111 protein-coding genes and 2 pseudogenes (2 of these 113 cut by a window edge) are annotated in these 111,293 nt (G+C 59.5%); 53 read left to right on the forward strand and 60 right to left on the reverse strand.

The features are described 5' to 3' along the window. The 3 genes from QRN33_RS19300 to QRN33_RS19310 form a co-directional block, all read left to right on the forward strand. Positions 1-841: the 3' portion of a Gfo/Idh/MocA family protein gene (locus QRN33_RS19300; RefSeq protein ID WP_285409575.1), read on the forward strand. 86 nt of this gene lie to the left of the window's left edge; the window shows 841 of its 927 coding nt (coding positions 87-927); its start codon lies off the left edge, out of view; the stop codon is at positions 839-841. A 130-nt stretch (positions 842-971) separates the two neighbouring features. Then, positions 972-1,601: an isochorismate family cysteine hydrolase YcaC gene (gene ycaC, locus QRN33_RS19305; RefSeq protein ID WP_016774235.1), complete on the forward strand. Its 630-nt coding sequence runs from the start codon at positions 972-974 to the stop codon at positions 1,599-1,601. A 151-nt stretch (positions 1,602-1,752) separates the two neighbouring features. Further along, positions 1,753-1,953, forward strand: a complete 201-nt coding sequence (locus tag QRN33_RS19310; protein ID WP_285409576.1) for a hypothetical protein — start codon at positions 1,753-1,755, stop codon at positions 1,951-1,953. Between the two features lie 34 nt (positions 1,954-1,987). On the opposite strand, the gene QRN33_RS19315 is transcribed toward QRN33_RS19310, so the two are convergent. Next, a complete protein-coding gene (locus QRN33_RS19315; RefSeq protein ID WP_123418540.1) occupies positions 1,988-2,614 on the reverse strand; it encodes a helix-turn-helix domain-containing protein in 627 nt (208 codons plus the stop codon). Between the two features lie 46 nt (positions 2,615-2,660). Here QRN33_RS19315 and QRN33_RS19320 point away from each other — a divergent pair, with 46 nt between their 5' ends. Then, positions 2,661-3,356, forward strand: coding sequence for a B3/B4 domain-containing protein (locus QRN33_RS19320; protein WP_285409577.1), 696 nt, complete (start codon positions 2,661-2,663; stop codon positions 3,354-3,356). A gap of 164 nt (positions 3,357-3,520) precedes the next feature. Here the strand turns inward: QRN33_RS19320 and QRN33_RS19325 are convergent, their stop codons facing one another. After that, positions 3,521-4,258: an SDR family oxidoreductase gene (locus QRN33_RS19325; protein ID WP_285409578.1), complete on the reverse strand. Its 738-nt coding sequence runs from the start codon at positions 4,256-4,258 to the stop codon at positions 3,521-3,523. A gap of 127 nt (positions 4,259-4,385) precedes the next feature. Next, positions 4,386-5,267, reverse strand: a complete 882-nt coding sequence (locus tag QRN33_RS19330; RefSeq protein WP_083201977.1) for a helix-turn-helix domain-containing protein — start codon at positions 5,265-5,267, stop codon at positions 4,386-4,388. Between the two features lie 258 nt (positions 5,268-5,525). On the opposite strand from QRN33_RS19330, the gene QRN33_RS19335 reads away from it, so the two are divergent. Together QRN33_RS19335 and QRN33_RS19340 are read left to right on the forward strand one after the other, a co-directional pair. After that, on the forward strand, positions 5,526-6,290 hold the full coding sequence (locus QRN33_RS19335) for an SDR family NAD(P)-dependent oxidoreductase (protein ID WP_083353075.1): 765 nt from the start codon (positions 5,526-5,528) through the stop codon (positions 6,288-6,290). Between the two features lie 174 nt (positions 6,291-6,464). After that, the gene (locus tag QRN33_RS19340; RefSeq protein WP_064361978.1) at positions 6,465-7,382 is read left to right on the forward strand and encodes an AraC family transcriptional regulator; all 918 of its coding nucleotides are present in this window, start codon (positions 6,465-6,467) and stop codon (positions 7,380-7,382) included. 16 nt (positions 7,383-7,398) lie between these two features. On the opposite strand, the gene QRN33_RS19345 is transcribed toward QRN33_RS19340, so the two are convergent. Together QRN33_RS19345 and QRN33_RS19350 are read right to left on the reverse strand one after the other, a co-directional pair. Beyond that, complete coding sequence (locus QRN33_RS19345) at positions 7,399-8,328, reverse strand: LysR family transcriptional regulator (protein WP_065617037.1); 930 nt, start codon at positions 8,326-8,328, stop codon at positions 7,399-7,401. A 94-nt stretch (positions 8,329-8,422) separates the two neighbouring features. Continuing rightward, positions 8,423-9,133: an SDR family NAD(P)-dependent oxidoreductase gene (locus QRN33_RS19350; RefSeq protein WP_252875972.1), complete on the reverse strand. Its 711-nt coding sequence runs from the start codon at positions 9,131-9,133 to the stop codon at positions 8,423-8,425. Positions 9,134-9,495: 362 nt separating this feature from the next. On the opposite strand from QRN33_RS19350, the gene ycaC (QRN33_RS19355) reads away from it, so the two are divergent. Beyond that, positions 9,496-10,125, forward strand: a complete 630-nt coding sequence (gene ycaC / locus QRN33_RS19355; RefSeq protein WP_016774235.1) for an isochorismate family cysteine hydrolase YcaC — start codon at positions 9,496-9,498, stop codon at positions 10,123-10,125. A 214-nt stretch (positions 10,126-10,339) separates the two neighbouring features. Here ycaC (QRN33_RS19355) and QRN33_RS19360 read toward each other — a convergent pair whose 3' ends face one another. The 3 genes from QRN33_RS19360 to QRN33_RS19370 form a co-directional block, all read right to left on the reverse strand. Next, positions 10,340-11,038 (reverse strand): tRNA (adenine(22)-N(1))-methyltransferase, encoded by a 699-nt coding sequence (locus QRN33_RS19360; RefSeq protein ID WP_285409579.1) that lies wholly within the window; start codon positions 11,036-11,038, stop codon positions 10,340-10,342. Between the two features lie 130 nt (positions 11,039-11,168). Continuing rightward, positions 11,169-12,218: an NAD(P)-dependent alcohol dehydrogenase gene (locus QRN33_RS19365; RefSeq protein WP_285409580.1), complete on the reverse strand. Its 1,050-nt coding sequence runs from the start codon at positions 12,216-12,218 to the stop codon at positions 11,169-11,171. A gap of 148 nt (positions 12,219-12,366) precedes the next feature. Beyond that, positions 12,367-12,594, reverse strand: a complete 228-nt coding sequence (locus tag QRN33_RS19370; protein WP_252875977.1) for a hypothetical protein — start codon at positions 12,592-12,594, stop codon at positions 12,367-12,369. Positions 12,595-12,758: 164 nt separating this feature from the next. Between QRN33_RS19370 and QRN33_RS19375 the strand changes: the two genes are divergently transcribed. Then, positions 12,759-12,968 carry a hypervirulence associated TUDOR domain-containing protein gene (locus tag QRN33_RS19375; protein ID WP_285409581.1) on the forward strand — a complete coding sequence of 70 codons (210 nt, stop codon included), beginning with the start codon at positions 12,759-12,761 and terminating at the stop codon, positions 12,966-12,968. On the opposite strand, the gene QRN33_RS19380 is transcribed toward QRN33_RS19375, so the two are convergent. From QRN33_RS19380 to QRN33_RS19400, 5 genes are all read right to left on the reverse strand, one after another. Then, entirely contained in the window at positions 12,965-14,218 is a 1,254-nt protein-coding gene (locus QRN33_RS19380; RefSeq protein WP_285409582.1) for an NAD(P)/FAD-dependent oxidoreductase, read from the reverse strand. The genes QRN33_RS19375 and QRN33_RS19380 overlap by 4 nt on opposite strands. Further along, positions 14,208-15,800 (reverse strand): aldehyde dehydrogenase (NADP(+)), encoded by a 1,593-nt coding sequence (locus tag QRN33_RS19385; RefSeq protein WP_285409583.1) that lies wholly within the window; start codon positions 15,798-15,800, stop codon positions 14,208-14,210. Before QRN33_RS19385 ends, QRN33_RS19380 begins: the two co-directional genes overlap by 11 nt. A 63-nt stretch (positions 15,801-15,863) precedes the next feature. Next, a complete protein-coding gene (locus tag QRN33_RS19390) occupies positions 15,864-16,811 on the reverse strand; it encodes a dihydrodipicolinate synthase family protein (RefSeq protein ID WP_285409584.1) in 948 nt (315 codons plus the stop codon). 54 nt (positions 16,812-16,865) lie between these two features. Then, positions 16,866-17,792: a 4-hydroxyproline epimerase gene (locus QRN33_RS19395; protein WP_285409585.1), complete on the reverse strand. Its 927-nt coding sequence runs from the start codon at positions 17,790-17,792 to the stop codon at positions 16,866-16,868. A 22-nt stretch (positions 17,793-17,814) separates the two neighbouring features. Continuing rightward, entirely contained in the window at positions 17,815-19,440 is a 1,626-nt protein-coding gene (locus tag QRN33_RS19400; protein WP_285409586.1) for an APC family permease, read from the reverse strand. A gap of 222 nt (positions 19,441-19,662) precedes the next feature. On the opposite strand from QRN33_RS19400, the gene QRN33_RS19405 reads away from it, so the two are divergent. Beyond that, a complete protein-coding gene (locus QRN33_RS19405; RefSeq protein WP_285409587.1) occupies positions 19,663-20,433 on the forward strand; it encodes an AraC family transcriptional regulator in 771 nt (256 codons plus the stop codon). Here the strand turns inward: QRN33_RS19405 and QRN33_RS19410 are convergent. The 3 genes from QRN33_RS19410 to QRN33_RS19420 form a co-directional block, all read right to left on the reverse strand. Continuing rightward, the gene (locus QRN33_RS19410; RefSeq protein WP_252874338.1) at positions 20,430-21,026 is read right to left on the reverse strand and encodes a LysE family translocator; all 597 of its coding nucleotides are present in this window, start codon (positions 21,024-21,026) and stop codon (positions 20,430-20,432) included. The two genes, QRN33_RS19405 and QRN33_RS19410, sit on opposite strands and share 4 nt — an antisense overlap. 54 nt (positions 21,027-21,080) lie before the next feature. Next, positions 21,081-21,917, reverse strand: a complete 837-nt coding sequence (locus tag QRN33_RS19415; protein ID WP_285409588.1) for an AraC family transcriptional regulator — start codon at positions 21,915-21,917, stop codon at positions 21,081-21,083. A gap of 542 nt (positions 21,918-22,459) precedes the next feature. Continuing rightward, positions 22,460-22,846, reverse strand: coding sequence for a hypothetical protein (locus QRN33_RS19420; protein ID WP_285409589.1), 387 nt, complete (start codon positions 22,844-22,846; stop codon positions 22,460-22,462). 103 nt (positions 22,847-22,949) lie between these two features. Here QRN33_RS19420 and QRN33_RS19425 point away from each other — a divergent pair, with 103 nt between their 5' ends. Beyond that, positions 22,950-23,285, forward strand: coding sequence for a hypothetical protein (locus QRN33_RS19425; protein ID WP_227974239.1), 336 nt, complete (start codon positions 22,950-22,952; stop codon positions 23,283-23,285). A gap of 79 nt (positions 23,286-23,364) precedes the next feature. On the opposite strand, the gene QRN33_RS19430 is transcribed toward QRN33_RS19425, so the two are convergent. Genes QRN33_RS19430 through QRN33_RS19440 form a run of 3 tightly spaced genes read right to left on the reverse strand, consistent with a single transcriptional unit; the run spans position 23,365 to position 26,909 of the window. After that, complete coding sequence (locus QRN33_RS19430; RefSeq protein ID WP_285409590.1) at positions 23,365-24,603, reverse strand: nucleoside permease; 1,239 nt, start codon at positions 24,601-24,603, stop codon at positions 23,365-23,367. Positions 24,604-24,646: 43 nt separating this feature from the next. After that, positions 24,647-25,729, reverse strand: a complete 1,083-nt coding sequence (locus QRN33_RS19435; RefSeq protein ID WP_285409591.1) for a sugar phosphate isomerase/epimerase family protein — start codon at positions 25,727-25,729, stop codon at positions 24,647-24,649. Then, positions 25,719-26,909, reverse strand: a complete 1,191-nt coding sequence (locus QRN33_RS19440; protein ID WP_436839643.1) for a Gfo/Idh/MocA family protein — start codon at positions 26,907-26,909, stop codon at positions 25,719-25,721. Before QRN33_RS19440 ends, QRN33_RS19435 begins: the two co-directional genes overlap by 11 nt. 178 nt (positions 26,910-27,087) lie before the next feature. On the opposite strand from QRN33_RS19440, the gene QRN33_RS19445 reads away from it, so the two are divergent. From QRN33_RS19445 to QRN33_RS19490, 10 genes are all read left to right on the forward strand, one after another. After that, on the forward strand, positions 27,088-28,110 hold the full coding sequence (locus QRN33_RS19445; protein ID WP_227974242.1) for a LacI family DNA-binding transcriptional regulator: 1,023 nt from the start codon (positions 27,088-27,090) through the stop codon (positions 28,108-28,110). Positions 28,111-28,267: 157 nt separating this feature from the next. Continuing rightward, positions 28,268-29,314, forward strand: coding sequence for an isopenicillin N synthase family dioxygenase (locus QRN33_RS19450; protein ID WP_285409592.1), 1,047 nt, complete (start codon positions 28,268-28,270; stop codon positions 29,312-29,314). A gap of 27 nt (positions 29,315-29,341) precedes the next feature. Then, on the forward strand, positions 29,342-30,151 hold the full coding sequence (locus tag QRN33_RS19455; RefSeq protein ID WP_285409593.1) for a MetQ/NlpA family ABC transporter substrate-binding protein: 810 nt from the start codon (positions 29,342-29,344) through the stop codon (positions 30,149-30,151). Beyond that, positions 30,148-30,948 carry a methionine ABC transporter ATP-binding protein gene (locus QRN33_RS19460; RefSeq protein ID WP_285409594.1) on the forward strand — a complete coding sequence of 267 codons (801 nt, stop codon included), beginning with the start codon at positions 30,148-30,150 and terminating at the stop codon, positions 30,946-30,948. The genes QRN33_RS19455 and QRN33_RS19460 overlap by 4 nt, the downstream gene beginning before the upstream one ends. Next, complete coding sequence (locus QRN33_RS19465) at positions 30,945-31,616, forward strand: methionine ABC transporter permease (protein ID WP_065617053.1); 672 nt, start codon at positions 30,945-30,947, stop codon at positions 31,614-31,616. Before QRN33_RS19460 ends, QRN33_RS19465 begins: the two co-directional genes overlap by 4 nt. 25 nt (positions 31,617-31,641) lie before the next feature. Further along, positions 31,642-33,180 (forward strand): sugar ABC transporter ATP-binding protein, encoded by a 1,539-nt coding sequence (locus QRN33_RS19470; protein WP_285409595.1) that lies wholly within the window; start codon positions 31,642-31,644, stop codon positions 33,178-33,180. Then, entirely contained in the window at positions 33,173-34,198 is a 1,026-nt protein-coding gene (locus QRN33_RS19475; protein WP_064361958.1) for an ABC transporter permease, read from the forward strand. Before QRN33_RS19470 ends, QRN33_RS19475 begins: the two co-directional genes overlap by 8 nt. A 24-nt stretch (positions 34,199-34,222) precedes the next feature. Then, entirely contained in the window at positions 34,223-35,278 is a 1,056-nt protein-coding gene (locus QRN33_RS19480; protein WP_065617056.1) for a substrate-binding domain-containing protein, read from the forward strand. Between the two features lie 81 nt (positions 35,279-35,359). Continuing rightward, positions 35,360-36,025, forward strand: a complete 666-nt coding sequence (locus QRN33_RS19485; RefSeq protein ID WP_285409596.1) for a sulfite oxidase-like oxidoreductase — start codon at positions 35,360-35,362, stop codon at positions 36,023-36,025. A gap of 259 nt (positions 36,026-36,284) precedes the next feature. Next, positions 36,285-38,666 (forward strand): TonB-dependent receptor plug domain-containing protein, encoded by a 2,382-nt coding sequence (locus tag QRN33_RS19490; RefSeq protein WP_285409597.1) that lies wholly within the window; start codon positions 36,285-36,287, stop codon positions 38,664-38,666. Between the two features lie 354 nt (positions 38,667-39,020). Here QRN33_RS19490 and QRN33_RS19495 read toward each other — a convergent pair whose 3' ends face one another. Together QRN33_RS19495 and QRN33_RS19500 are read right to left on the reverse strand one after the other, a co-directional pair. Then, positions 39,021-39,482, reverse strand: coding sequence for a DUF3574 domain-containing protein (locus tag QRN33_RS19495; protein ID WP_116657447.1), 462 nt, complete (start codon positions 39,480-39,482; stop codon positions 39,021-39,023). A 108-nt stretch (positions 39,483-39,590) separates the two neighbouring features. Beyond that, positions 39,591-41,975: a DUF3772 domain-containing protein gene (locus tag QRN33_RS19500; RefSeq protein WP_285409598.1), complete on the reverse strand. Its 2,385-nt coding sequence runs from the start codon at positions 41,973-41,975 to the stop codon at positions 39,591-39,593. Between the two features lie 165 nt (positions 41,976-42,140). Here QRN33_RS19500 and QRN33_RS19505 point away from each other — a divergent pair, with 165 nt between their 5' ends. The 3 genes from QRN33_RS19505 (at position 42,141) to QRN33_RS19515 (ending at position 43,270) form a co-directional block, all read left to right on the forward strand. Then, positions 42,141-42,650, forward strand: a complete 510-nt coding sequence (locus QRN33_RS19505; RefSeq protein WP_042609609.1) for a CinA family protein — start codon at positions 42,141-42,143, stop codon at positions 42,648-42,650. A gap of 215 nt (positions 42,651-42,865) precedes the next feature. Continuing rightward, entirely contained in the window at positions 42,866-43,093 is a 228-nt protein-coding gene (locus QRN33_RS19510; protein ID WP_042609610.1) for a PLD nuclease N-terminal domain-containing protein, read from the forward strand. 39 nt (positions 43,094-43,132) lie between these two features. Beyond that, positions 43,133-43,270, forward strand: a complete 138-nt coding sequence (locus QRN33_RS19515) for a hypothetical protein (RefSeq protein WP_165839178.1) — start codon at positions 43,133-43,135, stop codon at positions 43,268-43,270. Between the two features lie 88 nt (positions 43,271-43,358). Here the strand turns inward: QRN33_RS19515 and QRN33_RS19520 are convergent, their stop codons facing one another. From QRN33_RS19520 to QRN33_RS19560, 9 genes are all read right to left on the reverse strand, one after another. Next, positions 43,359-44,540, reverse strand: coding sequence for an MFS transporter (locus QRN33_RS19520; protein WP_285409599.1), 1,182 nt, complete (start codon positions 44,538-44,540; stop codon positions 43,359-43,361). A gap of 109 nt (positions 44,541-44,649) precedes the next feature. After that, positions 44,650-45,999: an aminotransferase class V-fold PLP-dependent enzyme gene (locus QRN33_RS19525; protein WP_285409600.1), complete on the reverse strand. Its 1,350-nt coding sequence runs from the start codon at positions 45,997-45,999 to the stop codon at positions 44,650-44,652. Between the two features lie 17 nt (positions 46,000-46,016). Further along, the gene (locus QRN33_RS19530; RefSeq protein ID WP_285409601.1) at positions 46,017-46,913 is read right to left on the reverse strand and encodes an EamA family transporter; all 897 of its coding nucleotides are present in this window, start codon (positions 46,911-46,913) and stop codon (positions 46,017-46,019) included. 31 nt (positions 46,914-46,944) lie between these two features. Further along, positions 46,945-48,171 (reverse strand): ATP-grasp domain-containing protein, encoded by a 1,227-nt coding sequence (locus QRN33_RS19535; protein ID WP_285409602.1) that lies wholly within the window; start codon positions 48,169-48,171, stop codon positions 46,945-46,947. 30 nt (positions 48,172-48,201) lie between these two features. Next, positions 48,202-49,533 carry an ATP-grasp domain-containing protein gene (locus QRN33_RS19540; RefSeq protein ID WP_252881772.1) on the reverse strand — a complete coding sequence of 444 codons (1,332 nt, stop codon included), beginning with the start codon at positions 49,531-49,533 and terminating at the stop codon, positions 48,202-48,204. 71 nt (positions 49,534-49,604) lie between these two features. After that, the gene (locus QRN33_RS19545; protein WP_285409603.1) at positions 49,605-50,945 is read right to left on the reverse strand and encodes an ATP-grasp domain-containing protein; all 1,341 of its coding nucleotides are present in this window, start codon (positions 50,943-50,945) and stop codon (positions 49,605-49,607) included. A gap of 15 nt (positions 50,946-50,960) precedes the next feature. After that, positions 50,961-51,713: a hypothetical protein gene (locus tag QRN33_RS19550; RefSeq protein WP_042609616.1), complete on the reverse strand. Its 753-nt coding sequence runs from the start codon at positions 51,711-51,713 to the stop codon at positions 50,961-50,963. A gap of 62 nt (positions 51,714-51,775) precedes the next feature. Then, on the reverse strand, positions 51,776-52,084 hold the full coding sequence (locus QRN33_RS19555) for a 2Fe-2S iron-sulfur cluster-binding protein (RefSeq protein ID WP_042609617.1): 309 nt from the start codon (positions 52,082-52,084) through the stop codon (positions 51,776-51,778). A 97-nt stretch (positions 52,085-52,181) separates the two neighbouring features. After that, on the reverse strand, positions 52,182-53,438 hold the full coding sequence (locus QRN33_RS19560; RefSeq protein ID WP_042609618.1) for an MFS transporter: 1,257 nt from the start codon (positions 53,436-53,438) through the stop codon (positions 52,182-52,184). A gap of 145 nt (positions 53,439-53,583) precedes the next feature. On the opposite strand from QRN33_RS19560, the gene QRN33_RS19565 reads away from it, so the two are divergent. Then, positions 53,584-54,039, forward strand: a complete 456-nt coding sequence (locus QRN33_RS19565; protein WP_064361946.1) for a winged helix-turn-helix transcriptional regulator — start codon at positions 53,584-53,586, stop codon at positions 54,037-54,039. Between the two features lie 123 nt (positions 54,040-54,162). Here the strand turns inward: QRN33_RS19565 and QRN33_RS19570 are convergent, their stop codons facing one another. Next, positions 54,163-55,077, reverse strand: coding sequence for a LysR family transcriptional regulator (locus QRN33_RS19570; RefSeq protein ID WP_064361945.1), 915 nt, complete (start codon positions 55,075-55,077; stop codon positions 54,163-54,165). A gap of 201 nt (positions 55,078-55,278) precedes the next feature. On the opposite strand from QRN33_RS19570, the gene QRN33_RS19575 reads away from it, so the two are divergent. Together QRN33_RS19575 and QRN33_RS19580 are read left to right on the forward strand one after the other, a co-directional pair. Next, complete coding sequence (locus tag QRN33_RS19575) at positions 55,279-56,619, forward strand: nucleobase:cation symporter-2 family protein (protein WP_285409604.1); 1,341 nt, start codon at positions 55,279-55,281, stop codon at positions 56,617-56,619. Between the two features lie 33 nt (positions 56,620-56,652). Then, a complete protein-coding gene (locus QRN33_RS19580) occupies positions 56,653-57,162 on the forward strand; it encodes a nucleoside deaminase (protein WP_042609622.1) in 510 nt (169 codons plus the stop codon). Between the two features lie 145 nt (positions 57,163-57,307). Here the strand turns inward: QRN33_RS19580 and QRN33_RS19585 are convergent, their stop codons facing one another. The 4 genes from QRN33_RS19585 to QRN33_RS19600 are packed head-to-tail and all read right to left on the reverse strand — an operon-like array spanning position 57,308 to position 59,964. Beyond that, entirely contained in the window at positions 57,308-57,556 is a 249-nt protein-coding gene (locus tag QRN33_RS19585; RefSeq protein ID WP_042609623.1) for a DUF6555 family protein, read from the reverse strand. Between the two features lie 16 nt (positions 57,557-57,572). Further along, positions 57,573-57,737: a hypothetical protein gene (locus QRN33_RS19590; RefSeq protein ID WP_285409605.1), complete on the reverse strand. Its 165-nt coding sequence runs from the start codon at positions 57,735-57,737 to the stop codon at positions 57,573-57,575. A 51-nt stretch (positions 57,738-57,788) separates the two neighbouring features. Continuing rightward, positions 57,789-58,721 carry an MBL fold metallo-hydrolase gene (locus QRN33_RS19595; RefSeq protein WP_285409606.1) on the reverse strand — a complete coding sequence of 311 codons (933 nt, stop codon included), beginning with the start codon at positions 58,719-58,721 and terminating at the stop codon, positions 57,789-57,791. 40 nt (positions 58,722-58,761) lie between these two features. Then, entirely contained in the window at positions 58,762-59,964 is a 1,203-nt protein-coding gene (locus QRN33_RS19600) for an NAD(P)/FAD-dependent oxidoreductase (RefSeq protein ID WP_285409607.1), read from the reverse strand. A 394-nt stretch (positions 59,965-60,358) separates the two neighbouring features. Between QRN33_RS19600 and QRN33_RS19605 the strand changes: the two genes are divergently transcribed. Next, on the forward strand, positions 60,359-60,895 hold the full coding sequence (locus QRN33_RS19605; protein WP_285409608.1) for a UDP-N-acetylglucosamine acyltransferase: 537 nt from the start codon (positions 60,359-60,361) through the stop codon (positions 60,893-60,895). A 52-nt stretch (positions 60,896-60,947) separates the two neighbouring features. On the opposite strand, the gene QRN33_RS19610 is transcribed toward QRN33_RS19605, so the two are convergent. Next, positions 60,948-61,307 carry a DUF6124 family protein gene (locus QRN33_RS19610; protein WP_285409609.1) on the reverse strand — a complete coding sequence of 120 codons (360 nt, stop codon included), beginning with the start codon at positions 61,305-61,307 and terminating at the stop codon, positions 60,948-60,950. A gap of 114 nt (positions 61,308-61,421) precedes the next feature. Beyond that, positions 61,422-61,787, reverse strand: coding sequence for a DUF6124 family protein (locus QRN33_RS19615; RefSeq protein ID WP_122692007.1), 366 nt, complete (start codon positions 61,785-61,787; stop codon positions 61,422-61,424). A 1,071-nt stretch (positions 61,788-62,858) separates the two neighbouring features. On the opposite strand from QRN33_RS19615, the gene QRN33_RS19620 reads away from it, so the two are divergent. Beyond that, positions 62,859-63,767 (forward strand): hypothetical protein, encoded by a 909-nt coding sequence (locus QRN33_RS19620; protein ID WP_285409610.1) that lies wholly within the window; start codon positions 62,859-62,861, stop codon positions 63,765-63,767. A gap of 7 nt (positions 63,768-63,774) precedes the next feature. On the opposite strand, the gene QRN33_RS19625 is transcribed toward QRN33_RS19620, so the two are convergent. Beyond that, entirely contained in the window at positions 63,775-64,254 is a 480-nt protein-coding gene (locus tag QRN33_RS19625; protein ID WP_285409611.1) for an SLATT domain-containing protein, read from the reverse strand. A 213-nt stretch (positions 64,255-64,467) separates the two neighbouring features. Here QRN33_RS19625 and QRN33_RS19630 point away from each other — a divergent pair, with 213 nt between their 5' ends. Both QRN33_RS19630 and QRN33_RS19635 read left to right on the forward strand, forming a co-directional pair. Further along, positions 64,468-65,283, forward strand: coding sequence for a hypothetical protein (locus QRN33_RS19630; RefSeq protein ID WP_285409612.1), 816 nt, complete (start codon positions 64,468-64,470; stop codon positions 65,281-65,283). Positions 65,284-65,333: 50 nt separating this feature from the next. Next, positions 65,334-66,044: a hypothetical protein gene (locus QRN33_RS19635; protein WP_285409613.1), complete on the forward strand. Its 711-nt coding sequence runs from the start codon at positions 65,334-65,336 to the stop codon at positions 66,042-66,044. Between the two features lie 104 nt (positions 66,045-66,148). On the opposite strand, the gene QRN33_RS19640 is transcribed toward QRN33_RS19635, so the two are convergent. After that, positions 66,149-66,517 (reverse strand): hypothetical protein, encoded by a 369-nt coding sequence (locus QRN33_RS19640; protein WP_285409614.1) that lies wholly within the window; start codon positions 66,515-66,517, stop codon positions 66,149-66,151. 202 nt (positions 66,518-66,719) lie between these two features. Between QRN33_RS19640 and QRN33_RS19645 the strand changes: the two genes are divergently transcribed. Beyond that, on the forward strand, positions 66,720-67,241 hold the full coding sequence (locus tag QRN33_RS19645) for a hypothetical protein (RefSeq protein WP_285409615.1): 522 nt from the start codon (positions 66,720-66,722) through the stop codon (positions 67,239-67,241). A gap of 203 nt (positions 67,242-67,444) precedes the next feature. On the opposite strand, the gene QRN33_RS19650 is transcribed toward QRN33_RS19645, so the two are convergent. The 9 genes from QRN33_RS19650 to eruA form a co-directional block, all read right to left on the reverse strand. Then, on the reverse strand, positions 67,445-67,969 hold the full coding sequence (locus tag QRN33_RS19650) for a phage major tail tube protein (RefSeq protein WP_285409616.1): 525 nt from the start codon (positions 67,967-67,969) through the stop codon (positions 67,445-67,447). Then, positions 67,970-69,394, reverse strand: coding sequence for a phage tail sheath subtilisin-like domain-containing protein (locus QRN33_RS19655; protein WP_285409617.1), 1,425 nt, complete (start codon positions 69,392-69,394; stop codon positions 67,970-67,972). Between the two features lie 3 nt (positions 69,395-69,397). Beyond that, positions 69,398-69,631, reverse strand: a complete 234-nt coding sequence (locus QRN33_RS19660) for a hypothetical protein (protein WP_285409618.1) — start codon at positions 69,629-69,631, stop codon at positions 69,398-69,400. Further along, positions 69,628-70,113, reverse strand: coding sequence for a Gp37 family protein (locus QRN33_RS19665; RefSeq protein WP_285409619.1), 486 nt, complete (start codon positions 70,111-70,113; stop codon positions 69,628-69,630). Before QRN33_RS19665 ends, QRN33_RS19660 begins: the two co-directional genes overlap by 4 nt. Beyond that, positions 70,110-70,544, reverse strand: a complete 435-nt coding sequence (locus QRN33_RS19670; protein WP_285409620.1) for a gp436 family protein — start codon at positions 70,542-70,544, stop codon at positions 70,110-70,112. The genes QRN33_RS19665 and QRN33_RS19670 overlap by 4 nt, the downstream gene beginning before the upstream one ends. A 3-nt stretch (positions 70,545-70,547) precedes the next feature. After that, entirely contained in the window at positions 70,548-71,528 is a 981-nt protein-coding gene (locus QRN33_RS19675) for a major capsid protein (protein ID WP_285409621.1), read from the reverse strand. Between the two features lie 12 nt (positions 71,529-71,540). Next, entirely contained in the window at positions 71,541-71,915 is a 375-nt protein-coding gene (locus QRN33_RS19680; RefSeq protein ID WP_285409622.1) for a head decoration protein, read from the reverse strand. Beyond that, entirely contained in the window at positions 71,912-72,799 is an 888-nt protein-coding gene (locus QRN33_RS19685; protein ID WP_285409623.1) for a phage protease, read from the reverse strand. The genes QRN33_RS19680 and QRN33_RS19685 overlap by 4 nt, the downstream gene beginning before the upstream one ends. 257 nt (positions 72,800-73,056) lie before the next feature. Beyond that, positions 73,057-77,073, reverse strand: a complete 4,017-nt coding sequence (gene eruA, locus QRN33_RS19690) for an NACHT domain-containing antiphage protein EruA (protein ID WP_285409624.1) — start codon at positions 77,071-77,073, stop codon at positions 73,057-73,059. A 610-nt stretch (positions 77,074-77,683) separates the two neighbouring features. Between eruA and QRN33_RS19695 the strand changes: the two genes are divergently transcribed. Together QRN33_RS19695 and QRN33_RS19700 are read left to right on the forward strand one after the other, a co-directional pair. Next, positions 77,684-77,920 (forward strand): hypothetical protein, encoded by a 237-nt coding sequence (locus QRN33_RS19695; protein ID WP_130888927.1) that lies wholly within the window; start codon positions 77,684-77,686, stop codon positions 77,918-77,920. A gap of 73 nt (positions 77,921-77,993) precedes the next feature. Continuing rightward, complete coding sequence (locus QRN33_RS19700) at positions 77,994-79,232, forward strand: S8 family peptidase (RefSeq protein ID WP_206663214.1); 1,239 nt, start codon at positions 77,994-77,996, stop codon at positions 79,230-79,232. On the opposite strand, the gene QRN33_RS19705 is transcribed toward QRN33_RS19700, so the two are convergent. The 5 genes from QRN33_RS19705 to QRN33_RS19725 form a co-directional block, all read right to left on the reverse strand. Continuing rightward, positions 79,194-79,835 (reverse strand): phage virion morphogenesis protein, encoded by a 642-nt coding sequence (locus QRN33_RS19705; protein WP_285409625.1) that lies wholly within the window; start codon positions 79,833-79,835, stop codon positions 79,194-79,196. The two genes, QRN33_RS19700 and QRN33_RS19705, sit on opposite strands and share 39 nt — an antisense overlap. Positions 79,836-80,021: 186 nt before the next feature. Continuing rightward, positions 80,022-80,738, reverse strand: a complete 717-nt coding sequence (locus QRN33_RS19710) for a phage head morphogenesis protein (protein ID WP_285409626.1) — start codon at positions 80,736-80,738, stop codon at positions 80,022-80,024. 1 nt (position 80,739) lies between these two features. Continuing rightward, positions 80,740-81,756 carry a phage portal protein family protein gene (locus QRN33_RS19715; RefSeq protein ID WP_350310284.1) on the reverse strand — a complete coding sequence of 339 codons (1,017 nt, stop codon included), beginning with the start codon at positions 81,754-81,756 and terminating at the stop codon, positions 80,740-80,742. Positions 81,757-81,823: 67 nt separating this feature from the next. Next, complete coding sequence (locus QRN33_RS19720; RefSeq protein WP_285409628.1) at positions 81,824-82,204, reverse strand: response regulator transcription factor; 381 nt, start codon at positions 82,202-82,204, stop codon at positions 81,824-81,826. Positions 82,205-82,302: 98 nt separating this feature from the next. Continuing rightward, on the reverse strand, positions 82,303-83,307 hold the full coding sequence (locus tag QRN33_RS19725) for a GlxA family transcriptional regulator (RefSeq protein WP_285409629.1): 1,005 nt from the start codon (positions 83,305-83,307) through the stop codon (positions 82,303-82,305). A 199-nt stretch (positions 83,308-83,506) separates the two neighbouring features. On the opposite strand from QRN33_RS19725, the gene QRN33_RS19730 reads away from it, so the two are divergent. Both QRN33_RS19730 and QRN33_RS19735 read left to right on the forward strand, forming a co-directional pair. Further along, positions 83,507-84,178, forward strand: coding sequence for a response regulator transcription factor (locus QRN33_RS19730; protein ID WP_123418499.1), 672 nt, complete (start codon positions 83,507-83,509; stop codon positions 84,176-84,178). A 75-nt stretch (positions 84,179-84,253) separates the two neighbouring features. After that, positions 84,254-89,722: a trifunctional serine/threonine-protein kinase/ATP-binding protein/sensor histidine kinase gene (locus tag QRN33_RS19735; RefSeq protein WP_285409630.1), complete on the forward strand. Its 5,469-nt coding sequence runs from the start codon at positions 84,254-84,256 to the stop codon at positions 89,720-89,722. Positions 89,723-89,824: 102 nt separating this feature from the next. Here QRN33_RS19735 and QRN33_RS19740 read toward each other — a convergent pair whose 3' ends face one another. Beyond that, entirely contained in the window at positions 89,825-90,592 is a 768-nt protein-coding gene (locus tag QRN33_RS19740; protein WP_285409631.1) for a sulfite exporter TauE/SafE family protein, read from the reverse strand. 153 nt (positions 90,593-90,745) lie between these two features. Here QRN33_RS19740 and QRN33_RS19745 point away from each other — a divergent pair, with 153 nt between their 5' ends. The 6 genes and pseudogenes from QRN33_RS19745 (at position 90,746) to QRN33_RS19775 (ending at position 95,221) form a co-directional block, all read left to right on the forward strand. After that, on the forward strand, positions 90,746-91,612 hold the full coding sequence (locus QRN33_RS19745) for a LysR family transcriptional regulator (protein WP_123418496.1): 867 nt from the start codon (positions 90,746-90,748) through the stop codon (positions 91,610-91,612). Positions 91,613-91,795: 183 nt separating this feature from the next. Beyond that, on the forward strand, positions 91,796-92,356 hold the full coding sequence (locus QRN33_RS19750; protein WP_285409632.1) for a nucleotidyltransferase family protein: 561 nt from the start codon (positions 91,796-91,798) through the stop codon (positions 92,354-92,356). A 478-nt stretch (positions 92,357-92,834) separates the two neighbouring features. Next, the gene (locus QRN33_RS19755) at positions 92,835-93,194 is read left to right on the forward strand and encodes a DUF6124 family protein (RefSeq protein WP_042609640.1); all 360 of its coding nucleotides are present in this window, start codon (positions 92,835-92,837) and stop codon (positions 93,192-93,194) included. A 309-nt stretch (positions 93,195-93,503) separates the two neighbouring features. Continuing rightward, positions 93,504-94,159: pseudogene (locus QRN33_RS19765) on the forward strand (DUF2931 family protein). Continuing rightward, entirely contained in the window at positions 94,146-94,826 is a 681-nt protein-coding gene (locus QRN33_RS19770; protein WP_285409633.1) for a DUF2931 family protein, read from the forward strand. The pseudogene QRN33_RS19765 and the gene QRN33_RS19770 overlap by 14 nt, the downstream one beginning before the upstream one ends. A 101-nt stretch (positions 94,827-94,927) precedes the next feature. Further along, positions 94,928-95,221 (forward strand): hypothetical protein, encoded by a 294-nt coding sequence (locus QRN33_RS19775; protein WP_285409634.1) that lies wholly within the window; start codon positions 94,928-94,930, stop codon positions 95,219-95,221. A 62-nt stretch (positions 95,222-95,283) separates the two neighbouring features. Here the strand turns inward: QRN33_RS19775 and QRN33_RS19780 are convergent, their stop codons facing one another. Both QRN33_RS19780 and QRN33_RS19785 read right to left on the reverse strand, forming a co-directional pair. After that, positions 95,284-96,243, reverse strand: coding sequence for an EamA family transporter (locus QRN33_RS19780; protein WP_285409635.1), 960 nt, complete (start codon positions 96,241-96,243; stop codon positions 95,284-95,286). Between the two features lie 168 nt (positions 96,244-96,411). Next, a pseudogene (locus QRN33_RS19785) lies at positions 96,412-97,337 on the reverse strand (LysR family transcriptional regulator). Between the two features lie 106 nt (positions 97,338-97,443). On the opposite strand from QRN33_RS19785, the gene QRN33_RS19790 reads away from it, so the two are divergent. The 5 genes from QRN33_RS19790 (at position 97,444) to QRN33_RS19810 (ending at position 101,207) form a co-directional block, all read left to right on the forward strand. After that, positions 97,444-98,037, forward strand: coding sequence for an NADPH-dependent F420 reductase (locus tag QRN33_RS19790; RefSeq protein WP_252876022.1), 594 nt, complete (start codon positions 97,444-97,446; stop codon positions 98,035-98,037). Between the two features lie 134 nt (positions 98,038-98,171). Next, positions 98,172-98,474: an ArsR/SmtB family transcription factor gene (locus QRN33_RS19795; RefSeq protein WP_024012559.1), complete on the forward strand. Its 303-nt coding sequence runs from the start codon at positions 98,172-98,174 to the stop codon at positions 98,472-98,474. Between the two features lie 63 nt (positions 98,475-98,537). Continuing rightward, complete coding sequence (locus tag QRN33_RS19800; RefSeq protein WP_285409636.1) at positions 98,538-99,512, forward strand: zinc-dependent alcohol dehydrogenase family protein; 975 nt, start codon at positions 98,538-98,540, stop codon at positions 99,510-99,512. A 28-nt stretch (positions 99,513-99,540) separates the two neighbouring features. Beyond that, the gene (locus tag QRN33_RS19805) at positions 99,541-99,891 is read left to right on the forward strand and encodes an antibiotic biosynthesis monooxygenase family protein (RefSeq protein ID WP_285409637.1); all 351 of its coding nucleotides are present in this window, start codon (positions 99,541-99,543) and stop codon (positions 99,889-99,891) included. Between the two features lie 170 nt (positions 99,892-100,061). Beyond that, positions 100,062-101,207, forward strand: coding sequence for a sensor histidine kinase (locus QRN33_RS19810; RefSeq protein ID WP_285409638.1), 1,146 nt, complete (start codon positions 100,062-100,064; stop codon positions 101,205-101,207). 39 nt (positions 101,208-101,246) lie between these two features. Here the strand turns inward: QRN33_RS19810 and QRN33_RS19815 are convergent, their stop codons facing one another. Next, a complete protein-coding gene (locus tag QRN33_RS19815; protein ID WP_065617079.1) occupies positions 101,247-103,103 on the reverse strand; it encodes an ABC transporter ATP-binding protein in 1,857 nt (618 codons plus the stop codon). Positions 103,104-103,401: 298 nt separating this feature from the next. On the opposite strand from QRN33_RS19815, the gene QRN33_RS19820 reads away from it, so the two are divergent. Genes QRN33_RS19820 through QRN33_RS19830 form a run of 3 tightly spaced genes read left to right on the forward strand, consistent with a single transcriptional unit; the run spans position 103,402 to position 105,289 of the window. After that, positions 103,402-104,052, forward strand: a complete 651-nt coding sequence (locus tag QRN33_RS19820) for a hypothetical protein (RefSeq protein WP_281921505.1) — start codon at positions 103,402-103,404, stop codon at positions 104,050-104,052. Further along, positions 104,052-104,480 (forward strand): phage holin family protein, encoded by a 429-nt coding sequence (locus QRN33_RS19825; protein ID WP_253500917.1) that lies wholly within the window; start codon positions 104,052-104,054, stop codon positions 104,478-104,480. Before QRN33_RS19820 ends, QRN33_RS19825 begins: the two co-directional genes overlap by 1 nt. Then, positions 104,477-105,289 carry a DUF3618 domain-containing protein gene (locus QRN33_RS19830; RefSeq protein WP_285409639.1) on the forward strand — a complete coding sequence of 271 codons (813 nt, stop codon included), beginning with the start codon at positions 104,477-104,479 and terminating at the stop codon, positions 105,287-105,289. The genes QRN33_RS19825 and QRN33_RS19830 overlap by 4 nt, the downstream gene beginning before the upstream one ends. Before the next feature lie 618 nt (positions 105,290-105,907). Here the strand turns inward: QRN33_RS19830 and QRN33_RS19835 are convergent. Then, complete coding sequence (locus QRN33_RS19835) at positions 105,908-106,810, reverse strand: LysR family transcriptional regulator (protein WP_285409640.1); 903 nt, start codon at positions 106,808-106,810, stop codon at positions 105,908-105,910. A 130-nt stretch (positions 106,811-106,940) separates the two neighbouring features. On the opposite strand from QRN33_RS19835, the gene QRN33_RS19840 reads away from it, so the two are divergent. Continuing rightward, positions 106,941-108,152, forward strand: coding sequence for an MFS transporter (locus tag QRN33_RS19840; protein ID WP_285409641.1), 1,212 nt, complete (start codon positions 106,941-106,943; stop codon positions 108,150-108,152). A 1-nt stretch (position 108,153) separates the two neighbouring features. Here the strand turns inward: QRN33_RS19840 and QRN33_RS19845 are convergent, their stop codons facing one another. After that, positions 108,154-108,324 (reverse strand): DUF2986 domain-containing protein, encoded by a 171-nt coding sequence (locus QRN33_RS19845; protein WP_123418487.1) that lies wholly within the window; start codon positions 108,322-108,324, stop codon positions 108,154-108,156. 126 nt (positions 108,325-108,450) lie between these two features. Here QRN33_RS19845 and QRN33_RS19850 point away from each other — a divergent pair, with 126 nt between their 5' ends. The 3 genes from QRN33_RS19850 to QRN33_RS19860 all read left to right on the forward strand — a co-directional run bounded on the left by QRN33_RS19850 (position 108,451) and on the right by QRN33_RS19860 (position 111,007). After that, entirely contained in the window at positions 108,451-108,957 is a 507-nt protein-coding gene (locus tag QRN33_RS19850) for an anti-virulence regulator CigR family protein (protein ID WP_285409642.1), read from the forward strand. 152 nt (positions 108,958-109,109) lie between these two features. Then, a complete protein-coding gene (locus QRN33_RS19855) occupies positions 109,110-110,084 on the forward strand; it encodes a quinone oxidoreductase family protein (RefSeq protein WP_285409643.1) in 975 nt (324 codons plus the stop codon). Then, the gene (locus QRN33_RS19860; RefSeq protein WP_083353029.1) at positions 110,081-111,007 is read left to right on the forward strand and encodes a LysR family transcriptional regulator; all 927 of its coding nucleotides are present in this window, start codon (positions 110,081-110,083) and stop codon (positions 111,005-111,007) included. The genes QRN33_RS19855 and QRN33_RS19860 overlap by 4 nt, the downstream gene beginning before the upstream one ends. 203 nt (positions 111,008-111,210) lie before the next feature. Here the strand turns inward: QRN33_RS19860 and QRN33_RS19865 are convergent, their stop codons facing one another. Continuing rightward, positions 111,211-111,293, reverse strand: partial view of a PA2171 family ribosome-binding persister protein gene (locus QRN33_RS19865; protein ID WP_065617088.1) — the 3' end only. It continues 394 nt past the right edge of the window; 83 of the gene's 477 nt are visible here — the last part of the coding sequence; its start codon lies beyond the right edge, outside the window — the gene reads right to left on this strand; its stop codon occupies positions 111,211-111,213.

The raw sequence follows: 111,293 nt of genomic DNA on the forward strand, positions 1-111,293 counted from the left end.
CCAGCTGGTGGCGGTCGCCACCCAGGGCAAACCTTGCGCCGGGGTGGAAAATTTCCAGTCGCTGGGCGAGCTGCTCGAGAACGGTCCGACCGTCGATGCGATTGCGTTCTGCACGCCGCCGCAGGGGCGCTTCGCGCTGGTGCAACAGGCATTGGCGGCCGGCAAGCACGTGCTGGTGGAAAAACCGCCGTGTGCGACATTGGGCGAGGCCATGGCCTTGGTCGATCAAGTCGCCGGGCAAGGCGTCAGCGCTCTGTTCGCCTGGCACTCGCGCTATGCGCCGGGCATCGCCGCCGCCCGTGACTGGCTCGCCAGCCGCACCCTGCAAAGCGTGCAGATCGACTGGAAAGAAGACGTACGCAAGTGGCATCCGGGTCAGGCGTGGATCTGGCAACCGGGCGGCCTGGGTGTGTTCGATCCGGGCATCAACGCCTTGTCGATCATCACCCACCTGCTGGCACTGCCGCTGTTCGTCGAAGCCGCCGAACTGCGCGTGCCGAGCAACTGCCAGTCGCCGATTGCCGCCTCGATCAAAATGTCCGATGCGCGTCGGCTCGACGTGCGCGCCGAGTTCGATTTCGACCATGGGCATGGCGAACTGTGGAGCATCGAAATCCGCTGCGCCGAAGGCGTCCTGCGCCTGGACAACGGCGGTGCCGTGCTGAGCATCGACGGCGTCCGGCAAAGCGTATCGGAAGAGGGCGAGTACGCAGCGGTCTACCGCCACTTCCAGCAACTGATCGGCGACAAGGCCAGCGACCTGGATCTGCAACCCTTGCGCCTGGTGGCGGACAGTTTCTTTGTCGGCAGCCGGGCGTTGGTTGAGCCATTTTACGATTAAGGCTCGATTGTCCGGTTTGAGTGGACGGTGAAACGCTTTTCAGCCGATTTATCCCTTTGCTGTGCGTCAGTAATCTGTACCCAACTTGAACGCAACAACAAAACTTCAAACTTGAAAAGGGACGTACACCATGACCACTCCAACCTACAACCGCCTGAACAAAGACGACGCTATCGTGCTGCTGGTTGACCACCAAACCGGTCTGATCTCGCTGGTGCAGGATTTCTCGCCGAACGAGTTCAAGAACAACGTGCTGGCGCTGGCGGATCTGGCGAAGTTCTTCGACCTGCCGACGATCCTCACCACCAGCTTCGAACAAGGCCCGAACGGCCCGCTGGTACCGGAACTGAAAGAGATGTTCCCGGATGCGCCGTACATCGCTCGCCCTGGTCAGATCAACGCTTGGGACAACGAAGATTTCGTCAAGGCAATCAAGGCCACCGGGCGCAAGCAGATCATCATTGCCGGTGTGGTCACGGATGTGTGCGTAGCGTTCCCGACCCTGTCGGCACTGGCGGAAGGTTTTGATGTGTTTGTGGTGACTGATGCGTCCGGCACCTTCAACACCACCGTGCAGCAAGCCGCGTGGAGCCGCATGACTCAAGCCGGCGCACAAATGATGAACTGGTTCTCGGTGGCCTGTGAGCTGCACCGCGACTGGCGCAACGACATTGAAGGCCTGGGTAACCTGCTGTCGCAGCGCATCCCCAACTACCGCAACCTGATGAACAGCTACTCGGCGCTGACGCAGCAGAAGTGAGTCATCGCTAACTAAAAAGCCTGCTTTGAAAGCAGGCTTTTTGCGTTCATGACCGCCAGGCCAGCCACCGTTCGTCCATTGTCGGGCACTTGTCATGCGCTGGCATTTCACACGTTCAGGTACCTATCGCTGAATCACATCGGAGACCGACATGGACATTGACGAAAACGCACCGGGCAACCAGTCGCAACAAGCCGTGACGCGCACCACCGACAACGAAACGGGGCATGATCCCAAGCGGGAAAATCTCGAGGTGCCCTTGCCGCCGGACGATGAAGCGCCGGTTGAGGAAGACATGTCGGATGTGGATGCGGCCAACTCGGTTTCGACCGAGCATCCGCCATCACGCTGATCGAGCGATTTGATCGATGCCTCCCACTCTGGAATTAGAGTGAGAGGCTCTCCCGCGCACCCTGATGCAGTTCAGTCACCGACATGGTAAAGACCAGTTTCGACCGGCCATGGTTGGCATATCCATGCGCCACATCCGTACGCGCTACCGCCGAACACCCAGGCCCGACAATCAGTTCGGCATCGCCAACCGTCAAATGCAACGTGCCTTTCTCGACGTGAAACAACTCGGTGGTGCCGTTCGGGTGACCGGCTGAAGCAAACGACTCACCGGGAAACAACTCCCAGCGCCACAACTCGAGCATGTTCGGGCCGCTGGTGCCGGCCAGCAGTCGTGCCGAACCGCCCAGCTCGCCGCTCCACAGCGTAGGGATGTCCTGACTGGCGATCAGGTGCGCCGCCGGGGTCGCGGCGACATTGACGAAGTCCGCCACGGACAAGCCCAGCGCCGCGGCGATTTTGCATAAGGTCGCGATGCTCGGGTTGGCCGAGCCTTTCTCGATCTCGACCACCATGCCTTTGCTCACGCCCGAGCGTCGGGACAGTTCGTCGAGCGTGATGCTCTGCTGTTTGCGTGCCTGTTTGAGCGTGCGGGAAACCGCTGCGCTGACGGTCTGGACGTCGGCACCGGCCTCGGTCGGTATATTGACTTTCTTGGTCATTGATCGCTAGCATCGTTGGAAATTCGGGTTTGAGGGGGATTCTGGGATGCTGTCTGTCGTGCCGTCAATCGATCCGGCTGTGGCGCAACTCGCGCCGGGCTTCAGAGCGCTGAGTATTGTCGTGCAAGCCGCACCTATTCTTGACGCTGAGGTGGCAGGTGTTGCGCTGGCCAGAGCCTGCCAGGCCGTCGCCGCCGGTGGCCCGCAGTGGGCGCCTGCGCATTTGCAGGCTTGGGCCGACGTGTTCCGCCAGTTCGGCGCCAAGCCGCAGCGTACGCCTTGCTCGGCCGAAGCACTGCGCAAACGCGTATTGCGCGACGGCAACTTGCCGAGCATCGATCCGGTGGTCGACCTGTACAACGCCATCAGCCTCGAATACGCGATTCCCGTGGGGGGCGAGAATGCTCAAGCCTACGTCGGCTCACCGCGCCTGGTCGTGGCCGATGGCAGCGAACCGTTCGACACGATGAAGGAAGGCCAGCCCGCGCATGAGTTCCCGGAAGCCGGGGAGGTGGTCTGGCGCGATGACCAGGGCGTGACCTGCCGGCGCTGGAACTGGCGCCAGGGTGTGCGAACCCGCCTTGACGCCCAGGCCCAGCACATGTGGTTCATCCTCGAAAGCCTGCCGGCCATGCCGCTGGAAGCGCTGACCGAGGCCGGCGACAGGCTGATCGAAGGTTTGCAGCAAATGATGCCCGGCGCCGAGATCGAAAGCATGTTGATCGGGCCCGGGGCGCGGTAGGTTCGATAATGTCACTGAATCTTCAGGCTGGCAGAGTTCCCTTGTAGGAGTGAGCCTGCTCGCGATCGCGTTAGGCCAGTCAACATCTTCATTGACTGGCGTGACGCTATCGCGAGCAGGCTCACTCCTACAGTTGATTGGGTTTTTTCAGGAGGAATGTAGCCTCAGTAAGGGCTGGCTGTTGGGCGCACGATCAGTTCGCTGACGTCCACGTCTGCCGGTTGTTCTACGGCGTAGGCAATCGCGCGGGCGATGGCTTCGGCGGGGATGGCGATCTTGCGGAAGGACTTCATCTCGGCGCGGCCACCTTCATCGGAAATGCTGTCGGCCAGTTCCGATTCGGTCACGCCCGGTGCAATGACGGTGACGCGTACATCGCCGCCGACCTCTTGGCGCAAGCCTTCGGAAATGGCCCGTACGGCGTATTTGGTCGCGCAGTACACCGCCGCGGTAGGGCTGACCGCGTAGGCGCCGATCGAGGCGATGTTGATGATCTGCCCGGCGCGCTGGCGCTGCATCAACGGCAGGCTGGCGGCGATGCCGTGGAGCACGCCACGGATGTTGACGTCGATCATGCGGTTCCACTCATCGACCTTCAGGGCGTCCAGCCGCGACAACGGCATGACCCCGGCATTGTTGACCAGCACATCGACGCGGCCGTAATGCTCCACGGCGAAATCGACGAAGCGCTGCACATCCTGCTGATCGGTGACGTCCAGCGCGCGGTACTGCGCGTGGCCACCGGCGCCGTTGATCTCCTCGGCAATCAGCGCCAGACGCTCGGTGCGCCGCGCGCCCAACACCACTTTGGCGCCACGGCTGGCGAGCAGACGTGCGGTGGCTTCGCCGATGCCGCTGCTGGCGCCGGTAATCACGATCACTTTGTCTTGAATGTTCAGCATGATGTCTTCCTCTTCGCGGTGCCCGGGAGTGGGCTTGGAAGAAGGTTAAGCGCGGCGGCTCACAGGCTATTAATCGATTCCTCCACGGGATTTGCCCAATTCTGCTGCATCGCTTTTCGACAGGTTTTCAGGCCCCGCGTGGCGCATCGCGGTAGGCACTCGGGGTGACCCCGACTTCACGGCGGAACACCTGGGAAAAATGGCTGGGGCTGGAGTAGCCAACCTCCAGGCCAATGTCGATCACGCTGCGCGCAGTCTCCAGTAACAGATGACGCGCGCGGCTCATGCGCAGGCGGATGAAGTATTGCGAGGGCGACAAACCGGTGGCGCGCTTGAAGGTGCGGCTGAAGTGGTAGTCGCTCAGCTCGGCGATGGCGGCCAGATGACCGAGGCTGAAATCTTCCGCCAGATTCGCATTCATCGCTTCAAGCACCCGGCGCAGTTTGTAGGCGGGCAGGGCGTTGTCGCGGCGCGGGTTGCTGTCCGGGTCGAGATAACGACGCAGCAGATGGATCGCCAATGCCTGGGCCAGGCTGTGCACCAGCAGTGCGCTGGGCTGGCGTTGCTCGGTCAGTTCGATGCGCAGTTGTTCAAGGATGAAGCTGACCTGCTCGTCACGCGCACCGGACACGTCGATGAACGTCACTGTACCGGCCTGTTCGCCGAACGCTTCCCGCGCCGCTTGTTCGATCAGGCCCAGACCGAGGTACAGGTGCATGACTTCGAAAACCTCACAGCCTTCGGTCTGCCAGCGCATTTCGTAGGGTTCGCGGGTGTTGGTCAGGAAGAAATCGCCGGCCGTGACCTGGCTCGCCTGCCATTCGCCACCCAACGAACGTTCCTCGACCCGCGCGGTGCCGGCCAATACCAGCACCAGCAGCGGTTCGGCCACGCATGGCACGCGAATCGGTTCGAGCAGGGTCTGATGGCGGAACAGTTGCACCACTGCATCCTTGATCTGCGGTCGCGGCGTGGTGGTTTCCGCAACACCGGGCAAATGCTCTGGCATGGCCTCGGCGGCGATGCGCGCGGGCTGGCTGATTGTCGGTGTAGCGGGGCTGGCAGAGGGCACAGGACGCTCCATCAAAAGCTTCGGCTGCGGATGATTTCGAAGGTTAGGGCGGGCGAACGAGAAACTCCAGCGCAAAACTCCGACAGTCCCGGCAATCGCCCGAAAGCCCGGCGGCGGACAGTGCGCGACAGTGAAGCCGTGTTTACGACCGCGCCATCAGGCGCAACACCGATTCGCTATCGAGGAGTTAAAACCATGACTGATTTCAATCACACCCTGCCACAAGAAGTCGCCGGTAAAGTTGCCCTGGTCACTGGCGCTGCCAGTGGCATCGGCAAGGCGATTGCGCTGATGCTGCACGCTCGCGGCGCCAAGGTAATTGCCGAAGATCTCAACCCGGCTGTTGAAGAGCTGGCTCGTCCCGATCTGCTGCCGCTGGTGGCGGACATCACCGAGGACGGCGCCGCCGAACGCGCAGTAGGCCTTGCCGTCGAGAAGTTCGGTCGCCTGGATATTCTGGTCAACAACGCCGGGATCATTATCAACAAAGCGGTGATCGACATGAGTCGCGACGATTGGGAAAAAATCCAGGCAGTGAATACCACGGCGGCCTTCCTGCACTGCCGCGAAGCGGTCAAGGCGATGATCCCGAACAAGTCCGGCGCGATCGTCAATATCGCTTCCTATGCCTCGTACTTCGCGTTCCCGACGATTGCCGCCTACACCGCCTCCAAAGGTGCGCTGGCACAACTGACCCGCACGCTGGCGCTGGAAGTCATCGAGCATGGCATTCGCGTCAATGCCATCGGCGTCGGCGATGTGGTGACCAATATCCTCAATGATGTGGTCGAGGACGGCCCGGGATTCCTTGCGCAACACGGTGAAGCGGCACCGATCGGTCGGGCGGCGCAGCCGGAAGAAATCGCCGAGATCGTGACCTTTCTCGCTTCCGACCGCGCCAGTTTCATGGTCGGCTCGGTGGTCATGGCCGATGGCGGCATGACGGTAACCGCAGGCTGATAGCGGGGCGGCAAGCCATGGGCACGTGCGATCACCTGCCCATGGCTTTACCAGAATCTGACCGACGCAGAATCAGGCAAATCTGCAGCATCTTTGATCTAGTCGTCGCTGGGTAAAACTGGCTAATCTTGCTCCGCAGTTGACCCACCTTCGTCTGCTTTCGAGGCCCTTTGCATGGATAACCGCGACGCTTCCATCCTCCACGACACGGCGGTGTATCGCGCCGAACTGGTGCGCTTGCTGACTCAACGCTTCGACGCGCCGGGCACCTACGAAACGGCGATTGCGCCGCTGCACGTGATCCGTCTCGATGGGCCGTCCGAGCTGATCCATGTCGTGCACCGTCCGGCGCTGTGCCTGATTGTGCAGGGGCGCAAGGAAGTCGGGCTGGGCGACGAACGTTTCCTGTATGACCCGCTGAATTATCTGGTAGTGTCGGTGACGTTGCCGGTATCGGGCCGGGTGATCGAAGCCTCGCCCGAGGCACCGTATTTTTGCGTCCGCCTGGATTTCGACCCTGCACAACTGACGCAACTGATTGCCGAATCGCCGCCGACCGGGGTGCCGCAGGAAGCCGGGCGCGGCATGTTTCTCGACAAGATCGACGTGACCCTGCTCGACACCATGCTGCGTCTGGTGCGCCTGCTGGATAACCCGCGCGACATCGGCATGCTCGCGCCAATGGCGTTGCGTGAGCTGTATTACCGCCTGCTGCGCGGCCAGCACGGTCATCTGCTGTATGAAATCGCGGTCAGCGATTCGCAGACCCACCGGGTCACCCGAGCCATCGACTGGCTGAACAGGAATTTCACCGAGCCGCTGCGCATCGACGCGCTGGCGCAGGTGGCCAACCTGAGCAATTCGGCGCTGCACCATCGCTTCAAAGCCGTCACCGCGATGAGCCCGCTGCAGTATCAAAAACAGCTGCGCCTGCAAGAGGCGCGTCGGCTGATCATCAACGAAGGGCTGGACGTCTCGAGCGCCTGCTACCGCGTCGGCTACGAAAGTGCCTCGCAATTCAGCCGCGAATACAACCGCCAGTTCGGCTGCCCGCCATCGAAAGAACTCAGCCGTCTGCGCCAGACCGGTTGACGGCCTGACGCCCTGTTTAACGCGCGGGTTCCGCCCACTCGTCACGAAACCCCAGGAGAAAATCCACAAACGCCCGTACCCGTTGTGGCACGTAGCGGCCGTGTGGGTAGAGCAGGGTATACGGCCGCGAACGGCCGGTGTACGGCTGCAGCACTTCAATCAGGCGGCCATCCGCCAGTTCCTGTTCGACGATGAAGCGGTACGTCTGAAACAGTCCGGCGCCGTGCCTGGCCAGCGTCACACCGCCGAGCACATCGTCGGAGCAGGAGTAGCCGCCGTCGGAAATCACTTCGCGGTCCCGGCCGTTTTCCTGAAACAGCCAGGAAATCCGCCGGCCACTGCTGGGCAGTTCGAACTGGATGCACTCATGCTCGATCAGATCGTCGAGGGTTTGCGGCGTGCCGGCTCTCTGCAGATATTCAGGGGAGGCGACCACCACCAGGCTGGCGTCTTCCAGCAGGCGAGCGATCAGGGTCGAGTCCGGTTGCGCGCGCACGCGTATCGCCAGGTCGTAGCCTTCCTCGACGAAGTCGATATTGCGATTGCCCAAGTGCACGTCCACCGTAACCTCGGGGTACAACGCCCGAAACTTCGGCAGCAGCGGCAGGATGCGGTGATGCCCGTAAGTGGTTGGCAGGCTGATGCGCAGTCGCCCCGACGGCGAAGTCTGCGCGCCCATGACTTCCTGCTGCGCTTCGACCAGTTGCGTCAGGGCCTGGCTGCATTGTTCGAAGAAGCTGCGGCCGGCGTCGGTGAGGCGGATGCTGCGCGTGGTGCGTGCGAACAGGCGTGAACCCAGGCGTTGCTCCAGACGCAGAATCGACCGGCTGACAGCCGCAGGCGTGACCCCGGCCAGTTGCGCGGCGGCGGTGAAGCTGCCGGCTTCGGCAGCCAGGCAGAACAGTTCGATACTGCCTAATTGCAAGTCTTCAAAATGGCGTTTCATTGTGGCTCGCACCGAAGATCGACGGACGTTCATCCTCTGTGTACCACAACCCACGACGCCGCCGGTATCCACCGGCGGCGTTGCAGGGGTTCGATCAATGGCCGGCGCTCTGGCCACCGTCGACATGCAGGATTTCGCCAGTGACGAACTTCGCGCTGTCGAGGTAGAGGATCGCTTGCACGATGTCGTCGATTTCACCCATGTGGCCGACCGGGTGCAGGCTGCCCAGCGCCTGATGGGTTTCCTCGGCGTGCATCGGCGTCTTGATGATGCCCGGCGACACCGCGTTGACCCGAATGCCGCGCTTGGCGTACTCGATAGCCAGGGATTTGGTCGCCGCGTTGATGCCGCCCTTGGTCAGCGATGCCAATACCGAAGGCACGCCATCAACCGCATGATCGACCAGACTGGTGGTCACGCTGACGACGTGGCCGCTGCCGTGCTTTTCCATCTCGCCGATGGCCAGTTGCGAGATATGAAAGAAGCCACTCATGTTGGTCGCCACGACCTGGGCGTAGTCCGCCTGGCTGTAAGCGGTGAACGGCTTGGCCAGAAAGATTCCGGCATTGTTGACCAGTGTATCGACGCGACCGAACCGGGCCACTGCGGCGCGAATCACTCGCTCAGCGGTTTGTGGATCGGCGATGTCACCGGCGACGGCCAGAATATCCGGGTCGCTCGATTCTTTGATCGAACGCGAGGTCGCGACCACGTGATGGCCAAGGGCGCGAAAGCCTTCGACCAGACCTGCGCCAATGCCTTGCGAGGCGCCGGTGATGACAACTACTTTTTTCGATGTGCTCATGATGGTTTCCTCTGTCGCTGGCCCGTCGGGATGGCGGGTGGCTGTTGGAGAGGACTTTAGAAAGTTGCGAGGAGTTGATAAATGGGGGCGCGGGTACTTCATTTGTACTTCGGTGTATCTAATCAGGGTGCGTTTGTAGGAGTGAGCCTGCTCGCGATGGCGTCATTTCAATCGATAGAAATGTTGGCTGACATGACGCTATCGCGAGCAGGCTCACTCCTACAGGGGGCATCTTTCGATTGTCCTGTTCAGGTGGACGGTGAAACGCTTTTCAGCCGATTTATCCCTTTGCTGTGCGTCAGTAATCTGTACCCAACTTGAACGCAACAACAAAACTTCAAACTTGAAAAGGGACGCACACCATGACCACTCCAACCTACAACCGCCTGAACAAAGACGACGCTATCGTGCTGCTGGTTGACCACCAGACCGGTCTGATCTCGCTGGTGCAGGACTTCTCGCCGAACGAGTTCAAGAACAACGTGCTGGCGCTGGCGGATCTGGCGAAGTTCTTCGACCTTCCGACGATCCTCACTACCAGCTTCGAACAAGGCCCGAACGGCCCGCTGGTACCGGAGCTGAAAGAGATGTTCCCGGACGCGCCGTACATCGCTCGCCCTGGTCAGATCAACGCCTGGGACAACGAGGACTTCGTCAAGGCGATCAAAGCCACCGGCCGTAAGCAGATCATCATTGCCGGTGTGGTCACGGATGTGTGCGTAGCGTTCCCGACCCTGTCGGCGCTGGCGGAAGGTTTTGATGTGTTTGTGGTGACTGATGCGTCCGGCACCTTCAACACCACCGTGCAGCAAGCCGCGTGGAGCCGCATGACTCAAGCCGGCGCACAAATGATGAACTGGTTCTCGGTGGCCTGTGAGCTGCACCGCGACTGGCGCAACGACATTGAAGGCCTGGGTAACCTGCTGTCGCAGCGGATTCCCAACTACCGCAACCTAATGAACAGCTACTCGGCGCTGACGCAGCAGAAATAAGCCTTCACCCACCGAAAAAGCCTGCCTCGAAAGCAGGCTTTTTCGCGCTCGTGAATTTGAAACGCGGTCACTGTAGGAGTGAGCCTGCTCGCGATTGCATCCACACATTCAACATCTTCATTGACTGGTGTACCGCTATCGCGAGCAGGCTCACTCCTACAGGAAAACACCTTCAGCTGTGGGAGCGAGCCTGCTCGCGAAGACGGCGGCACAGTCACCCGAGCAGTTCGCTGATCCACTGCACCTCTTGCTTCAACGCGCGGATTTTGTCCTGCGGCAACACCTGTTGCGCTCTCGTAAACTGCCCCAGCGTCTTCTGCCGCTGATTCAGCCTGCGTCGCCACTTTTGCACAAAGGCAGAGCTTTGCGTCTGCAGATGCAGCGGTCCGAAAAACAATTCCCGGGCATCGTAAGTCACCGGCTCAGAGGCTCGTTCGGCAACGATGATTTCGTAGTCGAAGCGGTTCTCGTGCAGTACCTCTTCACAGATGATCCGGTACCCGTTGTCCATCAGCCACCGGCGCAACGCCTGCTCGCCGCCGTTGGGCTGCAGGATCAGCCGTTCGTTGCCACTAAGGTGGGATTTGCCGCCGTCGAAAATATCGCGAATGGTTTCGCCGCCCATACCACAGAGGGTGATGGCGGTGACTGCATCGTCGGGTCTGATCGCCGCCAGACCGTCGGCCAGGCGCACGCTGATCTGGCCGTGCAGGTCGTTGTCATTGACGGTGCGTTGCGCCGCGTGGAACGGCGTCAACGCGACCTCGCCAGCGACCGCTGCTGTTATCAGGCCCCGGCGCAGCAAGGCCACCGGCAGGTAAGCGTGATCGGAGCCGATATCGGCCAGTCTCGCGCCAAGCGGCACATGGGCGGCGACGCGCTCAAGACGCATGGACAATGTCTGTTGGTTCAACGGCGACCCCTGTTCACCCGACGGTGGAAAAAGGGGTGCGACTCTGGCGAGCAACGCTGGCGCTGTCAAATCGCGCCGATGGAATTCCTCGAGCCATCGGCAGCGCAGCGCTGCCGATGGTGGCCTGCGTTTAGCCGGCGAGGGTTGCGTTGTCGATGACGAAGCGATATTTCACATCGCCCTTGAGCATGCGCTCGTAGGACTCGTTGATCTGGTCGGCGCGGATCAGTTCGATGTCGGAAACGATGCCGTGCTCGGCGCAGAAATCCAGCATTTCCTGGGTTTCAGGGATGCCGCCGATCATCGAACCGGCGATGGTGCGGCGCTTCATGATCAGGTTGAACACATTGGGCGATGGGTGCGGCGAGGCGGGCGCGCCGACCAGGGTCAAGGCACCGTCTCGCTTGAGCAGGACGAGGAAGGCGTCGAGATCGTGCGGCGCGGCGACGGTATTAAGGATCATGTCGAAGCTCTTGGCATGTGCCGCCATTTCCTCGGCATTGCGCGACACCAGCACTTCGTCCGCACCCAGCGCCTTGGCTGCTTCACGCTTGGATTCGGAGGTGGTGAAAGCGACCACGTGTGCACCCATGGCGTGAGCCAGTTTGATGCCCATGTGACCGAGGCCGCCGATGCCGACCACGCCGACTTTCTTGCCGGGGCCGGCGTTCCACTGACGCAGCGGAGAGTACGTGGTGATGCCGGCGCAGAGTAGCGGCGCGACGGCGGCCAGTTGCGCCTCGGGATGACGGATGCGCAATACATAGCGCTCGTGCACGACGATGTTTTGCGAGTAGCCGCCGAGGGTCCAGCCCGGTGCGTCCGGGGTCGGGAAGTTGTAGGTGCCGATCATGCCGTCGCAGTAGTTTTCCAGACCGGACTCGCAGTCAGCGCAGTGTTTGCAGCTGTCGACGATGCAACCGACACCGACCAGATCGCCAACCTTGTAGTCTTTGACGTGATCGCCAACCGCCGAGACGCGGCCGACGATTTCGTGGCCGGGCACGCAGGGGAATTGCGTGCCGGCCCATTCCGCGCGCACCTGGTGCAGGTCGGAATGGCAGATGCCGCAGAAGGCGATATCGATCTGCACGTCATGCGCCGCCGGCGCGCGGCGGTTGATCTGCATGGGCTCAAGGGGTTGGTCGCCAGCGTGGGCGCCGTAGGCTTGTACAAGCATGAAAGCATCCTCCATGGTTGGTTCGGGCGCTCATTGTTGCGCCCGGGTCCGAACGCGAAGTAGTGCATTTCTGTGAAATGCTTGCCTGATTCTGCCGTTGACTGCAGGACCGAAAGGCAGCCGTATGGCGACGGCTGCCGTTCAGGGCTCAACGCGGATTGGGCTGATCGTCCATCTCGGCGTTATCGGTTTCCTGACGTACGCGTTCGGGATCCAGCCTGGCATCGTCATCATCCAGCGGGATTTCGCCTTCGTTGTCGGGCAGCTCGTCGATGCCACGCTCCTTCATCGGATCGACCTCGGTACGCCCCGGACTCAGCGGATCCGGTGTAGTTGGGAGCGGATCGTCACCTTGCTTGCCTTGATCATTATTCATCTCACACCTCGCTTTGGCCGTTTTGTACGGCATGTGCAGGTTGGAGGTGCGGGCGATTTTCACCGTTCGATTTTTTTGCCTGCCTTCGGTCGCCTCGCAAAAAAGCGGAATTTCTCCGACGCGCGCGGCTCCATAAACCAACAGCCAGAGGCGAGGACGCAATGATGAGCAGCTCATTCAAGGTCGGCGATGCGGTGCGCTGGAATTCCGAGGCCGGCGAGATCCACGGCAGAGTGGTCAAGGTGCACACCCGCGACACCGAGTTCATGGGCCGCCACCGGCCAGCCTCGAAAGACGCGCCGCAATACGAGGTCAAGAGCGACAAGACCGGCCACCTCGCCATGCATCACGGCGACGCGCTGAAGCACGCTTAAAAACGTCCCAGTCGGTAGGGCTCGATGTCGGGCAATGCGACGGTGGCGCCTGAGATCATCTGCCCGATCATCTCCGCCGTCACCGCCGCCTGGGTCAGCCCCAGATGTTGGTGACCGAAAGCAAGCAACACCTTGCCGTCGCAGACCTGATCGATCACCGGCAGCGAATCCGGTAGCGACGGGCGAAAGCCCATCCACGGTGTTGCGCCATCAGCGTTCAGGTCATGGCGAAACAGACCTTGGCTCAAGCGCTGCAACTGCCAGGCGCGCGCCATGTTGGCTGGTCGCTCCAGTCCGGCGAACTCGACCGTGCCGGCCAGGCGCAGGCCTTCGCGCATCGGCGTCATGATGAACTTGCGTTCCAGCGAGGTGACAGGGAAGGGCAGGCGATCATGCTCGTGCGGCAGCATCAGGTGATAGCCACGTTCGGTGTCCAACGGTACCTGCTTGCCGGTCAGAGCGGCGGTGAGTTTCGTCGAATGCGCACCGCAGGCCAGTAACACGCGGCTGGCCGTTACACCACCATTGCCGGTCACCAACAAAACACCGTTTTCCTGCACGTAGCCGCCCTGAACCTGCTGCCGGAGAAAACTCACGCCGCTGCTGCGAGCCGCCTCGACCAGTGCGCACACCACCCGATACGGGTCGAGGAAATGCCCGGTACGCGGGAAAAACAGTCCGCCCTGAATTTGCTCGCTGAGCTGCGGCGCCGTCTCGCGGATCGCCCCGGCGTGCCAGTAATCCACCGGCACTTGCTGCTGCTTCAGGCGTGCCTGCAACGCCTCGATGGCCTGTCCGGATTCAGGTTTTTCAAAGACCAGTAAGGATCCGTCAATTTTCAGCAGATCCGTGCGCTGGATATCTCCGAGCAAGCGCTGCCACGCGTCGAGGCTGCTTTCGTTGAGCGCCCGCAAACCTGCGACGGTTTGCTGGAACGGTTCGGGTCGCAGGTTCAGCAGCAATCGGGTGAACCACGGCAGGGCGCGCGGCAGGTATTTCCAGTCCAGACGCAGCGGCCCCATCGGGTCCATCAACATGGCCGGCAAGCGCTTGAGGATCGACACGTCAGCGATCGGAAACACCTGTTCGGTGGCCAGATGCCCGGCGTTGCCGAACGAAGCGCCATGGCCCGGTTCCTGCTGATCGATGACCACCACGCGCAGGCCCTGGCGCGCCAGACGCAGTGCGCAAGCGACGCCGATGATCCCCGCGCCAACCACGGCGATGTCGTGCGAAGGATTATTCGCCATGGCGTGTCGTTTCCCGTTGACCATCGAGCAGCCGCCGCAGGTGCAGCGGGTTGGCCTGTTGCAGCGCCGTCGGCAGCAAGCTGTCGGGGAAATCCTGATAGCACACCGGCCGCAGGAAACGCAGGATCGCCGCAGTGCCCACCGAGGTGCTGCGCGCATCCGAGGTCGCCGGGTAAGGCCCGCCATGCACCATCGCCTCGCAGACTTCCACGCCGGTCGGCCAGCCATTGACCAGCAGGCGCCCGGCCTTGCGCTTGAGGGTTGGCAGCAACGCGCGCGCCAGTGCAAGGTCGGCGTCGTCCACGTGCAGGGTCGCGGTCAGTTGGCCTTCGAGGTGTGCGCAGACCTCACGGATTTCTTCGTCGCTGCTGCATTGCACGATCAGCGATGCAGCGCCGAACACCTCAGCCTGCAAACGTTGATCGGCAAGAAAATCCGCCGCCTCGGTGCTGAAGACATGCGTCTGACACTGATTCGGACCGCTGCCCGGTTTGCCAACCGCCACTGCGCGCGTGTGGGGATTGTCTTGCAAAGCCGTCACGCCTGTTTGATAGGCGCTGAAGATGCCGGGCGTCAGCATGGTTTGCGCCGGACTGCTTGGGATCAGCTTTGCAACGGCGCCGAGAAACCCGTCGAGCGCCGGGCCTTTGCGGGCAATCAGCAACCCTGGATTGGTGCAGAACTGCCCGGCGCCCAGCGTCAGCGACGCGACAAAACCTTCGGCCAACGCCTGCCCCCGATTTTGCAGAGCAGCGGGGAACAGCAACACCGGGTTGATCGAGCTCATTTCCGCATATACCGGAATCGGCTCCGGCCGCGCCTGCGCGGCTTTCATCAAGGCCAGACCGCCATTACGTGAACCGGTGAAACCAGCGGCTCTGATGCGCCAGTCGCTGACCAGTGCAATACCCACTTCGTAGCCCGAATCGAACAACAACGAAAACACGCCTTCGGGCAAATTGCAGGCCTTGACCGCTTGCGCCACCGCGCGGCCGACCAGTTCGCTGGTGCCGGGATGCGCACTGTGCGCTTTGACGATCACCGGGCATCCGGCCGCCAGTGCCGCAGCGGTATCGCCGCCGGCGACGGAAAATGCCAGCGGGAAGTTGCTCGCACCAAACACCGCGACCGGCCCCAGCGCGATCTGCCGCTGGCGCAGGTCCGAACGCGGCAGCGGTTGGCGCTGCGGTTGCGCATTGTCGACGCGCACGTCCAGCCATTCACCGGCGCGCACGGTACGGGCGAACAGGCGTAATTGCTGGCAAGTGCGGCCACGTTCGCCCTGGAGGCGTGCGCGCGGCAATCCGGTTTCGGCGTGGGCGCGTTCGATCAGTTCATCGCCAAGTTTTTCGATGTGCTCGGCAATGCATTCGAGAAATGCTGCGCGGTCACGCAGGCTGGTTTCGCGAAAGGCGTCTTGAGCTTCCCAGGCCACGGCGCAGGCCTGTTCCACCTGCTCGGCCGACGCCCCTGCGTACTCAGGTTCAAGTGCCTGGTTGGTCGCCGGATCGATCCCGCGAAAGGCTGGACGATTGCCCGCCACGGACTGTTGGCCGATCAGCATGTTGCCCGTCAGAGTCATGGTGTCTTCCTGTGAAATGAGCGAGGCCTGCCGCGAGTCGTGACGATCCGCGGCAGGTGGCGGTCAGGCGAAGTTCTGCTCGGCGGACCAGTTTTCGTACCAGTGCCGGAACAGCGAATACTGCTTCTCGGCGTAGCGGCGTTGCGAGTCGCTCAGCACATCGGTTTCGTTGAAGTGCAGGGTGTATTGCTTGTCGCCGTTGAGCACCATCAGGTGTTTGTAATACAGCACCAGATCACAGCCTTCGTCGAACGACGACAGCACCGCCAGCGCCGATTCCAGCTCCCGCGCCTGACGCCGGGCCTTGGCATCGCCCTGCGCCGCCTGCTTGCTCAGCGCCACCAGTTGCAGCACTTCGCGGGGCAGGGCGTTGCCGATGCCGGTGATGGCGCCGGTGGCGTTGCAGTTGACGAAACCGTGCACCACTTGCGTATCGACGCCGACCATCAACGTCACGTCATCGTCCTTGGAGGTGATGTTCTCGGCTGCATAGCGCAGGTCCGCGCCGCCGCCGAATTCCTTGAAGCCGATCAGGTTCGGGTATTCTCGCCGCAGTTCGAAAAACAGCTCGGCGCGGGTGGCGAAGCCGTAGTAAGGACTGTTGTAGATCACCGCCGGCAGCTTCGGCGCGGCTTGCAGGATGGCGGCGAAGTGCGCCTTTTGCGCGGTCGCCGAGGCGCCACGGGACAGTACGCGCGGGATGACCATCAAGCCTTGCGCGCCGACTTTCGCCGCGTGTGCTGCGTGGGAAACCGCCTCACGGGAGTTCACTGCACCGGTGCCGACAATGGTCGGAACGCCGGCGGCCACCAGCCGTGCCACGCCTTCCTGGCGCTCGGCTTCGGTGAGCAGCGGCCAGTCGCCCATCGAGCCGCAATAGACCACGGCGCTCATGCCGATATCGATCAGCTCGCGACCCTTGGCCACCAGCGCATCGAAGTCCGGTTTGCGCTGGGCGGTGCACGGGGTCATCAGGGCCGGCATGCAACCGGTGAAGATGTTGTCGCTCATGGTTCAACTCCTTGGCATTGCGTTTGATTCGAGGTGGAAAATCGGCGTGGCGGCTCAGATGCCCCACGCGAACGGCTCGCTGTCGTCGATCAGCAGGGTGCTGTCGGCGGTCATGTAGGCGCGCCCGGTAATGAATGGGCGAATGCGCTCGCCCTCCCATTCGAAACGGCCTTCAAACTGGCTGCCGGTGATGCTCGCCTGGATCCACGGCGCGCCGGGTTGCAATTTGTCGTCGGCGGCCAGGCAGGCGAGTTTGGCGCTGGTGCCGGTGCCGCACGGCGAGCGGTCGTAGGCTTTGCCGGGGCACATGACGAAGTTACGGCTGTCGGCATTGGCGTCATCGGCGAACAGTTCGATGTGGTCGATGACCGCGCCGTCTTCGCCAAAGATGCCCTGATCTTCCAGCGCTTTGAGCATCGCCCAGGTGTACGCCGTAAGGTGTTCGACGTTGTCCATGGTCAGTGTCTGGCCATGTTCGGAGACGAGGTAAAACCAGTTGCCGCCATAGGCGATATCACCGAACACGCGACCAAAACCGGGCACGTCCACCGGCACCTGTTTGCGGTACCGGTAAGCGGGTACGTTGCCGAGAGTGACCGAGCCATCGTCGTGCAGCGTCGCGCTGACTTGTCCCACCGGGGTGTCGATCTTGTGCACGCCCGGCTGGATTTTTCCCAGATGCTGCAACGAATTGATCAGGCCAATGGTGCCGTGGCCGCACATGCCCAGATATCCGGCATTGTTGAAGAAAATCACCCCGCAGGTGGCGTCCGCCGACACCGGCGGGCAATACAGCGCGCCGACCAGCACATCGTTGCCACGCGGCTCGAGCAGACAGGCGCGGCGCCACTGGTCATGCTGGTTGCGCAAGGCATCGCGTTTCTCGGCCATGCTGTTGCCGGACAGCTCGGGGAAGCCGCTCATCACCAGGCGCGTCGGTTCGCCGCCGGTGTGGGAATCAATGACGTGTACTCGTTTCATGAAGAGATCCCGTTGGATGATTTCAGTAGGCGCCGGCAGGGCGGGCGTTGACGGTGGGCGAGGGTGCAGGGCTTTCGCTTTCCTCGTCCTCGTCGTCCAGACGCAGCAGATGCGCCGGCACGCCGGTCGCCGCGCCCCAGTAGTAAATGCCCGTGGCGCAAGCGGCGACGACGATCGTGTCGAATGGGTGAGCGAGGATGCCCAGGCCGCCGAAGGTGCCGAGTTTCGACAGCACGATGGTCACCGCGTAGAACGCGATCAGCCACGCCGATGAACGCACCTGACGCGCCAGACTCAGGTGCGCCGTCGGCACGAAACGGCCGCAGAGCAGGTAGATGACAAACATCAGGATTTGCAGGCCGAGCAGCCACGACACGGTGTTCCAGCCCGACCAGTAGACGATCAGCGCGGCGATGATGAACGACACCGGCCCGAGCAGGCCCATGCTCTTGACCCGGAACGGGCGCGGCATGTCCGGCGCATTGCGACGTAGTGCAGAGACCGACACGGGCGCTACCGCATAACTCAATACCAGCGCCGCGGAGACCACGTTGATCAGCGCTTCCCACGATGGAAACGGCAGGGTCCAGAACACCGACAGGGCGAAGGTCAGCCACAGCGCCGGACGCGGAATGCCGGACTTTTCATCGATGTGGGTGAAGACCTTGAAGAAGGTACCGGTTTGCGCCCAGCCGTAGATCACTCGCGGGGTGGCGTTCATGTAGATGTTGCCGCAGCCGCTCGGCGAGATCACCGCATCGGCGACCACCAGCCAGGCCAGCCAGCCAACACCGAGCGCCAGGGCGATGTCGCGATAAGGCAGGGCGAACTCCTTGCTGATGCCCGCCCAGCCGTTGGCGAGCATTTCCGTGGGAATGCTGCCGAGAAAGGCCATTTGCAGCAGCACATAGATCAGGGTCGACAGCAGCACCGAGAGAATCAGTGCGATGGGAATGGTGCGCTGTGGATTCTTCACTTCGCTGGCCACGGAAATGATCGGCGTCAGGCCCAGGTAGGCAAAGATGATTCCGCCAGCGGAGACGGCCATTTCCACGCCAGACAGTCCGAACGGGGCGAATCCCTGAACCTGGAAATTCTCCGGTCTGAAGAAGGTGAACAGCACGCCGATCACCAGCAGCGGCACGATGAATTTGAACACGCTGACCAGATTGTTGGCCTTGGCGAAGGTCTTCACGCTGCGGTAGTTGAGCAGGAAAAACACGCAGAGCAGGCCGAACTGCACCAGCCAGCCGAGGATTGTCGGGTCGCCGCTGCCAGCCTTGGTCAGGCCGGGAAACCACGCCGCCGCGTATTGGCGCGAGGCAACCACTTCAATCGCCACCAGACTGGAAAACGCAATCAGCGTGATGAAGCCCATCAGGTAGCCGAGCAGCGGGCCGTGGGAGTAAACCGGGTAGCGCACCACGCCGCCGGCACGGGGCAATGCGGCGCCGAGTTCGCAGTAGACGATGCCCAGCAGCAACACGGCGAAACCGCCCAGCAACCAGGAGAAAATCCCGGCCGGACCGGCAATCGCCGAGACATGGCTGGCGGCGAACAACCAGCCGGAACCGAAGATTGCTCCGAGTCCGATAAAGGTGAGGTCGATCAATGAAAGCTGTTTTTTGAACTTGCCTTGGCCTGACATGGCATCGCCTTCTTGTGAGTTATTGGATAGGCAGTTGTGTCACGGGGGACGACCAGACTTTGCACCGGTCGACGGCGGCGGCGATTGATGTTTTTGCCGGTATCGATGACGAATTCAGCACAATGGCGCCAATGAATGCGCGGCCTCGACAGGGCTGCGACGTTGCTGCAATCTGCTCGCGAATGGCTTTTCTGGCGGTTCATTTCGAGGAGGAAGTCTTTGATGCAGTCTGCGTTTTCGATCCTGTGCCAGAGCACTGACGGCTTGCGTCCGCAGACGCTGGAAGAGATGGTCGCCGCTGGCGCGCAGCTATTGCCGATACTCGATGTGATCCCCAATGCGGCGATCTTTATCAAGGACCTGCAAGCGCGCTATGTGCTGGCCAATCGCACGCTGGTGCAGCGTTGTGGCTTGAAGGACCTGCGCCCGTTGCTCGGCAAGACCAGTGCGCAGGTGTTCCCGGCGCAGTTGGGCCCGGGGTACACCGAGCAGGATCGCAAGGTGCTGGAGGAAGGTTTCGTGCTGGAGGATCAGCTCGAACTGCACCTGTACGGCAGTCGCGAACCAGGCTGGTGCCTGACCCACAAACGACCCATCTACGATCGTGAAGGGCTGATCATCGGCCTGGTGGGGATCTCGGTGGATTTGCAGTCAGCCAGCGAAACCCACCCGGCGTTCGAGCGCCTGGCGGCTGTAGACGAATACATTCGTGGCAACTTCAATCGGCGGGTGACGCTGGCTGAACTGACGCGGATCGCCGGGATTTCCGTGGCGCAACTGGAGCGCTACTGCAAGCGGGTTTTTCACCTGACGCCACGGCAAATGATTCAGAAAGTCCGCCTGGAACACGCGCATCGCTTGTTGCACAGCGACTTGCCGATCACTGAGGTTGCGCTGCAATGCGGTTATACCGATCACAGCGCTTTTACCCGCCAGTTCAAGGCCTCGACCGGGTTTACCCCGCGTGAATTCCGTCAGGCGACCGGGCATTAGACCAACACCGTCAGCCAGGCCGAGAGCAGCAGGAGAAAGGCCAGTGCCGCGTTCATCCGCTTGAATGCCTGCGGTGAACCGAGCAGCCGTGCGCTGCCGACGCCGAGCAACGCCCACAGTGTCATGCACGGCAGCGACACCAGCAGAAACGCCAGCGACAGCACCAGCAGGCGCAGCGTTTTGTCGCCACCGCCTACAAATACGCTGACCACGGCCACCGCCATCATCCACACCTTGGGATTGACCAGTTGCAGCAGCGCCGCGCCGAATACGCTCAAGCCTTGTTCTTGTGGCGCATTCGGGTCCAGCGACGGCGGCGGACTGCGAAAGATCTGCCACGCCAGCCAGCTCAACCAGAGCACACCCGCCCAGGCCATCGCTTGCTGCACACGAGGAAAGCGCAACAGGGTTTCGCCAGCGCCCAGCCCGACCACCAGGACGATCAACGCCGCCGCCCCACAGGCGCCAAAAATGATCGGCAACGTCGCGATCAGCCCACGTCGAGAGCTGTGGCTCAACACCAGAATATTGGTCGGCCCCGGCGTGATCGAGGCGACGAAAGCAAACAGCAGAAAGGGCAGTAAAGAAGCCATGGTGCAGATTCCTGAAAGTCGAGACAGGACACCATGATCGTCAGGGGCGGGGCCTCAGTCTGGAAGATTTGAGCAGCGTTTGCGGTAATCCGCCGGGGTCAGTTGATAGGCGCGGCGGAACCAGCGCCCCAAGTGACTCTGGTCGGCAAAACCGAGCACGCTGGCGACCTGCGCCGGTGTCTCACCGCGTGCAAGCAATTGCCGCGCTTTGGCCAGTCGCAACTGGATCAGGTAAGCGTGGGGGGCCAGGCCGAAAGCGGCCTTGAACGCGCGGGTCAGGCGAAAGCGGTCCACGCCACAGGCCTGCGCAAGATCATCGAGGCCGATGTCTTCATAGGTGTGGGCATGCAGATAGTCCCGCGCGACCTGTGCAACCAGTGGCAGGCGCGGATCGAAGGCCTGACGCTTGCGCCAGTCGAGGTGGCGGGTGAGGGACGCCAGCAGGCCATCGATGGCGGTCTGGCGGACGATGCGCAGGTCACCGTCGTGCAATGCGTGGAAGGCTTGCCCGATCGCAGTCGACAGGCGCGGGTCGTGGCTCAGCGTGTCGGCAAAGCCTGGCTGACTGTCGGCGGGCGCCTCTTCGAACAGCGCGTGCAGTTCACGCTCCAGCCACCACGGATCGAGGTACAGCATCGAGTAGGTAAAGCCATCGTCGGTCGGTGCGTGCCCATCGTGGATTTCACCCGGCTCGAGCAGGAACACATGCCCCGGCGTGCTGCGATGACGCACACGGCGACAATTGAATTGCTGCACGCCTTGCTCGGTGACCCCGACGAGAAAGCTGTCATGCCAGTGCGGATCGTAGGCATGCCCACGGAAATGCGCACGAATCGACTCGATCCCGGTATCGACATCCTGGGACAGGGAGATCCAGTTGCGTTTGTCCATGGGGATCCTCCAGGGGCGGTTGAGCAGGGGCGTTTTCACAATACCGCGCGGGGGAGGAGAGTGTTTAGAAGATTTGTGCAAGCGAGGAGGGGGTTCGGTTCAGACTGGGTGTCTTGAATCGGGCGTTACCAGAAAATGCAGGCGAAAAAAAACCGCCTTCGCGGGGCGGTTTTTTTGTAGGCCTCGATTTGCGATCGAAACCATGTGCTTCACCAGCCACCCTAACCAGGATTGCAATGGTATGGAGTTTTACCGTTCCTTGCAACGGTTGATCAGACGTTAGAAACAAGCGCGTCTTCAGCCCTGCTAAGAATTCATATGTTTATGGTTGTTGAAGTTACCTGGCAGAAATAACATTTAACAAAGGCGTGGCGGTGTTCGATGAATAACGGTGTGAGTGGCGTTTTTGTCTTGGGGTTTTCAGGTTAATATGGCCGCGCTCAACTGATAGAGCGGCTGAGAGGTTTGGCCGGGGGCGCAAAAGGTTTTACGCCCTCCGACGCGGATTCGCACCCGTGCCGGAATGATGTCTCGAAGGGACCTCAACCGGCCGCCTCATCAGCCACCCTAACCAGTCGGCTGAAGGCACGCATGGTCCGGTAAGTTTGCTGGAGGTTTGGCCCCCAGCCTTGGAGGCCAAAACGTATGAAGCTTTTGCTGCGTACGCTGAGCCTTGTATGGAGATTGTTGAAAGCCTTGCGCTTTGACGAGTTCCTGCGAGACCGTTTTGACGACCTGAAATAAGGGTCGTCTGAGTGGGGAAAGACCCGTTTCGGTTTCGATCGATCCGGGTCTTTTTTTGCTTGCATAAAGCTGTCAGAAATACGATTTGTCAGTTTTGCGCTATCGACGTTGTAGGGCGTTTCACTTGAATACGTAAGCAGCAGCTTGTCGGTTGGGTAAACAACGGCCTTCATTTCTTTAATCATTGATCGCATCAATAACAACCATTAAGTCAATGAAGTTCTCATGTCCGTGGCGCAGCGTAAGATCGGCTCCATACCCAACCACTGCACCTCGGAGCACATCATCATGAAACGCCAGACTATCCTCGGTATCGCTTTCTCGGTTTTTGCACTGAATGCCTTCGCCGCCACTGAAACCGACCCGCTGTTCAGCGACGCGGTCGCCGCTACTCAAACCGACCGTCTGTTCAGCGACGCCGTAGCGGCCACCGAAACTGACCCGTTGTTCAGCGACGCCGTAGCCGCGACCGAAACTGATCCGTTGTTCAGCGACGCCGTAGCTGCTACCGAAACCGATCCACTGTTCAGCGACGCAGTAGCCTCTGACGGTTCCGATCATCTGCAAGGCAATCGGGTCGCTGAAGGCGGTGCCGATCGCTTGCTCGAACGCCGCACTGCTTGAGCGCAACAATGAGCGTCGACAGCGAATGCCGCCTCAACTACTGGCGGCATTCGTATTACTCAATCACCACCACCCTCAGTCAAACCGCCGTCGGCAGCACAGCCTTGTCGCGATCGCGGCCCCTGAATGTCGCCCAGAAACACAGCAGCACCGCCACAGAAAAACCGGCGGGAAACAGCCAGATACTTGTCCAGTCATGACCCGCACTTGAAGTGAAGTGGTCAGTGATCCGCCCTGCAATCCAGAACCCGATCAACATGCCCAATCCGTACGTGGCCAAGGTGATCAGACCTTGCGCCGAACTGCGGAAGCGTTCCGGTGCCTTGGCATCGGTGTAGATCTGTCCGGAAACGAAGAAGAAGTCATAGCAGACACCGTGCAGGGCAATACCGATCAGCAGCATGAACGCTTGATCATCGTTATTGCCGAAGGCAAACAGCACGTACCGCAGCGCCCAGGCAGCCATGCCCACCAGCAGGGCGATCTTGATGCCGCAACGATGAATGAATAGCGGTAACAGCAGCATGAACAGCACTTCCGAAACCTGACCGATGGCCATCTTCGCCGTCGGGTTGGTCACGCCAATCTCAGCCAGAAACGGGTTGGCATTCTGGTAATAGAAAGCCAGCGGAATGCAGATCAGGATCGAGGCGAGGAAGAACACCAGATAGCTGCGATCCTTGAGCAATGCCAGCGCATCGACGCCGAGCATCTGTTTCAGGCTCGATGCCCCTGCTGCAGTTTTCAGCGGCGCAGTGTTCGGCAGGCTGAAGCTGTAAAGCCCCAACAGCAGCGACGCCACAGCGGACATCAGAAACGTATTGCGCAAGCCACCCGCCGCGATGCTTTGTTGCGAGTCCCAGGCAAACACGAAGCTGATCACCACGCCGGCGACAATCCAGCCCACCGTGCCCCACACACGAATGCGCGAGAACTCCAGCGCCGGGTCTTTGATCTGCCGGAACGCTACGGCGTTAACCAGTGCCAGCGTCGGCATGTAGACCATCATGTAAGCGAGCACATAGGGATAAAACCCACTGAAATCCGCCGCGCGATAAAGCTGATAAAGCAATACCGCGCCGAGCAGATGCAGCACCGCCAGAATGCGCTCGGCATTGAAGAATCGGTCGGCAATCAGGCCGATGACAAATGGCGCCAGAATCGCGCCCCAGGATTGCGTGGCGAAGGCCATGCCGATCTGGCCACCGCTGGCAGCGAGCGTTGTCGCCAGAAAGGTGCCGAGGGTGACGAACCAGCCACCCCAGATAAAAAACTGCAAAAACATCATCACGCTGAGTCGCGCATTCATTACGTTCATTTCAGATCACCGTATTGTTTTTATGTCGGTAACGCGGATGAAATCAGTCGTCAGCCAGGCCGAGCAGGCGCCGGTTCGAAGCAGCGTCTGCGCTGACCCCGGCGAAATCGTCAAAGGCTTTGGTGGTCTTGCGGATCATGTGCCGTTCGATGAAGGCCGCACCTTCGGCCGCACCCTGCGCGGCGTCTTTGAGGCAGCATTCCCATTCCAGCACCGCCCAGCCGTTGAAGTCGTATTGGCACAATTTGCTGAAGATCGATTTGAAATCGATCTGGCCGTCGCCCAGCGAGCGGAAGCGCCCCGGACGGTCGACCCAGCCCTGATAACCGCCATAGACGCCGGAGCGCGCATCGGGGCGGAACTCGGCGTCCTTGACGTGAAACATGCGGATGCGTTGGTGGTAGCGATCAATGAAGCCGAGGTAATCCATTTGCTGCAGGAGCAGATGACTCGGGTCATAGAGGATTGCCGCGCGAGGGTGATGATTCACCGCTTCGAGAAACTGCTCGAACGACGCGCCGTCATGCAGGTCTTCGCCAGGATGGATTTCGTAGCACAGATCAACGCCAGCCTCTTCGAAGCAGTCGAGGATCGGCAACCAGCGCTTGCCCAGCTCGGCGAAGCCTTGCTCCACGAGCCCGGCAGGACGTTGCGGCCACGGATAGACGTACGGCCAGAGCAGGGCGCCGGAAAAGGTGGCGTGAGCGGTAAGGCCCAGACGCTGGCTGGCGCGGGCAGCAAGTTTCAACTGCTCAATGGCCCACTCGGTGCGCTCGCGCGGTTTGCCGCGCAGCGCGGGCGGGGCGAAGTCGTCGAACAGGCTGTCGAACGCCGGATGTACCGCGACCAGTTGGCCTTGCAGGTGCGTCGACAACTCGCTGATGACTACACCGGCGCGGGCGCAGACGGCGAGGAGTTCGTCGCAATATTCCTGGCTATGCGCCGCGCGCTGCAGATCGATGAAGCGGGTGCCGAGGGTCGGTAACTGAATAGCTTTGTAGCCCTGTGAGGCTGCCCATTCGGCGATGTTGGCGAGCGAGTCGAATGGCGCCTCGTCGGCGATGAATTGCGCAAGGAAAATCCCCGGACCTTTCAGGCCTGTCGCGTTCTGCTGATTACTGTTCATTCTGCGGGGCTCCTGTCAGTTGGCCGGGGATCTCGCTCCACTTCTCGGTGCCAAGGTGATTGGCGATCGCCGTTTCGATAAACGCCATGCCGCGCAGGCCGGTTTCAATGCCCGGAACCCCCGGCGCCTGATGGCCTTCGACGCCTTGTAAAATCGCCTCGGCGAGGTCGCCGTACAGATTTGCCATGGCTTCCAGATAACCCTCGGGATGCCCGGCGGGCAGGCGCATGCGCTGGTTTGCAGCCGCACTCAACCACGGCTGACCGACCCCGGATCGCAGAATGCGCATCGGCTCGTTCAACGGTCGATGAATCAGACTGGCCGGCTCTTCCTGACGCCATTCAAGCCCACCCTTGTCGCCGTAGACGCGAATCTTCAGCGGGTTCTCTTCACCGGCGCAGACCTGGCTGGCAAGCAATACGCCGCTGGCGCCGTCGTTCATCTTGAACAACATCGCCACATCGTCATCCAACTGACGGCCCACGACATGCGCACCGAGCATTGCGCTGATGAACTGGATCGATTGCCCGGCGACGAACTCTGCGAGGGAAAACGCATGGGTACCGATATCGCCGATGCAGCCGCCGATCCCGGATTGCGCCGGGTCGTCGCGCCAGCCGGCCTGTTTGTTGCCTTGCCCGGCAATGTCGGTGCTGAGCCAGCCTTGCGGATACTCGACGATGACTTTGCGCACGTGCCCGAGCACGCCGCTGGCGACCATCTCGCGGGCCTGCCAAACCATCGCGTAACCCAAGTAAGTGTGCGCAAGGCCATAAATGCGCTGACTGTTAACGACCACCGAATGCAGCGCCTGCACCTCGGCCAGGTTCAGCGCCGCGGGTTTCTCGCTGAACACATGAAAACCGGCGCTCAATGCCTCCCGGGCAATCGGTGCGTGCAGATGATTGGGCGTAACGATGATCAGCAGTTGCATGCGCTGCTCGGCGGGCAGGGCCGCCTCGCGGGCGAGCAGGGTTTGCCAATCGTCGTAACAGCGCTCGGTGGCCAGACCCAGCGCGGCAGCGGTGCGCTGATTATTCTCGGAGTCGCGGCTGAACGCGCCGCAGACCAGTTCGAAGCGTCCATCGAGGCCGGCGGCTTGCCGGTGGGCGCGGGCGATGAAGGAACCTTCACCGCCTCCGACAAAACCCATTCTTATTTTTTTTGCGGCAGCGTACATGGCAGTCGTCTCGGTTGCTGGGTGCAATTCTGATGAGTGATGTAACCGGTTACATCGTGGGCGAAATCTAGGCGTGAATTAGCCGAGTGTCAAATGCCAGCGGATGATCGACAGCGTTTCGATCCCTCGTCGCCTGCGGTAAGCTCCGCGCCTGATCGACATGAAGAATGAGGTGATTTTGTCCAATATTCGCGAAGTGGCTCGGCTGGCCGGCGTTTCCGTGGCGACAGTGTCTCGTACGTTGAAATCGCCCGAGCGCGTTCTCGCGCCAACCCGTGAGCGCGTCATGGCCGCCGTGGAGCAGGCCGGCTACCGGCCGAATCTGATGGCCGTGCAGTTCCGTTCGCGGCGCACCGGCAATCTGGTGATTCTGGTGCCGACCATCGCCAACACCTTTTTCGCCCGGGTCATCAGCGGCGCGCAGCAAGCGGCGCAGGCGGCCGGTTATCGCTTGCTGCTCTGCGACACCCAGGGCCGGGAAGAACTGGAGCGGCAATTCGCCGAGCTGGTCTACGCCTATCAGGCCGACGGCGTGATCCAGTTGCGCGCCTACGACCCGTTCGAAAACGCCCCGGCCGACGCCGATCTGCCGCCCATCGTCAACGCCTGCGAAGTGATCAAGGCCGGGCGTTATCCGACCATCAGCCTGGACAACGTCGCCGCTGCCAAAGCCATGACCGATCACCTGATTGCATTGGGACACCGACGCATCGGCCTGATCAAGGGCTCGAAGAACAGCCCGCTGACCCGAGATCGCCTGGCTGGCTACGAAGCGGCATTGCGCGAAGCCGATATCGCCTTCGACGAGGCACTGATCTGCCATGGCAACTTCACCCTCGAGGCCGGCTTCGCAGGCGCGGAAAAAATGCTCGCAATGGCTGAGCGACCCACGGCGCTGTTCTGTGAAAACGATGAAATGGCCATCGGTGCGCTCAAGCGCATCCGCCAAGCGGGATTGCGTGTGCCTGAGGACATTTCCCTGGTGGGCTTCGACGACATCCCCATGGCTGCCTACTGCGATCCGCCGCTGACCACGATTTCGCAACCGGCCGAATCCTTCGGTGAGAAAGCCGTCGAGATGCTGATCGCCCTGATCGAAAAACAGCCGCTGCCAGAGAGGCATGTCATCCTGCCGTTCGAGCTGACACCTCGTGGCAGCACGGCAACTCTCAGTGGACAGGGCAAATCACTGAAGAACTAAGGTAATGCGAAAAAGATATTGGATCGGTTTTTTTAAGATCGTTTAGTTTTGTCTCTCGACGAATCAACGCATCAAACCGATTGACCCCCGATTGCCATGACGGCACACGCTGAATCGATCAAAGGCTCATCAGGTTTGGTTCACACGGGAGTGAATCATGCCGCATACCCTCGACATCAGCACATTGCCAACCCTCGACCTGTCCCTGTTCGAAGGCACAGCGCAACAGCGCTACGAATTTCTTGAAAGCCTGCGCCATGCCGCGCGTGACGTGGGTTTTTTCTATCTCACCGGCCACGGCATCGACAGTAGCTTGCTCAAGCAGGTACAGGCGCTCGCCCGGCAATTCTTTGCCTTGCCCGACAGTGAAAAAAACGCCGTCGGCATGCTCAATTCGCCGCACTTTCGCGGCTACAACCGCGCCGCTTCCGAGATCACCCGAGGCCAGCCCGATTGGCGCGAGCAGTTCGATCTGGGCGCCGAGCGCGAAGCCCTGCCGGTGACTGCCGAGAGTCCATATTGGGCTCGTCTGCAAGGCCCCAACCAATGGCCGGCAGGGTTGCCCGAACTCAAGCCGTTGCTCCTCGAATGGCAGCAGGCGATGACCCGCATGTCTCTGCGTCTGCTGCGCGCATTCGCTCAGGCGTTGTCACTGCGCGCCGATGCGTTCGACCAGCTATACGGTGATAAGCCCAACGAACACGTGAAGCTGATGCGCTATCCCGGCCAGGCAGCCGACGCCAGCCAGCAAGGTGTCGGCGCGCACAAGGATTCCGGCTTTCTCAGTTTTCTCCTGCAAGACCAGCAGGCCGGTCTGCAAGTCGAAATCGAGGAGGGGCGCTGGATCGACGCGCTACCCCGTGAGAACACCCTGGTGGTGAACATCGGCGAATTGCTTGAGCTGGCCAGCAACGGATATCTGCGCGCCACTGTGCATCGCGTAGTCAGTCCGCCCGAGGGCAGCGAGCGCCTGTCCATCGCCTTCTTTCTCGGCGCGCAACTCGACGCCGTGGTGCCGCTGTATCCGTTGCCTACCGCGCTGCTTCGCGAGGCGCGGGGGCCGGCCAGCGATCCGCTCAATCCGCTGTTTCGCGATGTCGGCTGGAACTACCTCAAGGGCCGTCTGCGCTCACATCCGGATGTTGCGCAAAAGTTCTACGCCGACGCGCTGCTGCCTCCCGCGGCGGTTCGCAAAACCGCCTGATGCACCCCTCGATCAAGGACTGCGCTCATGATTAAAAAAGCAAGTTTGACCCTGACCGTGCTCGGCGCGCTGATGACGTCATGGGGCGCCCAGGCGCTGGAACCGTTGCGGGTTGCCGTGGACCCGGTGCCCCATGCGCAGATTCTCGCCTACATCCAGAAAATCGATCCGCAGCTCAAGCTCGACATCATCGAAATTCCCAACGGCATGAACTCCAACGAGTTGCTGGTGCACGGCGATGTCGACGCCAATTATTTCCAGCATCTGCCGTATCTGAAATCCCAGGAACAGGCCCTTGGCGAAAAACTGGCGGTGGCCGCTACGGTGCATATCGAACCGCTGGGCATTTACTCTCGGCGGCATAAAAACTTCGCTGACGTGCCGGAGAAAGGCACGGTCGCCGTTCCCAACAACGTCACCAATCTCAGTCGCGCCCTGTACCTGTTGCAGGACAACGGATTGATCAGGCTCAAGCCCGGTTTCAGCGACCCCGCCGCCGACCAGGCCTCGCCCAAGGACATTGCCGAGAACCCGAAACAGCTGAAAATCCTCGAAATCGAATCGCCGCAACTGCCGCGCTCGCTCGACGATGTTGACCTCGCCGTGATCAACGGCAACTACGCGCTCGACGCCGGGCTGGTGCCGGCCAGGGATGCGCTGGGGTTGGAGAAGGCGGAGCACAATCCCTACGCCAATATTCTGGTGACCACGCCCAGGCTGCAGAACGATCCACGCATCGTGCAACTGGCCAAGGACCTGACCTCGCCGCAGGTCGCCAAATACATCACCGAGCACTTTGCCGGTTCGGTGATTCCAGTGGCGGGCGGCAAGCCATGATCGCCGTCGAGCAGTTGAGCAAAACCTACCCGTCGGCCTCGGCACCGGCGCTGGATCAAGTGTCGCTGAATATCCCCGACGGCGCGGTGTACGGCATTCTCGGGCGCAGCGGTGCGGGCAAATCGACGTTGCTGCGCTGCCTCAATCTGCTCGAACGCCCGGACAGCGGGCGGGTTGTGCTGGATGGCGTGGATCTGCTGACGCTGTCCGATAGCGAACTGCGCCAGCAACGCCAGCGCATCGGCATGATATTTCAGGGTTTCAACCTGCTGCATTCGCGCACGGTATTCGACAACATCGCGGTGCCGCTGGAGATCGCCAAGGTCGGTAAACCGTGGCGGCATGTGCGGGTTCGCGAGCTGTTGGAACTGGTCGGCCTGAGCGACAAGGCGCAAGCCTTTCCCTCGCAATTGTCCGGCGGCCAGAAGCAGCGCGTCGGTATCGCCCGCGCCTTGGCAGCGGAGCCGGCCTATCTGCTCTCGGATGAAGCCACCAGCGCCCTCGATCCGCAAACCACCGAGTCGATTCTTCAACTGCTGCGCGACATCAACCGCCAGTTGCGCGTGACCATCGTGCTGATCACCCACGAGCTGGAGGTGGTCAAAGCGATCTGCGACCACGCCGCCTACATGGCCAACGGGCGCATCGTCGAAGCAGGGCCGGTGCCGCGCCTGCTGGCGGATACGCAATCGTCTCTCGGTCAATCGCTACGCCCGACCTGTGGCTTGCCGCTGGGCCACGATGCGCCCGGGCTGAGCTTTCTCAGGCAATACGGCGTGCGGGCGGCCCAGTCATGAACCGCTCGATCAACTGGGATGAAATCCTTCAATTGCTACTCACCGCCACGGGCGAAACGGTCTACATGGTCTTGCTCGCCGGGCTGTTCACGTTGCTGATCGGCTTGCCGCTGGGCGTGCTGCTGTTCATCAGCCGTCGCCACGGGTTGATGCCGCTGCCGCGTTTCAATGCGGCGGTGAGCGGTCTGGTCAACCTTGGTCGTTCGTTGCCATTTGTGGTGCTGCTGATTGCCTTGATCCCGCTGACCCGGCTGGTGGTCGGCACGACCCTGGGCAGCACCGCGGCCGTGGTGCCGATCACCATCGGTGCCTTTCCGTTTTTTGCACGTATCGTCGAGAACGCGCTGGATGAAGTCGACGGCGGGCGCATCGAAGCCATCCTCGCCATGGGCGGCGATATTCGCGACGTGATTTTCAAAGTGCTGCTGCCCGAAGCGTTGCCGGCCTTGCTCGCCGGCATCACCTTGACGCTGGTGATGCTGATCGGCTTTTCCTCCATGGCCGGGGTGATCGGTGGCGGCGGGCTGGGCGATCTGGCCATTCGTTATGGCTACCAGCGCTTCAACAACGAGGTGATGGTGGCGACGGTGGTGGTGCTGGTGATTCTGGTCCAGGGCGTGCAAAGCCTCGGTGATCGATGGGTGCGTTCGCTGGCGCATCGGCGATGAGCAACACAGGAGTGAGCCGGTCGCCATGCTCCGTGAACCGCTGATTCGCCTGCGGGAATTGAGCAAGCGTTTTGGCGCGCAGCGCGCGCTGGATCGAGTCAGCCTCGATATCCATCCAGGCGAAGTGGTGGCCTTGCTCGGTGCCAATGGTGCGGGCAAGTCGACGCTGGTGAAAATACTCGCCGGCAGTCAGCCAGCGGACAGCGGCGAAATCCTCGTCGAGGGTGAACGGCGCCAGTTCAGCTCACCGCTGTCGGCGCGGCGTGTCGGCATCGTTGCGGTGCATCAGCAGATCAACGAAGGCATTGCGCCGGGCTTGAGCGTGGCGGAGAACCTGCTGCTCGATGAGCTGTGCAGGCCTGAGACGGACTTCTGGCTCAATCGTAAGCGTCTGCTGACCCGCGCCGGGAACATTGCTGCAGGCCTCGGGCTGACATTGCCGCTGGAGCAACCCGTCGAGCAACTCGGCCAGGCGGAACGTCAACTCGTAGTATTGGCGCGGGCCTTTGCGTTACAGCCGCGCCTGCTGATTCTCGATGAACCGACGGCGGCGTTGTCGGATGCAGAAGCGCAGCGATTGTTCGGGTTGATCGACACCTTGCGTAGTCGAGGCGTGGCGATCGTGTACATCTCCCATCGTCTTTCAGACCTGCAGCGGGTCGCCGATCGCGCCATTGTCTTGCGTGACGGGCGACTGGCCGGTGAGTTCACTGCGCAGCAGTTGCCCGCAGCGGTGCACGCCATGCTCGGTCAGGCGCTGGCTGCGCATCGCTACACCCCGCGTCTGCCGGGGCGCGCGGTGCTGGAAGTGCACGGGATGAAAATCCTCCCGCAGTCGCAACCCTTCGATCTGACCCTGCGCGAAAACGAAGTGGTGGTACTGAGCGGATTGCTGGGTGCCGGTAAAAGCGAGATCGCCGAGGTGTTATTCGGCCTGCGCAAACCGGCTGCGGGCAGGGTCAAGCTCAATGGTGCCGAGTGGCTGCCGCGCTCGCCGCGCGAGGCGATTCGCAGCGGCGTGTTTTACGCAGCCGAAGACCGTGCCAATCAATCGCTGGTGGCGGATTTTTCCTTGCGGCGCACGCTGACCCTGCCATTTCTCGAACGCTTCACTCGCGCCGGTTTCATCCGCAATCGCGCCGAAGCGGCCGCGGTGCAAGCGCAGGTCGCAGCGTTGGGCATCAATACCGTCGGCATCGACGTGCCGATGGCGGCGCTGTCCGGTGGCAACCAGCAGAAAGTCATCCTCGGTCGCTGGCTGATGGGCGAGGGCAGGGTATTGATCCTCGATGAGCCGTTTCAAGGAGTCGACGTGCGCGCTCGCCGCGAGATCGGCCAACTGCTGCGCGACAGCCCCCAGGGCAGGGCGACGCTGGTGATTTGCGCCGATGTCGATGAAGCGCTGGAAATCGCCGATCGCGTCCTGCTCGTGCGTGATCACACGGTGGTTGCCGAATACTCGCGAGCGGCTCTGGATCGCGCCACCCTGGTCGCCGCATTGGCCGGCTCCGGGATCCGTCAACATTCCCCTCAAACCGCGCCAAGGAGCACCGTCAGTGCCTGATCCACATTCACTGCTCGCGCACGCGCCGGCACCCGCCGAGCGCTTTTTACAAGCACTGATCCGCTATGGCCTGTTGTGGCTGCTCGCGCTGATCGTGGTGGTTTTCAGCGTCGCGGAGCCAGCGTTTCTACGGGTTGGCAATCTGTTCAGCATTCTGCAATCGGTATCGATCGTCGCGCTGCTGGCATTGGGTGTGACGTTGACCATGGCCGTCGGCGGACTGGATCTGTCGATCGGCGCAGTGGCCGCCATGAGTTTGATGATTGCCAGTTACGTCATGGTGGTGCTCGGCTGGGGTGCGCTGCCGGCAGTGCTGATCAGCCTGGCGGGCGGCGCGCTGGTCGGACTGCTCAACGGCTGGCTGATCGTCAGACTGCGGGTGCCGGACATTCTGGCGACGCTGGGCAGCATGTTTCTGGTGATCGGTGTGCAACTGATTCCCACTGGGGGGCGTTCGATTGCCGTGGGCATGACGCTTCCCAACGGTGCGGAAGCCGAGGGCAGCTTCAGTGCCGGGTTTCTCGCCTTGGGACGCGGACGTTTGTGGGAGGTGGTGCCGATTCCGGTGTTGATCAGCGCGCTGGTCGCACTGGCCGTCTGGCTGTTTCTCGAGCGCACGCGCATCGGTCGGCTGTTCTACGCCATCGGCGGCAACGAGCAGGCGGCGCGACTGGCGGGTGCGCCGGTGCAGCGGTTCAAACTGCTGGCGTACGTGCTCTCGGCGTTGCTGGCTGCGCTTGGCGGTCTGTTACTCGCGGCGCGGCTCGGGCGTGGCGATGTCAGCTCAGGCAATGGTTTGGTGCTCGATGCGCTGGGCGCCGCATTGATTGGTTTTGCCGTGCTCGGTGCGAAGAAGCCGAACGCTTTTGGCACCCTGGTCGGTGCGCTGCTGGTGGCCTCGCTGCTGAATGGCCTGACCATGCTCAACGCGCCGTATTACGCGCAGGACTTCGTCAAGGGCCTGGTGCTGGTGCTGGCCCTGATGTTCACTTTCGGCCTCGCGCATCGGGTGCGATGAGCCGCTTTCAGCCAAGGAAGTTGTATGCACGGTTCAATCACCCCATTCGTCCGCCGTTGCTTTGCCGTCGCTGTGTTTTCGGCGGTGACATTGAGCGCACAGGCCAAAGCCCTGCCCGGCGCACCGGCGCCGTTCGACCAGGGCCAGGTGCAGATCGCGCTGGTGGGTTATCTGTTTTCCGGGGATTTTCCTGAGGCCTATCTGCGTGGGGTGGAGCAGCAGAGCGCAGCGCTGGGCGCCAGTCTGCGGGTGTTCGATGCGCGGCAGCAGGCGGCGAGTCAGGGCGAGATGATCGATCAGGCGACGGCGCTGGGCGTCGACGGGATCATCGTCCAGCTCGGGTTGGCGGAGACCCTCAAGGCACCCATCGAGCGAGCCATTGCCAAGGGCATCAAGGTTGTTGCGTTCGATGTCGACCTGGACACACCGCAGGTGACTCAAGTCGAACAGGATCACCATGCACTGGCACGCCTGGCGCTGGATCAGGCGGTCAAGGACAACGGCACGCGCTTCGACGCCGGTTATGTCTACATCAGCGGCTTTACACCGATGGAGCGGCGCGACGAGATCTGGAGTCAGGTCAAAAAAGCCAATCCGGGCATAGTGGAAAAGGCGCGGTTCGGTACGTTGAATCCGCCGATTGCCAATTCCGTGGCGGATCAAGCCAGCGCCGTACTGCGCGCCAATCCAGACATCAGCGTGATCTTTGCGCCGTTCGACGAGTTCGCCAAGGGCGCGAAAATCGCCGTCGATGAAGCCGGGCTGGCCAGTCGAGTGAAGATCTACAGTGCCGACATTTCCACTGCCGACATCCAGATCATGAAAGAACCGGGCAGCGCCTGGGCGGCGACGGCAGCGGTCAATCCGCAGGTCGCCGGGGCGATCAGCGTACGCAGCCTGGCGATGCTGATCGCCGGTGAGGATCCGGGTCACCAGGTACTCGTGCCTCCGACGCTGATCACCCGCCAGCAGTTGCTGGATCTGGACGTGAAAAATGTCCGTGATCTGGCGCAGAAGCTACCAGCGTTCGGCGATACCGCGAATGTGGCGCGGGCGTCGTGGATTCCGGTCGCGAATTAGAACATCGCCGCCACATTGTTCTGGTGGCAGCGAGCCTGCTCGCTCCCACAGGGATGGGTGACCTTCGGACAAGGAGTGAAGATGCACACCAAGGCTTCACGCTTACGCAAAAGCCGTTCTCCGAAAGTGGGCCGGGCGTCCGGCAATCGCCTGCCGCCGGGGCAGGTGCTGACGGAGCGCTTTCCGATTCTGCATGAAGGTGCGGTGCCCGAATACGATACGGGCGACTGGTCATTACGTCTGTTCGGCACGCTCGACCGGCCAATCGAATTGCGTTACGCCGATTTGCAGGCGCTGCCGCAACGGGTCTTGCGCTGCGATATCCATTGCGTGACGCGTTGGTCGAAGTTCGATACCGAGTGGGGCGGAGTACACCTGCAGGATTTGTTGCAGGCTTTCGATATCCAGCCGACGTCGTCGTATGTCATGGCCCATGCCGACCCCAATTACCAGACCAACTTGTTACTCGACGATTTATTGCACCCGCAAAGTTTGCTGGCCACCCATTACGCCGGCCAACCGCTGACTGCGCAACATGGCTGGCCACTGCGGCTGGTAATAACGGGACGATACTTCTGGAAAAGCGCGAAATGGTTACGCGGCCTTGAATTTGTAGCGCAGGAACAACCGGGTTTTTGGGAACGAAACGGCTTTCATTTACATGCTGACCCGTTTGCCGAACAGCGTTTCAGTGGTGAAGAACTGGATATCGCCGAAGATGCCTGGCTGGAAAAGGAGTTCGATTAAGCATTATCGAACACAGATCTACATGTGGGCCTTCGCCTGCTGGGGATAGCGTTATATCTGTCGACATCATTGTCCGATGCTAGACCGCTATCGCGAGCAGGCTCACTCCTACACGGACATCTGCAATCAGAGACTGGTGTTTAGAGAATTAACCGATGTAATAAAACCCAAACTACAGCAGCCATTACTACGCATTCATTGCCGTCCTTTTAGTGTCGGCAAACGGCCAGGTATTAACTGCAATTCAAGGAGCTGATACATGCATTACCGTTCCCGTTCATTACTGGCCGCTGCTGTTGTGACAGCGATCTGGCAACTTCCTGCTCAAGCTGAAGAGACTTCTGCCGAAGATGAATCCCGCCTCGGAACCGTGCTGGTCACCGGTACCCGCGGTACATCGCGTACGGTGCTGGATTCGCCGGTGCCGGTGGACGTGCTGACCGCCGAAGATCTCAAGTCCGCCGGCGCTGCGGGCGGTGAACTGGGGGCGGCATTGCAGACGCTGCTGCCGTCCTTCAGCCTGCCGCGTCAGTCCAACTCGGGCGGTGCTGACCACGTGCGCGCCGCGCAACTGCGAGGCATGAGCCCCGATCAGGTGCTTGTGCTGGTCAACGGCAAGCGTCGGCATACCTCGGCGGTGGTCAACGATTCGTCGAAAATCGGTCGTGGTACTGCGCCAGTGGATTTCAACTCGATTCCGCTCAGCGCGATCAAGCGCATCGAGGTACTGCGTGACGGTGCCGGTGCGCAGTACGGCTCCGATGCGATCGCCGGGGTGATCAACATCATCCTCGACGACGCCCCCGAAGGCGGCGAAGTCTCGACCAGTTACGGCGCTTATCACACCCGTCAGGACGCGATCGACAAGACCACCACCGACGGCCAGAACAGCGTGACCACGGCCAAGATCGGCACACGCCTGGGCGAGGAGGGCGGTTTCATTCGCGGCGGCACGGAATACAAGAATCGCAACCCGACCAACCGGGCCGGCTTCGATGGCTTCGCCGATACCCCGGGCCAGCGCAACTATGTGATGGGCGACGGCCTCGCGCGCGACGTCAACGCCTGGTTCAACGGAGAACTGCCGCTGGCCGCTGGCAAGCTCTACAGCTTCGGTACCTACAACCAGCGCCACACCACGGGCGCCGCGTTCTATCGCTATCCGTACGAGCAACCGCAGTTCTACCCCAACGGTTACCTGCCGCAGTCGTTGGGCGACAACAAGGACATCTCTGCCACCGCCGGCTTCAAGGGCTTGATCGGGGAAGAGTGGGACTTCGACAGCAGCGTCACCCATGGCCGCAACCGCTTCGAAGGCTCGACCCGGCGCACCCTCAACGTCAGCCTTGGCGAGGACTCGCCGACCAGGTTCGATACTGGCGACTACGAGCTGCGCCAGACTACTGGCAACCTCGATTTCAGCCGTGAGTTGCGTCTTGGCGAGCGCTCGTTCGTCTTGGCAGTCGGTGGCGAATACCGCTACGAAAACTACCTGACCTACGCGGGTGATGCAGCATCCTATGTCGGTGCCGGCGCGGATGGTGCCAACGGTCTGCGCCCGAGCGAAGAGTCGGATCTGGATCGCAACGTGTTCGGCACCTATGCCGAATTGTCCGGCGATCTCACCGAGCGCTTCTTCATCGACGCTGCCACACGCTGGGAACATTACGATGACGCCGGCAGCAAAGTGACCGGCAAGCTCAGTGGCCGCTACAAACTTACGCAACAGTGGGCCTTGCGTGGCGCAGTGTCGAACAACTTCCGCGCACCTTCGCTGGCGCAAAGTGGCTTCCAGCACACCACCAGCAACTTCGGCGATGGCGGTACGCTGACGGACATCCGCGTGCTCTCGGTCAACGACCCGATCGCCCGCGCCCTCGGCGCAGAGAAGCTTGATCCGGAAACCTCGAAGAACTTCAGCCTCGGTCTGACTTTTCAGTTGAACGAACGCTTCGACGCGTCGCTGGACGTGTTCCGCATCGACGTCAAAGACCGCATCACCCTGTCGCAGCGGATCGGCAACGATGCGCTTGAAAGTTACATCGACGACAACTTTGGCGTGGCCGGCGTCCACGACGTCAACTTCTTCACCAACGCCGCCGACACCCGCACCGATGGCGCCGAACTGGTGCTCAACTATCACCAGCCGTTGTATGAAGGGCAACTCGGCCTGACCACCGCGTATACCTACAACCACACCAAAGTCACCAGCACCAAGGGCACGCCGTCGCAACTGACCGCACTGGGCATCGGCAATGATGCTCTGGTTGGCGTCGAGGAGACCAACACCCTGACCGATGCCGCGCCGAAGGATCGCGTCGTGTTTTCCGCCAACTGGGCAAGCGAACACTGGGGCCTGCTCGGACGCCTGACCCGCCAGGGCGAGACCACCCGCGTGTTCGATTTCGGTGATTCGCAACCCGAGCAGACTTACGGCGCGGTGTGGCAGCTGGATGCGGAGGTGGCATACAAATTCACCCCGACGTTCAACCTCGCTGTGGGCGGCAACAACCTCACCGATAACTACCCTGAGCGCTCGGGCTCAGCGATCAATTATGGCGGCAACCTGCCGTACGACGTGCTGTCACCCATCGGTACCAACGGCGCGTATTACTACGCCCGGGTTACTTATGGTTTCTGATGCCGCCGGTTTGGGGCTCCAGCCTGAAATCGGCGTCAAACCCCGCCCCTCACCCCAGCCCTCTCCCAAAGGGAGAGGGGGCCGACCGAGGTTTCTTGCGTCATCCATCGACCTGAAAGACCCGGTCGATTGTGGATTCACTGAAGTCTTTTCAGGTCGGTGCAGATGCTGAATATCCCCCAATCAGTCCCTCTCCCTCCGGGAGAGGGCTAGGGAGGTTTCTTGCGTCATCCATCGACCTGAAGGACCGGGTCGATTGTGAATTCACTGAAGTCTTTTCAGGTCGGTGCAGATGCTGAATATCCCCCAATCAGTCCCCTCTCCCTCCGGGAGAGGGCTAGGGTGAGGGGCTTTTCAGAACGACACCTGTGCCGGTTGCGACAGCCGCAGTACCGACAAATCGCCAGTGATCCGCTTGTACGCCAACCTGATGGCTTCGATGTCACTCGAACGCTTTGCGCTGTTCTCATGCAGGATCACGATCACCTTGGTGCTCAAGCGCTCTGGTTCCTTCGCGCCCTTGTCGCGCCATTGCCCGTACGCATCGAACACGCTGAAGCCATCAGGGAAGCGCGGCGTGACTTGCTGATCGAGAAACTCGCGCCAGCGCGCGGGGCTGACAGCGCCTTCCTGGCCCTCCAGCGAACCGACGGAAAAGTACAGTTCAGTGCGAATCCACTGTGCCTGCGCCGGCCGTGAGGCATCGCCTTGCAGGGTCGAACTGGCGGGATCGAACGTGTGGACGGACGCAGGAGGAGGGCTGGCGCAACCGGCGAGCGTGAGCAAAAGCGTCGCCATTAACAGACGTCGAGGCATGAAGCATCCTTATCGAAAGTGGGGTAAGCCGCTGGAGTATAAGGTTGCGGCCCAAGCGCCAATAAAGACCGAAAAAGCAGCTTGATAGGTGCGTGGGGAATAACCCGATCACGGCGCCGCCGGCGGCTTCGCCAGCGCAATGCCCGCTGCGCCCAGGCGCTTGAGCACTTCGAACAACAGATCACTTTTGGTCAGCCCGACGATCCTCGGACTGCCGACGTAACCGGTGACCGTGAGCGTTATGCCGTCCGGCGACAACTTGCTGAAGCGCACGAACGGCGCCGGTTTATCGAGGATGGTTTCATTTTCGTGGTAAGCGTCGAGCAGCAGCTGTTTGACCTGCTCAGGATCGATATCCAGTGGAAACATCAGCTCCAGCGACGCCACGCCCTGAGCACTGCCGCCGAGGGTGACGTTGCGCAGGTTCTGCGAGATCAATTGCGAGTTGGGCACGATCACGATCGAGCGGTCGCTGAGCTGGATTTCCGTGGCGCGCACGTTGATCCGGCGGATGTCGCCCTCCACGCCACTGATGCTGATCAAGTCGCCGACCTTGACCGGGCGCTCGGTGAGCAGAATCAGGCCGGAAACGAAGTTCTTGACGATCTCCTGCAGGCCGAAGCCAATGCCCACCGATAGCGCACTGACGATCCAGGCGAGGTTGGTCCACTGCACGCCCAACGACGACAGCGTCAGCAGAATCACAAAGGCGTAGCCGATATTGGAAAACAGCGTGCTCAGCGACGCGCACATCCCGGGGTCCATGTCGGTCTTGGGCAGGAACTCTTCGTCGAGCCAGCGGCTCAATGCGCGGATCAGCCAGATGCCGATCATCAGCGCCAGCAGCGCGTTGAGCAGATGCCCCGGGACGATGTTCAGCTTGCGCAAACCGGCGCCGCCAAGGATCGACATGATATTGGTCAGCAACTGGCCCAACGTGGTGCCGATGCCGCCGACGAACAACGAAATCAGCGCCATCAACATCAGTCCCGCGCGGCTGAAACCGGACAGCAGAATGGAAATCTGATCCAGACGCCGATCGCTGATGCCGAGCAACTGCTTGAGCGCCTTGCCGCTGGCGTGTTTCGGTGAAAACAGGTGCTCGCAGGCGTCCTTGACCAACTGAATCAGCAGGTAGAAGCCCGACAGCACGATGTAGCTCCACACCAGTTCATAACTGATGAAGCGCGCCAGCGACACGTAACCGGCAAGCAGTGCAATGGCCGTGACAAACATCGAAACGCTGGCGACGCTGTAGATCAGCCCGGCGAACACACTGTTTGTCGCCGAGGCGTCATTGGCCGCGACCAGTGCCTTGCGCACTTTGCCGACGCGCAACAGCAGGGTGCCGATGATCGCCAGCACCACCATTGAAATCACGCCGCGCCCGGCCATGACAATCTGGCTGCTCATGCCCGTGGCGTTGCCGACCTGCACCAGCGTTACCAACACCAGTAAGGAGCAGGCGAGAATTCGCGGATATGGCCTGAGGGCCAGCGCCACCGGATCGGCAATGCCCGGCAGGCGCCACGACGGATGCTCGGTCGACAGTAACGCGCGGCTGAGCCCGGTGATCAGCACGCAGGCATACACGACTTTTTCGAACTCTTCGGAGAAGGTTTCCAGCACCGGCGGCAGGGCGTCGTGGCGGGTGCAGGCGTAGAACAGCAGTTTCAGGGCGATGGCGGTGGTGATGAAGGTCGCGGCGGCCGAGGCGAACGCCAAGGCACTGCGGCGCAAGCGACCCTCCGCTACACGATGAATGCAAAACCAGGTCAGCCCGCGTTCAGCCAGACGCCGGCCGAACGTCCACACCAGCAGCGCCAACAGCACCAGCACGCAGGTGTAAAAACGCTCGCCCGGCGCCCAGACCGTGGCCCACACGTCACCTACCTGTGTAACGAACAGGCGCAGCCGCTGGCGGTCGTCCTCGCTCGGATTGACCAACGGCGCCCAGAAATGCGGACTCAGTACGCTGCGGGTACTCAGGGTCAGTTCGCTTTCCAGCAATGTGCGGCGGATGCCGGCAATTTGCGTGATCAGGTCGGCGGCGTTCTGTTTCAGTGCCGCGAGGCTTTTCAGGGTGCCGTCGACCTTGCTTTTCTGCTCCGCGAGCGCGGCCCGCTGCGCGACGATATCGGCTTGCTCGGCGGCCACCTCGGCGTCTGGCGCGGTGCCCAGAACGCCCAGTTGCACCGCCAGTTGCGCCTGTTGTGGCAACAGCGCAGCCGACAACCGATCGACATCGAGAATGAACGCCTGGACCCGATCCTGCGGGCCTTCGAGCTGGTTGTAATTGTTCGCCGCCGAAATCTGCTGCTTGAGCCCGTCGAGCCGTTGTTGCAAGGCTTGCAGATCGCTTTGCGAAATCACCGGCAGCGGCGCCGCGCTTGATTGTGCCGGCGTCGGCAGGTCTGCCGCCCACAGCGAAGCACTGGCCGGAATCAGCAGCAGGAACAAGGCCAAAAACAACGACTTGAATGAACAGCGCATAACGGCGGTGGGCTCGAGTGGATCACACAGTCTATGAGGGTAGGTGATCGCGCCGAATGGGGCGGAAAACTTTCTCGGCGTGGACCATCCGCACACGCGTCAAATCCAGCGGAATGATCAGCGCAGCGCACGGTCAACCGGCAATAAAAGCTTCGAGAGCACGCCATGTCCATCGCCAACGATACGATTGAATACCTGCGCCAACATTCATTGATCATCACCACCGCCGAGTCCTGTACGGCGGGGGAAATCGTCATGCTGTTGTCGGCAGTGCCCGGCAGCGGCGAGCTGATCGAGTGCGGCTACGTCGTCTATTCGCCGCAGGCCAAGCAGCGCTTGTTGCACGTCCGCCCGGCGACCATGGAGACCTTCAATCTGACCAGCGTTGAAGTCGCCAGTGAAATGGCCATCGGTGCGCTGCGCGACAGTACCGCCAACGTCGCGGTCGCCACCACCGGCATTCTTGGCCCCGACGATATGGATGGGATCAAGGCCGGTACGGTGTGTTTCGCCTGGGCATTTCAGTTCGATGACCGGCATTTTCTGTTCAGTACGCAGCAATGGTTTCCCGGATCGCGCTGCGAAGTGCAGACCCGCGCCTCGGAATTCGCCTTGCAGCAATTGCCTGATTTCCACCGTCGCGCCTTGCGCGGTGAAGGAGGGTGGAGTCAATGAAGGATGCTGCTGATCACCCCGATCTGCGCAGCAGGCAGTTCCCGGTACCGGAACACATGGCCTATGGGCTGGAACTGGACATCGGCGGTGAGATGCTCGACAAGCTTCAGCATTGAAACGATGCAACCGGCGCCCGTGCGCATGCGGTCGCAATTTTTTTGAACGCTCAAAAGGCCTCGCAGCCCAATGCTTACCAGTCATTGGAGGATCGCGAAATGAACGAGGCAGCGAGTTATTTTTCCATCGCCGTGGCGGTGATCATTCTGCTGGTTGACCTGTGGGCGATCGTCAGCGTGTTTCGCAGCAACAAAAGCGTCGGCGTCAAAGCCGCCTGGGCGATCGGCTTGATCGTGTTCCCGGTGCTCGGCCTGATCGTGTGGGGCATCGCCGGCCCGCGCGGCATCAAGGAAGGGCCTTCGTCGCCGGAGCACAGCAAGGGCTGATATTTGATGCAACCTGACCACTGCTTTAAGGAGATCGTCATGAAGAAAATCTGTGTATGCCTTGGCTTCTGCTCAATGTTCCTGTTGCACGGCTGCTTCGATTCGAACAAAGCCACCAGCAAGGACGAAGACAACAGCAAGGCCTCCGTGCAAATGGAGCAGAAGAAGGCGGATTAACCCGAATAGCACGACACACGCAAACCCTATGGGAGCGAGCTTGCTCGCGAAGGCAGTCCATGGTGGACCGCCTCCTTACACGCCGGTGTCAGGCCCCCACGGTTTCGATGGGGGCCTGCCCTCTGGCGAAACGCGTGGCTGAAGTCTGAAGCAGCAGCCCCACGGATAGACACACCAATGCGAAGGGCAACAGCCAGGCGTTTTCGATAATCGCCAGTTGCAGCGTCAGTATCAGGAACAGCACGGGCGTCGCCAGCGCATTGGCCTTGCTGACGTAGAGTCCGACGGCGGCTTCACTGTATCGGCAGGCAATCGCAGCCCGGATGTGTACCCGCGCGCCACCGAACGCCATGCCAAGAATCAACAGGCTCAGTGCTTTGAGTACGAGGGTGTCGGGCATCAGCACCCACATTGCGGTGGCGATCAGCGCCAGCGCGATCAGGGCAAACAGATACGTCAGCAGATTGCGCCCGGTGTTGGCAACGATCACCAGCACCCCGATCAGCGCCATGCCCAGGCCAAACACCGCGTCGAGTACGCCGAGCTCCAATAATGACCAGCCATGGTTGGATACATAAACCGGCAGCATGAAGTTGAACGCCCCGAGGATGGGCCAGATCAGCAGCATCGGCACAAACAGGGTCAGCGGCAGCGGGGCGGGAACTGCTCGCGTGCTGGCAGGCTCGACGACGGTCGGCACACTGTCACGGGTGTGGCAGATGCCGGCGACGAGGAGGAAGCCGCCGCTGAGCACCAGAGCAAAACCGATACCGCTCAAAATCGGCATCAGCCCCGCCGCGAGCAGCGGGCCGATCATCAATGCGGCCTGGCTGGTGGCGGTAGTGGCGCCACTGATGCGGCGCACGCTGACTTCGTTCATCCCCCGTTGCAGCTGGGTAAACCACATGTCCAGGCTGGCCTCCAGTGACATCACCATCAACCAGACAAAGAGGTTGGTGATCAGCAGCCCGACGGTGTAGTTCCTCGAAAGCCCGGAGATCATGGCAAGACCGGCCAGGCACAGAATGAACAAGCTGCTCATCTGCCGGCCATTCATCTTGCGCGACAGGCGTTTGATCATCATCGGGGTGATGAAAGCGGGTATGAACGAGCAGAAGATCGCCAGTGCCAACGGCAGGTAATCGTCGTTGCTCTGTTTGAGAATGGTCCAGGTCAGCGACACCAGCAATGCCCCGGAAAACAGCCGGTAGACCGTCGAGCAGAACAGGAAAATCGCCAGTTCTCCGGGAGTCTCGTTGTTTTTATTCATGTCATTGTTCCTGCCCATGGATAGGCGCGCTTCAATCATTCGAATAGCCGAGGTCAGCCGCAGCCTGCGCAAAAAACCTGGCTGGAGGCTGACTCCGGTCCAGGCCGGTTCAGGCGAAAGTGCGCATGACCCTGAGGGTTTGCTCGATGTCCTGCGGGGTGTTGATGATCCCGGCGGAGAATCGAACCGTGGAGTGCCGATACGGTGTGGCACTGGCGATGATGTTCTGCGTTTTCAACTTCGCCACCACATCCTTCGGCGTCCAGCCCTGGACATCGCAACAGACGATGCCGGCGGAGAACTCGGCGGAGCGGGGCGTGTGCAGATGCACGTTGGGCAGCTTCGCCAGGCCTTCTTTCAATTGTCCGTTGAGCTCGGCTACACGATCGGCGATGCGCTTGCGGCCGATTTTCTTGATGAAGTCGAAGGCTTCGATCACACCCCACTGGTTTTCAAATGCGAGGAAGCCGCCGGGACTGACCCAGGCCGCTTGCGTCTGTCCTTGCGGGTCGCGCTCCTGGCGCCAGGCGTTGGCGGGCTCGGCAGCCATGATGGTCGGTATCGTCGGGATCACCTGTGGCCACTGACCCTCGCGAGCCCAGACCAGCCCGGTGCCATGAGGGCCAAGAATCCATTTATGTGTTCCGGCGCTGAAAAAGTCGCATCCCAGGCTGGCAACTTGCGCCTCGGAACAGCCGAAGCCGTGCACACCATCGATGACATAGATGATCCGGTCAGCCTCTGAGCGGTTCTGGTTGAGCCGCGTGACCAAAGCGCCGATGTCTTTGACCGGCAAGCGCACGCCTGTGCCGGAGTGCACCCAGGTCATGGCGAGGATGCGGGTCGATGGCCGGATGGCGGCTTCGATGCGCGAGACAATGGCATCGGTACTGACATCCTCCGGACCCTGGTAGAGGTCGATGCGGCGGATGCTGCCGCCCCACTTGAGCACCGCCAGGCGCATGGCCTCGTCGTGGGTATACCATTCGTGATGGGTGGTGAGGATTTCCTGGTCCGGTGTCAGTTTGAGGCCGTTGTAGACCATCGCCAGACCCTGCGTGGTGCTGGTGGTCAGGGCGATGTCTTCGGCTCGGCCACCGGTATAGTCCGCCGCAGCGGCGCAGACTTTGCGCCAGACCATGTCCTCGGGCCTGGCAAACATGTTGTCCTCGAGATAAGTGTAGGGATTTTCATCGAAAGCCTGACGGTGACGGGCCATCGCCTCGCGCACGGGTCTGGGATTGGATGCCAGAAAAAAGTTGGAAATGTGCACGAACTGCGGCGCCAGATTGAACTGCGCACGCACCGATGCCCAGTCGCCCGGATCGAATGTCGCCGCGGTTTCATCCTGGGCGGGCGCTGGCCCCGCCTGTGCACTGGCCATCCCTGCAATCATGCTGCCTCCAATCAGGGTCGCTCCTACAGTGGCGCCCATGAAATCACGTCTTCCCAGACCCATACCGATTCCCTGTCGATTCATAGTGAAGTGCGCGCAGGGCGCGCGAACATAGCATTGAAAATCCGCTGACCATAGAGGCCGACCGCCAGACCGACCACGATCAATACCACCGCCAGCACTTTGTTCAGTGGCACGCTTTCGTTGAACACCACGACCGAGCCGAGCATGCCGAAAATCGGCACCAGCAACGACAGCGGAGCGACGGTCGAAACCGGATAGGTCTTGAGCAACGAGTTCCAGATCCAGTACGCGAACAAGGTATTGGGGTAGACCTGGAACAGGATCGACAAGAAAGCCGTGGTATCGATCTGGTTGACCAGTGTGGTGTAACCGACGCTACCGTTGACGGCGTAATCCAGCACAAACAGCGGGATCGGTGCGAAAGCGCTCGACCAGACCAGAAAACCGAAGACATCACGGGTGCTGGCTTTCTTGTTGATGATGTTGGCAACGCTCCACGACGCCGCACCCACCAGGACCAGCAATACCCCGGAAAGGCTTACCGATCCGTCGCTGATGCTGATGATGCAAAGCAGGCCGGCCAGCGCGATCAACATTCCCAGAACCTGAAAGCGCGTCAGGGCTTCCTTGAACACCCAGCCACCGAGCAGGATGGTGAAGAACGCGCTGAACTGCAGCACCAGCGAAGCGATGCCCGCAGACAGCCCCGCCTTGATGCCCAGGTTGACCACGCCCCACAGTCCGATGCCGAACACCAGGCCGTAGCCGATGATGTAGCGCCACGGGACATCGGGTTTGCGAATGAAAAAGATCGCCGGCAAGGCGCACAGGCTGAAGCGGATACCCGCCAGAATGAACGGATCTACCGTCGCCAGCCCCAGTTTTATCACCGAGAAATTCACACCCCAGATCGCCGTTATCAATACAGCCAACACTACGTGCAGTGGTTTCATGGTTATTTGCCTTGTGGAGAAGTAGGTCGGCTCACGCTACGGAAGTCAGGTTGCGGGCGAGGCTCACGCGGTCGAACAACGTGCGCATCCAGTCTCGGGTCTGTTGCGGTTCGCTTGTCTTGACGATACCGGCCAGTGGCGCCTCGAACGCGGAGTAGGTCACATGCTCGGGCAGCAAGGCACCTGGCGGCAGTTCGTTCCATTGCACGATGAACGGACTCGCGCGTAATTCCTCGGCACCGGCCAGCCCTTGATACAACCGCTGAGAATGCGTGTGACCGGGGAAAACGAACCAGCCGTAGCCCAGATCCGGCTGGTGGTCGGGCAGATGCGCAGTGTTCAATTCGCCGTCCACGTGGATGCGCAGTTCCAGCGATGGCAGGTGAATGCCGGTGGCCAGTTCATAGGTCGCCACCACGTCAGCGCCGCCGACGCGATTACCCACCTCCAGGAACACCGGTTCGTCAGCATCCATGATCGCTTCCAGATGGAATGCGCCGTTGTGAATCTGCACGGCTTGCAACGCCGTGCTGACCCAGGCCTGCATCCCGGCGCTGACCTGCAGGTGCCAGGAACCGAGTGGATGTCCGCGCTCCATGTAATCCAGACAGGTGCCGACGTACTCGCTGGCCAGCAGGGTGACGATTTGCCCGTTCAGCACCAGTCCGTCGAAATGACGAATAGAGCCGCTGATGTATTCCTCAACCTGAAAGTCTGCGATGGGCAATGAAAGGTCGCTGATTGTTTGCCGGATCGCTTCAAAGGCGCCCGCTGCTGGGTGGATGCTGACATCCATGCTGGACGCGCCGCTGTGGGGTTTGAGCACGGTCGCACCGTTCCAGGGAACCCGGCCCTGAAATGCCAGATAACGCTCAAGCGACATGAAGCGCGGCACGCGCAACCCACTGGCTTGAACGGCCGCTTTCATCGCCAGCTTGTTGCGCGCCAGGGTGACCGCTTGCAGCGAAGCGCCTTCGACATTCAGCGCTTCACGCAGGCGCGCCGCGTCGAGCAGTTCGTATTCGGACATGGAAATGATCCGATCGAAGGTTTGCGGACATTGCGTCAGCCAGGCCAGCGTCTCCTCGAATGCGCTGCCCAGACCGGCCCTTGTTACGGCTGTGCAGCGCAGGTCTGCAGGCAGCGTATCGATGGCCGATTGTTTGCCCAGATACGTGACCTCATGCAGATCGTGATCGATGCCGCGGTGATATTCGATGCGTGGATAGGGCACACGGTGAAGGATGAGAATTTTCATGCCAGAGTCTCGAAGCGAATAAGAGAGGAGTCAGGAGGCGACCTTGAGTGGCTGCGCGGCGGCCAGATGACCCTGCAGAATCTCAAGCCATTGTTCGCGCAGGACTGTCACCAGATCGCGGATGTCCACGCTGGCGTCATGCAAGGCGACGCAGGCGTGGGCAACAAAGTCGCTGTTGTCTCTGGGAATCGCGTGGATGAGGCGCGAGTGTCCGGCGATCCATGCACACTCCAGCAGCACGAGGTCTTTCCTGGCGAGGTCGAGCGCTTGGGCCGTTCGAGCCAGCGTCTCGTCGACCATGCTGTGGATCTCGCCGAGGTCAGCCACATCCAGAGTCATGTCATGGGGCACGCCGAACATGACGGTCGCGGCACTGCAAGTCGCGGGCGGCAAATCGGCCGGGATTGTTGCGGCAAACACCGAATCAACCCACGCGGCATACAGGTCCAGACCATGAACGGCCTGCGCCAGGGTCCAGATTTTCATGCCGCCGGGGCGGCGATTGGGTTCGATCACGGCGGTGCGGCAGTCGCTGTCACTGAGTTTGATCTCGTTATGAAACGGCCCGATGCGCTGGCCGACGAGGCGATTGACCTGCTCGCCAGCCAGGCGAATGGCCTGACGTTCGTGCTCGTCGAGGCGAGCGGGCAGGATCTGCGCCACCTCCACCGGATAACGCCCGGTGGCGCTGACTTTCTCAGTGATGAACCACAGTTCGCCCAGCCCGTCATAGGAATATTCGCGAGTGAAGGTAATGAATGCCTCTGCCAGCACACCCCCGTCCAGGTAGGGCGCCACTTCGTTGAATGCCTGCTCGCAGTCGCCTCCGGGCGTGACCATGACCACACCGCGATTGTTGCCTTCACACGCGGGTTTGATGACGAAACCACGCTCCTGACGCACGGCAAAGTTGCGCACATCGTTGAGGCATTCGATGGCCTGGAAGTCTGGAAGCATGACGCCCGACTGGTTGAGGAGGGCGCGCTGTTCGTACTCGGCGATGCGGTACGCCAGTTTGTCAAAAGCGCCCAGTGCCAGTTCGGCATCATCCACGGGCAGCCCGAGACGTTCGAGCAACGCGGCGCCGCTGGCTACCGCGTTATCGGAAAAAACCATCCCGGCACTGATTCTGGCGGCGTCGTCACCCAGCTGTGCCAACGCCTGGCGCATGAAATCATCTGCCAGAGGATCGGCGTCGATCACCCGGTCGCTGATCGCCAGGTCATGATCCTGAGGATCGCTGCGTACCAGCCACGTCTCGGCACCCCAACGCGCGCGAGCGTAGTTGCGCATGTGCAGAACGTCACCGATCCGGCTCAGGTTGTAATCCACTATCAACAATACAGGCGCACGCTGCGGCATGTCGGACATCCTCGAATACTTGCAGTTGTTCAGAGAGGCAAGGCTGTTTCAGGCAGTGGTTCGGCGGCCGCTCAAGGGCTTTCCGGCTGATACTGAATGTCCAGCGCCGTGGCGCTGAGTTGGGCCAGTTGGTGCAATTGCGCCGCCTGATCGGCGCGCTCGAAGGTCCACAGCAACTGGCCGAGGAACACCTCACGCGCATGCGCGGGCACTACGTCGCCGGCCTTGAGCAGGATGTGCTGAACCACCGGTGCGAGCGGTAACGCGATCAAGGTGACGGAACTCAGCGTTCCCGGTCTGGCGAAATACACGCGAAAAAAAGTCGCCGCCGACTGCGTGCTCGTGCCGTCCGAGCGCCAGCCGTAATCAACCAGTCTCTGCACCAGTGACGCACGGGTCGAGGTATCGTCCTGACTGGCCAACAGCAGATCGATCCACAGCGACAGCATGCTGTGCCCGCCAGTGACGGCCTCGACGCTGTGGGAAATCAGGCTGCCACCGACCCGCGGGTTGATCTCGATCAGGTCCCAGTACTGGCCAGTGAAACGCGCTTCGACGTGGTAGCAGCCCCATTTGAGCGCCATGCGCCCCAGCACTTTCTCCAGCCATTGCAGGCCCGCCGCGATCTGTGCCTGATCAAGGCTGGCTGGCGGGGTGGTGCAGCTGTCTTCCAGCACCGTGTCGGCGGTCTCGGTGACTTCATATTTCTCGTGAATGGCCACGACATGCATTTCGCCATCCACCAACAACGTTTCGAAACTGAATTCCTGGCCCGGGATGTAATCTTCAGCCATGAACTGCAGGCCGTCGTGGAATGCCGAGGCATAGACGGTGTCTTCGGTCGAGGCCAGACGCAAGGCTTCCAGCGCCTGCCAGTCCGTGTCCTGGCGCATCGGAAACGCGGCATAGGAAGCGATGCCGTGGATCGGTTTGATGAAGTAGCGTTGGCTGCTGGCCTTCAGTGTTTCGAGGACAGGGGCGGTCAGCGCATGGGCCTGGGCGCTGGACAGGCCCGCCTCGGCAAGCTGGTTGCGCACATTGAGCTTGTTGCGCAGTGCCAGCGCCTGTCGGGCATCAATGTCATAGGTGCCGAGTGATGCGTTGGCTGCCGCCATCAAGTGCCGGTAACCTTCCCAGACGCTGATGCAGCAGGTGACCTGCTCACCGGACTTGCGCAGGGTCTGCAGCGCATTGCTCACATCCTCCTGCTTCAATTGGTGCGAGTCGGAAATGTACAACCGGTCCGCCCAGGTCTGGATCTGCTCCAGGCGGGCCGGCACATGTTCTGGAAGCGGCAATGAAGACAGCACGAAACAGCGAAGCTGGCGTCGCTGCAGCTCCTCCTTCAGGTCTTCCAGGAAAGAAAAGCCGCAGTGGCTCAGGATCAGAACACCGGGTCGGTTTGACTTCATTGCCTGCTCCATGGCTTAAGCAGCCTTGTCTTGCGGCTTGGCCAGGGTGTCGATGTACAGCTCGCTGAAATACATGGCGAGAATTTTCTGATGCTCGGCCAGGTAGCGTTTCAGCGCGCTGATGTCCTGCTCACCCTTGATCAGGAAACGCAGGGCCGCCCAGACTTCACCCGGATGGTCATCGTTGATGTCAGTGTGAGAGTGGGAGATCTGCCCGACAATTTTGGTCTCGCCAACCGAAGTCTTCAGCGCTTCGAGTTTGCGCGGCTCAAGCTTCACGTTCACGTACTCGACCAGATAGGAGTAGGCGATGACGCCCAGCGGGCCTTCGTGGTCCAGCAGGTAGGAGAAGAAGCCGGTCAGCAGTTTGGTGGACAGGTACGGTTCGGTGGCGAGGAACTCTTCGCGGCTGACGCCGACACGCTCCAGATCCTGAATGAACAGATCGTCGTGGAGCATTTCTTCCTGCTCGTAATGCGCCCATATCTGTGCCGCTTCCGGACTGACCTTGGCCACTTCGACCAATGCTTTGGCTTCCGCCACGCGCAGCAGGCGGATACGCCATGCGGTTTCGATCAGGTGACGCTTGTAATAGGCACTGTTGACGTCTTTGCCTTCCAGGTGCGCGGCCTGAGGTACGGTTTCGTACCACTGCTCTACTTGAGCGTCGATTATCCGATCGATTTCTCCACGCAGATTCAGCGAAGCGGCAGCGTTGAGAAAAGGAGTGCGGTCACCATAGCCAACATTCTTTACACGGTTCAGCATATCAAGCCTCTTTTTTGGGTTTGTTTTAACGCGTTGTTTATCAGTGGATTCAGTTGCAACTATCAGCCAATAACTTCAATGGCCAATTCACCTCTTATCAAACACTGGCAGGCCAGGCGATATTCTTCGCCGGTGTAACCCAGTACTTCAATAAACGCTTGTTCATCGTCATCCCGAGGATTCAAGGCCTCGAGACCTGATTCAACCTTGATCAGGCAAGCGCCGCAGGCACCTACACGGCAGCCCAGCGGGATCAGATTCTTGCCGCCGGCTTCCCATTCGATATCGGTAATCGCAGAGTTGCTCGGTAGTTGGAACTCATGCGCAGAGTCAGACTTTTGCGAAGTAATGGTGAGTGTGTGCAACGCCATACTTACCTCGATTCCCTATTAAAGTTTGTGTGGCAGGCACACAGTTGCACGCTGCGTATCACTACGCACTCGAGCAGTTAGTTTGTCCGGCGGTAAGTTATCTGCTGGTCAGTTGAAGATATAACCAATAGAGCAGGGCGACGACGCTGATGCCTGCGCCCAATAGGCACACGGCAACCCAGCCGAAGTGCGCGTAGGTATAAGTAGCCGCGATCGCACCCAGGCCGCTGCCCACCGAGTAGAAACACATGTAGGCGCCGACGAGGCGGCTCTGGGCGTCGGGTCGTGCGGCAAAGATCAGACTCTGGTTGGTCACATGCACCGCTTGCACGGCGAAATCCAGCAGGACGACCCCGACGACCATCGCCAGCAGCGAGCTTTCGACGAACGCGGTGGGTAACCAGGACAGCGTCAACAGCGCCAGCGCTACGCCCGTGGTGCGATTACCCAGTCCTTGATCCGCCAGGCGTCCCGCCCGGGCCGCCGCCAGTGCTCCCGCTACGCCGGCCAGGCCGAACAGCCCGATCTGCGTGTGCGAAAGCGACAGGGGCGGAGCGCTCAGCGGCAAGACCATCGACGTCCACAACACGCTGAAAGCGGCGAAGATCAGCAGCGCGAAAGTGCCTCTGACACGCAGTGTGCGCTCCGTCAGATACAGCTCGAACACCGAGCCCAGCAGTTTCCAGTAGCTGCCTTGCGCAGGCGGCTTGGCCGAGGCGGGCATGGTTCGAAACAGCACCAGGGCCATCGCCACCATCAATGCTGCCGAGACGAAGTAAACGCCGCGCCAGCCCGCCAGATCGGCAACGGCTCCGGAAACGAAGCGAGCCAGCAGGATACCCAGCACGACACCACTGGTGACGGTGCCGACGGCTTCGCCGCGTTGTTCGGGGCTGGCCAAAGTAGCAGCGTAGGCGACCACCACTTGCACGACGACGGCCATCAATCCGACCAGGACCATCGCGCCGAGCAGCATGCCCCAATCCTGAGCAAGGCCAACGGCGCACAGCGCCACGGCTGAAAGCAACATTTGTGTAAGGATAAGTTTCTTGCGATTCAGCAGGTCGCCGAGGGGCACGATGAACAGCAAACCGACTGCATAACCGGCCTGAGTGGCGGTGACGACAATGCCGATCGTGCCGGGTGAAACAGAAAGGCTGGCCGCCATGGACTCCAGCAAAGGCTGGGCGAAGTAGACATTTGCTACCGCCATGGCGCAGGTAATTGCGAAGAGAAAAGTCTGGTAGCGGCTTAAAGTCGAAGGCGCTGTACCTGGAGACGTCCGGGTGTAGCCACCGGCCGCTTTGTCGCCCTCGACGTCCATTTTTACCGGGGCATGAGGCTTGTACGGCATCATTCCATCCTTGGATTGTGGTTTCGAATAGAAACCGATGCGTTGATTTTTAGCAAATCAGGTTGTTAAATACAACCACATTTAAAAAACATTTTCGTCTGACGTTAGATCATTCTATTCATCAGACCTGCAGCCCTGGAGAGACATGGCCAGACAGCAACTACTGGCACAGAGCGAATGCCCCGTGGCCCGTACACTCGAGGCAATCGGCGATCGCTGGGTTCTGATGATCATTCGTGACGCGTTTGATGATGTTCGTCGCTTCAGTGAGTTTCAGAAGCGCCTTGGCCTGGCCAAGAACATCCTGACGGTCAAACTCAAGATGCTGGTCGAACTGGGCGTATTCGAAATACAGCCCGCGTCCGACGGCAGCGCTTACAAGGAATACGTCCTGACCGAGATGGGACGCGCGGTGTTTCCTATCGTTATCAGCATGCGCCAATGGGGCGAGCGCTACCTGTTCCGCAAGGGCGAGAGTTATTCGGTGTTGCTGGATAACGAAGAGTCGGCACCTGTCGAGACCATCGTCGTGCGCTCCCGAGCGGGCAAGGTACTGACCCCCGCCGATTGCCATCGCCGGGTGGTCACGCGGGAAAGCTGACGACCGATCCCGCAGAGCCTGCTTGAACATACCCGAGCCAGCGTGGGGCGCTGATCAACCGGCATGGCGGTTGAAGTCATTCGTCCGCACCTGCTGATCGAAAGACAGCTGTTCGCCAGATCATCACAGCGTGGTGATCTGCCCATTGCGATCACGCTCATACACTTTGTTGGCCTGCAGCTTTTCTTTCAGCCAGCGCTCGGCCGTGCCCAGCGGCCGTTGGCGTGCCCACACCAGATCGACGCCGATCTGCCAGTCGGTGTGGGGATATGCAGACAGCTGCAGTTCGACCAGTTCGCCGTTGCCCAATTCGCGCTGGATCAGTTGGCGCGGCAGGGTCGCCCAGCCGAGCCCGGCGCGGACCATTTCCAGCAGGGCCAGATAACTTTCCGCTTGCCACAGCTGCGTCGCCCGCAGGTACTCGCTGCTTGGCAGTTTGCTGGCGTGCGCACTGAACGCCAGGCGCCGGTGCACGTGCAAATCGTCGAACGTGACATTGTCCAGTTGTGCCAGCGGATGCTCGGGGTGGCAGACGTGCAGCATGATCAGCTTGCCCAGTTGCTGGAACGCCAGTTCCTTGGGATAGCCCGGCTGCGAAAACGCCACGCCCAGCACCGCTTCGCCACTGCTGACCAGTTCGCTGACATCGCCGTGGACCGGGTGACGAATGATCAGATCGACAAACGGAAAGGCCTGCTCGAACGCTTGCAGCACCGGCATGATCGGGCCGTACGGCGTTTCAATCGCCAGGGTCAGGCTCGGTTCGACGTTGTCCGAGAGGCAATCGGCGTGGGCCTCGAAGGTCATGCAGCGCTCCAGTACCGCCTCTGCCTGCACCAGCAATTTATGGCCGCTGGCGGTGAGGGCGGGGCTGCGATTGCTGCGGTCGAACAGCTCGACGCCGAGATCGGTTTCCAGGTTGGCAATCGCCGCGCTGATGGTCGACTGCGTCTTGCCCAGCTTGCGACCGGCGGCGGAGAACGAGCCGCTTTTCACCACCTGGACGAACATCAGCAATTGATCGAGTGAGAAGCGCACGCGGTGTACTCCCGGTTGAAGGTAAGGGCGATTGTGCCGCGTGCGGTCCATCGAAAAAAGCGATGGTTGCCAATTTGTTTCATCGTTAAAAACATTCAAGGATGACCTCGCGTCTTCAAACGCCGGGGCTGATCCTCTCTGTGCATCTGCCCCTGAGCGCCAACGGTTACCACCCACGCTGCCCCCTCAGGAGCTTGTGCCATGACTACACAACGCGTTCACCCGGTGGACGAAGTGCTGCCGTTGCGGCAGCTGTTCACCTTCGGCCTGCAGCATGTTCTGGTGATGTACGCCGGAGCGGTGGCGGTGCCGCTGATTCTCGGCAGTGCGATGGGGCTGACATCGGCCCAGGTGGTTTTACTGATCAATGCCAACCTGTTGACATCGGGTGTGGCGACGCTGATTCAGACCCTTGGCTTCTGGAAATTTGGCGCGCGTTTGCCATTGATTCAGGGCTGCTCGTTCATTGCCTTGGCGCCGATGATCATGATCGGCAAGGAGTTCGGTCTCAGCCAGATCTTTGGTGCGGTGATTGCTGCCGGTTTTCTCACCATTGCGCTGGCGCCGGTATTCAGCCGCTTGCTGCGATTCTTTCCGCCCGTGGTGATTGGCAGCCTGATCACCATCATCGGCATTTCACTGATGCCGGCGGCGGCGATCTGGCTCGGTGGTGGCAATCCCGATTCGCCCGACTTCGGTCGTCCGGCCAACCTGCTGCTGGGCCTGGCCACGGTCAGTGTGACGCTGGTGATCTACGCCAGATTCAGCGGTTTCATCGGCAATCTCAGTGTGCTCATCGGCTTGTTGGTCGGCAGCCTGATCGCTGCCGCCTGCGGCATGACGCACTTCAGTCGGGTCAGCGAAGCCGCGTGGTTCGAGTTGAGCGCGCCGATGGCGTTCGGTGCGCCGGAATTCTCTCTGATGCCGATTCTGATCATGACACTGGCGATGCTGGTGATCATGGCCGAGACCACCGGCAACTGCCTGGCCATTGGCAAACTGGTTGGCAAACCGACTACCCAGCAGACCCTCGGCAATGCTTTCCGCGCCGACGGGCTGTCGACCATGCTCGGCGGCCTGTTCAACAGTTTTCCGTACAACGCCTTCACGCAAAACACCGGCCTGATTGCGCTTTCCAGCATCAAGAGCCGCTTCGTCGTCGCCGCTGCTGGCGCGATCATGGTGCTGATGGGCTTGTTTCCCAAGCTCGGCGCGCTGATTGCAGCAGTGCCGACGCCGGTGCTGGGGGGCTGCGCGGTCGTCATGTTCGGCATGACCACGGTGGCGGGCATTCAGGTGCTGTCACGGGTGCAATTCGAAGGCACACGCAACGCCATTATTGTTGCGGTGTCGGTCAGCGTCGGCGTCCTGCCGATGTCCTTTCCGGCTCTGTTCGAACACGTCGGCCCAACGCTGAAAATGGTGCTCGACAGCGGGATTTTCCTCGGCGCGATCACCGCCATCCTGCTCAATGTACTGCTCAACAAACAAAAAACATCGACCGACGCCGTCGGCGCATCGGCGGCCGAAGTGGCCGACTGATCTTTGTCTTTTCTCACTGCCCAGGAGTTACCCATGAATCAATTCACTCAGCCTGTTCCGGCCGGCGTCAGCGATCTGGACCTTGCATTGCTGCGCCAGACCATCGCTCTGTCGCAAGCGTCGAAGCAGCGTGGCCGGCATCCGTTTGCAGCGCTGGTGGCGGACCGCGACGGCAAGGTCATCGCCGAGGCGGGCAACAATTCGATGCCGCCGGAAGGTGATCCCACCCAGCACGCCGAACTGGTTGCGGTGGCTGCGGCGGCGAAGCTGTTGTCACCCACGGAGCTGGAGGCCTGCACGCTGTACACCAGCGCCGAGCCTTGCTGCATGTGTGCCGGCGCGGTGTATTGGACCGGGGTCGGGCGGGTGGTATATGCGTTGTCGGAGCATGCATTGCTCGGATTGACCGGCGATCATCCGGAGAACCCGACGTTCTCGCTGCCGTGTCGTGAAGTCTTCGCCAGAGGGCAACGCACGGTCAGTGTTTTCGGGCCGATGCTGGAGGCGGAGGCGGCTGAGCCGCATAAAGGATTCTGGTCGTAAACCTGGGCTGACTTGATCGTTCCCACGCTCCCGTGAGGCTCTGCGTCACAGCGAAAGGAGGCCGTGGGAACGAGCAGTTTCACGCGGTCAGAACCTTTTTACTTTCCGGCCAATTCGACAAAATCAGTTGAACAATTCGGTTTGTCTAAGCCTCCGTCCAGTCCAGCGCTGCCGTCTCGCGCCACTTCACCTCAGTAATCCCATAGCGCTCAGCCTGGGGTTTGGAGACGACCTTCAACGGTGGTTTGCCCGGTTTCGGAATCGGCGCAATACCGGCGTCACAGCTCGCCCAATGCCAAGCGTCGGCGTTGCGCATACTCTTGGCGCGGATGACGAATGATTTTGGCTGGTCGTGCAGTTTGTATTCGATGACGAAAATATCGGTGTTACGCATGAGTTCCTCCTTACGCTCATACGTAAATGATTTTGTCCGACAAAAAAAATTCAAAGGATTTTCTGGCCAGATGATCAGCGACACGCAGCGCTCTGGAACGCGGTTCTTCGAGGTTCATCAGGTACAGGCGAACCTGCGGCATGATCAGCGTATAAGCGCCGGCGCGGACGAGCCAGATCACCCCAACAGCTTCGCCCGGCAATTGCCGGGCGAAGGCTTTTCACGCGCGCAATCAGTAGTCCCAGATCGCCGGAATCCAGCGGAAAGCCTCGCCGTTGACGGCGACCCGACCCACCGAAGGGAAGGCCAGATGGGTGGCGACGAACAGTTCGCCGCTGGCGGCGGCTTCCTTGAGCAGACGTACGCGCACCTCCACCGATTTAGCCGGATCGTGTTCGAAACCGTTGTGCCAATCAGGATGATCGAACGCGACCGGGAACAGCGCATCGCCGGCAAAGGTCAGGCGCTCGCCGCCAGAGTCGACGTAGACCACGCAGTGTCCTGGCGTATGCCCGCCGGTGAGTCTGGCGACCACGCCGGGTGCCACGTGACATTCGTCTTCGAAGATCTGCAGCTTGCTTTCATAGTGATCAATGAACGCGTTGGCGGTGCTGCGCAGGACGTCCGGCACTGGCGCGGGCATGTCGGTGTAAGTGAAATCCGGCGTGGTCCAGAAATTCACTTCGGCGGCGGTGACGTGGATGCGCACGTCGTCGCGCAGACGGCTTTTCACCGAGTCGACCAGCAGGCCGCCGATGTGGTCCATGTGCATGTGGGTGATGACGATGTCGGTGATGTCGGCGAGGTCGACACCGGCAGCGGCCAGGCGCTTGGGGAACTGCCCGGCCCGCGGGAAACCGGGGAATTGGCCACCGAGTCCGGCGTCGACGAGGATGACTTGCTCGCCGCTGCGCACCACCAGTACGTTGAGCGCCCAGTCGAAGGCATCGGGGCCCAGGTACATGTCCTTGAACCAGGCGGCACGGTCGGCTGGATCTGCGTTGGTCGACATGGTCTGGGTCGGCAGCGGCAAAACACCGTCGCTGATCACCATCACATCGATGTCGCCCAGGCGCAGGGCGTAGCGCGACGGCACCAGTTCTTCGCTGGGGGTTGGCAGGGTCACGGCGCGATTGGCGGTGAAGGAATCCAGATGCAGGGTCATGGTGTTCTCCTTGTTCTCAGGGCAAAAGCGGAGGGCGAAATCAGGCTACCGGGATCAACGGGTCGGCGGCCGCGAGGGCGGTGCGACGATCGGCGGCCGGCGGGTAGATCCACACGGTGTTGATTTGCGTCTTGAGCTCTTTGGCTTCGGCCTTGACCAGCTTCAGCTGGCGATCCCAACCCTCGGTGTACACCGCGCCCCAGGCGCCCAGATCCAGGCAAGTCACGTACTTGGGCTGGCGATACATTGTCGGAGCGACGCCGAGCAGATCGGCGGCGGCGTTGTTGCCGGCGTAGCGACCGAGGCTGATCGCGTGCTGGCAGGACATTGCCGCGTAGTTGCCGAGGTCATCAGTGGCGGCGCGAGCGACATCACCGGCGGCAAATACATGATCGATGCCTTGTACTTTGAGATTGCCGTCGACATGCAGGCGGCCCTGAGCATCGCGTTCGGCGTCGAGCTGTTCAGTGAGCGGGCTGGCGCGGAAACCCACGGTCCAGATGACGGTGTGGCTTTCGATGTGGCGGCCATCGGCGAGCGTGACGCCGTTGGCATCCACAGCGGCAACGCTGGCGTCGACGATCCATTCGATGCCCAGTTCGTTGGACGCTTCGATGATCGATGGGCGAATGCCATCGCCCATGGTTGCGGCAATATCCTTGCTGCGATCGACGATGATCACGCGCAGGTCTTGATCCTCACCGAGAATCGCGCGCAGGCGCGCCGGCATTTCCGTCGCAGTTTCAATCCCGGTGAAACCGCCACCGGCGACCACCACGCTGTTGCGGGCAACGCTGGCCGGTTGGTTGGCCAAAGCCATGAGATGGCGTTCCAGGCGCGCCGAGGATTCGATCTGATCGACGTCGAACGCATGCTCCTTGAGGCCGGGGACCGGAGGCCGGGCAAGCTGGCTGCCACTGGCGAGAATCAGCCGGTCGTAGCTCAGTTGACCCGGACGCCCGGCCTCGTCGCGGTAACCGATTCGGCGCGCCTCGGCGTCGATGCTGTCAGCGGTGCCTTTGACAAAACGCACGCCCACTGCATCGAACAGCGCGTCGAGCGGCGCGTACATGCTGTGCACGTCCGGCTCGTAGAAGCGCGGGCGAATGCGCAATTCGGCTTGCGGGGCGAGCAGTGTGATCTCCACGTCCTGACGGTCATGCATGTCCAGCAAACGCGCGGCGCTCAACGCACTCCACAGCCCGCCGAACCCCGCACCGATGACCAATAATTGCTGTTTCATAATGTGCTCCCTGACGCTGATGGATGGATGACACCCGAGCCCGACGCGGACTCTGGCGTGACGATCACTGGCCGCCGCAACTGCTTGCCGTACTGCCTGGCGCTCAATCGTTCGCTGTCGAAAGCCATGCTAGGGCGCGGAGGCTGCGGGCGCAGTTGTCCATCGGTGTGCGTGGGGTATGCATGGGGGGAAGGGGGGGTATACGAAGGTATGAGGAGGGTTTCGAGGCGGGAATATCAAGACGGAAGGGCGGACGACCATGAGCGAATGTTTACTCCGGCCCCGTTAGCCGCAGCTTGATTATGGCGGCGCGTACCGATACTGGCTTTTAATCAGGTTTAACGACAGGATTGCGAACCTTCTTTCGCCACACCACTAGACATGGATGCTCCGCATGATTCGTAACGTTCTGGTTACTGCAAGTTTGCTGTTGATTTTGACTGGCTGCGTTTCCGCGCCGCCGCTGAATTTTTCGGTCGACGGCGTGCAAGCCAGCACGCAAAAGCTGGATGCCGATCTACGCGCGACGTCAGTGTCTTACGCCAGCCCTACGGAAAAGACCGGTGACTTGCCCTCGGATGGCGAAGCCGTGCCGCAATTGTGGCAAAGCGCGCTGCAGGAAAGCCTGAACCGCGCCACGGTGTTTGATGACGATTCGAGCAATAAGGTGAACCTGCTAGTGAAAATCATGGAGTTGGATGTACCCGCCGGGGGCATCACCATGACCACGACGTCGATGGCACGCTACCAACTGGTGAGCCGCAAGACGGGCCAGGTGTTGTTCGAAAAGGACATCGCCGCGATCGGCGAAGTCCCGCCGGGTTATGCGTTTTCGGGGCTGGTGAGAATCAAGGAATCGATCAACCGCGCGGTACAGAACAATATTCGCAGCTTTCTCGCCAGCCTGAAGAGCGCTCACCTGGCGCGCTGAATTCGGCAACGCCGTGCAGGTGTCAGTGCGCCTGCACGGCCAATGCCGTTGTTCAGTCGGTGGGCACTACGTTATCCAACGCTTTGTTCACTGCCAATTCCCCCAGCATGACCACTTGGGCAATGCCTAACAGCGTATTGCGCCGTGAGCCCTCCAGCATTCCGGCGAAATCACCTAGCATCACCGTGGCCGAGGCCAGTGATTCGCACGCGTTGACCAGCAAGGATTCAGTGTCGGATTCCGGGTTGACCATAAACAACGTGTTGGGACTGTAGGGCGTGGCGTTGATCTTGGCCGGCGCGAGGTAATGGTCGAGCGCGCGCTCGGCGGCGTCGTGAAGTTTTTTTGAATGGAAGGATTCGTAAGGCGATACCGGGTCGGTGACCGGCGGATGGGGCGGTGTCTGTGACATCAGCTGAAACTCCGATGAGCGCCGCTTGAGCGTCTGGATAAGAGGATGCCGCGCCACAGCAGTGACGCGTCGCTGGCAGTGAGGGAGCACGCCCCCTCATGCCCGGTTTGCCGGCTAGTTCGACACGCGTCGGCTGTCGAGCACGCGATTGACGATCAGCTCACTCAACATGATCACCTGCTGCAACATCAGCAGCGATCGACGTTGTGGGTGGTCAATCACACCACCGATTTCACGCGCCATGTCATTGGCGGCTGCCAGCGATTCACAGGCTTCGACGAGCAACGTTTCCTCGTCCACCGTGGGGTCGATGAGAAAGATCCTGCCCGGCTGGCGCTTGGGAATGGTGGTTTTGAGCGTCTGAGGGTCGAGGTAAAAGTTGATGGCGCGAGCGGCCGCATCTTTTATCCGCTGAGGTTCGAGCGCGGGGTCGTACGGAATTGAATCGTCGGCTGGCGGGTTTGGCGTTACTTTGAACATAGATGAATCTCGTATCGAAGTAGATAAGGAGCCATCACCCACGCTACCAAACGATGGGTGGCGGCCATGCGCGGGTTGGTAGACCGGTCGATACGCAACCCGGCGCTCACGAATGAGCCCCACGCATGCCCACCATATAAAGCTCAGCCACAAAAATGGGGCTGAATAAGGTGGCGCCTTGCGGCGATATCGGAGCGGGCTACCAAACCCGATCACTGTTTTGCAGTGACAGGGAAACGATAATGCCCAACCGATAGCCGTGTAAGCCGGCGTATTCTGAAGCACCCGTAGGCAACGGCGCAAGGTTCTGTAGCCTTTATGGCGTAACAGTTGGTGTAATTTAAACGCGATCGTTTGGCCGTGTTTAAACACGGTGGATCGTAAGAATCTTCCGTAGTTATTTGGCGGTTTAAAGCGAGGGTTGGATACAGCTGCACGACACCCATCCTGTCTAGGAAAGGCAGTGGATGACGTAGACGGGCTCGGTTTTTTTGCACGGGCGCTAGCATTGGGCGTTCACCCAAAGCAGATTGTTTGTAGGTAGGTATTTAATGCGGCCGGGAATGGCGCATTCCCTTTAAGGCTAAGGGAGGCAGCTGTGCGAGGTACCGACAAAGGCTCTAATCAATGCGACAGTAACACCCTCGCACAGCCACCATAAAAGTGACCGATTTGCAAAAAAGATGGCGACTGTACGCCTGCGATTGAGTCGCGGATTTTGCAATGCCGGAGTGACCAAGGGGGGGCCGGCGTACAGTCGTCATCAAAGCTCAGGCAGTGAGCAACCGGTCCTGTCCATAGAGGCACTTGCGTGCTACGGGTTGCTCTGCCTGGTCACTGTGGGCGGTGATGGGAGACAAGATACCTGTGAGCAATTCGGCGCGCTGCCGGGAGATTCTGTCAGCGCTGTAGGCAATGGAGCCGGATACGGTAGGCTCGGAATGCTGAAAACGGGGATAGGGTCGAATGACAGAGAGCTATCGGCGAAATGTCTTACAAGGTTTTGATGTTGGCGCGCGCAAACACGCCAGTTAGTCTGGCGGTCTTGTGCAATTTCAGGCTATCCCACGAATGATCGATTTAAAGCAGGACGCTGCGACCATAATTCAGGCCAACCAACGCTTTGACGAATTTATAGCCGTCCATAAAGAGGAGCTGCTTTCCCGGATCACAGATGATCCGCAACGGTTGGCTATTCGATATTATTTTAACGTTCTGCGAGAGCTGTGCACTCAGGGCTGCAATTGCTTAGCCGCCCAGGCGTACTCGACGTTAGAGGCATTGAGTCGAGTCATCATGGAGCAGGCAGCCAATATGCTCTACGTGAGTATGGACAGCGGTGATCATGTGCGGCAGTTGCTCAGAAGCAGCAGAACAATGACTGAGAACAACGGCAAAAGCTGGGTGGCTTATCTGGCCGAAAACGGTTTGGATCATCCTGCCGCGCAAGCGCGGCATGAGAATGGCGCATTGATGCGGGAGCATTTCGATCATCGCTGGCCTGACGTAAAGCGCTACCCAGGCGGCAGAGGCCTTTTTGCCGCCGTCGGTTGGGACAATGCCTATTTCGCTTTCTACTCACCCTTGTGTGACTCTGTGCACAGCTTCTCAGATGATATTTCCAATCTGGTCGATATTAGCGAGGTGTTCTCCGAGTCGCCTGACTTCGCTGAACAATTGCTGCGGTATACAGAGGACGAGCGTCGCCGGCTGGCGACCTATCATTATGCGAGTGCGATGGGCTTGCGTGTCGAGGCATTTGGACGTTTGTGTGGTTTTATGAATTTCTCCCTAGACAATAACGTCATCAAGGACATTTTCGATGACCTCCGTAGCCTGATTATTCGCCATGATAATTTCGATGAATCACGGCTGAGCGAACAGAATGCTGGGGATATGTCGCTTAAGGATTTTTTGGAAAAAAAGGTGCGATGCGCCAATCAGTGTAGGTGGTTGCGCGGAGATAAAACTTGGTCGTAGAGTCCAGTCAGACCTGACCCCACTGATTAAGTTTTTCTGCCTGCATGTCCTGATGGACGGCTTCAGGGATATGTGGCGATTCAAGAGCCAAAGAATCAATTCGAACTCTGAGATCTTCGATTTTCTCGACGGTGATTTCAGGATACGTGCGCAGTAACTCAATTTCTCGACCTATAGCATTGTATTTCGCGCCCGCACCTCGGTGTTTTTCAGCTTGCTCTTGGTAGCGAAGCGTTGACTGCAACGCAGTGAGAATAGCTGCCAAAATGCTCATCGCCCCCACACCGAACTGCAACCAGAAACAAGATTGCTGCTGAAGCATGGCAAATACCGCCGTCCCTACTACTGCTGAAAGAGTGATAGTAGGGAGCGCTATCCAGAAATGAAGTTTGGAATACCTCAGCGCTGCACGGTAGTGCCCCACCGCGACCACCGAGGTTCGCTGGTACCAACTCTCTAAAACCTGTTGCGCGTCGACCTGACTCATCGGTGTCACCATCACAATAAAAGGCCCATCTTACTGTGGACGACGAAAGAACAGATACTGTCCGGGCTAAATTCCACCTTACGTTAAGCTTTGTTTGCACCACACTAGGGCTCACTACACCCTTTTTTTAGCGTGATCTTAGTTATCAATTGAGCCATGCTGTGATCGGAAATCGGTGCGAATGAATAGCATAGGCAACAGTCAGGAGAAATGATGACTAAAGGAAAAATCACTGCTCGCAGATGCAACCTGTGTCTTAAGCGATCTCAGATGACCGAGGATCATATTTTTCCTCAAGGCATTGCGATACCGGGTCAGCGGCAGGTCACGAAAATTCTTCACAAAGTTGATCCCGATTTTCGCGGACGGCAAGGGACGAGTCTTGTCCAAAACGGACTCAAAAAGTCTACGCTATGCGCTGATTGCAATAACCGAATTTTGGGAGCTAAGCTTGATCCTGCGTTGATTAAACTTTGTAAGGACGTTGGTGTACAGATCAGTTTGGGCCGATTTCCTATGTTGCCGAGTATTGTGGTTCAACACATTGAGCTCAACAAAGTGGCGAAATCCGTAGCAGGCCACTTGTTGGCACTAGATGAATACCCTCAGGCAACGCACAAAACTGCTAGAGAACTGCGTCGCTTCATTTTGCGGGATGATGCAACTCTTCCACCCACATTGCGGTTCCATATGTGGCTTTACCCTTTCAATCGCCAAGCTATTTTCAAAGACCTGCATCACATTCAGTTTGGAAGCGGATACGATCCTTTCTGGATATCGGCATTTAAAACTTATCCTTTAGCTTTTGCGTTTAGCAGTGAGATAACTAACCCAAGCTTTCGGCTACCAGGCGTAATGGATATTACTGAGTGGGTCAAAGACACTCCTGAGCAACAGTATCGACTCATAATACCCACCAGGCCTACCGTGGATCCGAACTGGCCATTCGCGGCACACAAGGAAGGGGCGATCTTGACCGGGGATCATGACAGCATCACTACACAGCCCTACAAAAAAAATAAGATTTGATAATTCACACCCACTAGTTGAGGCGAAACTGTCTCCCCAAGAGCACAATAATGACTGATTTCTTCTCAAACATATGGGCATTTCTCAACGGAATTTCCACGATTGGATTGACCGTGACCTTGAGTTTGGTGACATCGCTTATTGCAGCGATTGTGAGTATTTTGAACGCTCAGAGACTACTCGGCGTGCAACGACTATCAAACGCTCGATCGGCCTCGACATTTATCGCCGACAAACGTCAAAAGTGGATCGATGATCTGCGTAATGATGCATCTCGATACCTTTCACTATCGCTAGAAATTGCGGAGGCATGGAAGCAGCTTTATTGGAAATGCGGAGCCGAGTACGACGAGAACCCAAATCGCGACCCATCCGACGTACTTAATGTCTGTGAATCGCTGCGGATTAGATTTATTAACGATAATTCGGGGCGAGATAGCGAGCATCATCAGCTATACATGCGAATAATTTTACGACTGAATAATGAGGAGTGTACACACTTGGAACTCAGCGCGTTGCTAGGCAATCTTCGATTGAATATGAAAGACTTGGCTTTGGCCGCACTTAAAGGAACTTACTCCAATCAAGGCCTGTTTGACTCTATCGAAAACAGTCTAGAGCGATCGGCGGCTAGCACGAAAATAATCTTAAAGAAAGAATGGCAGCGATTAAAATTTGAAGTGGCGGATCCAGACAGACTGATTGCAGAAATTTTGTCCGGTCGCAAATCTAATAAGGCTGCAGCAAAATTAAAATCTTAATATTCCAGTTTGGTTTGGAAATGCCGATGCCACCCAGTGAGAGCTAGGCTAAGGCAAGGACGACTCCCCGTGTGCTGGGGTTCATCCTGCCAACCTATTAGTACCTACACCACTCTCGATACTCTAAATTCGATAGATTTTTCAATCTTGATCAGATGAACTTTATCTCCCTCTTCATTCCAGACTGGGCTATTCAGACCAAAATAGAAGTAATGGGCAGGAGTGCCTTGCTTAGTTTTTCCCTTCGCATCCTTACCAACGCGAGTTCTAACAAAAATATGATCGTCTTCTTTTACTTCCCAGTCTGGGAAGATGAAAACATGGCGATGCTTGTTGCTCACGGTACCGTCACTTTTGAAGGTTTCATCGAAAATCATGTAGCCTGCGAGATTACAGTCGTTTTTAACGCGAATGACTACTTCTTCTTTCGTTTCATCACCTTGAGCTCTTACTTCAGCAACTCTTAAGTCCATAATAGTGATACCTTTTTTTCAAATTTCAGTGTGGAGCTGGCAGAACGCCAGTTCCGAGGGTAGGCTAGCTCGTGGCCCCATGACTAGGAAAGCCATTTTTTATTTGAGATACCGTGTGATTCGGTTCCATTTGAGCTCGGCGCATGGGCACGAAGCCCGCACCACAGAGATGACTTTGGTTGCTTAGGAGTTGGATGACGTAATGGACGAACAAGGCAGGTTTGGGCTGTACGAAAAACTGTATTTCCACGAACTGGACCGCAAGGACAAACTTCTCGCAAGGCTTAACTTGCCGCTAGGTATGATTGTTGGATTACTGACTTTCTTCGGATTTCTTCTGAGCAAACCCCCTTCAGGCGACGATTGGCCCTACGTTTTTTTCTGGGTGTTCTACGACTGGGCCTTTGTCGCGTTTGTGCTAGCTTTGTGGCATTTCCGGAAGGCGTGGATACGTGGCGAATATGACTATGTCATACCGGTATTAAAGCGGCTTGAAGACCACTTTCAAGGACAACTGAAGCCGTATTTCGGCACTGATGAGGACGGCCTGAATAGCTATTTCGAGAAGGTAATCTACGATTACTATGTTGAAGGCGCCACTATCAATGCCACAAATAATGATCAACGCTCCAACGAAATTGATCAGCTCTCAAAGTACGTTGCACTCAGTGCTACGTTTGCTATCGCTTCATTCATCCCATTTTTTATCGCTAACCATACGTAGGTGATATATGTCAGAGCCGCCAAAGCCACCACCACCACCGCCACCACCAATGCGGAATATTCGACACGACGTCCCTCGACCTAGTGATCGGCCTCCGCCACCGCCAGCTCGTCCACCTAGAGACCGATGAAGCTGCATAGGGCGAGTGCCCGCCATGTTTGAAGAAAGAAGGCCGCTTTCGCAAGCGGCCTGTCTGTCATCTATCAAGAAACTCCCAGATTCCTGTTGTACCTCCCCAACTGATCCTCACCCCCCACCCGAAAAAAATTCGCCAAATAATCCAACAACACCACCTCTTCACCATTGATCATCTGCCGCACGTACGTCGCCGAAAACGGCGTCTCGTACTTGGTCGGATTCCGCGGTTTATGCGTGCCCAACTGGTACTCCTTCCCGGTGATGGTCATGGTCGTCACCAGCGGCACCTCGTTCACCAGCCCGCCATTGTTGAACACTTGCACATTCGACCGGCACTGCAACTGCACACTCTTGAACGGCGTCACCAGCTTCCTGGCGGCCTCCACATACAAGCTGTTCCAAGTGATTTTCCCTTCCAGTTTGTCGATGCCATCCGGCAATTCAATCAGCCCGACCATGCCCTGCCCTTGAAAGTCGCTCATGACGGTTTTGATGGTGCCCAAGTCGATCTCTTCACACTTGCCAAAGTAGCTGGCGCCATCGAGGTAGAGGTTGGCGTTGGAGATGCGGTGTGCGCTGAAGCCTGCCATTTATACGGTTCCCAGGTTGACGAGGTAGTCGCCGGTGATTTCGGTTTCGAAGGTGCCGCGTTCGAACGGTAGCGGTACGGTGAATTTGTAGTTGAACAGTGCGTGGCCCTGTTCGAGTTCGGTGCTGGGGTTGCGCGCCGGGTCGTACCAGCATTCGCCGCCGACCAAGGCGCCGTCGCCGATGAGTTTGCGCAGGAACAGGTTGACGCTTTCGGTGAGGCTGGTGATGAGCGCGGTGGTGATGGGCTGGTCGACGAACTGTAAGGCGCTGTAGCGGATGGATTCGTCGATGACGTCTTTGGTGCGGCGTACGTTTTCGAAGTTGCGCATGTGGGTGACGCTGGGCCATGCGGCGGTGCGGTTGCCCCGCAGGCGCAGGCCGGTGCCGTAAGCGTTGAAGACGGTGGTGATGCCGTTTTCGTTGAGCAAATTAACTTCGCTGTGGGGGTCGTCGATGCGTGCGGTTAATGGGCGTTCGAGGCCGATGACGCCGAGCAGTGGCTGGTTGGAGCTGCTCCACCAGTAGCCGTGGTCGTTGTCGATTTTGGCGCGCAGGCCGGCGGCACGGATGGACAGCGGTTGCAGGCGTTCGCCGTTGCTGGCGGCGTCGTAGACGCGCACGTGGGGGTAGCACAGGCGCACGCGATCGCTGCTGGTGTTGAAGTTGATGTCGCCGGCCGGGCCGCGCCCGGCTAGCACGTGTTGGACGGTGGCGCCGATGGGGGCGTCGATGTAGGCGACGCCGCCGACTTGGCTGGCGGCGACGGTCAGTTCTGCCGTGACGGGTTTCAGGGTGCTGAAGCCTGGGGCGATGAAGAGTTTGGGGAAGAAGCCCAGGCGGTTGTAGCTGTCTTGAAAGGCTTTGAGGCCGGTGCGTCGGCCGGCTTGGTCGAGGCTGCCGATGATGTCGGCGGCGGTGACTTTGGCGGGGTCGGTGTAGGTGTAGTCGATTTTGATGGGGGCGTTGGTGGGGATGGTGCCGGTGGCGAGTCGGGTGATTTGGCCGGTTTCCAAGGACACGGTGTAGTCGGTGCCTGGCTGGTAGGCGTCGGTGCCTTCGGCGGGCATCAGTTGCAGTTGTTGCAGCGCGGTGTGTTCGAGTTGCAGTGGGTTGTTGTCGGCGAACTGTTTGCGTTGTCCGGTGACGGTGCTGTGGTGGATGGCCGGGTCGAGGACGTTGACGACCAGCACGGTGCCGGCGCCGAAGTCATAAATGCCTTGCAGGGCTTCGGGGATGCTGTGGCCGGTGGTGTGTGGGCCGAACTGGGCGGCGTGGGTGTCATTGAGGCACAGGGTCAGTTCGTTGATGGGGCCGGTGGGCGCGGTGCCGACCAGGGCGATGACGGCGGATTTGACGACGCGAATGGGGCGCGGGCCGCGCTCGATTTCGGTGGTTTCGATGCCGTGCAGGTAGTTGGCGGGCATGGCTTATTCGTCCTTAGCGGGCGGCTGTGGCTTGGGCGTTTTGCCGGCCGGTCTTGTGTGGGCTGGCAGCGGTTGCAGGTGGTTGAGGGCGAGCAAGACGCGGGTGTAGTCGTGGTCGGCGGGCAGTTCGACGGGCTCGCCGGGGTGCAGTTGCACGTCGAGCGATGGCTGGGTGTTGTCGAGGCGCAGCGAGACGCCGCTGGGTGGGCCGTTGTAGCGATAGCGCGTGAGGGTCACGGGGTTTGCTCGAATTCAGGGTGTTTGAGTAAGGGCCCATGCTGGTCGGGGGCGGCTTGCAGTTGGGTGGCGCGGGTGGCGTAGTCCTGGGCGTATTGCCAGACGCCGTTGCTGTGGCCGATGAAGTGTTCGGCGAGCGGACGGCAGGCTTGGTCGGTGTGTGGCGGGCACCACCCGGTGAGGCTGGCGCGCAGTTGGTCGAGGTGGCTGATGACGCCGTCGGTGCCGTTGAGTTGGCGAAAGATGAGGGTCAGGCGCAGGACGATCTGGCGGGCCTGGACGGTGGCGTCGAGGCTTTCGGTGTGGCCGAAGGTGGATTTGCCGTAGGCCAGGAGGACGGCGCCGCGGGGGTGGTTGAGGCGGTATTGCTGGGGGTTCTCGGGGAAACGTTCGACGATGAGTTGCTGGCCGAAGTCGGTTTGCAGCCGGCCGAGCATGGCGTCCATGAGTTGTTCGGTTTGGGTGTTGGGCGCTGCGGTCATGGGTAGCCCTCCCAGACCTGTGCGGTGAATTGTTGCGGACGTGCGCGCACGCGGATCTCACCGGGCTCCGGCACGGCGTGTCCCGTGGGCAGGCCAAGGGTGACGATGCCGTCGCGGATGCTTTCGAGCAGTTTGAGCGTGTCTTTGCGCGCGCTGATGACCGCGTCGGGCAAGGCGCCTTCGGGGCGGCGCTGGTAGAGCCAGTGGCGCGCTAGGTAGATGACGGCATCGCGCAGGACAGTGGGCACCGGATCGAGTGGCAAGTGGTAGCGGCCACGCAGGTAGCCGTCGACCAGTTCTTCGGCCTGGCGCACGCTGCTGGCGATGACGTGTTCGTCGGGCTGGCGCGCGCCCGGGTCGTCGTTGGACAGCTGCGTCAATGTCATCAAGGGAATGGCGTTGCCGAGGTCTTCGCGGGTGCAATAGCGCATGGCTCAACCCGCCTTCAATTCGACCAGTGCTTCGGGGAACAAGCAAAGGGCCAGCGGGTTGGCCTGGGCTTCGAGGTCCCAGCCTTTGCCCATTTTGCGCGGCTCAGCCTTGCTGTAGAACGGCTGGCCGAGGGTGTTGACGGTTTCGTTGTAGTTGGCCGGCGCGTTGAACAGACGGAAGACACCGCGCGCAACCGGAAAGACCTGGGCGACGTCGGCCGGGATAAAGCGCTGGCCGCTGACGGTGACGTCGTATTCGATGAACTCAATGCCGCCGAAGGTGAAGCCTGAGCGCAGGTCACCGCCGATCCGGTCTTGTGCCTCTTGGTAGTGGGCAAAGGCTTCTTTGACCTTGGCGTGGTCGGTGAAGGCGTCGAACCAGTCCGGCCCACAGAACGAGCGAAACCCGGTGACCATGACGCAGCCGAGTTTGGATTCGGCGTGACGCTTGGCGTCGAGACAGGCTTTGCGCACGTTGGTACCAGCGCTGCTGAGGGCGACGGTAACGCTCTTTTGCTCGACGGCAAACTCATCGAACAGGTCGAACAGCACCGAGCCATCGGCGTCGAGCAGTTTGCCGCGCAGTGCGCCGACGCGCTGAAATTCGCGCGTGGTTTCGATGCTGTTTTTGAGGTCTTGCAGGTGGTCGTTGATGACAGTGGCCATGGGCGCGGTGGCGCTCTCCTGACCGAAGGCGGCGATGCCCTGCAATTGACTGGGCAGCAGTGGCCGGCTGATGGGCAGGTGCAGGGTTTCGAAGGTGCGGCGCTTGCGTTTGTTGCCTTTGACCGGCGCGGGATCGTCGTTGCGTGAGGTGTTAGGCACCAGGACCAAACGGCCTTCGCGCTCATCGATGATGACGCTGGTGCTGGTGACACCTTTTTCGTCGAACAGGCCCATGGCGCCGACCTTGCCGGGAATGGCCGGGAGTTTGTTAACGGCGGCGGTCAGGTTGGCGACGGTGAAGAGGTCTTGCAGGTTCATGGGGTGGCTCCGTTAAAGGGTGGCGCGGGCGACGATGCCCAGGGCGTTGAGCTCGTCGAGGGCGGCGGTTTGTTGTGGCTCGGTGATGCCGGCCGGCCAAACCAGTTCTGCCCGCGCAACGACAGCGCCACGGGCGATGACCACGGCGGGCGCATCGCCGGCGCTGGCGTCGACGCGTTCGGCCAAGACAGCCACGGCTTTTTTCGCCGGCCCCGCACCGCTGGGGTCGAGGGCCTGGTACTTGTGGGCAACCTTGGCGAGCACTTGGCCCAAGGGGTAATCACTGCCGCCCAACAACGTGACGCGGTCTTTGCTCCACCCGGGGCTGACTTGCACCAGCAGCAAGTCGCCAAGGTCTTTGGGCTGGTTGAAAGTGGCCACAGTCATTGCCCCCGCTGGGTGCGGGCTTCCGCATCGGCCAGCAACGGGTTGGTGCTTTGCGAGGCGGTCTGGCCGGCGCGCTGCAAGGTGGCGACCTCGCTGAAGCTGATGGCGCCGGTGAGGTCTTTGAACAGGCTTTTGAGACCATCGCTCAACGGCTGACGCTGCTCGCCCTCACCAAAGTGCAACGGCGTTGCACTGAGCTGCGCGGCATCGAGGGTGGCGATGACCACCGGCGCGTGCAGCGGCTTCATGCCAGCGGCAACGAGCTGCTCGGCGTAGGCGACGCTGGCGGTGTGGACGGCCTGCTGCACAGCAACCCGTGCGGACTGGTCGCGTTGGGCTAGTTCGGTCTTCAGGCGCAGGTTCTCGGCTTGGAGGGTGTCGGTGTCGGGGGCCGTGATCGGCGGCGCTTGCGGAATAGATTGAGGTGCCGGTGCTGGGGCGGCTGGCGCGCCTTCGCTGAATAGGATGACGCCAGGCTCTGCTTCGGCGAGTTCGATCGGGCGCAGGCCTTTGACCGCCGGCGGCTGGGCACCGAGGAAGCCCACGTGGCGCAGGTAGTAGACGCCGGGCACGGGGTTGTTAGGCGCGGTTGGGTGGTAGAAGGACGCGGAGATCTTTTTGTAGCTGCCGGCGGCCAGTTGCTCGGCGAAGGTCGGATCGATTTGTTGCGGGGTGGCGATCAGGCCTTCAGGTGTCGCGCTGAGGGATTGGACCCAGCCGGCTGCGGGGGCGTCGTGTTGGGGGTGGCCGATGACTAAGGGGGCTTCGTGGAGGGTTGGGTTGTAGGCGGCTACGGTGGCGGACAGGTCGGAGGCGGTGAAGTTTAGGGTGGTGCCGCAGGAGGCGGTGTGGAGGCCGGGTTTGAATATGTGGAGGGGGTTCATGGTTTAGCGCTGCGTTGGGGAGATATGCAGAGCTTGGGCTTGATGATGGGTTTGGGCTTTTAATCGGATTTAAAGGGTGGACTGCGTGGATTGCTGATGATGTGGCGGAAACTACGTACGCGTATGGCGGCCTGCTTGTTTATAAAGCATTTACCGCTGATGCCCCGCGCAACCTTGAGCGGTTGCGGGGAGCACGGTGTTATGAGCCTTCTCGGCCTGTTGTGATTAGCCTTCGCTCTCTTTTTCGCGGTGCCGGATTAGGTCTTCGAAACATCCAAAACGAAAACATCGATCAGTCCAACCAGTTCTGGTGGCAGCGTCTGTTGGATGCTCGCTTTTAGTTCTTGCGCAGTATTTATAGTTGTATTTTTAAGACCGGCGACCTTTTCAAGAGGGCCGAACCAGATCGCGAGGTAAATGCCCTGTTGCTCTGCGTCTGGGTGAATTGAGTAACGATCATAGAGTTGTGCACCTGCGGCCGTGTATAGCTCTCTATGCCACTGCCCCTTTACCTCGACCACCAGCAATCTTCTTTTACCGCCAATGAATTTGGCGGCAGTAAAATCGCTGCGGTTTTCACTTTTCATCTGGTGCTCCGACGTAATCGTGATGCCTTGTGTCTTAAGCGTTAAATCCAGACGTTCGGCAATGACTTCAGTGGCCTTGACCTCGCCCAATCGTACGCCGCCGTTGTAAAACCGGTCTGCGGGGTTGAACTCCCCACCGTCTATGGCTTTCTGAAAGTCCTGAAGCTCTTGGAGGACGAGTTGGCGCAAACCCTCCACGTTCACGACTGCATCGCGATCAAGTCGATTTACGATCTCATCTGGTGTGGGTGGCTCGAAATCTCTGAGAGCTTTTTGCCTGATTTTTCCAGCTAGCAAGCTTTTTAGGTCGCCGCACATGTCAACAAAACGCGTATCTGCCAAAAGCCGTTTTAAGACTATAATTGATTCGTCGATATCACATGCATATAGCATCCCAATCATATCAGTTAAGAAACGATATGCCACTTCGTCTTTCGGGCTTTCTGAGCCCCAACTACTCGGCAGATGGACCTTAGGCCACTTATCAATAAAGCCATCAAGGATGGTTTCAATTTTGGTTGCGGTGAGTACAGGCCAGGCTGAGTGATCGCTTCGATTAAAGCGACCGGAATGAGCATTAAGTGTGAACACATTGTCTTTATCAGATTTCAACCAATTCCAATATTGATTTGGGGTTTCTTCAATAAAATAAAATGCACGAACCAACCAGAATATGCGCTTTTGCTCAAGGTCTTCATCGGTCGTGAGCGTCGGCCAGTCGAGCATAAAACCCGCACATTTTTTTGAAATTATTTCAATAAGAGCGCGACGATCACCAAACTCAGCGGCAACTTCAAAAAGCGTGTCCATCGGGTCGATAGCTAAGTCAGCAAATCGCCCGAGCCATTCTATCGAAAGATCTGCTCTTAAATGACTGAAAATTTCGTCGCGGCGCAAAAGCCACACATCTGGGTGCTTGCAGGCTTTCTGAGCCAGTTGCGGCTCCAAGTACTCGCGTAAGTAGCTCTCAGCACTCGTTCCCGCAACAAAAATTAGCCTGTCGATCTCAGCCTTTAGCGCATTCCGATCCTCCTCGATAACCGAGCTGTAGTGGCGATCAATACTGGTTCGTAGTGCGGTTAACAAGCGGATATCTACGCTCTCTAGGCTCCCTTCACTGCGCATGATCTCTAGGCATGCCGCTAACAAAACCATTTCAGCGTGTAGAATTTTCCCCGAACATTGTAACTCTGCAAATTTTGCTAATTCAGGAATCAATGAATCAATGAATCCAAGGCAATTTCTGAGGGCGGTTCGGACGAGCTTCTCGTCACCTACGCTTTCCTCAATTTGCTCTGGTCGCGTTAGAGTTAGTTGGGCAAAGTGAAACAGGCTCTGCCAATCGCAACCGCTTTGAATGAGCGCTTGATTGTCTTGGTAATATTGGATGCGCGCGGCACGCCGTTCATCTCGTTGCCGCTGTCTACGTTTGACTTTGCGATTCAGTCGCGGAAATCGAGCTTTATCAGAAATTTGCTTATATGCTCTGTTGGATCTTACCCATTCCTTCATAAACAGGGGCTTCTCCAACGCTTGTTCACGCATGTGTCGCCTTAGGGGATCCGACCCTCGCTCCGTTTTATAGCGATAACGTTGATGTGCAGCCATAAAGGATGCCCAAAGTGATGTATTGTCGCTCGAAAATGCTAGATCAATAATGAATTCGAGATCACGATATTGGAGTTGCAAGCCTGAATGAGAGTACATCTCAAAATTTTCTATTCTTGTCTCGAATATCACGTCTCTGTCGATCAAGTCTCCAAAAACATGAGCTATGATTCCTTGTCGTAGGGCATCATCACTTTGGAGTGTCCTCACTGCAGCACTATGGCTGGCCACTTGATGATGAGGAAAATTTAGATTCTTAAGCCACTGCCAAACGCGCGGAGGATCGAAAGGCGCAGAAGCTAATTCGAAATAACTATCAAGCATTAAGCCAATTATTTTGCTTATGGCGTCTCGACAGCTGCATTCGTAACGCTCTTTACCGCAAGTACAAATTGCTGAGAGAGACAGTTCATCAAGTAACAGCTCAATTAAGCTTGGATCTAATATTTCAATTAGCTTTCTGATGAAATAGCTCGTACCAACTGTTCGCGCCAGTTGATCTATCGGCACGGGGTAAAGCTTCGTACACGCTTTAAAGAAATTCGACAAGTAAGTAGCCCCAAAAATATCCGGGCCCAGCGTCGTTATAATATTCGTTGCGACTTTTAAGGACGCGCTAGTAGCCTCCGTTGTTAGGATATCAATATCTGGATGATGATCATAATTATTCAGTTCAAGCAAACAGCTACTGGCGAGTAGGCGGGTATGTTCGCTTTGGTCAGACGTCAAGACGAGCTGACGCAGTTCATCTGTCAGATGTTCTGTTGCCGGTGACCCCACCAGTAATTCGAGGACCAGATCGCGCAAATGCCCGTCGAGACCTGGAGCAAGAAGAGGCTTAATTTCTTTCAGGACATCTTCGGTAAAAAAGCCAGCTGCACTGAACCGACGCCACGAGTCACCCCGTCGAAAATAAGGATCTCTCGTTTCAACTTCTTTTAAGCACTGTATGAGCAGGCGCTTCGAGGAGTGATGAAGTTGAGACGGGTCACCGTTCGCGAGCACTGCGTAGGGATCAAGTTCAATCGCTGTCTCCTGAATAGACCTGTTGCCTAGCGCGGCTAACCATCCCAGCAGACCCCTGAGTTCGTCCCGGACTGTGGAGTTAGGTGCAATGATGGGTAAGCATTTGTGAATCGTCAGATGGTCAGACGGATCAGCTATGCGCTTGGCCAAGTAATCCGCGGCACAGTATTCAGCGACAATCTTGTGAACCGGGCGATGCTGATCTGCGGTGTCCCCAGGTTTGAAAAGCCGTGTTGCCAGGATGCCTTCAGCTGCGGTTGGGCTCTCAAACAAGGACGTAAGCAGTGGGTAGATTCGGTCCGCCGTTGCTTCGCTCGTTCCGATACCTTCTGCCCCTGACAGCAGAAGCTTGGCGAACACCTCAGACGACAAATCAATTTTTTGTGTGATCGAAAGGGGCTGGCTGGCCCTTGATACCGTGGCATTGGCCTCCTTCGCCAAACGTTCGACTGCTTGGGAGAATATATTTCTCTTGTCGGTGAATCGACTACCGCTCTCTATGTACGCGTCTGCAAACATTTTCAAGAACTGGGGATTGGGCAGGAGCGCGGCCAAGTCAAATCTTTCCACTTCCGCTTGGAACGCTGCGAAGTCTTGACCTGGAGCATGGTGATGAAACACTTGTTCCTGTTCCGCTTCCTCAAACTCAACTAGCCTTACCACGAGCGGTGAGAACCCAAGATACTCCTCGAATGCACTGGTGGCCGCGGTGCCCCATTCGCTGGATCTGCTCGAAATTATCACGCACGTCGGCCTAGCTTTACTGGCATTGGCCAAGAGATCGTGGATGCCTGTTTGATCGATTTTTGCCAGCTCGTCAAAAGCATCGATTACAAGCGCAGAGCCTTCTACATCGGTGCCTACTCGTTTGAATTTATTTGCGGTAACGACAGAGGTGCCCAATTTCTGAGCCAAGCTCCCCATGAGCTCAGTTTTTCCACCACCGGGCTCAGCCAAGACAACGACGTAATTCGAAGCAGCCAATAACGCTTCTTCACTGTAGGTTTGGTCTTGGTTGGTAAGTCTGCGCGGGAGATAGAGATTAGAACTCATAGTGAGAAATTCTTGCTGTTGTGTGTAGAGAGCACCAAAATTACGGCGCCAGTTATTTGTGAGCTGCAGAGAAATCTGACACATCCTCAGACGATATTAGCTCTTTTCGTCTAGGTGTGGGTTCATGGCGTAAAATTTAGTTGGAGTAGTGGCGTTCTTAATAAGGATTTAAGATAAAGCGGCGAGACAAGTAGTGAAGCTGCATTGGCAACATATCTCTGCCGGCATAAAAACAATTGAAAATAGCTTCTGCACTCAGCAAACAAACTTTCTGTGCTGGCGCGATGGATGTACTTTAACTATCGAGAAACCGAAGCATAGCTAGCTTCGCAACGTATCCAAACCTATATCAAAATTCTCTACCAATCGTCAGCTCGGCTAAAGTGTTAAGTAAAAGAGACACTTTCCATTGCTGGGGTATCTTCAGCGCTTCACTCCTTCTTTATTAATCAAGCATTTAATGTCTGTCGACACCACGGACGAATGCGAACTATCCATTATAACGAAAAAATATAGCGATTTCGGAAGCGCACTGCTGAGTTGGATCCATACTAATGCCCGCAACATCTGACTGTTACGATTCGGTAATTTAAATAAAAAAGGAGCACTCATGGAACTTTCACAAGAAGCAATTAACCAGATTGACAAAGAAATGAAGGCTGCAATAGATAGTCAAGGCGACATGCTGCCTGCGGACATTAGCGCAGAGTCACTTTGCAATAATAAGGAGCTTATTCTTGGATTTCTCCAGACGCTGACCGGCCTCATTCCAAGTGTATTCGGAAAGCTAGCTGGCCAAGGTGTTCTGATGGCTGCAAAAGCTTGGTTTAAACACAAAGGCTGCTGAATAGGACGGCCGCATTTTGCGGCCCGTCTTTCAGCTCTCGAGCGGTCGTTCATGCTTTGAGGAGCAATTATCCATGATCAGAGACTCCCAGTACGGCCTCGGCTTTTCTGAAAAGCAGGTCGTCATTCAAACCGATATAGTGCTGGACGAAAAGCAAAAAAATTCTATCGATAATCGTAAGGTGTTTGACTTCGGAACCTCTCAAACCTTTGATGTATTAGAAAAAGTTGATTGGGGTTTTGATGCAGACCATCTGACTATTCGTGATGTAGAAAATATAAAAAACGATCCTAAGACTCTTGCTATCGCGCCAGTCATGCCAATGCAACTTATCGGTCCACTCGACATCCCGGCTCTGGATGAGGTATTGACAAGAAATTCTGTGGCTTGGGGAGTTACAGCTGTTGGTGCAATTGGTTCAGCTTACTCTGGAAAAGGCGTAACCATTGCGATACTCGACACTGGTATTGACTTGGATCACCCGGCGTTCCATGGGATTGAATTCGTCGTTAGAAATTTTACCGAAGACGGTGCTGAGGATGACGTTACCGATGCAAATGGCCATGGCACGCATTGCGCGGGCACTATTTGTGGACGGGACGGTGAGTATGGCCGTATAGGCGTGGCGACGGGGATCGATAGAGTGTTAATTGCGAAAGTCATAGGCGTTCGAGGTGGTGATAGCGAGCAGGTCGTAAATGCAATCCAATGGGCTGCCGAGCAAGGCGCAGATATTATCTCCATGTCATTAGGGATTGATTATCCTGGAAAAGTTAAGCAGTTGGAAAAAGTGCTTCCAATCGAGTTGGCAGTCTCTCGTGCACTAGAGGGTTATCGCGCTAATGTGATTCTGTTTGATCGACTTGCTTCTTTGATGCGAAGCAGGAAAATCCTTATCGTGGCCGCAGCCGGAAATGAAAGCAGAAAAGATGTTAATCCGGAATTTGAGGTCGGCGTCAGCCCACCGGCAGTTGCTGAAGGGATTGTTTCCGTCGCTGCACTCACGCAGACCAGCGATGGACCACACTTCGACATCGCCTCATTCTCAAATGTGGGCTCCAACGTTGCCGCACCGGGTGTGGGTATTCTTTCTGCAAAAGTTGGCGGTGGTGTCAAAAAACTCAGCGGCACTAGCATGGCGACTCCCCACGTAGCCGGAGTGGCGGCACTTTGGATCGAGGAGTTGAGAAGCAAGGGTGGGTATAATTATTCCGCTCTCATCGGCCGGTTGGTGGGGAATGCGGCCAATAATGTTTTCGTGCCTGGTTTCGACTTACTCGATGTCGGAACAGGGCTCGTCAAGGCTCCTTGACGACAGAGTGTTCGCTGGTTGGATAGCTGCCGAGCTTTTTGTGTGTAAAGAGCATGCGAGGGTTCTAAACTTTAATGAGGCGCCCACTTTGAATGCCGCCGAGAAAGCGTAGGTGCTGTTTAATAAGTTATGGCGCGTTGCAGCCTGAAGATGGTTCAGCGCATGTTCGAGGATGGAACGATCGGTTTCGGCTTGAAGCAAGCCTGAGGCATCCATAGGTAAATAGGGCCTAGCTGGCACGTCCCCCCATGGGTTTGGAAAACTCGCCTGCTCGCCTCCGAATTGCATCATCGCCGCATACGGTTTGTTACTGCCCACGACGGCCGAACTATCGGTCGCATGCGTGACGATCGACGCCGCCAACCCTCCCGCGCTGACCTGCAGCATCCGCCCCGGCCAATGCCCCTGTTTTGCCCGCCTCTCAGTGGTGACATCGGAGAGTTCGGGCCATTCGGGGCGGCCTTCGTGTTCGAAATTTTCTTCGGTTTGGCTGGCGAGTTCGGCGGCGATGGCTTGCATCAGCGGGGTCAGGTCGCCGATGGCGTCTTCGATTTGGTTGAGGGTTTGTTGTAAGCGTTGGTGATTTAGTTCGATGGTGAGCATGGGGGGCCTGTGTTTTGGGCAATGGTCCGCTTTCGCGAGCAGGCTCGCTCCCACAGAGGCTTTGGGGCGGGTCAGTTGGTCATGTGTGGGGCGGTGGCTTGCTTTAGGGCTTGATTCGGCCTGTGCCGGGTGCGTGGTTGAAGCCTGAGTCTGGGTGGAATGTAAATTCATGGCCTTGGGCGTTGGTCAGGCGGATGCCGGTGAGGGTGGCGGTTCGGGTTTCGCCGGTGTGCTTGCGACTCCTGTTTCCAAGGTTTTGGTGAAGGTTTTGCCGTGGCTGGTCTGGATGGTGAGGCCTCGGAGTTGGACGGCGGCTGCGGTCAGGGCGATGACGCGGCAGCGGCAGTTGAAGCCGTTGGGTGGGTAGATGGTTTGCCAGATGGGGTCGTCGTGGTGGAAGACCTGGCCGTGCATGGCGCGGTGGCTGGGGCGGGTTTTGCTGTCGATGATGGAGACGAGCATCCAGTGCGGGTGGGTGGCAGCGGCGGCTTCCATGCTGGTTTTGCGGCCGGCATGTAGGCGCTTTGCAGGTTGGTTTGGTAGATGGTTTTGAGGCGGCACGGGCTGCCGAGTTGGACGGGTTGGGCGGTGCCGCCTGCGTCGACGATGATTTGTTTGCCCCCACCAGCCTTGGGCTTGCAGCGCGGGTGTGAGGTTGGCGGTGAATTGTTTGAGGGTCTGGCCTTGTTGCAGGGCTGTTTCCAGCGCGGCGCGGATGTCGGAAAGCAGGTCCAGGCGCATGACTTTGGCGACGGTGAAGGCTTGGTGGTGGGCCTGGTCGAGCAGGTCTTGCCAATGCCAGGTGGTGGCGTAGCCCTTGGCGTGCAGGTAGGCGATGGCGTTGGCGGGTTCGAGGCCGAAGATGGCTTGCAGGTGGCTGGGGTTGAGGGTGTGTTTGGCCATGTCAGTCTTCCCGCTCGGCGGTGGCGCTGAGGTGGCCCCAGGTGTTGGCGATGAAGATGAGCCGGGCCAAGTGTTGTTCCAACGCTTGGGTGTCCATGTGGGGGTTGGCCTCGGCTAGCCGTCCGAGCGCGTCGGCGTCGGTCGGGCTTTGCTCAAGCGGAGCGATCAACGGCGCGACGGTGTGTTGGCTGTGTTGTTGGAGGACGTTGGCTGGCAGACCATTGATGGCTTGGTCGAGGGCGTGCTGGTCGAGTGCGGAATGACTTTGGTACTCGCTGAATGCGGGCGAGCCGGTGACGGTCGGCGTTTTTCGCAGGTCGCCGTCTTGCAGGTTGTAGGTGCGTTGCCAGTAGGCATTGCTGAATTTGACGCCGGATTCGGTGAGGGCTTTGTCGCGCTGGGCGAGGCTTTTGTCGATTTCTTCCTGTTGCCACAGCTGATAGTTCGGCGCGGCGACGTGGGGGCCGAAGTTGAGGTCGACGACGTGGCGAATACAGGCGTTGAGTGCGGCGGCGACGATGCCGGCGTCGCCGTCGCGGATGTCGTGGGTGACTTCGGCGCCAGCAGTGGCGCTGGCGCGGTTGCTGTCTTTTTCGGTGGTCTGGTTTTGGCCGAGCATGGCGACGTTGATTTCGCTGCGACAGTATTCGAGCAGTTGGCGGTAGACGTCGGCGCTGCCGGCTTTGCCGGCGGCTTCGATGATTTGCACGCTGGCATCATCCGGGATCGCAGCGACGGCGTCCTGGACCATGGCTTCGAGGCTGTCGAGTAGCAGGTCGGTTTCTTCGTCGTTGGCGCCGCGCGGGTGTTTGCCGATGACCCAAGGGCTGCCGTATTTCTCGGTGAATTGAACCCAGAATTTCAAGCCGCCGCGCATGAAGGTCGCCGGCCAAAAGCACATGCTCAGGTCCGGGAAGCCGTAGGGGTTGGCGTAGGTGGCGTCTTGGCGGGCGACGATGAAGCGTTGTCTCTCCCCAACAGGGAGCCGAGCGTGTTGTCTTCTGTCATACATCGACATGATCGACCAAGTCGATTATGGGTCGATAAATCCAGGCGACAGGCAATTCAATGCGCTGACGGCCTTATCAAGTGTTTTCAGATTTACGCAGTGCAACCTCAACCCAGGCAATTAACTCGTCCGCCGCAAAGGGTTTACGCAGGCAGACAACGACATCAGTCGCTCGGGACTTGTCGCAAGGCAAATCGCCCGCATGCGCCGACACAAAAATCACCGGCATCCCCCAGCCTCGAGCCTGCAGCGCAGCATGCATCTGCAAACCCGTCATGCCCGGCATCTGAATATCGGAAATCAGACAATCAGTCTGCTCCGGCCCATCCGATTCAAGGTAATCCGACGGCCCCGCATAGCCGAGCACTCGATAACCCGACGCTCGCAGCAGGCTGCTCAGCGACGTGCGCATGGCCTCGTCGTCGTCCACCACCGCGATGACGTACGTCTTGTGCATAACGCTCCCGGGCCGGGCGGCCGAGCTGGGGTGACTCCTGTCGTTCTTGCACCATACGCCGATGGCCAGCGGGCAAAACTATACCTAGGTATAGCGGCTCAGCCTTCGCGGCTGAAGCGGCTGCGGTAGTCGCGGGGGGAAATCGACAGATGGCGCTGGAAGCAGGCGCGCAGACGTTCTTCGTCGCTGAAGCCGCAGAGGCGGGCGATACGTTCGATTTTGTGCGGGGAGTTTTCCAGCAGGCGTTTGGCGGCTTCGAGGCGAAACAGCTCAAGCGCTTTTGACGGCGTGCGCCCGGTGTGCGCTTTGTAGACCCGAGTGAAGTTGCGCAGGCTCATCGCGGCTTGCTCGGCCAGACGTTGCACGGTGAGGTTGGGATCGCCGAGCCGCTCCATCAGCCACAGGTGCAGATCATCGAACAGCGAACCGTCCTGCGCCTGCGATTGCAGCAGCGTGCTGTATTGCGCCTGACCGCCGGGACGTTTGATGTAAACCACCAGTTCACGCGCGACCTGCAGCGTCACTTCGCGGCCGCAATCGGCCTCGACCAGCGCCAGCGCCAGATCGATGCCGGCGGTCACTCCGGCCGAAGTCCAGACGTTGCCTTGCTGAATGAAAATCGCATCGGCATCCACCTCAATCGCGGGAAAGCGATCACGCAGTGCGTCGCACATCGCCCAGTGGGTGGCGGCCCGACGGCCGTCAAGCAAACCGGCCTGCGCCAGCAGGAAGGCGCCGCTGCACACGGAAACCACGCGGCGGGCGAGGTGGGCATGATCCCGTAGCCAGTCGCTCAGTTCGCGGTGCTCGTCGAGGCTTTGGCAGATGTCCGGCGCGCCGGGCACGACCAGCGTGTCCAGTGCGGCGATGTTCAGTGTGCTCAACGCCTGGGTATCGATGGGCAGGCCTTCGACAGTCTGGATCAAGCCGCCGGTGAGGCTGGCGGTGTGCAGTTGATAACCCGGCTGCCCGCGCTCGGCCAAGGCCTTGCTCGCTGCCCAGAATACGGTCTGCGCACCGCTGAGATCGAGCAGGCTCAGGCGCGGATAGGCAATGAATACCACGTCGCGCGGGGCCGATGTAAAAGAGGGTCGTGTGGACATCGCAGGCCTGCCTGTTTGCTGCGCCGAAGGCAGGACTGCCTCAGCCTGGCCGATTTTCAGGGGTTTCTGGCCGGCCGGCAATGGTCACGACTGATAGCCTGATCGCTGACCGTCCGGCCGGTGTCTGGTTGCGGTCGACATCCTGAACTAGATTTGTTGACCAGCCCAATGCGTGCTGCGATCTCGCCGAGGAGACACCATGACCTTGTGGTCGCATTCCAGCCCTGCGCAAAGTCCCGGCGTGCTCAGCGAACCGGTGGTGTATGTGGTCGATGACGATGCCTCGATGCGCCAGGCGCTCGACAGCTTGCTGCGTTCGATCGGCCTGCGAGTGCAGACCTTCGACCGTGCCGCTGATTTCCTCGCGCAAGCGCAACGTGAGGTACCCGGTTGTCTGGTGCTCGACGTGCGCCTGCGCGGCGAAAGCGGCCTGACGTTTCAGGAACAGATGGAAAAAAACGGCTTGCGCATCCCCGTGGTGTTCATGACTGGCCACGGTGACATCGCCATGAGCGTCAAGGCGATGAAGGCCGGTGCGGTGGATTTTCTGGCCAAGCCGTTTCGCGATCAGGACATGCTCGATGCGGTGGCCAGTGCGTTGGCCCGCGACCGCGCGCGGCTGGCCGCCGAACACTCCGGCGCCGTTCTGCGTCGGGCTTACGAAACCCTGACCACCCGTGAGCGCGAGGTGCTCGGCTTCGTCATTGCCGGGCTGATGAACAAGCAGATTGCCGGGCAACTCAACCTCAGCGAGGTCACGGTCAAGGTCCATCGCGGCCAGGTCATGCGCAAACTGGCTGCGCGTTCGGTGGCCGATCTGGTGCGTATCGCTGAAGCGCTGGGCATCGAGCCTGTGCAGCGCAGCCCCTGAGCGTCACAGGCATCGTTGAGTAATCGCAGGTCTTGCCACTGCGGCAGAAAAAAAACATGAGCAGTGTCGACGCAGATGACCAGCAAAAAACAGATTTTGTGGGACGACGGCGAGCGGGTACTTTCCCGTGAGCGCGGGTCGGGAGAGGGGAGCGTATTGGCGATGCGTCCGGCGCTGGGTCAGCCATTACCGGCGACCCTCGACCGACTGGCGCACGAATATAGCCTCAGGGAAGACCTCGATCCTGCCTGGGCCTTGCAGCCGACAGCTTTCGAGCGCGCGGGCAGGCGGGTCCGTCTGCTGTTCGACGATCCGGGCGGCGAGCCGATGTCGCGATTGCTGGTCGCACCACTGGATATCGAAACCTGTCTGGAAATGGCCACGAACATTGCCGAAGCGCTGGGCCATCTGCATCAGCGTGGTCTGGTGCACAAAGACCTGAAACCGCAGCACATCTTCGTCCATTGCCGAGATGGCGCGGCGCGGTTGACCGGCTTCGGCCTGGCTTCGCGCCTGCCCCGCGAACGGCAGGCACCCACGCCGCCGGAGACCATCGCCGGCACGCTGGCCTACATGGCCCCGGAGCAGACCGGGCGGATGAACCGTTCGATCGATTCGCGCAGCGACCTGTATGCCTTTGGCGTGACCCTTTACCAGATGCTCACCGGCTCGCTGCCGTTCAGCGCCAATGAGCCGATGGAGTGGGTGCATTGCCACATCGCACGGCTGCCGATGCCGGCGTGTGAACGGGTGGCGACGGTGCCGCCGATGCTGTCGCGAGTGGTCATGAAGTTGCTGGCCAAGACCGCCGAGGAACGCTATCAGACGGCGGCCGGCGTCGAGCATGACTTGCGCCGGTGCCTCGACGACTGGCGCCGGGCAGGGCTGATCGAGTCGTTTACGCTGAACGAGCAGGGCGCCTTCGAGCGCTTGCTGATCCCGGAAAAACTCTACGGCCGCGAACACGAAGTGCAAACGTTGATCGATGCCTTCACCGGCGTGGTGCAAACAGGCACTCCGGCGCTGGTGCTGGTTTCAGGGTACTCCGGCATCGGCAAATCGTCGGTGGTCAGTGAATTGCACAAAGTGTTGGTGCCGACCCGTGGTTTGTTCGCCGCCGGCAAGTTCGACCAGTACCAGCGCGACGTGCCTTATTCGACGCTGGTCCAGGCCTTTCAGGGGCTGGTGCGCACGCTTTTGGGCAAGCGTGCCGAAGTGCTGGCGCAGTGGCGCGAAGCGCTATTGCGGGCGCTGGAACCGAATGCGCGGCTGATCACCGACCTGATCCCCGAACTGAAGCTGATCATCGGCGAGCCGCCAGCCGTGCCAGAGCTGGAACCGCAGCAGGCGCAGCAGCGCTTCCTGCTGGTCTTGCAGCGGTTCATCGGTGTGTTCGCCCAGGCCGAGCACCCGCTGGCATTGTTCCTCGACGACCTGCAGTGGCTCGACGCGGCCACCCTGGATCTGCTTGAAGATTTGCTCAGCCGTGCCGAGATTCCTCATCTGCTGCTGGTCGGCGCCTATCGCGACAACGAGGTGGATCGCGATCATCCACTCAGCCGCACCCTCACCGCGCTGCGTCAAGCTGGCGTGCAGATTGACGAGATTCGCCTCGCACCCCTGGCCGGCGCGCACATCGAACAGCTGATCAGCGAGTCGCTGCGCTGCCCGCCGGCGAGCATCGTCGCGCTGGCGCGGCTAGTGCTGGACAAGACTGCCGGCAATCCATTTTTCGTCATTCAGTTTCTCTACGCTCTCGCCGAGGAAAAGCTGCTGATCTACGAGCCTGAGCGCAATCGCTGGCGTTGGGATGTGCACCTGATCAACGGCAAGGGCTACACCGACAATGTCGTCGATTTGATGGTTGGCAAATTGGCGCGGCTGCCACTGCAAACGCGCCAGGCGCTGCAACAACTCGCCTGTCTGGGTAACGTTGCACGTTTCGACACGCTGGCGACTGTCCTCGGTGTGCCGGTGCCTCACGTCCACGCGGCGGTATGGCCGGCAGTGCGGCTGGAACTGGTCGAGCGTCAGGACGGTGCCTACCGGTTTGTGCATGACCGCATCCATGAAGCGGCGTATTCGCTGATCGCTGAGACCGAACGGGCGCAAATGCATCTGCGCATCGGCCGGCTGCTCGCGCTGCAAACCCAGGGTGAGCGGCGCGAGGAAGCGATCTTCGAAATTGTCGGCCAGCTCAATCGCGGCGCGCACCTGATCAGCTTGCGCGCCGAACGTGAGCAACTTGCCGAATTCAACCTGCTCGCTGGTCAGCGCGCCAAGGCCTCGACCGCCTACACCTCGGCGCTGAACTACCTGGGGGCCGGGGCGGAGTTGTTGGGCGAGCAGGGCTATGACAGTCGGCATGAACTGGGTTTTGCGCTGGAGCTGAATCGCGCCGAATGCGAGTTTCTCACCGGCCAACTCGCGCAGGCCGACACGCGCCTGGCCGCATTGGCCGAGCGCGCCGTGACCACCGTCGAGCGCGCGGCGGTGGCGTGCCTGCAAATGGATGTCTATCTGCTGCTCGATCGCAGTGACCGTGCGGTGGCAGTATGTCTGGCCTATCTGCGTCGGGTCGGCATCGATTGGCCTGCGCATCCGAACGATGCCCAGGTGCGCGACGAATATCAGCAGGTCTGGACCAACCTGCGCGGGCGCACCATTGAGCAGATGATCGACTTGCCGCCAATGGAAGACCCCGCCGCACGGGTGACCCTCGATGCGCTGGGCAAACTCTTCGCGCCGGCTGTGCAATCGAACTTGAACCTCGCCAGCCTGACCATCTGCAAAGCGATCAGCCTGAGCCTGCAATATGGCAACTGCGACGCTTCCTGCTTGCTCTACGCCAACTTCGGACGCGTGTCGGGCCCACGTTTTGGCAACTATGCCGCCGGTTATCGGTTTGGCCGCCTGGGCTGCGATCTGGTTGATCGACGCGGCCTCACGCGTTACGAGGCGAGCACCTATCTGTGCTTTTCGATCTTCGTGGTGCGCTGGATGCGGCCCGTACGCGAGTGCCGCGAACTGCTGCGTCGGGCGCTCAACGCGGCCCATCGCACCGGGGATCTGCCGTATGCGGCGTTTGCCGGTAACAGCCTGATTTCCGATCTGCTATTTATCGGCGAGCCGTTGACAGAGGTGCAGGCGCAAACCGAATCAGGCCTGGGCTATGCAGAGAAGGTCGGTTTCGGTCTGGTGGCCGATTTCATGCGCTGCCAGTTGGCGCTGATCCGCATGCTGCGTGGACAGACGCCGCAGTTTGGCTGTCTCAACGACGACGGATTCGACGAGACAGCTGTCGAGGCACATTTGACCAGCTCGCCGGACCTGGCGCTGGCACGCGGCAAGTATTGGGTGCGCAAGTTGCAGGCGCGCTATCTGGCGGGGGATTACGCGGGCGCCGCTGAATGCGCGACCCAAGTTCAGGGATTGTTGTGGGCGATTTCGGCATTTTTCGAGGAGGCCGAATACCATTTTTATGCGGCGCTGACCTTGGCCGCTCACGGCGAAACCGATGTCGATGGGTTGCAGCGCCTGGGCCAACACCACGCGCAATTGCAGACGTGGGCGCGCTTGTGTGCGGAAACCTTCGCCAGTCAGGTGGCGCTGGTCACGGCGGAAATGGCGCGCGTCACTGGCCAGTTACTTGAGGCCGAATCGCTGTACGAACAGGCCATCCAATTGGCCCAGGACAACGATTTGGTCCATATCGAGGCGCTGGCCAACGAACTGGCCGCGCAGTTCTATCGTGCTCGCGGTCTTGCCAAGATCGCCCGTGTTTATCTGCGTGACGCGCGTTATGCCTATGTGCGTTGGGGCGCCGATGGCAAGGTGCGGGAGCTGGATCGCAAACATCGTTTTCTGCGCTCCGAAGTCGCGCAGCCAGAGCCGACCGCCACCCTCGTTACGGCGGTTGAACACCTGGATCTGACGACGGTGCTCAAGGTCTCTCAAGCAGTCTCCGGCGAAATCGTCCTCGACCGCTTGATTGAAACGGTCATGCGCACCGCGATCGAACAGGCCGGAGCCGAACAGGGCCTGCTCATCCTGCTCAATGCCGACACACCGTATATCGCCGCGCAAACCCGCATTGGCGACGATGCCACGCAGCTGTGCAACGAGCCGTTGCACGCGGTGGCGCTGGCCGAGTCGGTGCTGTATCAGACGCTGCGCACCGGCGTCCACCTGTGCCTGGACGACGCCGCGGCCGATCCGCTGTTCGTCGCTGATCCGTACATCCAGCAGCGTGGCGCGCGCTCGATCCTGTGCCTGGCGCTGATGAACCAGGCGCGGGTGGTCGGGGCGTTGTATCTGGAAAACAACCTGTCCGCCGGGGTGTTCAGCCCCGCGCGTCTGGCCGTGCTGCGGCTGGTGGCGTCGCAGGCAGCGATCTCGCTGGACAACGCGCGCCTGTACCGCGACCTCGCCGAGCGCGAAGCGAAGATCCGTCGGCTGGTCGATGCGAACATTATCGGCATCATCGTGTGGAGCGCGGAGGGGAAAATCATCGAGGCCAACGACGCGTTCCTGCGCATGGTCGGTTACGCCCGTGATGAGCTGCTATCGGGCCTCGTACACTGGCGCGACATGACCCCGTCGTCGATGCGCGCCAACAGCGACGCCGCACTGGCAACCGCCATCCGCACCGGCCGCGCGCAGCCATTCGAAAAGGAATACATCCGCAAGGACGGCAGTCGGCTGCCGGTGATCGTCGGTCTGGCTGCATTCGAAGCCAGTCAGCAGCAGGGCCTGGCCTTCGTGCTGGATATCAGCGAACGCAAGCTCGCCGAAGAGCAAGTGCGCGAAGGCGAGCGCCGTTATCGCCAGGTGCAAACGGAACTGGCCCACGCCAATCGCGTGGCAACCATGGGCCAGTTGGCCGCGTCGATCGCTCACGAAGTCAATCAACCGATCGCCGCCACGGTCACCAATGCCAACGCCGCGCTACGCTGGCTCGGTGCGCAGCCGCCGAACCTCGACGAGGTGGAGCAGGGCCTGCGGCATATCATTGTCGATGGCAACCGGGCGGCAGACGTTCTCGGACGCATCCGCGCGCTGATTCACAAAACCCCACCGCAGCGCCAGCCTGTCAGCCTCAATCCACTGATCGAAGAAATGGTCGGTTTCAGCCGTGGCGAAGCGCTCAAGCACGGCGCCGAGGTCAGCGTTGAGCTGGCGGCAGATTTGCCTTTAGTAGTGGCGGACAGGGTCGAACTGCAGCAGGTGTTGCTCAATCTGATCATCAACAGCCTCGAAGCCATGACGATCATGGCAGAGGGGCAGCGACGTCTGCTGATTCGCAGTGAAGCGCTGGGCGATAACGTGCACATCAGCGTCAGCGATTCGGGGCCAGGCTTTGCCTGCGAGCGGGCAGAGCAAGTGTTCACGGCGTTCTTCACCACCAAATCCTCCGGGCTGGGCATGGGCCTGTCGATTTGCCGCACGATCATTGAAGGACACGGCGGCAAATTGTGGGCCGAGCGCAATGAGCCGAGCGGGGCGCGGGTGGTGTTCCAGTTGCCGTGTTTTGAATCTGCGTGATCAGTAACAAAGCTACCCGGGTATCGAACCCGGGTGTTGTTGTCGGTGAGTTCACGCCACTTGGATGGGATTCTGCAGCAGTGACAAGTTGAACTGCTCAATCTACGAAAAAAAATTGAGCCCCATCCTGCCTATCAGGAATACGAGCAGGATCAGGAAAAAAACTCTGATGAAGCTGCTTCCATAACGTAATGCCAGAAAGACACCGGTCAAAGCGCCGGCCATATTGCATAAAGCAACTATGCCGCCAATCGCCCACAAGACATTACCGGAGGGGATAAAAAATATGAGCGCAGCGCTGAACGTCCCCAGATTGACCAGTTTTGCAGAGGCTGACGCATTGAGGAAATCAAAGCCAAAGACCTTGACGAAGATAAACAGCAACAGGCTGCCACTGCCCGGGCCGAACACACCATCGTAAAAACCGATCAGGCTGCCAAAGAAAACTCCAAGGCAAATGTCTTTCGTTCCGAAGTGGCGGTCTTTGCCTGCCAAACCAAGTTTTTTATTCATAAAGGTGTAGATAGCCATGACTATCAATATGAAAAAGACAACGATCTCCATCAATCTTTTAGGGACAAGGGATACTGAGAGCGCTCCGAGAAAAGAAAATAAAAAAGCGGCGAGCATGGTCGGAAGCATTAAATTCCAGCGGATTTTAATGCGCTTCAGGTAACCCGATATTGATGAAATATTGCCCGCCAGAACAGCCAGTTTATTGGTGCCGAAAATGGTGGCAAGGCTGTACTGGGCTAGAGCATGTAGAAGTGCGGGCACCTGTACCAGGCCTCCGCCCCCGACCGCAGCATCTATCAGGCCACCACAAAACGCGAAGAAACCCAGTGCAAGAACAGCGTGTTCAACATCCATGCATTGAATCCTCGTAGAACTTCGATTTTTGGGGGTGAAGGCATGGTTGCTCATAGGGCGCAGGCGACGACCAGTCAGGAAAATAAACCTCATTGAGGGCATACAACAACTGATTTATATTGATTCAATTGTTCACTTTCAATGAGTAGTGGGATGGAATTGTCGCAGCTCGTCATGTTCAAAAAGGTCGCTGATCGAGGCAGTATTATTCGTGCTTCTGAAGAGCTGCACTGTGTGCCGTCCAATATCACCAATCGAATCAGACTATTGGAGCGAGAACTCGGGGTTGATCTTTTTATAAGGAAAGGCAGGGGATTGATCATCAGCCCTTCCGGTCAGATTTTTCTCGGCTATACCAACAAAATCCTGTCTTTGTGCGAGGAGTCGCACCGAGCGCTTGATCCGTCGTCAGAGCCGTCGGGAGATCTCAGGATTGGTGCCATAGAATCGTCTGCTACGGGCAGATTACCCAAGCTGTTGTCCAGGTATCATCAACTTTACCCAGCAGTGCAGATGCAATTCAGCACTGGCGACTGGTCGCAATTATCCGCTGAGGTAGTCAGTCATAAACTGGATGGGGCAATCATTGCCGTGAGGCCGGAACACCCGGATATTGAGAGTATCGAGATCTATGAGGAGGATCTGGTTCTGATTGCTTCGCCGTCCGCAGGGCCGCTAAACCATCCAGAAGCTTTGCATGGCGTGGATTTATTCATGTGGCCTGAAGGATGCCCCTACAGGAGGGCGTTGGTTGCCTGGCTGGAGCGGCACAACCTATCCAGTCCGATAACAAGCATAGCCAGTTATGGCACCATCCTTGGGTGCGTCAGTGCGGGCGCGGGGGTATCGTTGGTGCCGAAAGGGATATTTGAACAGTTCCAGCAAATCGGCGGTATTCAAGGATTCTTTTTCAAAGATCTAACGCCCGTGCAAAATTATTTTATCTGGAACAAGCACGTTGAATCTCATCGTGCAAAAGACAAGTTTGCCGATTTGCTCAAGGAAGAGTTCAAGGTTTGAGCAGTGAGCGCCAGTTGACCCTATCGAGCAAAGCTCGCCTGCGCGAGTCATTCATCACAAGGGACTTGTCCGGATAGCGAATTGTGGGCGACGGAGTGAGGAAGCAGGGCAACGTCGGCGTCGGTGAGCTCTTACCGAGACGCCTGATAGGCTCTTGCAATCAACGGCAATGGATTGAACAAATTGAATCTTGAAGCGCAACTGCGGGATCTTATTACTCGAGATCCCCTCCGGATGCACATCCTGCGCACAGTCAGGGATCTGAACTTGCCGGACAGCTGGGTTGCCGCCGGTTTTGTGCGCAGCCTGGTCTGGGATCATCTGCACCAGCGCGAACCCTCGCGATTGCCCGGGGACATTGATGTCATCTGGTTCGACAAAACACGGCACAGTGCGCAAACGGACTTCGCCTTGGAGGCCGAGCTTGCAACACGGTGCAGTGGCCTGAAATGGTCGGTGAAGAACCAGGCTCGCATGCACCAGCGAAACGCCGATGCGCCTTATCAATCTTCTGCCGACGCCATGACCCGTTGGCCCGAGACATCTACGGCGGTTGGGGTAAGGCTTGATCAGCAGGGTGCTATAGAGGTTTCGGCGCCGTTGGGACTGGAGGATTTGCTTGCGCTGAAAGTGCGACCAACCGCCCGATTTGAGAGTGATAGATACGCGGTGTTTGTGGAACACGTTCAGTCGAAGAGATGGCTCGAGATTTGGCCGCGGTTGACGCTTGTTACGCAGGGTTGATATCCCAAGGGCAGCGAGCTGCCAGGCGACTTGGGTGGCCCAAACACCAGTGATCTTGGACTAGCCCCCAATCCTTGTAGGAGTGAGCCTGCTCGCGATGACCCCAGCCCATTCACCACCACATAAACAGAAAGCACCCAGCCCGTTTAAACAGTTATTCAAGACACAAGCAAACGGCTACAACGCCTTGCGCCATTACCTACGACTACGCCAGAATCCGCCGGCTTGTGCGTCTAGGTCGCGGGTTCTATCGTCTGTCGGTCGCTGAAAAACAGCGATCGGGTTTGGTAGCCCGCCATAACTAGTCGCATCGCGCGCCGTTCGCGGACCTGCTTCAGGTCTCTGCTCAATGGTGGCCATGCGCAGGACACCTTCGGGTGTGCCGGTTCCTAGTTACCGGTCTACCAACCCGCGTATGGCCGCCACCTTCGTTTGGTAGCGAATGTGAAGGCTCCTTTTCCTAACTAGGAGTTTCACCATGTTCAAAGTCACACCCAATCCGCCAACCACCGACCCCGCATCCCCCTACGAATCCAGCGCCTCGAAAAAACTCCACGAAGCCGCCGAACGCGCCCTCGATCACTACCTCGGCCCGGCGGACATACTGGCCAGCACCAACATCCCGGAACAGATGTTCCTCGCCAACCCGAAATACGACACCGAATCTCTGCTGGCCAACGCGAGCGAATCCCTCGGCTCGGCCACCACCATGCTCTACGACTTCGCCGCGCTGCTCGACAACCCGCGCCGCAAAACCCTGCTGGGCATCGCCCAGGTCGTCATGCTCGGCGAAATCGCCGTGAACCAAGCTTTGGATAAAGTCGAAATAGCCAAATAACCCCCAACGCGACGAGAGCAGAACCTCGTCGCATCCCACGGTCGTGCCACGGCTTGCACCACCCGGCCTCGACTGTCACCCTTCGGGCCGTTCTTCAAGGATCAGAACAAGGAATCAAGGATTGAGTGGCTACGTACCAAACCCGCCGAAAAAATACCGCTACGAACAAGCCAAACCCGTCGACATACACGCCCAGCACTGGGCAGAGTATGAGAAGCATGGGAAGGAGCCTGGGCGTGAGCCAGTCGTATGCGTTGAGGATGGCATTCGCGTGCAGCATCCTCATGTAGCTGACTGGAAGCTTTGGTAATGAGAATACTCTTGGCTCTACTGGGCTTTTTGGCCTTTACCGGCTGTCACGCCACAGGCTCCATTTCAGGTGAAAACGATCCCAAATATCCTTGGTGGGAACTGGCGTTTATCAAGCCCAATTTCATGAACGTCTGGGTCGAAGACAGCTCAGTGGAAGACATCAACGGTCGAACGTTTCTGCGAGCCGGGGGAGGGAACGCCAGCGGCGCTGAACCAAATGACGACGAAGAATCCGCGCGCGGTTGGGTAGGTGTGGGAGGTACGGGGAAACCGGTTATTGGCGCAGATCTGCCCAAGCGAATTTTCGTACGCTGGCAGTCTATACCGGAGCAAAAAACCTACCGGGCTTGGGTAAATATTCCTGAGGAAGCCAGACAGGTGATGGTGACGTCAACCCATCAGCGCTGTCCAGAAACCCCCGACAAGACAGCACGCTTCATGGCTTCTGTCTATTTGGGACTCGCACCAGGCGGCGTGGTCCAGGTGTGGGTGAGAGACCTGTGTCGACCCCGATCAAAGTAGCTCGCGCCCAAGCTGAGTTGGAACCGCTGGGGCCGGAGTCGGGCAGGAACGGGGGCCAATATGCTTATCCTTTGAGTGAAAAGGCCAAGCGATATATCAACAAGTACGGAATTCCGTATGGGAGTTGGTGAGCCGCAAATAAATGAGCAATGGATTACGTTGTGTTTCGTTGTTCTGTTAACCGGTTGCCAGGTTATTGAAACGCTGTCAGGTAACAAGGACCCGACATCCGACTCATGGGAGCTCGCGTTCACCGAACCCTACTACATGAAGGTATGGGTAGAAGACAGCGCCGTTGAAGACATCAACGGCAAGCTATTCAGGCGGACCGGATCAGGAACAGCAGCGGGCGGTGAGCCGGAAACCGGTGAAGAGTCTGCGCGAGGCTGGCATGCGGTTGGCGCTGCTGCAAAACCGGTGATTGGTGCCGACTTGCCCAAGCGCATTTATGTGCGCTGGCAATCTATTGTTGAATCACAGACATATCGGGTTTGGATAGACGTGCCGGAAGAAGCCAGACAGCTGATGTGGGCATCGGTTAATCAAAGATGTCCCGAAACTCCGGATGAACAAGCCAGCTATAGCGCCTCCATTTATTTGGGACTGGCTCCCGGAGGTGTGGTGCAGGTGTTTGTGCGCGATTCCTGTCACCGTCCCGTCAAAGTAGCCAGAGCCAAGGCTGAGATTGAGCCGTTGGGGCCAAGCCAAGGGAAGAACCAAGGACGCTATGCCTATCCGGTGAGTGAAAGGGCCAAGCGGTATATCGACAAGTTCGGCATCCCGTTCGGTAGTTGGTAAGTAGGGGAGCGCCAATGCCACTTCGAATAGTGGGCAGTTTCCAGTCTGTCGAGGTGCCGGACTATTTTCACTTTGTTTGAGACGTATCACAGGGCGCCAACATGAGAATAGAAAAGGTCGACCGTTTCGATGATGTCGACTACGACGCAGGCTATGAATATCGCGGTTTCAATTACCTGATTCTGGATGGTGTCGATGAGTTTCTCGTCAGAACTTACGATGACGAACCCGGTGGCGCGATGGTTTTGCGGCCCACTGATATGGCCAAAAGCACCAGGCTCAGAACGCTGGTGGAATTCTTGCAGATAGAGCTGGAGGCGACTGCGATCTATCTCTACGAGTGTGAAACAGGAAGCTTTACCGAGATAGACCTCGAGAGCCTGCGATTCTGCTGATCCGGTATCGATGGGTAGCGGCAGGCGGGCGTCCCGGCGACGAGTCCCGCTACCACAACCCCTCAAACCTCAGCTTTCACCTCAACCTTCACCGCCGCTTTCCGATACGTCAGCAAAACAATCCCGCTCACCACGATCACGCCACCTAGGATCTGCCCTCTGCTGAGCATCTGATCCAGCACAATCCAGCCCATCAACAATGTCGCCAACGGCTCAATGTTCATCACCGGTGCGTTGCGCGGCATGTCCAGTCGGGGCACGGAGATGAACAGGACGATGAAACCGGTGCCGTACAGCACGACCAGCGTGGCGAGGGCCAGCCAGCCGGTTGAGGTGGCGGGGAGGTTGAGTCCGCCGGGGAGTGCGCCGGTCAGTCCGGCCAGGTTGACGCTGCTGAAGACGATGAAGATGGTCAGCAGGCTGCGCACCGAGCCGCGTACTTGCGATAGTTTGTGATCGGTGATCCACAGCGCGCAGGCGAATACGCTGGCGGCGCAGAAGGCGAGTGCGACGCCCATTAGCCATTCCGGGCCGACGCTGGCGCTGTCTGACAGACGTCCGGGGACGTCCAGCACGAACACCAGCCCGACAAGGATCAACCCCATCAACATGGCTGTTCGGGCGCTCGGTCGTGGCCCGCCCAACACCCAGGTCAGCAACGCGAGCAGGATCGGAAATACGTTGGCTACCAGCAGCGCCAAAGCGACCGGCACCCGTGCGACAGCGGAGTACAGACACAGGCTCTGCGCGGTAATCAGCAGGCCCAACAACAATTGCCAGCGCCAGGCGCCCGCTGGCAGACGCAAACTCTGCCGTTGCCACAGCACCAGAATGGCCAGAACCAGCAAGGTCCCGCCAGAACGCATCAGGATCGCCAGCAGCACACCCGCGCCGTCATCAAAAGCCACCCGCGCCGCGACGTGGTTGCCGGCGAACGCACAACCCATGCACAACAGAATGATCACGGCGAGATAGCGAGGGAAGGGCGGCGGTACGGTTGGGGCAAATTCAGGGCGGGACATGGCAGATCTCAAAAGTGATAGCCACTCAGGGTGGCTCAGGTTTTTATTATGTTGTCGTACAACTTCCCGATTTGTACCGTAATCGAGCAGGGGCGGCAAGCTTGAAAGGGTTGATAAAGCGCTTATGCATGATGCTGATTAAGTTTAAGAGGTCGTATGACTTGTTTACTAAGCCCGAGCGCCGAGTCGAGTCGCCCATCCATCCTCTCGAGCCTGACCCACCAGAAAATCCACAAAAGCCCGGGTTTTCGCCGGCAACAGCTTCTGACTGGAAAATACAAATAGATCTGCCCCGCATCGACATACCATTCCGGCAAAACCCTCTCCAGCGTGCCGTCCTGCAGATACGGCAGCACATCCGGAACTGCCAACAGCGCAACCCCCAATCCCAGCCGTGCGCACTGACACAGCGCTTGCGGATCGTTGACCAACAGGCGCGGCGCCAACTCCAACGGTGCTCGTTGACCATCGGGCCCTTGCAGCATCCAGCTGCGCACCTTGCCGGTCTGCACCGAGCGCATGGCCAGGTGATCCAGCGTCGACAGCTCTTCAATCCGCCGGATGCGCTTGTGTCCCGAGAGATATTCCTTCGATGCCACCAGAATCAGATGCGCCGGAGCGATGGCTCTGGCGACCACGCCCTGCGCCAGTTCGATGCCGCCGCCGATGGCCGCATCAAATCCATCCGCGATGAGATCGACCTGGCGATTATCGAGGTGCCATTCGGGGATTACGGCGGGGTATCGCTTAAGAAACTCGGGCATCAGCGGCAACAGAAAATCCCTAGCGAACCCTGGCGCTGCGTTCAGACACAGAACGCCTGAAGGCTCGCCAGCGTTGCCCGCGACATCGGCGATTGCCGCCTGAACGGTTTCCAGTCCCGAACCGACGTTGGCCAGAAAGCGCTCTCCAGCCTCGGTGAGGGTGAGTTTGCGTGTGCTGCGCTGGAACAAACGCACGCCGAGGTTGGCCTCCAGTTGCGCGACATTGCGGCTGACCGCCGCGGGCGTCAGGCCCAGGCGTCGCGCGGCGGCAGAGAAGCTGCCCGCCTCGGCGCTGCGCACGAATGACAGCAAATTGCCTAACGTCTCCATCTGCGTACCTTCAACGAATGATTGAAAGTGATTCTATTTGTCTTCCACTACTGGTGGAAGATCAAAAAGCGTTTCATAGCCTCACCAACTACTTGAGGAAAGAGACATGAACATCAGCATCATTGGTACAGGCTCCATCGGCACCGCCATCGCTCGGTTGCTCGTCAACGCTGGCCTTTCGGTCAGCCTGGCCAATAGTCGTGGGCCGCAGAGCCTTGCCGATCTGGTCGGCGAATTGGGCCCACTCGCGCAAGCCGTAACTGCTCAGCAGGCGAGTCAGGCGGACATCGTCTTTCTGGCGGTGAACTGGTCGAAAATTCCCGATGCCGTGCGCGATCTCGGGCCTTGGGAGGGGCGTATCGTGATCGACGCCAACAACCCGATCGAGGCGCCATTGTTCAAACCGGTCGATCTGGGCGGCCAGCCGTCTTCACAAGTGGTGGCGCAGATGCTGCCCGGCGCGCACGTGGTCAAGGCCTTCAATCATTTGCTCGCGGCTCTGCTGACCGATCCCACCACCGAGGGCGGCAAGCGTGTGCTGTTTTATTCCGGGGAGGATGCGGCCAGCAAAGCCAGGGTTGCAGAGCTGATAGACCGATTGGGTTTTTACGGCATCGATCTGGGCGGTGTGCAGCAGGGCGTGCTTGCGCAATTCCCGGGCGGACCGTTGCCGGCATTGAATCTCGTGAAACATGGCTAATGAATGAGTCCGGGAAGCACAAGGTGAGTAGGGCGGACGGGTCGCAGATCCTGATGTCCTGCCGCTCGTCGCCGACTGCGAATTGCCTCAATATTCCGCATTGACATATCTAAGAATCTCGATATCCTCGGCGCATGGAACTGATCGAAATCTTCAAAGCCCTCTCGAACCCGACGCGCCTCAAGATCCTTGAAGGCCTGAAGGATCCCGTCAAGAACTTCCCCCCGCAGGATGAGGGTGACGTTCTTGTTGAGGGTGTCTGCGTCAGCAGTATCCAGGAAGGTATCGGCCTGTCGCAGTCGACGGTGTCGAGTTATCTGGCCACGTTGCAGCGGGTGGGGCTGGTGGAAGTGCGGCGCATCGGTCAATGGACCTACTACAAACGCAATGAGGCAGCAATCAGCGCGCTTGCAGAGATCATAGGGAAAGAGCTGTAAATTTTTTTACCGCAGGATATCGAAAAATCTCGATATCCCTCTTTATCGATACGAGGTGTTTCCATGAAAGCGATGATTCTGAAATCTTTCGGCGGTCCTGATTCGTTCGAACTGAGCGATGTTGCCAAACCAGTTCCGCAAGCGGGCCAGGTGCTGGTCCGGGTGCACGCCACTTCCATCAATCCGCTGGATTATCAGGTTCGGCGCGGTGACTATCCCGATCTGGTGCCGCTGCCAGCCATTACCGGTCACGACGTATCGGGCGTGGTTGAAGCTGTCGGGCCGGGCGTCAGCGCCTTCGCGCCGGGCGACGAAGTCTGGTACACCCCGCAGATATTCGAGGGGCAGGGCAGTTATGCCGAGTATCACGTGGCGGCCGAAAGCATCATCGCCCGAAAGCCTTCCTCGCTGAGTCACCTCGAGGCGGCCAGTCTGAGTCTGGTCGGCGGTACGGTTTGGGAAGCGCTGACCGTGCGCGCTGTGCTGCGAGTAGGCGAAAGCATTCTGATCCACGGCGGCGCGGGCGGTGTCGGCCATGTGGCGATTCAGGTGGCGAAAGCCATGGGCGCCAGGGTGTTCACCACCGTGCGCGAAGACAATGCCGAGTTCGCCCGCAGCCTGGGCGCCGATGTGGTGATCGATTACACCCAAGAGGATTACGTTGAAGCGATCATGCGCGAAACCGCCGGGCATGGCGTTGATGTGGTGTTCGACACCATCGGTGGCGATACCCTGTCTCGCAGTGCCGACGCGCTCGCCCAGCTTGGCCGCGTCGTCTCGATCGTCGACATCGCGCAGCCACAAAACCTCGTTCAGGCCTGGGGCAAGAACGCCAGCTATCACTTCGTCTTTACCCGGCAGAACCGCGGCAAGCTCGATGAACTGACCGCGCTGGTCGAACGCGGCCAGTTGCGGCCCCACGTTGGCGCGGTCTATTCCCTTGCCGACATCCCGCTCGCCCATGCCCGACTGGAGAGCGCCAACAACGGTCTGCTGGGAAAAATCGCCATCGCCGTCGAGCCTTCGCTCATCGTCTGAATCCGCTCACTGATTCTGGAGAAACATCATGGTTTACGAGATCGCTGTGCTGCCCGTTCACCCGCATCAGACTGAAGCCTTCCGACGCGCATTTGCCGAAGTCGAACCGTTACTCACCCGTGCCAAGGGATACGGCGGCCACTTGCTGGCGCAAGGTATCGAAACGCCCGAGCAATTCAATTTGATCGTGCGCTGGCGCTCGCTTGAGGCTCACTCTCCGGGGTTTGAGGAGAGTGAAGACCACCAGCGGTTCATGCTGGGGCTGGAGGATTATTTTTCCGCAGAACCGAAGGTCTACCACATTGAGGGTGGTGCTTTTCCGGATGGCGACTTGAGCGTTCCGGGCAGCAGCGCAAGCACAGGTAGTCAAGTGTTCTGATGGCTTTCGTCACAAGCGGCTGTTGCCGATTTTCCTCCCGCGTTGAACCACTGCATTGATGGTAGGCTGCAAGAGGTCAGCCGTACCTTCTGTACTCCTGAGTTTGTTCTTTCACTGTCTGCGCCGGCTCGCCTGTCGGCGCAGATGGATTTCCTCTATGGACTACAGCCATGCGCCTGCCAGATTTCATTCTCGAAAACCTAGAGCCGATCCTGCAGGCCTGGGAAGATTTCGCCCGCACCATTGAGACACCCGGTGCGGAGCTCGATAACGTTGCGTTGCGCGATCACGCCGAGCAGATGTTGCGCGCCATCGTCATCGATCTGCGCACCCGGCAGACGGTCAGCGAGCAACTGGCCAAGGCTCATGGCCAAGCGCCGCGCGATGATGAAGAAACGGCTGCTGAAACCCACGCCGTGACGCGGCTGATGGCCGGTTTCACTATCGACCAGATGGTTTCGGAATACCGCGCGCTGCGCACCAGTGTACTGAGCCAGTGGCTGCGTCAGGTCAAGGATGGAAAATCGGTGAATGTCGACGACATGACGCGTTTCCACGAAGCGATCGATCAGGCACTGGCTGAGTCGATTGCCAGCTATTCACGCGCGGTTGAGGCTTCGCGCAATGTGTTTCTGGGAATTCTCGGCCACGACTTGCGCACGCCGCTGGGGGCGATTCTGCTCGGTGCCGACAGGTTGCGCCGTACGGAATCCACCGACCCGCATACCGGCAAAGTGGCCCGGCAGATCTACGCCAGCGTGCAGCGCGCCACTCAGATCGTTGGCGACCTGCTCGATCTCACGCGGTGCCAGATGGGCCCGGGCATTCCAGTGAAAAAAGCCCCGATCGATCTCAGCCCGTTGTGCGAGCGGGTTATCGAAGAAATCCGCGCTTTTCACCCGCAGGCCAACGTTGTGTTCGACGCGAAGGAGCCGGTGATGGGGGCGTTCGATGGCGCCAGGATGGAACAGGTCTTTTCCAACATCATCAGCAATGCGGTGACCCACGGCGACAATCAGTTTCCGGTCACGGTCGAGTTGCAGGCCCGCGAGGATTGCGCGGTGTTCACGGTGCACAACGGCGGCGAGCCGATTCCTGAAGATGTGTTGCCGTTCATTTTCAACCCAATGGGACGGTTCTCGCAGCGCTCCGTAGTTGATCACGGACCTGTCGCTGGGCTTGGACTCGGCCTGTTTATCGCCTCGGAAATCGTCGCCTCGCATGCCGGCTCGATTGAAGTGAGCTCTGACCTGCCAAGCGGAACCGTATTTCGCGTCAAGCTTCCGGTGGATGCCGAAAGCCCCTTCACCCTGTAGGCAAATCGATGAAGGGCCGGCTCCGGCCCTCCAGCCGGATTACTCCTCCATCACCTCCACCAAACCGCGATCCTCACCGAGGAACCCGCCGCTCTGGTGCTGCCACAGCCGCGCATAGGTGCCGTTCTTCTCAAGCAATTGCGCGTGGGTGCCTTGTTCGATGATGCGGCCTTCGTCCATAACGATCAGCCGATCCATTGCCGCGATGGTCGACAAGCGGTGGGCGATGGCGATCACGGTTTTGCCCTGCATCATTTCATCGAGGCTTTCCTGGATCGCCACTTCGACTTCGGAATCCAGCGCGCTGGTGGCTTCGTCGAGCAGCAGGATCGGCGCGTTCTTCAGCATTACCCGGGCGATGGCGATGCGTTGGCGCTGGCCGCCGGAGAGTTTGATGCCGCGCTCGCCGACCAGCGTGTCGTAGCCGCTGTGGCCCTGCTTGTCGCTCAACTGGCTGATGAAACCATCGGCCTGGGCGTTCACCGCGGCGCGGTGGATGTCCGCGTCGGTGGCGTCCGGGCGACCGTAGGCGATGTTGTCGCGAATCGAGCGGTGCAGCAACGACGTATCCTGAGTGACCATGCCGATCACACTGCGCAGGCTGTCCTGCGTGACCTTGGCGATGTTCTGCCCATCGATGCGAATCTCGCCGCGATCGACGTCATAGAAACGCAGCAGCAGGTTGATCAGCGTCGACTTGCCCGCACCGGAGCGGCCAACCAGACCGATTTTTTCGCCGGGGCGAATGTGCAGCGTCAGGTCGTCGAGCACCTGGCGCTCGCCGTTGTAATTGAAGCTGACATTGTCGAAAACCACTTCGCCGCCGGCAGGCTCCAGCACTTTGGCGTCCGGCGCGTCCTGGACTTTCGGGCCGCTGGTCAGGGTGGCCATGCCGTCCTGCACGGTGCCGATGTTTTCGAACAGGGAGGTCATCTGCCACATGATCCAGTGCGACATGCCATTGATGCGCAACGCCATCGCAGTGATCGCCGCAACAGCACCGGTGCCGACCTCGCCCTGATGCCACAGCCACAACGCATAACCACCGGCACCGAGAATCAGCGCGACCACCAGCGCCTGGTTGACGATTTCGAACTGGCTGACCAGACGCATCTGGCGGAAGCCGGTGAGCTTGAAATCTTCCATCGCCGCGCGAGCAAAATGCGCCTCACGCTTGGAGTGCGAGAACAGTTTGACCGTGGTGATGTTGGTGTAGGCGTCGGCAATCCGTCCGGTCATCGACGAGCGTGCATCGGCCTGCTCCTGGCCGACCTTGCCCAGACGCGGGACGAAATACACCATTGCCAGCCCGAACAGAACGATCCACGCCAGAAACGGCAGCATCAGCTTCAGCGCAAAGCCACCGGCCAGCGCAATGATGGCGATGAAGTAGACGCCGATGCCGGGAAGGATTTCGATCAGGGTGAACAGCACTTCACGCACCGACAACGCGGTTTGCATGACTTTGGTGGTGACCCGGCCGGAGAATTCATCGGAGAAGAACGACAGGCTTTGCCGCAGCATCAGCCGATGGAAGTCCCAGCGCAGGCGCAGCGGCAGATTGATCGCGAGGATCTGGTGCTGGACCATGGTGCGCAGCGCCACCAGGCCAATGCTGACCACCAGCACAATGCCGATGCCCCACAGCACGCGGCTTTCCTCGGCACCGGCGGCGCCGCCGGATTGCCAGGTCGAGAGCAGATCCACCACTTGCCCGAGGAAGGAAAACAGCCACGCCTCGTAGATCGACACGCTGGCGCTGAGCAACGCAAAGGCAAGGATGTAACCGCGTGCGCCTCGGGTGCAGGCCCACAGGAATCGCATCAGGCCGACTGGCGGTGGCGGCGCCTCATCGGGTGGGAAAGGGTCGAGCCTTTGTTCGAACAGGCGAAGCATTGCGGTCTCCGAAGTGATCAGGGTAGGGGGATTCTGCCATCTATCGGCGGCGTTGCGGGTTTCAGTGCCGTGATCAGGATGAACCCCCGTGCCATGTCTTGACCGCAGACAGGCGCAGAAGCTCAACGCAATCTCTCAAAGCGCAACCTTTCGTCGGTGATCCCGGCCATATGTTGCACGCTCATCAACCTCTTTGAACTCTCGCGCAAGCCGCTCCGTCCTCATCTATGTGGGGGCTCGAGGCATTGTTGCCGTGTAGTCCCGTTTTTGCGTTTTCAGTGAGAAGGCGAGGGGCGACATGAATACGTCAGACAGCAGGGCAGGGTATGAATCAGGCGATCCAAACGGCAAGCCTGAGCAAGGTTTCGATCATCTGAAAGACAACGTCAGCGAAGCATTGGGCGGCGCGCGCGAACAGGCCGATGCGCAGTTCGGTCAGTATCGCGACACGGCGGCCGAGCAGATCGAAGCGTTGGCGCAAGGCGCGAAAAGCTTCGTTTCGGAACTGCAGGACAAAGACACGTTAGGCATGTCCGATTACATCAACGACATGGCGGAATCCATGACCGGGCTGGCGGGCAATCTGCGCGGCAAGAGTGCCGAACAGTTGCTGCACGATGCGGCGGATCTGGCGCGCAACAATCCGGGGCTATTCATCGCCGGCAGTATCGCCATCGGTTTCGGCCTGTCGCGGTTTCTCAAGGCGGGCACAGCAGCAGCGGCAACTGTCAGCGCCGAAAATGATCCAGCGGCAGGCACGACTTCGACGCCACCACCAGGCGATTACGGCGCGCAGCGACCCTATGAATCGTCAGTGCCGTCCTCGTCCCCAACCAATCCGGGACTGGCCACTGGCATCACTCCCACCTCACCTAATGAGCATGATCACCCCTCTGATTTCGCAGCGGCTTCCGTACCGCATGCACCCGACGCCAAAGGAGAACTGTGATGAACAGAGATGAATCTGATCTGAGCGGGGCAAGGCCCCTCGGCCAAACGGATGATGCTTCGGTGGTGGGCTTGTTGCGGCAGCTGTCCCGCGAGGTACCGGCGTTGTTCACCAAGGAACTGGCGCTGGCCAAAGCCGAACTGCAGAACAGTCTCACGACATTGAAAGCCGGAATCGCTGCCGTTGCCGGCGGTGCGATCGTATTCCTCGCGGGCTTCATCATTCTGCTGATGTCGGCGGTTTATGGCCTGAGCATGTTCATGGCGCCGTGGCTGGCCGCGTTGATCGTTGGCGTGGTGGTAATGATCATCGGCTTCGCCATGCTGCAATCCGGGAAAAAGCAATTCGAGCCGTCTCACTTCAAACCTGATCGCACCCTCGACGCCTTGAACAAGGATCAGGAAGCGCTGCGGAGGAAAGTCTCATGAAAAGCGAACTGGATATCGAAGCGGAAAAAAGCCCGGAACAGATCGAGCGCGAAATCGATGCGCAACGCGCGAGCATCGGCAATATCGTCGATCAACTGGAGAGCAAATTCACCCCCGGGCAGATGATCGATCAGGCCTGGGGGATGATGCAGAGCAATGGCTCGACGTTCTTCACCAACCTCGGCACCAGCGTGCGCAATAACCCGGTGCCGGCGGTGCTGACATCGGTGGGCCTGCTCTGGCTGATGATCAGTCAGAATCGCCCGCCGGTGCCGCAACCGACTTATCGCAGCGGACCGGATCAGGACAAGGCCGGCGAGTGGGCCGACGGTTTGGCCGACGGCATCGACAGTGCCCGCGCGCATCTGCACTCGACCACCGACTCGCTGAAGGACGGGTACCAGACGCTGAAAGGCAAGGCCAGCCACCTCGGGGAAAATGTCGGTGCGGCCAAGGAAAATCTGAGCCATGCGATGCATGACGCCAGTGACCGCTTGTCGCGCAACTCGCAAGTGCTCGGCCAACAGTTCAGTCACCTGCTCAAAGAGCAACCGCTGATGGTGGCTGCCGCTGGAGTCGCGCTGGGTGCGTTGCTCGGCGCGGCGTTGCCGACCACCTCCACTGAGCAGCGCTACATGGGCCGCACCAGCGCCGGCATGGTCGACAAGGCCAAGCAGAAAGCGCAGGAAGGTTATGAAGCGGTGCGCGACACGGTGACCCGGACCACCGAGCAGACCGAGGGTGAAGCCAGACCGGATCCGGCGCGGCCGTCATCCTCGGATCTGTCGCAGGGGCTGGGTACATCCTGAAGGTGAAAGACCAAGGGAGGCCTTGAAAAGGCCTCCTTTTTTGTTGGGCTGCGGTAATTCGGTACGGCGCTATCGCGAGCAGGCTCACTCCTACAGGGGTGTGAGTGACGAAGAAGATTGTCGATCTGCCCCGATCCTTGTGGGAGCGAGCCTGCTCGCGAAAGCGGTGTGTCATTCAACGTGGATGTATCTGATCTGGCCTCTTCGCGAGCAGGCTCGCTCCCACAGGGGTATGAGTGGCGATGAAGATGGTCGATCTGCCCCGATCCTTGTAGGAGTGAGCCTGCTCGCGATAGCAGCGTGTCAGGCGATGCAGGGTTGTCTGACCGGACGCAATCGCGAGCAGGCTCACTCCTACAGGGGTATGAGTTGCGATGAAGATTGTCGATCTGCCCCGATTCTTGTAGGAGTGAGCCTGCTCGCGAAAGCGGTGTGTCATTCAACGTGGATGTATCTGATCTGGCCTCTTCGCGAGCAGGCTCGCTCCCACATGGGTTTGGAAGGCGATGAAGATTATCGATCTGCCCCGATCCTTGTAGGAGTGAGCCTGCTCGCGATAGCAGCGTGTCAGGCGATGCAGGGTTGGCTGACCGGACGCTATCGCGAGCAGGCTCGCTCCTACAGGGGAGCGGTGTTCAGCTTCAGTGCTTCGACAAACGCTGCGAACGCTGCCGAGCCCTGGCGTCGGTTCGGGTAATACAGGTGGTAGCCCTGAAACGTCGGGCACCACTCTTCCAGGACTTCCACCAATCGGCCGTCCGCCAGATACGGTGCGACCAATTGCTCGGGCACGTACGCCACGCCGATGCCATCCACGGCGGCATTGAGTACATGCATGATGCTGTTGAACACCAATTGCCCGTCGACCTTGACGCTGAAATCCTGGCCCTTGTGCGCAAACTCCCAGGCGTAAATCGCGCCGGCCGGTTGATGGCGGATGTTGATGCAGGTGTGCTCCATCAACTGATGGGGCGTGACGAGTGCCGGGTGGCGGGCGAAGTAATCGGGCGCGGCGACCACAGCCAGGCGCCAGTCCGGGCCGATGCGCACCGCGATCATGTCTTTGCTGATCGATTCACCGAGACGAATGCCGGCGTCGAAGCGCTCCTTGACCACATTGGTGAATCCGTAATCGACGTAGAACTCCAGCGTGATGTCCGGGTAGTCCTTCAGGAACCCGGCGAGCATCGGCCGAATGCACAATTCAATCTGATCGTCCGTGCAGGAAATCCGCAGCGTGCCGCTGGGCTTGTCGCGCAATTCGCTCAAGGCTTCGAGTTCGGCGCTGATCTGCTCGAACAGCGGCGCAATCGATCTCATCAGGCGCTCACCCGCTTCGGTTGGCGAGACGTTGCGCGTGGTCCGGGCCAGCAGGCGAATACCCAAGCGCTGCTCCAGCGCGCGGACGGTATGGCTCAACGCAGACGGCGTGACGCCGAGACGGGCGGCGGCTTTGGTGAAGCTCTGCTCCTGCGCCACCGCCAGAAAGGCCTGCAGGTCGTTGATTTTGGCGTTGTTCATTGCTGAATTTATCTCAAAAGCACATGAAGATTACCGCTACTAATCAAGTTAACCGCAATCCGTCAAGCTTTGCAGCCTGAGTAGCGGGGCAAAAATTGCTCCGATCAAGTCTTTTCAAAACAGGTTCTGCATGACGGCCCAAGTAATCGATAACCCGACAGCCCAGTCCATGGACGCCTCCACCGCTGGCGAGCAACCAGCTTACTGGAGCGGCGTTTTCGCGATGACGTTGTGTGTCTTCGCGCTGATCGCTTCCGAGTTCATGCCGGTCAGTCTGCTCACGCCGATGGCGACGGACCTGCACATCAGCGAAGGCCTGGCCGGCTACGGCATCGCCATCTCCGGCGCGTTCGCGGTGCTGACCAGCCTGACGATCGCCAGGCTGGCTGGTTCGATGGATCGCAAAAATCTGTTGCTGCTGTTGACGGCGCTGATGTGCGCGTCCGGGCTAGTGGTCGGACTGGCGCCCAACTACACGGTGTACATGATCGGTCGCGCATTGATCGGCGTGGTCATTGGCGGCTTCTGGTCGATGTCGGCGGCGCTGGCCATGCGTCTGGTGCCGTCCGCCAGCGTGCCCAAGGCACTGGCGATTTTTAACAGCGGCAACGCCCTGGCGACCGTCGTGGCGGCGCCGTTGGGCAGTTATCTCGGTAGCGTGATTGGCTGGCGCGGGGCGTTTTTCTGCCTGATACCGGTGGCGCTCATTGCGCTGCTCTGGCAGTGGATCAGCTTGCCTGCGCTCCCCGCCGCGCCACGCAAAGCCAGCGCGGGCAATGTCTTCGCGTTGTTCAAAAGCCGCCGGGTGGCCTTCGGCATGCTCGGCGCAGGTCTGTTCTTTATGGGCCAGTTCGTTCTGTTCACTTACCTGCGGCCGTTTCTCGAAACCGTGACCCGGGTCGACGTTTCAGTGCTGTCGATGATTTTGCTGGTCATTGGTGTGGCCGGGTTCATCGGCACCGTGGTCATCGGTTCGGTGCTGAACAAAGGCCTGTATCGCGTGCTGATCGCCATCCCACTGTTGATGGCGGTGATCGCCGTGGCACTTATAGGGCTGGGCAGCTCGCTGGTCGCGGCCTTCGTGTTGCTGGGCTTGTGGGGATTGATCGCGACCGCCGCGCCGGTCGGCTGGTGGTCGTGGCTGGCGCGCACGCTGCCCGACAATGCCGAAGCGGGCGGGGGGCTGATGGTGGCGGTGGTGCAGTTGTCGATCGCTTCGGGGTCGACCGTTGGTGGTCTGCTGTTCGACGGCAGCGGTTATCGGTCGACCTTCTTCGCCAGCGCGGCATTGCTGGTGCTGGCGGCGCTGATGACGTGGCTGACGTCGCGGCAGAAAGCCTGACTCAGCTTTCGACGTTCTCGACCTGCGCCTGCGCCTGCGCGGCTTCGGCTTCGGCTTCCAGCTTCAGGCGATCAGCCTTGCAGATGTACTTGGGCTTTTTCGGCGCCAGTTTGGCGTTGGCCTTTTTGGCCTTTTCCTTGAACAACTGCTGCAGCTTCTTTTGACGATTCATGAATTTTCGATCGCGGGTGGAAAGGACGGGAATCCTGACGTAACGCCGAGTGGTCAGCAAGGGGAAATCCACTAAGCTGAGCACATGCGTCAGAACCAAAAGCCGCGCGAACCGAAGGAACCGTCCATGAGAAAAGCTCGCAGATTGATCGCCGCATTGTCCTGCCTCGCGCTGGTGGTGGGCAGCACGACTGCACTGGCCGACCCCGGCAATGGCAAGGGCCAGGGCCAGGGTGGTCAAGGTGGCCAGGGCAATGGCAAGGGTAAGCCGCAGAACATGCAGGATGACGGGAAACCGGGTGGGGGCGCTCAGGGCAATGGCAACAAAGGCCAGCCATCCTCCGGCAATCGCGGCGGCGGGCCGAGCGTTGATCGCGGCAATATTCTCGGCATCGTCGGCGGCTATCGCGGCGAGTACTGGAATCCGGGGCCGCCGCTGCCGCCGGGCATTCAAAAGAATCTGGCGCGTGGCAAGCCGCTGCCACCGGGTATTGCCAAGAAGCTGGACGGGCGCCTGCTCGGCCATTTGCCTCACTATGACGGCTACGAATGGCAACAGGTGGGCACCGACCTGATCCTCGTTGCGCTGGCCACCGGGTTGATCTACGAGGTGCTCAACGGCGCGTTCGATTAGCGTTTCCATGGGGAGTGGCATCAGTGCCGCTCCTTTTTTATGATCGGATAGCTGCATGATGTGCAGCAATGAACTGCATCCAGCCCGGCTTGTTCATCTGAACCTCAGCTTTCACAGTGAGCTCAACGGTTAATGACTGGACGGAGATGAACATGGTCAACGCAATCCGCTTCACCGAAACCGGCGCTCCGGACGTCCTGCAACTGCAAACGGTCAGCGAGCAACCCCCCGGGCCTGGCGAAGTCTGGCTGGAGCAAGAGGCGGTGGGCGTCAATTACCTTGATGTCAGCCAACGCAAAGGCGCGGTGCCGGTGGCATTGCCGTCGGGGCTGGGTCTGGAGGGCGCGGGGCGGGTCGCGGCTGTCGGCGCCGGTGTGAGCAATGTGCGGGTCGGTGATCGGGTCGCTTATGCTACCGGTCCTTTGGGCGGCTACGCCTCGGCGCGGCTGTTTCCGGCAGAGCGTCTGGTGAAAATCCCCGATGAGCTGTCGTTCGAAGACGCGGCAGCGGTGCTGTTCAAGGGCATCACCGCGCAATACCTGCTGAAAGCGACTTACCCGGTCGGGCCGGGCACGACAATGTTGCTTTATGGTGTCGCAGGTGGTCTGGGGGAAACCATGGTGCCGTGGGCCAAACACCTTGGCGCGACGGTGATCGGTGTGGTGTCGAAACAGGCCAGTGTCGACAAGGCTCGCGCGTCGGGCTGTGACGAAGTGCTGGTGTTCAATGCCGAGACCCTCGCCGCCGATGTGTTGCGTATCACCGAGGGGCGCAAGGTCGACGTGGTGTATGACCCGATTGGCCGGGTGTCTTTTCAGGCGTCGCTGGACAGCTTGCGTCCACGTGGGCTGATGGTCTCGTTTGGCGCGCAGACCGGCGCGCCGGCAGCGGTGGAAATCGCCACCCTTAATGCCAAGGGCTCGCTGTTCCTGACCCGTCCATCGCTGGCAGCGCACACCGCTACAACAGCCGAATACCAGGAACGTGCGCAAGATGTGTTGGCCGCTGTTGCTGCCGGTATCATCACGCCGCAGATCCGTGCGCGTTATCCACTGGCCGACGCGGCACAAGCGCATGCCGATCTGGAGTCGGGGCGATCATCAGGGGCGATCATTCTAAAACCATGAATCTGGATGTTCTGAGCAATCCGCACAGCGATGAGATCGCTGCCTTTCTCGCCGTCGCCGCACAAGGCTCGTTCGTCGCGGCGGGGCGTTTGTTGCAGCGCCATCCGACCATCGTTTCCAAGCGTCTTGCTGCGATGGAAAAACGTCTGGGTGTGCGGCTGGTCGAGCGCTCGACGCGACACGTGCGCATCACCGAGGCCGGCCTGCAACTCGAACAGCGCCTGCGCGCAGCCGTCGAGCTGATGAACGAGGCGCAGCAACAAGCGGTGCAGGGCGCCAGCGAAGTGCGCGGCACGTTGCGTCTGGCCTTGCCGGCGGCGATGGGGCGCCTGTGGCTGGGGCCGATGTTGCCGGAGTTTCTCAAGGCCCATCCGCACGTCTCAGTGGTCGCCGATTACAGCGAAGGCCTCGTCGATATCATTGAGCAAGGCTTCGACGCGGCCATCCGCATCGGCGAACTGGACGACAATCGGCTGATCGCGAAAAAGCTCAGTGACCATCGCCGGATTCTCTGCGCATCGCCAGCCTACATCGAGGCGCACGGCATGCCGCAAACACCGCAGGATCTATTGCAGCTCAATTGCCTGCGCTTCAGCGGGCTGGCGTCGTTCCCGTTGTGGCGCCTGCATCGCGGCGATGAACTGCAGACCATCACGCCACGCGGCAACCTGACCGCCAGCGACAGCGAATCTCTCCTCGCCGCCGCCCGCGCCGACGCCGGCATACTCGGTGCCGGCGACTGGCTGATGAGCCGCGATCTGGCGGCAGGGCGGTTGATTCGTGTGTTGCCCGACTGGCAGCTGGATTCGGCGGGAGGGGTCTATCTGGTCAGACCGTCATCGCGGTTTCCAGCGGCGGCAGTGGTGGCGTTCAAGGAATGGATCGAAGCCAAATTCGATCCGGCGCCACCTTGGGCCGTTTGAACACCACAGCCTTCAGCGCCACCCCCGTCCCTGTAGGAGTGAGCCTGCTCGCGAAAGCGGAGTGTCAGTCACCGCTTGGTTGCCTGACCTGACGCCATCGCGAGCAGGCTCACTCCCACAGGGATTGCGCCTATATAGGAAATCCAGTGTCGGCGCACAAAAAAAGCCCGGCATTGCTGCCGGGCCTCGGTAACTTCAGCGCTTTACGCGGCGATGTTGTTGGCCGCCATTTGCTTTTTGTGGCTCGCCTTCATGGCTTCCATTTGTGCGCCCAGTTCCTCGAGCT

Origin of the sequence: Pseudomonas sp. FR229a, assembly GCF_030209115.1 — a bacterium.
Taxonomy (GTDB): domain Bacteria; phylum Pseudomonadota; class Gammaproteobacteria; order Pseudomonadales; family Pseudomonadaceae; genus Aquipseudomonas; species Aquipseudomonas moraviensis_A.

Excerpts from the sequence above, each read along its gene's own strand:
- ycaC (WP_016774235.1), top strand. The coding sequence starts at position 972 with ATGACCACTCCAACCTACAACCGCCTGAACAAAGACGACGCTATCGTG.
- QRN33_RS19310 (WP_285409576.1), top strand. The coding sequence starts at position 1,753 with ATGGACATTGACGAAAACGCACCGGGCAACCAGTCGCAACAAGCCGTG.
- QRN33_RS19315 (WP_123418540.1), bottom strand. The coding sequence starts at position 2,614 with ATGACCAAGAAAGTCAATATACCGACCGAGGCCGGTGCCGACGTCCAG.
- QRN33_RS19320 (WP_285409577.1), top strand. The coding sequence starts at position 2,661 with ATGCTGTCTGTCGTGCCGTCAATCGATCCGGCTGTGGCGCAACTCGCG.
- QRN33_RS19325 (WP_285409578.1), bottom strand. The coding sequence starts at position 4,258 with ATGCTGAACATTCAAGACAAAGTGATCGTGATTACCGGCGCCAGCAGC.
- QRN33_RS19330 (WP_083201977.1), bottom strand. The coding sequence starts at position 5,267 with ATGCCAGAGCATTTGCCCGGTGTTGCGGAAACCACCACGCCGCGACCG.
- QRN33_RS19335 (WP_083353075.1), top strand. The coding sequence starts at position 5,526 with ATGACTGATTTCAATCACACCCTGCCACAAGAAGTCGCCGGTAAAGTT.
- QRN33_RS19340 (WP_064361978.1), top strand. The coding sequence starts at position 6,465 with ATGGATAACCGCGACGCTTCCATCCTCCACGACACGGCGGTGTATCGC.
- QRN33_RS19345 (WP_065617037.1), bottom strand. The coding sequence starts at position 8,328 with ATGAAACGCCATTTTGAAGACTTGCAATTAGGCAGTATCGAACTGTTC.
- QRN33_RS19350 (WP_252875972.1), bottom strand. The coding sequence starts at position 9,133 with ATGAGCACATCGAAAAAAGTAGTTGTCATCACCGGCGCCTCGCAAGGC.
- ycaC (WP_016774235.1), top strand. The coding sequence starts at position 9,496 with ATGACCACTCCAACCTACAACCGCCTGAACAAAGACGACGCTATCGTG.
- QRN33_RS19365 (WP_285409580.1), bottom strand. The coding sequence starts at position 12,218 with ATGCTTGTACAAGCCTACGGCGCCCACGCTGGCGACCAACCCCTTGAG.
- QRN33_RS19370 (WP_252875977.1), bottom strand. The coding sequence starts at position 12,594 with ATGAATAATGATCAAGGCAAGCAAGGTGACGATCCGCTCCCAACTACA.
- QRN33_RS19375 (WP_285409581.1), top strand. The coding sequence starts at position 12,759 with ATGAGCAGCTCATTCAAGGTCGGCGATGCGGTGCGCTGGAATTCCGAG.
- QRN33_RS19380 (WP_285409582.1), bottom strand. The coding sequence starts at position 14,218 with ATGGCGAATAATCCTTCGCACGACATCGCCGTGGTTGGCGCGGGGATC.
- QRN33_RS19385 (WP_285409583.1), bottom strand. The coding sequence starts at position 15,800 with ATGACTCTGACGGGCAACATGCTGATCGGCCAACAGTCCGTGGCGGGC.
- QRN33_RS19390 (WP_285409584.1), bottom strand. The coding sequence starts at position 16,811 with ATGAGCGACAACATCTTCACCGGTTGCATGCCGGCCCTGATGACCCCG.
- QRN33_RS19395 (WP_285409585.1), bottom strand. The coding sequence starts at position 17,792 with ATGAAACGAGTACACGTCATTGATTCCCACACCGGCGGCGAACCGACG.
- QRN33_RS19400 (WP_285409586.1), bottom strand. The coding sequence starts at position 19,440 with ATGTCAGGCCAAGGCAAGTTCAAAAAACAGCTTTCATTGATCGACCTC.
- QRN33_RS19405 (WP_285409587.1), top strand. The coding sequence starts at position 19,663 with ATGCAGTCTGCGTTTTCGATCCTGTGCCAGAGCACTGACGGCTTGCGT.
- QRN33_RS19410 (WP_252874338.1), bottom strand. The coding sequence starts at position 21,026 with ATGGCTTCTTTACTGCCCTTTCTGCTGTTTGCTTTCGTCGCCTCGATC.
- QRN33_RS19415 (WP_285409588.1), bottom strand. The coding sequence starts at position 21,917 with ATGGACAAACGCAACTGGATCTCCCTGTCCCAGGATGTCGATACCGGG.
- QRN33_RS19420 (WP_285409589.1), bottom strand. The coding sequence starts at position 22,846 with ATGATTAAAGAAATGAAGGCCGTTGTTTACCCAACCGACAAGCTGCTG.
- QRN33_RS19425 (WP_227974239.1), top strand. The coding sequence starts at position 22,950 with ATGAAACGCCAGACTATCCTCGGTATCGCTTTCTCGGTTTTTGCACTG.
- QRN33_RS19430 (WP_285409590.1), bottom strand. The coding sequence starts at position 24,603 with ATGAACGTAATGAATGCGCGACTCAGCGTGATGATGTTTTTGCAGTTT.
- QRN33_RS19435 (WP_285409591.1), bottom strand. The coding sequence starts at position 25,729 with ATGAACAGTAATCAGCAGAACGCGACAGGCCTGAAAGGTCCGGGGATT.
- QRN33_RS19440 (WP_436839643.1), bottom strand. The coding sequence starts at position 26,909 with ATGTACGCTGCCGCAAAAAAAATAAGAATGGGTTTTGTCGGAGGCGGT.
- QRN33_RS19450 (WP_285409592.1), top strand. The coding sequence starts at position 28,268 with ATGCCGCATACCCTCGACATCAGCACATTGCCAACCCTCGACCTGTCC.
- QRN33_RS19455 (WP_285409593.1), top strand. The coding sequence starts at position 29,342 with ATGATTAAAAAAGCAAGTTTGACCCTGACCGTGCTCGGCGCGCTGATG.
- QRN33_RS19460 (WP_285409594.1), top strand. The coding sequence starts at position 30,148 with ATGATCGCCGTCGAGCAGTTGAGCAAAACCTACCCGTCGGCCTCGGCA.
- QRN33_RS19465 (WP_065617053.1), top strand. The coding sequence starts at position 30,945 with ATGAACCGCTCGATCAACTGGGATGAAATCCTTCAATTGCTACTCACC.
- QRN33_RS19470 (WP_285409595.1), top strand. The coding sequence starts at position 31,642 with ATGCTCCGTGAACCGCTGATTCGCCTGCGGGAATTGAGCAAGCGTTTT.
- QRN33_RS19480 (WP_065617056.1), top strand. The coding sequence starts at position 34,223 with ATGCACGGTTCAATCACCCCATTCGTCCGCCGTTGCTTTGCCGTCGCT.
- QRN33_RS19485 (WP_285409596.1), top strand. The coding sequence starts at position 35,360 with ATGCACACCAAGGCTTCACGCTTACGCAAAAGCCGTTCTCCGAAAGTG.
- QRN33_RS19490 (WP_285409597.1), top strand. The coding sequence starts at position 36,285 with ATGCATTACCGTTCCCGTTCATTACTGGCCGCTGCTGTTGTGACAGCG.
- QRN33_RS19495 (WP_116657447.1), bottom strand. The coding sequence starts at position 39,482 with ATGCCTCGACGTCTGTTAATGGCGACGCTTTTGCTCACGCTCGCCGGT.
- QRN33_RS19500 (WP_285409598.1), bottom strand. The coding sequence starts at position 41,975 with ATGCGCTGTTCATTCAAGTCGTTGTTTTTGGCCTTGTTCCTGCTGCTG.
- QRN33_RS19505 (WP_042609609.1), top strand. The coding sequence starts at position 42,141 with ATGTCCATCGCCAACGATACGATTGAATACCTGCGCCAACATTCATTG.
- QRN33_RS19510 (WP_042609610.1), top strand. The coding sequence starts at position 42,866 with ATGAACGAGGCAGCGAGTTATTTTTCCATCGCCGTGGCGGTGATCATT.
- QRN33_RS19515 (WP_165839178.1), top strand. The coding sequence starts at position 43,133 with ATGAAGAAAATCTGTGTATGCCTTGGCTTCTGCTCAATGTTCCTGTTG.
- QRN33_RS19520 (WP_285409599.1), bottom strand. The coding sequence starts at position 44,540 with ATGAATAAAAACAACGAGACTCCCGGAGAACTGGCGATTTTCCTGTTC.
- QRN33_RS19525 (WP_285409600.1), bottom strand. The coding sequence starts at position 45,999 with ATGGGTCTGGGAAGACGTGATTTCATGGGCGCCACTGTAGGAGCGACC.
- QRN33_RS19530 (WP_285409601.1), bottom strand. The coding sequence starts at position 46,913 with ATGAAACCACTGCACGTAGTGTTGGCTGTATTGATAACGGCGATCTGG.
- QRN33_RS19535 (WP_285409602.1), bottom strand. The coding sequence starts at position 48,171 with ATGAAAATTCTCATCCTTCACCGTGTGCCCTATCCACGCATCGAATAT.
- QRN33_RS19540 (WP_252881772.1), bottom strand. The coding sequence starts at position 49,533 with ATGCCGCAGCGTGCGCCTGTATTGTTGATAGTGGATTACAACCTGAGC.
- QRN33_RS19545 (WP_285409603.1), bottom strand. The coding sequence starts at position 50,945 with ATGAAGTCAAACCGACCCGGTGTTCTGATCCTGAGCCACTGCGGCTTT.
- QRN33_RS19550 (WP_042609616.1), bottom strand. The coding sequence starts at position 51,713 with ATGCTGAACCGTGTAAAGAATGTTGGCTATGGTGACCGCACTCCTTTT.
- QRN33_RS19555 (WP_042609617.1), bottom strand. The coding sequence starts at position 52,084 with ATGGCGTTGCACACACTCACCATTACTTCGCAAAAGTCTGACTCTGCG.
- QRN33_RS19560 (WP_042609618.1), bottom strand. The coding sequence starts at position 53,438 with ATGCCGTACAAGCCTCATGCCCCGGTAAAAATGGACGTCGAGGGCGAC.
- QRN33_RS19565 (WP_064361946.1), top strand. The coding sequence starts at position 53,584 with ATGGCCAGACAGCAACTACTGGCACAGAGCGAATGCCCCGTGGCCCGT.
- QRN33_RS19575 (WP_285409604.1), top strand. The coding sequence starts at position 55,279 with ATGACTACACAACGCGTTCACCCGGTGGACGAAGTGCTGCCGTTGCGG.
- QRN33_RS19580 (WP_042609622.1), top strand. The coding sequence starts at position 56,653 with ATGAATCAATTCACTCAGCCTGTTCCGGCCGGCGTCAGCGATCTGGAC.
- QRN33_RS19585 (WP_042609623.1), bottom strand. The coding sequence starts at position 57,556 with ATGCGTAACACCGATATTTTCGTCATCGAATACAAACTGCACGACCAG.
- QRN33_RS19595 (WP_285409606.1), bottom strand. The coding sequence starts at position 58,721 with ATGACCCTGCATCTGGATTCCTTCACCGCCAATCGCGCCGTGACCCTG.
- QRN33_RS19600 (WP_285409607.1), bottom strand. The coding sequence starts at position 59,964 with ATGAAACAGCAATTATTGGTCATCGGTGCGGGGTTCGGCGGGCTGTGG.
- QRN33_RS19605 (WP_285409608.1), top strand. The coding sequence starts at position 60,359 with ATGATTCGTAACGTTCTGGTTACTGCAAGTTTGCTGTTGATTTTGACT.
- QRN33_RS19610 (WP_285409609.1), bottom strand. The coding sequence starts at position 61,307 with ATGTCACAGACACCGCCCCATCCGCCGGTCACCGACCCGGTATCGCCT.
- QRN33_RS19615 (WP_122692007.1), bottom strand. The coding sequence starts at position 61,787 with ATGTTCAAAGTAACGCCAAACCCGCCAGCCGACGATTCAATTCCGTAC.
- QRN33_RS19620 (WP_285409610.1), top strand. The coding sequence starts at position 62,859 with ATGATCGATTTAAAGCAGGACGCTGCGACCATAATTCAGGCCAACCAA.
- QRN33_RS19625 (WP_285409611.1), bottom strand. The coding sequence starts at position 64,254 with ATGAGTCAGGTCGACGCGCAACAGGTTTTAGAGAGTTGGTACCAGCGA.
- QRN33_RS19630 (WP_285409612.1), top strand. The coding sequence starts at position 64,468 with ATGACTAAAGGAAAAATCACTGCTCGCAGATGCAACCTGTGTCTTAAG.
- QRN33_RS19635 (WP_285409613.1), top strand. The coding sequence starts at position 65,334 with ATGACTGATTTCTTCTCAAACATATGGGCATTTCTCAACGGAATTTCC.
- QRN33_RS19640 (WP_285409614.1), bottom strand. The coding sequence starts at position 66,517 with ATGGACTTAAGAGTTGCTGAAGTAAGAGCTCAAGGTGATGAAACGAAA.
- QRN33_RS19645 (WP_285409615.1), top strand. The coding sequence starts at position 66,720 with ATGGACGAACAAGGCAGGTTTGGGCTGTACGAAAAACTGTATTTCCAC.
- QRN33_RS19650 (WP_285409616.1), bottom strand. The coding sequence starts at position 67,969 with ATGGCAGGCTTCAGCGCACACCGCATCTCCAACGCCAACCTCTACCTC.
- QRN33_RS19655 (WP_285409617.1), bottom strand. The coding sequence starts at position 69,394 with ATGCCCGCCAACTACCTGCACGGCATCGAAACCACCGAAATCGAGCGC.
- QRN33_RS19665 (WP_285409619.1), bottom strand. The coding sequence starts at position 70,113 with ATGACCGCAGCGCCCAACACCCAAACCGAACAACTCATGGACGCCATG.
- QRN33_RS19670 (WP_285409620.1), bottom strand. The coding sequence starts at position 70,544 with ATGCGCTATTGCACCCGCGAAGACCTCGGCAACGCCATTCCCTTGATG.
- QRN33_RS19675 (WP_285409621.1), bottom strand. The coding sequence starts at position 71,528 with ATGAACCTGCAAGACCTCTTCACCGTCGCCAACCTGACCGCCGCCGTT.
- QRN33_RS19680 (WP_285409622.1), bottom strand. The coding sequence starts at position 71,915 with ATGACTGTGGCCACTTTCAACCAGCCCAAAGACCTTGGCGACTTGCTG.
- QRN33_RS19685 (WP_285409623.1), bottom strand. The coding sequence starts at position 72,799 with ATGAACCCCCTCCACATATTCAAACCCGGCCTCCACACCGCCTCCTGC.
- eruA (WP_285409624.1), bottom strand. The coding sequence starts at position 77,073 with ATGAGTTCTAATCTCTATCTCCCGCGCAGACTTACCAACCAAGACCAA.
- QRN33_RS19695 (WP_130888927.1), top strand. The coding sequence starts at position 77,684 with ATGGAACTTTCACAAGAAGCAATTAACCAGATTGACAAAGAAATGAAG.
- QRN33_RS19700 (WP_206663214.1), top strand. The coding sequence starts at position 77,994 with ATGATCAGAGACTCCCAGTACGGCCTCGGCTTTTCTGAAAAGCAGGTC.
- QRN33_RS19705 (WP_285409625.1), bottom strand. The coding sequence starts at position 79,835 with ATGCTCACCATCGAACTAAATCACCAACGCTTACAACAAACCCTCAAC.
- QRN33_RS19710 (WP_285409626.1), bottom strand. The coding sequence starts at position 80,738 with ATGGCCAAACACACCCTCAACCCCAGCCACCTGCAAGCCATCTTCGGC.
- QRN33_RS19715 (WP_350310284.1), bottom strand. The coding sequence starts at position 81,756 with ATGTCGATGTATGACAGAAGACAACACGCTCGGCTCCCTGTTGGGGAG.
- QRN33_RS19720 (WP_285409628.1), bottom strand. The coding sequence starts at position 82,204 with ATGCACAAGACGTACGTCATCGCGGTGGTGGACGACGACGAGGCCATG.
- QRN33_RS19725 (WP_285409629.1), bottom strand. The coding sequence starts at position 83,307 with ATGTCCACACGACCCTCTTTTACATCGGCCCCGCGCGACGTGGTATTC.
- QRN33_RS19730 (WP_123418499.1), top strand. The coding sequence starts at position 83,507 with ATGACCTTGTGGTCGCATTCCAGCCCTGCGCAAAGTCCCGGCGTGCTC.
- QRN33_RS19735 (WP_285409630.1), top strand. The coding sequence starts at position 84,254 with ATGACCAGCAAAAAACAGATTTTGTGGGACGACGGCGAGCGGGTACTT.
- QRN33_RS19740 (WP_285409631.1), bottom strand. The coding sequence starts at position 90,592 with ATGGATGTTGAACACGCTGTTCTTGCACTGGGTTTCTTCGCGTTTTGT.
- QRN33_RS19745 (WP_123418496.1), top strand. The coding sequence starts at position 90,746 with ATGGAATTGTCGCAGCTCGTCATGTTCAAAAAGGTCGCTGATCGAGGC.
- QRN33_RS19755 (WP_042609640.1), top strand. The coding sequence starts at position 92,835 with ATGTTCAAAGTCACACCCAATCCGCCAACCACCGACCCCGCATCCCCC.
- QRN33_RS19770 (WP_285409633.1), top strand. The coding sequence starts at position 94,146 with ATGGGAGTTGGTGAGCCGCAAATAAATGAGCAATGGATTACGTTGTGT.
- QRN33_RS19775 (WP_285409634.1), top strand. The coding sequence starts at position 94,928 with ATGAGAATAGAAAAGGTCGACCGTTTCGATGATGTCGACTACGACGCA.
- QRN33_RS19780 (WP_285409635.1), bottom strand. The coding sequence starts at position 96,243 with ATGTCCCGCCCTGAATTTGCCCCAACCGTACCGCCGCCCTTCCCTCGC.
- QRN33_RS19790 (WP_252876022.1), top strand. The coding sequence starts at position 97,444 with ATGAACATCAGCATCATTGGTACAGGCTCCATCGGCACCGCCATCGCT.
- QRN33_RS19795 (WP_024012559.1), top strand. The coding sequence starts at position 98,172 with ATGGAACTGATCGAAATCTTCAAAGCCCTCTCGAACCCGACGCGCCTC.
- QRN33_RS19800 (WP_285409636.1), top strand. The coding sequence starts at position 98,538 with ATGAAAGCGATGATTCTGAAATCTTTCGGCGGTCCTGATTCGTTCGAA.
- QRN33_RS19805 (WP_285409637.1), top strand. The coding sequence starts at position 99,541 with ATGGTTTACGAGATCGCTGTGCTGCCCGTTCACCCGCATCAGACTGAA.
- QRN33_RS19810 (WP_285409638.1), top strand. The coding sequence starts at position 100,062 with ATGCGCCTGCCAGATTTCATTCTCGAAAACCTAGAGCCGATCCTGCAG.
- QRN33_RS19815 (WP_065617079.1), bottom strand. The coding sequence starts at position 103,103 with ATGCTTCGCCTGTTCGAACAAAGGCTCGACCCTTTCCCACCCGATGAG.
- QRN33_RS19820 (WP_281921505.1), top strand. The coding sequence starts at position 103,402 with ATGAATACGTCAGACAGCAGGGCAGGGTATGAATCAGGCGATCCAAAC.
- QRN33_RS19825 (WP_253500917.1), top strand. The coding sequence starts at position 104,052 with ATGAACAGAGATGAATCTGATCTGAGCGGGGCAAGGCCCCTCGGCCAA.
- QRN33_RS19830 (WP_285409639.1), top strand. The coding sequence starts at position 104,477 with ATGAAAAGCGAACTGGATATCGAAGCGGAAAAAAGCCCGGAACAGATC.
- QRN33_RS19835 (WP_285409640.1), bottom strand. The coding sequence starts at position 106,810 with ATGAACAACGCCAAAATCAACGACCTGCAGGCCTTTCTGGCGGTGGCG.
- QRN33_RS19840 (WP_285409641.1), top strand. The coding sequence starts at position 106,941 with ATGACGGCCCAAGTAATCGATAACCCGACAGCCCAGTCCATGGACGCC.
- QRN33_RS19845 (WP_123418487.1), bottom strand. The coding sequence starts at position 108,324 with ATGAATCGTCAAAAGAAGCTGCAGCAGTTGTTCAAGGAAAAGGCCAAA.
- QRN33_RS19850 (WP_285409642.1), top strand. The coding sequence starts at position 108,451 with ATGAGAAAAGCTCGCAGATTGATCGCCGCATTGTCCTGCCTCGCGCTG.
- QRN33_RS19855 (WP_285409643.1), top strand. The coding sequence starts at position 109,110 with ATGGTCAACGCAATCCGCTTCACCGAAACCGGCGCTCCGGACGTCCTG.
- QRN33_RS19860 (WP_083353029.1), top strand. The coding sequence starts at position 110,081 with ATGAATCTGGATGTTCTGAGCAATCCGCACAGCGATGAGATCGCTGCC.